We start from the raw sequence: 113,034 nt of genomic DNA, 5'->3' as shown, positions 1-113,034 counted from the left end.
AACTGGATCATCCGACGAGCGGTAAACGGATGAGCTGGGAATCGCCTCTGCCGGACGATCTGGTCTGGTTGTTGTCGCTGCTCAAGCAGGATCGCGAGGCGTTTATCGGATGAGTGACTGGCTGATTCCTGACTGGCCTGCGCCGGCTCAGGTGAAAGCCTGCGTCACCACCCGTGCGGGCGGCGTCAGCCTGGCGCCGTTCGACAGCCTCAATCTGGGCGATCACGTCGAGGACAGCCTGGAGGCTGTCCTTGAGAATCGCCGTCGTTTAAGTGATGCCTTTGATATCCAGCCGGCCTGGCTGCGTCAGGTTCATGGTGTGACCGTGGTCGAAGCTGACCCAGGCCGCACCGCTGAAGCCGATGGCAGTTGGACCAGCACCCCTGGCATCGCTTGCACCTCAATGACTGCCGATTGCCTGCCCGCACTGTTCTGCAACCGTGCTGGCACTCGCGTCGCCGCAGCCCATGCTGGTTGGCGTGGCCTGGCGGCGGGCGTGTTGGAAGCAGCATTCGAAAGCCTGGATGTCGAACCCGGCGAAGTGCTGGTCTGGCTCGGCCCGGCGATTGGCCCGCAAGCCTTTGAAGTCGGCCCGGAAGTGCGTGAAGCCTTCATGCAGCAACAGCCGATCACCGCCGAAGCCTTTGTGCCCAGCCGCAATCCCGGCAAGTACATGGCCGACATCTATCAGCTGGCCCGTTTGCGCCTGGGTGCACGGGGTGTCACTGGTGTTTATGGTGGCGGATTCTGCACCGTGACCGACCCGCGCTTCTTTTCTTACCGCCGTAGCCCACGCACCGGTCGGTTTGCCTCCCTTATCTGGCTGGAACGCTAGACTCCTCTGATCTGCGTCAACTGTCCGAAGCTTGAAACTCCCAGAATCCACCCCATCTATAAGGGTATCTGGCAGGTTTCTTCATTCAGGAATGTTTTATAGCTCCGGCCTGCTCAAAAGGAAGGTGACTAATGCGTATAGATCGTTTAACCAGCAAATTGCAGTTGGCGTTATCTGACTCTCAATCCCTGGCGGTGGGCCTCGACCACCCAGCCATTGAGCCTGCACACTTGATGCAGGCGCTCCTGGAGCAGCAAGGTGGTTCTATCAAGCCCTTGCTGATGCAGGTGGGCTTCGACGTCAACAGCCTCCGCAAGGAGTTGAGCAAAGAGCTCGACCAACTGCCGAAAATCCAAAATCCGACTGGCGACGTGAATATGTCCCAGGACCTGGCGCGCCTGCTTAACCAGGCAGACCGTCTGGCCCAGCAGAAGGGCGACCAGTTCATCTCCAGCGAACTGGTGCTGCTCGCCGCCATGGACGAGAACAGCAAGCTCGGCAAGTTGTTGCTGGGCCAGGGCGTGAGCAAGAAAGCCCTGGAAAACGCCATCAACAACCTGCGCGGCGGCGACGCGGTGAACGACCCCAACCATGAGGAGTCGCGCCAAGCCCTGGATAAATACACCGTCGACCTGACCAAGCGCGCCGAAGAAGGCAAGCTTGACCCGGTGATCGGCCGTGACGATGAAATCCGTCGGACCATCCAGGTCCTGCAACGTCGCACCAAGAACAACCCGGTGCTGATCGGTGAGCCTGGCGTGGGTAAAACCGCGATTGCCGAGGGCCTGGCCCAGCGCATCATCAATGGTGAAGTGCCGGACGGCCTCAAAGGCAAGCGCCTGCTGTCCCTGGACATGGGGTCGCTGATTGCCGGTGCCAAGTTCCGTGGCGAGTTCGAAGAGCGCCTGAAATCCCTGCTCAATGAACTGTCGAAGCAGGAAGGACAGATCATTCTGTTTATCGACGAACTGCACACCATGGTCGGCGCCGGTAAAGGCGAAGGCTCGATGGATGCGGGCAACATGCTCAAGCCAGCCTTGGCGCGGGGCGAGTTGCATTGTGTCGGTGCCACGACGCTCAACGAATATCGCCAGTACATTGAAAAGGACGCGGCCCTTGAGCGTCGCTTCCAGAAAGTACTGGTGGAAGAACCGAGCGAAGAAGACACCATCGCGATCCTGCGTGGCCTGAAAGAGCGTTATGAGGTCCACCATAAGGTGGCGATCACCGACGGCGCGATCATTGCGGCGGCCAAATTGAGCCATCGCTATATCACTGACCGTCAGTTGCCCGACAAGGCCATCGATTTGATCGACGAAGCGGCCAGCCGCATCCGCATGGAGATCGACTCCAAGCCGGAAGTGCTCGACCGCCTGGATCGTCGCCTGATTCAACTGAAGGTTGAGTCCCAGGCCCTGAAGAAAGAAGAAGACGACGCGGCGAAGAAACGCCTGGAAAAACTTCAGGAAGAAATCGTCCGTCTGGAACGCGAGTATTCGGACCTGGAAGAAATCTGGACTTCGGAAAAAGCCGAAGTGCAAGGTTCTGCGCAGATTCAGCAAAAGATCGAGCAGTCCCGCCAGGAGCTGGAAGCCGCGCGCCGTAAAGGTGACCTGAACCGCATGGCCGAGTTGCAGTACGGGGTGATCCCGGACCTGGAGCGCAGCCTGCAGATGGTCGACCAGCACGGCAAGCCTGAGAACCAGTTGCTGCGCAGCAAGGTGACCGAGGAAGAAATCGCCGAAGTCGTCTCGAAGTGGACCGGCATTCCCGTGTCGAAAATGCTCGAAGGCGAGCGTGACAAGCTGCTGAAGATGGAAAGCCTGTTGCACCAGCGCGTGATCGGCCAGGAGGAGGCCGTGGTGGCGGTATCCAACGCGGTACGGCGTTCGCGGGCCGGCTTGTCCGACCCGAACCGTCCGAGCGGCTCGTTCATGTTCCTCGGCCCGACCGGCGTGGGTAAGACCGAGCTGTGCAAGGCCTTGGCCGAGTTCCTCTTCGATACGGAAGAGGCCATGGTGCGGATCGATATGTCCGAATTCATGGAGAAACACTCGGTGGCTCGCTTGATCGGCGCACCACCAGGCTATGTGGGCTACGAAGAGGGCGGTTACCTGACCGAAGCCGTGCGGCGTAAGCCTTACTCGGTGATCCTGCTGGATGAGGTCGAGAAGGCGCATCCGGATGTGTTCAACATTCTGCTGCAAGTGCTGGAAGATGGCCGTCTGACGGACAGCCACGGGCGTACCGTGGACTTCCGCAACACGGTGATCGTGATGACGTCCAACCTGGGCTCGGCACAGATCCAGGAGTTGGTGGGTGATCGTGAAGGCCAGCGCGCTGCCGTGATGGATGCGCTGACCAGCCACTTCCGTCCGGAGTTCATCAACCGGGTCGACGAAGTGGTGATTTTCGAGCCTCTGGCACGGGATCAGATCGCGGGCATCACTGAGATCCAGTTGGGCCGCCTGCGTAGTCGCCTGGCAGAGCGCGAGCTGGACCTGGTATTGAGCAGCGAGGCGTTGGACAAGCTGATCGCAGTCGGTTACGACCCGGTGTATGGCGCACGGCCTCTGAAACGTGCGATCCAGCGCTGGATCGAGAACCCGCTGGCCCAGCTGATCCTGTCCGGCAGCTTCATGCCTGGCACCAGCGTCGAGGCGACTGTGGAAAACGACGAAATCGTCTTCCACTGAGGCCTGCAACTGGCGCAATAAAAGAAGGCCCCGCATCGCGGGGCCTTTTTTTTTCGATAGGGCGTTGAACTGTAAGGAAAAGGCTTGTAAAGTGCGCCCCGCAGCAACGTCAGCCCACGGGTTTCTTCTCCCCAAGAAGAAATCAGAAACAAGCGCAAATCATTGTCTTAAAAGCAATTTAAAGGGTTGACAGGGGTTTTTAAGATTGTAGAATAGCGCGCCTCAGAGACATGAACGTAGCGATGCGGACAAGTCGAAGAGAAGGTAGTAAGCAACAACGTAGTACTTTGAAATATGTAGTTCCGTGATAGCTCAGTCGGTAGAGCAAATGACTGTTAATCATTGGGTCCCAGGTTCGAGTCCTGGTCACGGAGCCAATTTCAATATCGGGGTATAGCGCAGTCCGGTAGCGCGCCTGCTTTGGGAGCAGGATGTCGGGAGTTCGAATCCCCCTACCCCGACCATATTTGGGTCGTTAGCTCAGTTGGTAGAGCAGTTGGCTTTTAACCAATTGGTCGTAGGTTCGAATCCCACACGACCCACCATTTTTGAGACCAGCTAACGCTGGAATCGAATCTTAAGATCAGAGGCCAAAAGCCCTGATCGAAGAAGGCGACTGAAAGGTCGCCTTTTTTTACCGGGGTATAGCGCAGTCCGGTAGCGCGCCTGCTTTGGGAGCAGGATGTCAGGAGTTCGAATCCCCTTACCCCGACCATATTAAAAATCCTCGTATCGCAAGATACGGGGATTTTTTTTGCCTGTTTTTTACATCATTTGTGCGGATTCCAAACAGATATTGTGCTGATTGGTGCGTTGGTGCTGCGGCGGTCGCCTCCTAGACTGGGCTCCGTCAGTTACTTACCCCAACAGGAATTCGCATCATGACCCGTACCGTATCGTTGCTCTGCCCTCAATCGACTCGTTCATTGCCTGCATGGGCCAAATCCACGCTCGTTGGTTTGGGCATGATGTTGGGTTTCGGCCAATTTGCCGCCGCCGCCGATGCTGCGGCGAACCCGCATCCCACTATCCGTGCCATGTCGGGAGCGGAATCCATCGGCCGGCTGGACCCGAAAACCACCGCCTTGCTGGTGATCGACTTCCAGAATGAATACTTCACCGGCCGCATGCCGATCCCGGACGGTATGAAGGCCCTGGAAAATACCCAACGCCTGATCAAGTTTGCCGACAAGGAACACATCCAGGTTATCCATGTGCAACACATCGCCCCAGACGGCGCGGCTGTATTCGCAACCAATGGCAAGACGGTCGATTTCCACCCCTTGATGAAGCCGCGCCCGCAAGACAGATTGGTGCAGAAAACCACCGTCAGCGTCTTTGCCAGTACCGATCTGGATGCCCAGTTGAAGCAAGCAGGCATCAAGACCCTGATCATCACGGGCCTGATGACGCACGCCTGTGTCGCCGGTGCCGCCCGGGACGCTGCGCCGTTGGGGTATGACGTTGTGGTAGCATCCGATGCCACCGCGACCCGGGCGATCACCCGTGTCGATGGCCGTTCGGTGACCAAGGATGAGTTGCATAACGCGGCGCTGGCTGAGATCGAAGACACCTTCGGTTCGGTGCTGACCACCTCGCAAATCATCGCTCTGCCGGTTAACTGATTCCCCCTGATCAGCCTGGGATCACCCGTTCCATGAACCAGTTATCCGCCATGCGCGCCTTTCGGGGCATCGTTGAAGCCAAGGGGTTCTCTGCTGCCGCAGAACGCCTGGACACCACACACTCGACGATTTCCCGGCAGTTGCAGCAACTGGAAACTGAATTGGGCGCCCAACTGATCAATCGCAATACGCGGCGCTTCAGCTTGACCTCGGCAGGGGAGCAATACTACGCAGCGTGCGTTGATATCCTTGATCGCGTCGAGGCAGCCTCCGAGGCTGTCGCCCAGGGGCATCAGCGTGCGGAAGGTCTGCTGAGGGTCAGTGTTCCGCTGGTGGTGGGGACGTTGGACCTGCCGCAATGGTTGCCGGGTTTTCAGCGACGCTACCCGGATATCGAGCTTGAGTTGCATTGCGATGATCAGTTTGTCGATCTGGTCGCTGACGGCTTTGACGTCGCCCTGCGTATCGCCAGCGCCTTGGCGGACACGACGTTGATGGCCCGAGCGTTGACGGTTTCCAAACAGGTGCTGGTGGCTTCACCGGCTTACATCGGCCGCCATGGTTTGCCGCGTTCGGCCCAGGAGCTCGATAGGCACCGCCTGCTGACATTCATTGGCGCCTCGTCGGACTGGGTGTTGAGCCCGGTACGCGGTGAGGCCGTCACGGTGACACCCTCCGGGCGGTTCAGGAGCAACACCATCAGTGCGCTGCATGCGGCGACATTGGCGGGGGCGGGCATTGCGTGTTTTACCCAGGCCACGGTGCGCAGTGATTTGGCGCAGGACCACCTGGTGCCGATCCTGCCTAATTACTCGCTAGGCGAGCGGCACTATTACGCCCTTTATCCACAGTCCCGGCACTTGGCACCGAAGGTGCGGGCGTTCGTCGACCATATGGCTGAGTTTTACAGGGCCCAATAAAAATCCCCCTCTTTTTCGAGAGGGGGATTTTTTTCAGCGGCGTAGTCGATCAGTGCAGCTTGAGCCGTGGCTCGGTGCCACGCCCGATCTTGCTCCCCAGCATCAGCATCGCCGTGCGGAAGAAGCCATACAGCGCCATCTGGTGCATGCGGTACAGCGACACATAGAACATCCGCGCCAACCAGCCTTCCAACATCACACTGCCGGTGAGGTTGCCCATCAAGTTACCCACTGCCGAGAAGCGCGACAGCGAGATCAGCGAGCCGTAGTCGGTGTACTTGTAGCTCGGCAGGTCCTTGCCTTCGATGCGCAGCTTCAGCGACTTGGCCAGCAACGAGGCTTGCTGGTGAGCCGCCTGGGCCCGTGGCGGTACGTTGCGGTCGGTGCCCGGTTGCGGGCAGGCGGCGCAGTCGCCAAAGGCGAAGATGTTTTCGTCGCGGGTGGTTTGCAGTGTCGGCAGTACTTGCAGTTGATTGATGCGGTTGGTTTCCAGGCCATCGATGTCCTTGAGGAAGCCTGGCGCACGAATCCCGGCGGCCCAGACCTTGAGGCTGGCGGGGATTACCTGGCCGCTGCTGGTGATCAACGCATCGGCGGTCACTTCGCTCACCGCCGAATTGGTCAGCACGGTCACTCCAAGTTTCTCCAGGGTTTTATGCACAGGCCCGCCGATACGCTCCGGCAGGGCAGGCAGCACCCGTGGGCCGGCTTCGATCAGGGTGATGTGCATGTTTTCCGGCTTGATGCGGTCCAGGCCGTAGGCGGCCAGTTCATGGGCGGCATTATGCAGTTCGGCGGCCAGCTCGACCCCGGTTGCACCCGCGCCGACGATGGCGACGCTGATCTTTTCCACCACGTCCGTCTGCCCGGCATGGGCGCGCAGGTAGTGGTTGAGCAATTGCTGGTGGAAGCGCTCGGCTTGCTTGCGGGTGTCGAGGAACAGGCAGTGTTGTGCCGCGCCTTCGGTGCCGAAGTCATTGGTGGTGCTGCCCACGGCAATCACCAGGCTGTCATAGCCCAGCACGCGTGCGGGCACCAGCTCACGGCCTTCTTCGTCGAGGGTGGCGGCCAGCTGGATTTTCTTCTGCTCACGGTCAAGCCCGCTCATGCGCCCCAGCTGGAACTCGAAGTGGTTCCATTTGGCTTGTGCAACATAGTTGAGTTCGTCTTCCGAAGAATTCAGCGAACCGGCCGCCACTTCGTGCAGCAAGGGTTTCCAGATGTGGGTCAGGTTGGCGTCTACCAGCGTGATGCTGGCGGTGCCGCGCTTGCCCAGAGTCTTACCCAGGCGGGTAGCCAACTCCAGGCCGCCGGCGCCGCCGCCGACGATAATAATACGATGGGTCATGGGGATATCTCGCAAGGCTAAAAGAAATCGGAGCAGTTACCCCCGCGAGCGCCAGGCAGCTCATAGCGTCAGGTAACTCAAAAGTCGGCTCAGCAGGCCCAGGCCGATCACCACAACAAGCACCACACCCAGGAGCAGCCACGGCCGGAAAGGCTTGCGCTCGACTCGGTTTTGGGAGAGTTGCAGGTACTCTTCGACATGCTGTTGGTCATCGGGGTTCAGGCGGCTGGTCATAAAGGCCTCGTCAGGTAGACGTTGCAAAAGGGCGCCACGTTACAGTCCGGGGGATCAGAGGCTGATGCCCACGTCGAATACTATGCTGCGGCCCAGGTTGTTGCGCAAGAAATCCGGTGCGTCCGGGTGCGCGAACAACACCCGTGCAAACGTCGGTCCCACCAATGACAGTGAGCGCCAGCCCTGGCGCAGGTATTCCGTTGGTGGCGGAAAATGGCTGTTCAGGTCGAGCACTTCGCGCTTGAGGCTGGTGAAGGCGACAATATCCAGCTCGCCCAGGTCCATCCCGCGCTCTTTATAGTTATGGGCTTTCTTGCGCAGTGTAGGCGCCAAGCGCAATAGAAACTCATGGGCCGGGATGCGTCGCGGCTTGGTCTCGCGTCGTACCAGTTGGCTCAGGGAGAAGGCGCTGCGCCGGCGCAGTAGCTCGTCGCGCCATTCGTCGTTCAGGCGGCGGCCCTCATCCAGTACGAAAAACACCTCGAAGCTGGCGTCACGAAAAAGCACGTCCGGGGGCTCTTGCCCTGCGGCGTGAAACTCTTCGGCTCGATAAGGCACGTTCAAGCCTTGCAGCAGGCGCTGGCAGACCCAACGCTCACGCTCCCACTTGCGGGCATTGGACAGGAACGCGTTGGCTTGTTCGGCCGCTACGGTGAGCAGGCGCAGGTAATCTGAGTCATCCATAGCTAGCAGCTTAGCGCTCAAATGATGACCACAGGAAGTACCCCTCTGAAACGTCGGTGTAAACTGATCATCCGACGGATATTCGACCAGGGGGAGTATCGCCGTGATCAGTGCCGCAATGCTGGCGCCAACCACGATGGGCGTGGGCTGGCTGTTATATGCGCCCGTGTTGCTGTGGGCGGTCCTGCGTTCGCCCTGGGTGGAGCTGTTCGCCGACCGGCGCCGCCAGCACCTGCTCTTCGGCACCGTGTTCGCGTTGTTCATGCTGTGGCTGGTACGGCGGGATTTCGACACCGGCGTGTCCTATCACTTCATTGGCATGACCGCCGTGACGCTGCTGCTGGATTGGCCCTTGGCACTTGTCGGTGGCTTTGCCGCACAGTTGGGCTTGATGATGTTGGGGCGCCAGGACCTGGCCGCTCTTGGTATCAACGGCCTGTTGCTGATCGTGCTGCCGGTGCTGGTCACCGAGGCCTGCGCGTTGCTGGTGGAGCGAGCGCAACCGCGTAATCCCTTCGTATACATCTTTTGTTCCGGATTTTTTGCCGCCGCATTATCGGCCTTGCTCTGCTTGCTGTTCGGGCTGTGGCTGCTGTGGTTCGACGGCCGTTTCGCGATGCCGGAATGGCTGGAGGATTTCATCGGCTACCTGTGGCTGATCATCTTCCCCGAGGCCTTTATCAACGGAATGGTCGTCAGCGCCCTGGTGGCGTTTTGCCCGGAATGGCTGGAGACTTTCAACCGCACGCGTTACCTCTCGGCGCCCTGGAAGGATGACGATTCGCAGCGTTGATCCAGATCAAATCTCACGCGCCCTGGCAGGCCCATGCTCTGCAAAATTTTTCCAGGAGCACGGATCATGAGTGTGTACGAGTGGGCACGGCAGGAATTGCGCAGAAGCCAGGATGCGGCACAGGAAATCGGCTTTGACCCTGGCCTGACCCTGCGCGCCATGCTCAGTGCGGTGGTGCAGCAGAGTAAAGGTGTGCGCAGTTTCGAAGACCTGGCCGACGAGCTGCAATACCTTGCAGAAAACCTCGACGACCAGCAGGAATACGCCTTTATGCGCCCTTAGTGGCGCGGTGGCAGGTCTTCGGAAAACAGTTCGTCTTCGGCATCCGGGGCCACGGGGATCTTGTGTTCTTCAGCGGCCCAGGCGCCCAGGTCGATGAGTTTGCAGCGGTCCGAGCAGAACGGCCGGTTGAGGTTGGTCGCTTTCCATTCCACGGGTGCGCCGCAGGTTGGGCAGTCGACGGTCAAGGGTTGGCTCATGATCGGCCTCCACGCAAAGTAAGGTAAAAGTGGTGCAGTCGCTCGACCTCGCTGTGCAGCCAGGCGAGGTCCTGATCATTGACCAGGACGTCATCGGCATGTTTCAGGCGGTCTTCGCGGCTGGATTGTGCCTTGAGGATCGCCTGTACCTGTTGCTCGTTGATGCCGTCGCGCTGCAGGGTACGCTGAATCTGCAGCGATTGCGGCACGTCGATCACCAGGATGCGCTGGGTCATGCTGTACTGGCCGGATTCGATCAGCAGTGGCGACACCAGGATCGCGTAAGGTGACGTTGCCCGCGCCAGGTGGCTGCGAATTTCTTCACCAATCAACGGGTGCAGCAGGGCTTCGAGCCAGCGGCGCTCTTCGGGGACTTCAAAGATCAGCTTGCGCAATGCGCCGCGGTCCAATTGGCCGTCAGGCTGCAACACGCCGGCACCAAAGTGCTCAGCGATACGCGCCAGTGCCGGACGGCCAGGCTCCACCACCCAGCGGGCGGCGTGGTCGGCGTCTACCAGGTCGATACCCAGGTCGATAAAGTGCTGGGCCGCCGCGCTTTTGCCGCTGCCGATGCCGCCGGTAAGGCCGAGAATCCAGGGTGTTGCAACAGAAGTGGTCATCTGAAACCGACAGACTGCAAATAGAAGTCGGTTATTTGACCACCCCAGAGCAATGCAATCCAGCCGGCAATTGCCAGATACGGACCAAATGGCATCGGCGCCGACGCTTGGACCTTACGCAGCCGCATCAGGATCAAGCCGACGAACACACCGACCAACGACGACATCAACAGCGTCATCGGCAGAATCTGCCAACCGCCCCAGGCACCGAGCAGCGCGAGCAACTTGAAGTCGCCGTGGCCCATGCCGTCCTTGCCAGTGACCAGCTTGAACAGCCAGAACACGCTCCACAGGCTCATATACCCGATCACTGCGCCCCACAGTGCGTCGGGCAATGTCGTCAGCAGGCCGAACCCGTTGACGATCAGCCCCAGCCACAGCAACGGCATCACCAGCACATCCGGCAACAATTGATGATCGGCATCAATCAGGCTCATCGCCAGCAAGCCCCAGCTCAGTACAAGCACTGCGCCCGCCTGCCAGCCAAAGCCGAAATGCCAGGCCACCCAGGCCGAGATCAGTCCACACGCCAGTTCAGTAAGTGGATAGCGTGGGCTGATTGCTCCTTTGCAATGGGCGCAACGACCTCGCAGAAACAAGTAGCTGAGCAGTGGGATATTTTCCCACGGGCGTATCGGATGGTTGCAATGCGGGCAGCAGGAATTGGGGTGCATCAGGTTGTAGGTCGGCCCGGCTGGGTCGGCGGGTAGACCGAGCACTTCATGGGCTTGGGCGCGCCATTCCCGTTCGAGCATTTTTGGCAGGCGCCACACCAGCACGTTGAGAAAACTGCCGACGATCAGCCCCAGTATCCCTGCCATCACCACAAAGGCCCACGGGTGTTCAACCAGTAACAGGCTCAAAACGCGCTCCCCAGCTGGAAGACCGGCAAGTACATGGCGATTACCAGCGCGCCGACGATGCCGCCCAGGACCACCATGATCAGCGGCTCCATCAGGCTGGTGAGGTTATCGACCAGGTTGTCCACATCGGCCTCGTAATGATTGGCGACCTTTTCCAGCATACGGTCCAGTGTGCCCGACTCTTCGCCGATGGCAGTCATCTGGATCGCCATGGGAGGGAACAGGCCGCTGGCGAGCATGGATTGATTCAATGGCAGGCCGGTGGATACATCGTGTCGCATATGTTCGATTGCCTGTTTGAACGGCCCTGAACCGACCGCGCCGGCTACTGAATCCAATGCCTGAACCAAGGGGACGCCCGCCGCAAAGGTCGTGGACAGTGTGCGGGCGTAGCGGGCCACGGCCGATTTTGTCAGCAGTTTGCCTGCCAGCGGCGCTTTCAACAAACCGGCATCCAGCCAGAGTCGAAAAGCAGGGGCGGCGTTATAGGCGTGGCGCAACCCCATGCATCCCGCGAGAATGCCCAGCGCTACGATCCACCAGGCTTTCTGCACAAACTCGGACAAGGCGATCACCTGCAAGGTAAAACCGGGCAGCGTGCCGTCGACGCCGGCAAACAGGTTCTGGAACTGCGGCACGACGTGGATCAGCAGAACGCCGGTGACCAGGCTGGCCACCACCAGCACCGCGATCGGATAGGTCATGGCTTTTTTGATCCTGGTCCTTAACTGCTCGCTCTTTTCCCGATGGATCGCCACACGCTCCAGCAGGGTTTCCAGCGCTCCGGCCTGCTCGCCGGCCGCCACCAGATTGCAATACAGCTCATCGAAGCGGCGCGGTTGTTTGCGCAAGGCTTCGGCCAGGCTGGAACCTGCGGCGATCGCTTGTTTCAGCCCCTGCACCAACTCGCGCATAGCGCGGTTGTCGAAGCCATCGCCGATGACGTCGAAAGCTTGCAGCAGGGGAATCCCGGCCTTCAGCAGCGTCGCCAGTTGGCGAGTGAACAGGGTGATATCCGTCGATTTGATCGACGGTGTGAGTCCTCGCAGAACGGGGGATTTCTTGCGCACATGCCCCGGGCTGATGCCCTGTTGGCGCAACTGGGCCCTGACCCAGGCAAGATTGTGGCCCGTGGTTTGCCCGCACACCCTGCGTCCTTTGCGATTGATGCCTTCCCAGGCGTACAGCGTTAAAGCGTCGTCCATGTCACCGTTCCGCACAGAGGTCGTCGAAGATTTATAGCTTAGTCAGGTGACGGATTCGGGCAGGCGGGCGAAGCAGGATAAAATGTCAGAATGTGCGACTTGCGCGCGATTGAGCGTCTGCGGATGAGTACACTGGCGCCGCTGCACAACAACGGGGCGCAGGACGCGCCTTGTCATGAGTTTTATCCTGGAGAGTGAATGTGAGACGTCAAAAAGGTTTTACCCTGATCGAGCTGTTGATCGTCGTGGCAATCATCGGCATTTTGGCCACCATCGGCCTGCCCATGTACACCACCCACCAGGCCAAGGCCAAGTTCACCGCCGGCCTGGCTGAAATCAGCGCGTTGAAGCCTGGGTATGAAGACACCCTCAACCAGGGCACGGTCCCGACGCTGGCATTGATCGGCGGCACCAGCCCGACAGCCAACTGCAAGATTGATGTAGCAGGCGATGTCGCCACGGGCGCCGGCTCCATCCGTTGCGAAATACTCGACGCGCCCGCACCGGTGCTGGGCAAGACCATCAGCCTGACGCGCAATGCCACCACCGGTTGGAAATGCACCACCACGGCTGACGCAAAATATGTCGCCAAAGGTTGCGGCGCCGACGGTGCATAACTGCTAAACCCTGCGCAGGGAAGTTGAGGTGGCCGATGGCGTTATCCGTAGAGCAGCGTGGCAGTATTTTTCTGGTGGCAGTGGTGTGCCTGCTGGTGGTTGGGGTTTGTGCTCCCTTCAGTGGGCATGATCTGCAACGGGTGATGCAGATCGCCATCGGGGCTTGCGCGGTGCTGTACGGGCTGTCGGTCGCCCACGTTGAACGGCTGGTTGACCGGACCACGGCCTTGGGCCTGACGCTGATCATCGTGCTGGGCCTGGTGTCGTCAATGCGGGCTCACCAGCCGCTCTGGGCGCTTGTCGAAATGGCATCGTTCGTCAGCTGCGGCGCGATTGCGGTGGCATTCGCCCTGCTGCGACGCCAGGGCGGTGAATCGTTGGACCGCGTCTTGATTCTGTTCGTGGTGCTGCTGTGCCTGATCAAATCGATTCAATACACCTACGCCGGTGCTCTGGCGTTCATCAGCGCTGAGCGCACGCTAGACCCTGACGTATTGCTGGCCGGCTTTTCCAACAAACGTTTCTACGGCCAGTTCCAGACGTTTACTTTGCCGCTGCTGGCGCTCCCCTTATTGATCCCCACGCTGTCTCGCTCGCTCAAGGCCGCAGTGTTTGCGCTGCTGTGCGTGTGGTGGCTGATTGCAGTGGGTGGCGGCACGCGTGGCACCTGGCTTGGCATGGGCGCGGCGGGCGTGGTGTTGGCGGTGCTGGGGCCATGGGGCCGGCGCTGGTTGGGTTGGCAGTTGGCCGCAATGCTGGGCGGACTGTTGTTGTATTGGCTGGTGTTCAAGGTGTTGGCGGATTACCTGGGGATCGAGATCGCCAATGCCGCCAGCGATCGCCTCACGACGTCGTTGTCGGGGCGAGGGCCGATCTGGTGGCAGGCCTGGCATATGCTCGTCGAGCGGCCTTGGTTGGGCTTCGGGCCAATGCATTTCGCCGATATCACCAACAGCATTGCCGCTCACCCCCATCAGACCATCCTGCAATGGACGAGCGAGTGGGGCGTGCCATCCGCGTTGTGCGTCGCGGTGTTGGCATGGCGAGGCGGCTGGGCCACGGTCGGTGTCGTGCGTGAGCGTGCGCTGAGCGCCGAGTGTGCAGATTTGCTGCGGCTGTGCCTGTTTGCGGCGTTGGTCGGTGCGCTGGTGCAGTCCATGGTCGACGGCGTGATCGTGATGCCCAACTCCCAGGTCTGGCTGGCGCTGGTGGTGGGCTGGCTGATGGCCTTGCATGTGTGGCGAACCCCGCAAACCGCCCAATTGCCATTGGCCTGGGGCGCCTGGAAAGTACTGGGCCTGCTGGCCGTTGGTCTGTTGAGTGTTATCGCCGTGCGTGATGTCCCCCATATCGAACAAGCCCAGCAGCAGTACCTGGACAGCCATGCCAACATGCTGCAACCACGCTTCTGGGCCCAAGGCGTAATAGCCCGCTGACGGCGGCAAGTTGCCGGACTCCCGATGCGGTGCTAGCTTTAGCCCACCGCCCGTGTAGCTCAGCCGGTAGAGCAGCGCACTCGTAACGCGAAGGTCGCAGGTTCGATTCCTGTCTCGGGCAAAAAGGCACCATCGGCAGCACTGTTTTCAGATGATCCCAGAATGGTTCTGAAGGCCAGACGAGCTGGCATTTGCGCCCGCTCTTTTGTATCTGCGCAACCTTGATGACCCAGATGCATCCCCATTCCTCGATCTAAGAGAACGACATGACCACGACTGAAATGACCCAGGAAGTTCGGCATCAAGCAGCCCTCGAAAAATACCTCGAGGAGTCGCCGCAACTTAAAGAAGAGATCAAGGACCTGAGCGCCGATGATCAGCGCGACCAGATTCAGTGGGCATTCGAGGACGAGGCCGAGAGCCAGGGCTATCAGCCCTGGGAGCTGACCCTCAAGTACACCTCGACACCGGAAGAGTTCGAAGCGGCACGGCTGGCCTTGCATAAAGAGGCGGCTGAAGTGTTGGGTGTTGAGTGGGAAGAGTATTGCGAGATGAACGACTTGGTGGTCTAGAAGCAGCTGTGGTGAGCGGGGCAAGCCCGCTCACCACAGAAGTATTTTTGAACGCCTTAGATACTGAGGCGCATCGACAAATCCACCGCCTTCACATCCTTGGTCATCGCGCCAATCGAGATGTAATCCACCCCGGTCTCCGCAATGGGCAGCAGGGTGCTTTCATTGATCCCGCCGCTGGCCTCCAGCTTCGCCTTGCCGCCGTTCAGGCGCACGGCTTCACGCATATCGTCCAGGCTCAGCTCATCGAGCATGATGATATCCGCGCCCGCCGCCAGCGCTTCGCGCAGTTCATCCAGGCTTTCCACTTCGATTTCCACCGGCTTGCCGGGGGCGATCTTGTGGGCGGCCGTGATCGCCTGGGCAATGCCGCCGCAGGCCGCGATATGGTTTTCCTTGATCAGGAACGCGTCATACAAACCGATACGGTGGTTGTGGCAGCCGCCGCAGGTCACCGCGTACTTCTGCGCCAGGCGCAGCCCCGGCAAGGTTTTGCGGGTGTCCAGCAGCTTGACCTGGGTACTGGCGACAAAATCCGCCAGGAATTGCGCACGGGTGGCGACACCGGAGAGCAACTGCAGGAAGTTCAGCGCGCAGCGTTCGCCACTCAGGAGTGAACGTGCCGGGCCTTCAAGGTGGAACAGCACCTGGTTGGGGCTGACGCGCTCACCATCGGCCACCTGCCAATGCACCGCGACCCGTGGGTCCAGCTGGCGGAACACCGCATCCACCCAGGCCGTACCGGCGATAACAGCCGTGTCACGGGTAATGATGGTGGCCGTGGCCAGCCGTTCGGCCGGGATCAACTGCGCAGTGATGTCGCCGCTGCCGATATCTTCCAGCAGTGCGCGGCGCACGTTGGCTTCGATTTCGGCGGTGAGGTCGGCAAGACGGAGATTCGGCATAACAGGCTCCACAGACAAAGTGCCCCGATTATAGGGGCAGTGCGCGTTCGAACCCAGGCTCGCCACTCATTTACCGAGCAAAGGCAGAGTTTGCTGGCGCAACCCCCCTCATTTGCAAGATAATCTCGCGCCTTGCAATTGGCGTCATAGCTTTGACGTTCAGACCCATACCGCCGTTTCAGGAGGCCAGGATGCACAATGACGGAAAGGTGGTGCCCTTCAACAAGGCGCCCGCCACGCCATCGCCGCTCGCCCGACTGCCGGTGGTGTTGCTGCAGGTCCGCGACAAGGCGGCGCAACAGTTGCAGCAAGGGCTGCAGGATCTGTTTGATAACGCTGACGACACCTTGTTCGAAATGGCCGACAAGGCGCGTAACAACCTTGATCACCATATTTTCTTCGAAGCCATGCGCGACCTGCGCCTCAAGCGCAAGAATTTCGAGCGTGTGTTCATGGAGCGCCTGTTTGAAGCCTTCGCCAGTCTGGGTCAGGCAGGACGCGGAGAATTGCAGTTGGTGCCGGTGGTGTCCTACGACGCGGCACCGGGCTCATCCAGGGATGATCGCGAAAAAGCCGTGGCGCTTGAGGCTATGCTGGGTCGGGTGCGGCACCGTGATGGCCTGGCCCTGGGCCAACTCACCGCGCGCTTGAGCGCGTTGCTCGGCAACCGCCTGGATGATCGCGAAAACCCCCTGGGGCCTGCACTGTTGTGTGAATTTTTCCTGCGGGCGGGGCGCAGCCTGGGCGTAGAGATCCGCGTCAAGCTGATCATGCTCAAGCTGTTTGAAAAATACGTACTCAGTGACGCCGACCAGCTTTACGGCGAAGCCAATCAATTGCTGGTCGCGACCGGTGTGTTGCCTGAACTCAAAAGCGTACCGTCGCGGCGGCTTGAAGCGCGTGAGTCCCGTGAACTTGCGCGCGAGGAAGCCCTGCCGCCCGTTGACGAAAATGGCCAGCAAGCCTTTGCCGCGCTCCAGCAGTTGCTCACGGCGGTACGCGGTAGCGTGGCGCCGACGCTTGAAGCCAGCGCCGAACCCTTGCCCATTGCCACCCGTGACCTGCTGCGCCTGCTCTCCCATTTGCAGCAATACGTGCCGGAGCCTGAGGTCGAGGATGATTTCGACCTGCGCAACCAGCTTGAGCAGTTGCTCACGCGCGTCAGCGTCAAGAGTGGCAAGTCGCGGGTGGTGGAGGAGGCGGACGAAGATGTGATCAACCTGATCGCGCTGCTGTTCGAATTCATCCTCAACGACCGCGCCGTGCCTGATGCCTTCAAGGCCCTGATCGGTCGCCTGCAGATCCCGATGCTGAAAGTGGCGGTGCTGGACAAGAGCCTCTTCAGTCGCGCCAGCCACCCGGCGCGGCGTCTGCTCAATGAAGTCGCAACCGCCGCAATGGGCGGCAGCCAGCGCGACCATCTGTACCTGCGCATCGAGCAGGTGGTGCAGCGCTTGCTCAACGAATTTGTCGAAGACCCGGCGATTTTTTCCCAACTGCTCGCCGAGTTCAGTGCGTTCACCGCGGATGAGCGGCGGCGCAGCGATTTGCTTGAACAACACACCCGTGATGCCGAAGCCGGGCGCGTGCGCACCGAAGCGGCCCGCCAGCGCGTGGCCGATGTGCTGAACAAACGGCTGTTGGGCAAGACCCTGCCGCGTCCGGTCGTGCAGTTCCTGCAGCAGGCTTGGAGCCAGGTGCTGTTGCTGGCCAGTCTCAAGCATGGCGAGCAGTCGGTGCAGTGGCAGGCGGGGCTGCGCACCATGGACGAACTGATCTGGAGTGTTGGCCTGCAACAAGACACCGAAGCCGGGCGCCATCTGCTGGAGCAACTGCCGGGCTTGCTCAAGGCCCTGCGCGACGGCTTGACCAGCGCCGCGTTCGACCCCTTCAGCACCCGCGAATTTTTTGTGCGCTTGCAAGCCCTGCATGTCCAGGCACCTGAAGGCGTCGACGAGTTGATCGAAGTACGTGAGGCGTTTGTGCTGACATCGGCGTCACCCGACCCGGTCAGCGACTTGCCGGACAACGACCCCGACTTGCTTAAAGCCCGAGAACTCAAGGTGGGGGGATGGGTGGCGTTCGAGGAAAACGAAGCCACTACGCTGCGCTGCCGACTGACGGCGATCATGGCGCCGGCCGAGACCTATGTCTTCACCCGTCGCACGGGGCTCAAGGTGATGGAGAAAAGTGCCGGCCAACTGGCATTGGCGTTCAAGCGTGGCGTCCTGCATGCCCTGGACGATGGCCCCCTGTTCGAGCGCGCACTGGCCGCTGTGGTGAGCAAGCTGCGTCAACTCAATCACGGCAAGTGATCGCAACCTGAGGGTCGAACGCGGCATACTGGTCACACGTTGTCTCGTTAAAGGAACCTGTATGCAGTTGGACCCCACCAGCGGTTGGTGCCAGGGCATCCGTCATTGCCCTTCACCCAACTTCAACGAGCGCCCCGCCGGCGAAATCTCACTGTTGGTGGTGCATAACATCAGCCTGCCACCGGCGCAGTTCGCCACCGGTAAAGTGCAGGAGTTTTTCCAGAACCGCCTGGATGTCACGGAACATCCCTACTTTGAAGGGATTGCTGACCTACGGGTGTCTGCGCATTTTCTGATTGAGCGTGACGGGGCGGTGACGCAGTTTGTGTCCTGTCTCGACCGGGCCTGGCATGCCGGGATCTCCCAATTCGAGGGGCGGGAAACCTGCAATGATTTTTCCCTGGGGGTGGAGCTCGAAGGCACGGATGACCAGCCGTTCACTGACGCTCAATATGCGTCATTGATCGACCTGACCCGCCAGTTGCTGACGGCTTACCCCGGCATCACGCCCCAGCGCATTTGTGGTCACAGCGATATCGCTCCGGGTCGCAAGACCGATCCCGGCCCGGCTTTTGATTGGACGCGCTTTCGCAGCGCCCTGCAGGATGGAGGACACGCACGATGAGTTTCCTGGTGTTGGTGCTGGCGGTCTGGATCGAGAAATTCTCGGCCCTGCGCCAGCGATTGCAGCGTGATGGCGGTTGGCTGCGGGAACTGGCTAAGCTGGAATCGAGCCCGCGCATGGGCAGGCAGCCCTGGCTGATTCTGACGTTGCTGGTGTTGTTGCCGGTGGCTTTGCTGGCGTTGTTGCTGTTGGTGTTGGAGCCGGTGGCTTACGGGCTCTTGGCACTGCCAGTGCACCTGTTGGTGGTGATCTACAGCCTGGGCCGTGGTGATCTGCTCGCCGGGCTGGGTCCCTTTCGCGATGCCTGGCGACGGGGCGACCTGCAAGCCGCCGAGCATGTGGCCGAGCGTGACCTGAACTTGAGCGCCGACAGTGGCGAACAATTGCTTGAACGCGTCCAGGGCCATCTGTTGTGGCAGGCCTACCAGAGCTTTTTTGCCGTGATTTTCTGGTACTTCCTGTTGGGCCCGGTGGCTGCGTTGGCTTATCGCCTGCTCGCACTGGCCAGTGAACACAGCAAGAACCCTCTGGTGGCTGAGCGGGCCGGGCAACTGCGCCACGCATTTGACTGGCTGCCGGTGCGCCTGCTGGCGGCCAGTTTTGCCCTGGTGGGTAACTTCGTCGCGGTCGGCCGTGTGATGCTCCACGAACTGCTGAGCTGGGACATCAGCGCAGCCCAACTGGTGGAAAAAGTTGGCCTGGTCGCGGCAGAAATTCCGCCTCCAGCGGTCGGCCCCGATGGCATCAACAGCCTGGACCGACTGTGGGAGCTGCTGCTGCGCGCGGCGGTGCTGTGGTATGCCGGGTTTGCCATCTGGACGGTACTGCCCTGACGGCTGATCTCATTAACCTTAAGTTACAAAACTCCCTTTCAAATTGAGCTATACAGATGCTGGCTAACTGCCGCCCTGCGCCTCAATAAAAATAAAAGAAAGGGAGTTCACCTGTGAAGAGCTTGCTCTATCCCGCCGTCGCCCTGATGAATCGCCTGAGCTTCGGCATGAAGTTCAGCTTGATCAGCGTGTTGTTCCTGCTGCCGATGCTGGCGACCAACTATTACCTGGTGCGTGATTCGTGGCGTGAATTCCAGGGCACACGCGTCGAGCTGCAAAGCCTCGACTTGCTCGGCAGCAGCCTGGCCCTGCGCCGCGACCTGGAAACCCTCAACAACCAAGTGCAGATCAACGCCACGTTGGGCCAGTCCGGTAAGGCGGGCGACCTTGAGGGCAAGATCAGCGCTTTGGAACACAGCGTGCTGAACCGCCTGCAAAGCCTTAGCGCCATGACGACCGAACCCGAGCAAATCACCGCGTTTGACGCTAAACGCGACGAGTTGATCGCCGCCTTCAAGGCCCAACAACAGGAAACCTCGTTGCTGAGCAAAAGTGCCCTGATCGGCAAGTTGCTCAACAAGGCGCAGATGCTCAGCCAGATCATCGCCAGCCAGTCCGGCTTGAGTCGAGACTCCCAAAGCGACCTGCGCCAACTCAGTGAACTGATCACCAGCGTGACCCCGCAAGTCACCCAGACCCTGGGCGAAGGCCGGGCAATGGGCGCGTATTCCCTGGGCCAAGGTTTTCTCAACTCGTCGTCCAGCACACGCTTTGACGAGCTGTTGCAGCAATTGGAAAAACTCCAGGCCGAGTATGGCTTGAAGTTGCAGGATGCCTTGGGCTCCAGCAAAGCCGCGCACGCGGCCCTCGACAGCCTGGCCAAGGCCAGCAACGCCAGCCTCAAGCAAGGCAGCGAGTTATTCGAGGAGCAGGTGGTGATGGCCGAAACCCTTGATGCGCCCTGGCAGGGCTTTTACGACAGTGTCAGTCAGTTGATGGCCCAGACCTACCAGTTGGATGACGCCACGCTGACCTTTCTCGGACAACAGTTGGAACAACGCCTGGCACAGAACCGCACGCACATGGTGGTGCTGGTCTCGGCCCTGAGCGCGGTGTTCCTGTTGATTTTCTACCTGTACGCAGGCTTCTACGCTTCCACGCGCACCACGCTGCGGCGTCTGGGCGCGATGATGGATAAAGTGGCGGCCGGTGACATGACCGTCACCTTTGTGGCGCATAGCCGCGATGAGCTGGGTGACCTGGGCCAGGTGTTCAACGGTACCGTGGCGAAGATCCACGACTTGATCGAGCGCGTCGGACACACCGTCAGCCAGGTCGAGTTACAGGCCGGGCAGGTGGAGACGGTCTCGGCCCAGAGCAATCAGGCGGTTTCCGGGCAACGCACGCAGATCGAGCAGGTGGCGACGGCCATGAACCAGATGTCGTCCACTGCCCAGGAAGTCGCGCGCAGTGCGGCGGCGGCGGTGAGCAGTGCCCATAGCGTCAACGACGAAACCGTCAGCGGCCGTGGCCTGGTGCAGTCGCAGCAGGGCAGCATTGCGCGGCTCGCCACGGAAATCGATCAGTCGGTGCGGGTGATCAACCAACTGGCCACCGACAGCCAGTCCATCAGCAGCGTGTTGGAAGTGATCAAGAGCATCGCCGAACAAACCAACCTGCTGGCACTCAATGCGGCCATCGAGGCCGCGCGGGCCGGCGAGCAAGGGCGTGGGTTTGCGGTAGTGGCGGACGAGGTGCGTACCCTGGCACGACGCACCCAGCACTCCACCGAGGAAATCGAGCAGATGATCAGCCGCTTGCACAGCGGCGTGGCGGCGGCCGTGAAGGCCATGGGCAGCAGCCATGAAATGGCCAGTGGCACCGTGGGCCAGTCGGAAAAGGTCCAGCAAGCCCTGGAAAACATCCTCGGTACCGTAGGGATGATCGTCGATCAGAACCAGCAGATCGCCGCCGCCGTGGAGCAGCAAACCGCCGTCGCCCACGATATCGACCAGAACATCGTTGAGATCAATCGGGCTGGCGAACATGCCGCCCAAGGCGCACACCAGACCGAAGCGGCGAGCCGACAGCTGTCGATACAGGTGATCGAGTTGAAGCAATTGATCGGCGCGTTCCGCGTGTGAGATCAGAATGTAGGATTTGTCGTTTGCTGGCGTGGTGCTCGTCCTGATTTCTCAGCGTCTCTTTTCCGGGGTCTTGAATGAGTGAAAATTGTTTCACTCGATTTCAAGTCCTGGGGAGGCACAGCGATGAGCGCTGTAATCGGCATCAAGGGGCACTGCGCCCATTGCGACATCACCTTTAATCTCAAGCCTTGGCAACTGAACGCCATTGCCATCGAAGAGCCGTTCGATTGCCCGTATTGCCAGTGGATCTTGCAGTTGAACTGTCCTCGGCAATTGCGCCAATTCAGGTCGCTAGACCATTGGGCACTGGTGCGCCCGAGCATGGTGGTATTGACCTGCACGGCACTCATCGTGGCACTCGTGACGGAGTGGGTGGGGCTGATCAGTGTGATCGGCCAATTCAACATTTCGCTGATCGTGTTGCTGGTGCATTTCCTGGTGCTGCGATATGCCCGCTACCGTCAGCGGATAACGCTGGACCTGCAAGTGGTCTCGCCTTCTCTACCAATTGAACAGCTCGCACGCATTGCGTGTGCTCGCCTCGGCCAGCAATAGAGGGCTGGTATTCATGCGCTCGGCGAGCGCGGTGCAGATGTCCGGCAGGTGCTCGGGGCTGTTGCGTTGGCCGGGGTACATGGCGGGCGCCATATCCGGTGAGTCGGTTTCCAGTACCACCGCGTCCAGCGGCAGGTGGGCCAGCACCTTGTGCATGCGCAGGGCTTGAGGCCACGTGGCGGCGCCGCCCAAGCCCAGTTTGAAGCCGAGCTTGATGTATTCGCGGGCTTCTTCACGGCTGCCGGCAAAGGCGTGGATGATGCCGCCACGGGGCAGGCGAATGCGCTTGAGGGTTGCAATCACGGCGGCGTGGCTGCGACGCACGTGCAGCAGCGCTGGCAGTTGGAAGTCCGCCGCCAGTTTCAGTTGGGCTTCGAACAGGCTTTGCTGGCGTTCGCGGTCCAGCTGTTCGAGAAAGTAATCCAAGCCGATTTCGCCCACGGCGCACAGTTGCCGGTGGCCGTGCAGGCGGGTCAGCCAGTCGCCCAGTTCCGTCAGGTCGGCGGGGCGATGGTCGTCGAGGTACACCGGATGCAGGCCAAAGGCAGCGAACAAGCCTTCGTCCGCTTGCGCCAGGTCCCACAACCGCTGCCAATTCTGCTGATACACCCCCAATACCACCATGCGCCGCACGCCCAGGGCTCGGCTGTGGGCGAGGACGTCCCGGCGATCGCTGTCAAAGTCCGGAAAGTCCAGGTGGGTGTGGGTGTCGATCAGCTCCACGCTCAGGCCTCGTGAATACGCTGCTTGAACGTCCGGCCGATGGCATGCACGCCGGGCTGGTACTGTTCTTCTTCAATCGCGGCCAGGGCCAGGCGCAGTGCCGTCTCGGCGATCAGTTGATGTTGCTGGGCCATGGCGTTGACCGGCAGCGGCAGGAAGTCCAGCAACTGGGTATCACCAAAGGTGCCCAGGCGCAGCGGTCGTGATTTGAGCGGGAAGTCATGCAAGGCGTCGAACACGCCTTGCAGCAGTACGTAGGACGTGGTCACCAGCGCGTCAGGCAAATGCCCCAGTTGCTGCAGAAGTTGCTCCATCAACTGTCGGCCACAATCGCGACTGAAGGCTTCACCGTGTTCGACGATCACTTCACCGGTGAACCCTTCGAGGGCCTTACGGAAACCGGCGGCACGTTCCTGGCTGATACTCAGCTCGGGCCGTGCGCCGATCAATACGATCTGCTTGGGCAATGGCTGCAACAGGCTGCTGGTCAATTGCTGGCACGCCTGGCGGTCGTCGCTGACCACCGAGCAGAATTGATCCGCGCCCATCACCCGGTCAATGGCAATCACTGGCAGCCCCTTGGCCTGCAGCTCGCGATAACTGTCATCGCTGGCCGGCAGGCAGCTGGCGACAAATAGCGCGTCACAGCGCCGGGCGCGGAACAGTTGCAGCAGTTGGCGCTCGCTGTCGGCATCATCATCCGAGCTGGCGATCAGCAGTTGATAGCCGCGCGCCCGCGCACCTTGCTCCAGGAGCTTGGCGATGCGTGCATAACTGGGGTTTTCCAGGTCGGGCAGGATAAAGCCCAAGGTGCGCGTATGCCGACTGCGCAGCCCGGCGGCCTGGGGGTTGGGGGTAAAGCCATGGGCTTCGACCACGGCGCGCACTCGCTCGACGGTGGCGCTGCTGATGCGTTGCTGTTCAGCCTTGCCATTGATGACGTAGCTGGCGGTGGTCACGGACACACCGGCAAGACGGGCGATATCACTGAGTTTCAAACCGGGATTTCCTTGTTTTCTGGAGCTTGCCCCGACATTTTCTCCAATCGTAACCGATTCCTGTACACGACCAATGTCCTGGCTCAAGCGCCGAGTGGTTCTTCAAGGATGCGCAATTAACGCGTAGTCTTCCATAAACTATAGATTAAACGTTTCAGCCAGCGTATTTTTACGACGTTCGCGACTGAGTGGCTACTGCCAATTGACTGCTCAGTCAGTAAAACCTGAACACCCTTTACACTGTTTGTTTAAAACAATACCTAGTGCGCCACTGCACTAACTAGGAGAACGGCATGCTTGAGCTCACTGTAGAGCAGATTTCCATGGGCCAGGTGGCCGTGGACAAATCTGCTGCCTTGCACCTGCTCGCTGAAAAACTGGTGGCCGACGGCCTGGTCGCCGAGGGTTACCTCAGCGGTTTGCAAGCTCGTGAAGCCCAAGGCTCGACCTTTCTCGGCCAAGGTATCGCCATCCCCCACGGCACCCCCGAAACCCGTGACCAGGTATTCTCCACCGGTGTGCGCCTGCTGCAGTTCCCCGAAGGGGTGGACTGGGGCGACGGCCAGATCGTGTACCTGGCCATCGGCATTGCCGCCAAATCCGACGAACACTTGCGCCTGTTGCAGCTGCTCACCCGCGCCCTCGGCGAAACCGACCTGGGTCAGGCCCTGCGCCGTGCTGGCAGCGCCGAAGCGCTGTTGAAACTGCTGCAAGGTGCGCCGCAGGAACTGGCACTGGATGCGCAGATGATCAGCCTGGGCGTGTCCGCCGACGACTTCGAAGAACTGGTTTGGCGCGGTGCGCGGCTGTTGCGTCAGGCCGATTGTGTGAGCAATGGTTTCGCCGCCGTGTTGCAGCAGGTGGATGCGCTGCCCCTGGGCGATGGCCTGTGGTGGTTGCACAGTGAGCAGACCGTCAAGCGCCCAGGGCTGGCGTTTGTCACCCCGGACAAACCCATGCGCTACCTCGGCCAGCCGCTCAACGGCCTGTTCTGCCTGGCCAGCCTGGGCGAAGCTCACCAGACGCTGCTCGAACGCTTGTGCGCCTTGCTCATCGAAGGGCGCGGCCAGGAACTCGGCCGCGCCACCAGCAGCCGCGCCGTGCTTGAAGTGCTGGGCGGTGAATTGCCGCCAGACTGGCCCACCGCGCGCATCACCCTGGCCAACGCCCACGGCCTGCATGCGCGCCCGGCGAAGATCCTGGCGCAGTTGGCGAAAAGTTTTGAAGGCGACCTGCGTGTGCGCATCGTCGATGGCCCGGTCGGCGCCGTGTCGGTGAAAAGCCTGAGCAAACTGCTGAGCCTCGGCGCGCGGCGCGGCCAAGTGCTGGAGTTTGTCGCCGAGCCGACCATTGCCGGCGACGCGCTGCCCGCGCTGTTGGCGGCGGTGGAAGAGGGCCTGGGTGAAGAGGTCGAGCCACTGCCAACCCAAAGTGCCCCGCCTGAAGTCGTCGAGATCGAGCCGGTGCTCAGCGCACCCTTGGCCGGCAGCCAGATCCAGGCCATCGCCGCCGCGCCGGGCATTGCCATCGGCCCTGCGCATATCCAGGTGCAGCAGGTCTTCGATTACCCCTTGCGCGGCGAGTCTTCCGCCATCGAGCGCCATCGCCTGCACGGCGCCTTGGCCGATGTGCGCCGGGATATCCAGGGCCTGATCGAACGCAGCCAATCCAAGGCGATCCGCGAGATTTTCATCACCCACCAGGAAATGCTCGACGACCCGGAACTCACCGACGAAGTCGACACCCGCCTCAAGCAAGGCGAAAGCGCTGAAGCGGCGTGGATGAGTGTGATCGAAGCGGCGGCCAAGCAGCAGGAGTCGTTGCAGGACGCGCTGCTCGCCGAGCGCGCCGCCGACCTGCGTGACGTCGGCCGTCGTGTGCTGGCGCAGCTTTGTGGCGTCGAAAGCGCCCAGGAGCCGAGCGAACCTTACATTCTGGTGATGGACGAAGTCGGTCCGTCCGATGTGGCGCGTCTGGACCCGGCGCGCGTCGCTGGCATCCTCACCGCCCGTGGCGGCGCGACGGCCCACAGCGCCATTGTCGCCCGTGCGCTGGGTATTCCGGCGTTGGTCGGTGCCGGCGCGGCTGTGTTGCTGCTGGCCGCCGGTACGCCATTGTTGCTCGATGGCCAGCGCGGTCGCCTGCATGTGGACGCCGACGCCACCACCCTGCAGCGCGCCACGGTCGAGCGCGACACCCGCGAACAACGCCTGCAAGCCGCCTCGGCGCAGCGCCATGAACCCGCGCTGACCCGCGATGGGCATGCCGTGGAAGTATTTGCCAATATCGGCGAAAGCGCCGGCGTTGCCAGCGCGGTGGAGCAGGGCGCTGAAGGCATTGGCTTGCTGCGCACCGAACTGATTTTCATGGCCCACCCGCAAGCACCGGACGAAGCCACCCAGGAAGCCGAATACCGCCGCGTCTTCGATGGCCTCGCCGGTCGCCCGCTAGTGGTGCGCACCCTCGATGTGGGCGGCGATAAACCGCTGCCTTACTGGCCGATCGCCCAAGAAGAAAACCCCTTCCTCGGCGTGCGCGGCATTCGTCTGACCTTGCAGCGCCCGCAGATCATGGAAGCGCAACTGCGGGCGCTGCTGCGCTCGGCGGACAATCGCCCGCTGCGCATCATGTTTCCCATGGTCGGCAGTGTTGACGAATGGCGCGCGGCGCGCGACATGACCGAGCGCCTGCGCCTGGAAATCCCGGTGGCAGACCTGCAACTGGGCATCATGATCGAAGTGCCGTCGGCCGCGTTGCTCGCGCCGGTCTTGGCCAAGGAAGTGGACTTCTTCAGCGTCGGCACCAATGACCTGACCCAGTACACCCTGGCCATCGACCGTGGCCACCCGACCCTGTCCGCCCAGGCCGATGGCCTGCACCCGGCGGTGTTGCAACTGATCGACATCACCGTGCGCGCCGCCCATGCCCATGGCAAATGGGTCGGCGTGTGCGGCGAGCTGGCGGCGGACCCGTTGGCCGTGCCGGTGTTGATCGGCCTGGGTGTCGATGAGTTGAGCGTGTCGGCCCGCAGCATCCCCGAAGTGAAGGCGCGCGTGCGCGAATTCAGTCTCAGCGAGGCCCAGGGCCTGGCGCAACAAGCACTGGCGGTGGGTTCGCCCGCCGAAGTGCGAGCCCTAGTGGAGGCCGTGTAAATGGCAAGGATTTTGACCCTGACGCTGAACCCGGCGTTGGACCTGACGGTACGCCTGGCGCGCCTGGAGCCGGGTGAAGTCAACCGCAGCGAAACCCTGCTGACCCATGCTGCCGGCAAGGGCGTGAATGTGGCGCAGGTGCTGGCCGACCTGGGCCATCAGGTGAGCGTGGGTGGGTTTCTCGGTGAAGAAAACCCCCAGGCTTTCGACGCGCTGATCGCCCGCCGTCGATTTGGTAATGCGTTTATTCGTGTGCCGGGCGAGACACGCAGCAACATCAAGATTGCCGAGCAGGATGGCCGGGTCACGGATATCAATGCGCCTGGGCCGTTGGTGAGTGAAGAGGCGCAGAACGAACTGCTCAAACTCATCGCCATCGTCGGCCCGGAATTCGATGCGGTGGTCGTGGCTGGCAGCTTGCCGCGCGGCGTCAGCCCGCAGTGGTTTCAAAAAATGCTCGAACAATTGAAAAAGCTTGGCTTGAAAGTCGCCCTGGACACCAGCGGCGAAGCGTTGCGCGCCGGTTTGCAGGCTGGCCCGTGGCTGGTCAAACCCAATACCGAAGAACTGGCCGACGCCCTGGGTAATGCCCCGGATGCCATCAGCCAATTGCATCAACAGGGTGTGGAACACGTGGTGGTCTCCGACGGCGCTGCGGGCGTGAGCTGGTACAGCCCAGGCACATCGCTGCACGCCACGCCGCCCAAGGTCACGGTCGCCAGCACCGTCGGCGCGGGCGACTCGCTGTTGGCTGGGATGCTCCACGGTCTGCTCAATGGCTATACGCCGGAGCAAACCCTGCGCCGCGCCACGGCAATTGCCGCGATGGCAGTGACGCAGATCGGCTTCGGTATCAGCGATCACGCGCAGTTGGCGCGCCTCGAAAGCGGCGTCCATGTGCGTGCGCTGACAGAACAATAAGAGGGTTTGTGATGAAGTTAGCCATTGTTACCGCCTGCCCGAACGGCATGGTCACCAGTGTGCTGTGCGCCCGCTTGTTGGACGCTGCCGCGCAACGCCAGGGCTGGAGCACCAGCGTTGAAGTGGTGGATGTACAGCGCCCGGAACGCCAATTGTCCCAGGCCACGATCGACGATGCCGAATGGGTGTTGTTGGTCACCAGTACGCCGGTGGATATGCAACGGTTTGTCGGCAAGCGCGTGTTCCAGAGCACGCCGGCCCAGGCGCTGGCGGATGTCGACGCCGTGTTGCGTCGCGGCGCAGAAGAGGCGCAGGTATTTGTCGCCACGGCACCCGTGGCTAAAAATGCACCGCGCATCGTCGCCATTACGGCCTGCCCAACGGGGGTTGCCCATACCTTCATGGCTGCAGAGGCCTTGCAACAGACGGCCAAGCGCCTGGGCTACGACTTGCAGGTCGAGACCCAGGGCTCGGTCGGCGCGCGCACGCCCTTGAGCCCGCAGGCCATCGCCGACGCCGATGTGGTGTTGTTGGCGGCGGATATCGAAGTCGCCACCGAGCGCTTCGCCGGCAAGAAGATCTATCGTTGCGGCACCGGCATTGCCCTCAAGCAGTCCGAAGCCACCCTCAACAAGGCCCTGGCCGAAGGTGCTGTGGAGAGCGCGGCCAGCGGTGCGGTGGCCAAGCAAGAAAAGACCGGCGTGTACAAACACCTGTTGACCGGTGTGTCGTTTATGTTGCCGATGGTGGTGGCGGGTGGGTTGTTGATCGCCTTGTCCTATATGTTCGGCATCACGGCGTTTGAAGAGCAAGGCACCCTTGCCGCCGCGTTGAAGTCGGTGGGAAGCCAGGCCTTCATGTTGATGGTGCCACTGCTGGCAGGCTATATCGCCTACTCCATTGCCGATCGTCCCGCCCTGGCCCCCGGCATGATCGGCGGGTTGCTGGCGACGACATTGGGCGCAGGCTTCATCGGCGGGATATTCGCCGGTTTCCTGGCCGGTTACTGCGTCAAGCTGATCACCCGCGCGGTCAAGCTGCCGCAAAGCCTGGATGCGCTGAAACCGATCCTGATCATTCCGTTGCTGGCGAGCCTGTTCACCGGCCTGGCGATGATCTACCTGGTCGGGCCGCCGGTGGCGCGCATGCTGGTGAGCCTGACGGGCTTCCTCAACAATATGGGCACTACCAACGCCGTGCTGCTGGGTGTGCTGTTGGGCGGCATGATGTGCGTCGACCTCGGTGGGCCGATCAACAAGGCAGCTTATGCGTTTTCCGTCGGCATGCTTGCCGAGCACAGTGGCGCGCCGATAGCCGCAGTGATGGCGGCGGGCATGGTGCCGCCCATCGGCATGGGCATCGCCACCTTCCTGGCACGCCGCAAGTTTGCCCAGACGGAGCGTGAGGCCGGCAAGGCGGCGATCATTCTCGGCATGGTGTTTATCTCCGAAGGCGCGATTCCCTTTGCAGCCAAAGACCCGCTGCGCGTAATCCCGGCCAGTATCGCCGGTGGCGCGTTGGCGGGTGCGCTGTCGATGTACTTTGGTTGCAAGCTCGCGGCGCCCCACGGCGGCCTGGCGGTGCTGGTCATCCCGAATGCGATGAACCACGCGCTGCTGTACCTGCTGGCGATTGTCGCCGGTAGCGTGCTGACCGGCCTGGTGTATGCGCTGATCAAACGTCCGGAAGCGGTCGAGCTGACTGTCGCACCGGTGTCATAACCCCATGCTTTAGTGGCCCTTTTGATAATCAAGAGGGCACCTGCATGAGCCACTTCGATCTCGGCCGCCGCCGCGTGATGCAAGCTGTCGGCGCCGGCCTGTTGCTGCCGGGCCTGGCCCCGGCGGTGATCGCCTCGGTCAAGGACCGGCCGCAACTCACCGACGGCGTGCAGTCCGGCGACCTGCTCGGTGATCGCGCCATGATCTGGAGCCGCAGCGACCGCCCGGCGCGCATGGTGGTGGAGTGGGACACCCGCAGCGTCTTCAGCAACCCGCGTCGATTTGTTTCGCCCCTGGCCGACAACCGCACCGACTTTACCGCCCGCGTCGAACTCACCGGGCTGCCCGCCGACCAGGCGATTTTCTACCGCGTGCACTTCGAAGACGCCCAGACCGGCGTTGCCAGCGAACCCTGGTTTGGCCACCTGCGCAGCGTGCCGCAGCAGCGGCGTGACATCCGTTTTGTATGGAGTGGCGACACCGTCGGCCAAGGCTTCGGCATCAACCCGGACATCGGTGGCATGCGCATCTATGAAGCGATGCGCCTGCGCTTGCCGGACTTTTTTATCCACAGCGGCGACACCATCTACGCCGACGGCCCGGTGCCGGCCCAGCTCACGGTCGAAGACGGGCGCATCTGGCGCAACCTCACCACCGACGCCAAGAGCAAGGTGGCTGAAACCCTGGAGGAATATCGCGGCAATTACCGCTACAACCTGATGGACGAAAACGTCCGTCGCTTCAACGCCGAAGTGCCGCAGATCTGGCAGTGGGACGACCATGAGGTGGTGAACAACTGGTCGCCAAGCAAGCAGCTGGATGAGCGTTACCAGGTCAAGGACATCAACACCTTGGTCGGCCGTGCGCGCCAGGCCTGGCTGGAATATTCACCGATGCGCCGGCAGAGCGCCGATGGCGGCGGGCGCATTTATCGCAAGCTCAGCTACGGGCCGTTGCTGGATGTGTTCGTGCTGGACATGCGCAGCTATCGCGGACCGAACGATGACAACCTGGGCGGTGAAAAACCCTTCCTCGGCCGCGAGCAGTTGGATTGGCTCAAGCGCGAACTCAAGGGCTCGCAGGCGCAGTGGAAAGTCGTCGCCGCTGACATGCCAATTGGCCTGGGTGTGCCTGATGGCGAAGTGAGCCCCGGCGTGCCGCGCTGGGAAGCGATTGCCAACAACGACCCCGGCGCACCGCAAGGGCGTGAGCTGGAAATTGCCGAGCTGTTGGGCTTTTTAAGGGCGCAGAAGGTGCGTAACCATGTGTGGCTGACGGCGGATGTGCATTACTGCGCGGCACACCACTATCACCCGGATCGCGCGGCGTTCCAGGATTTCGAGCCGTTCTGGGAGTTTGTCGCCGGGCCGTTGAATGCGGGGAGTTTCGGGCCTAATCCGTTGGATAAGACCTTTGGGCCAGAGGTGGTGTTCGAGAAGGCGCCGCCGGCGCAGAACACCTCGCCATTCGCCGGTTTTCAGTTTTTTGGCGAGGTGAACATAGATGGGCAGACGGCGGAGTTGACCGTGATTTTGCGCGACCTGGATGGCGTTTCGGTCTTTGAGCAAAAACTCCAACCCAGCTGACTTGGAACACAATCAAACTGTGGGCGCTGGCTCCCACAGTTGCCAATCAGTAGACGTCGCGACGATAGCGACCTTGTTCGATCAACCGCTCCACGGCTTCACTGCCAAGGATGTCCACCAACGCCTGGTCCACCCCAGTCGCCATCCCCTGCAGGCTCCCGCACACATAAATCGCCGCGCCGTCGCTCAGCCACTTACGCAGTACTTCGGCTGACTCCCGCAGGCGATCCTGTACGTAGATTTTTTCCTCCTGGTCGCGGGAAAACGCCAGGTCCAGCAGCGCCAGATCGCCACTGGCCAGCCAGCCTTGCAGCTCGTCCTGGCAGAGGAAGTCATGCTTGATATTGCGTTCACCGAACAGCAACCAGTTGCGCTGTTGGCCGTCGGCAATGCGCGCCTTGAGCAAACTGCGCAGGCCGGCCAGGCCGGTGCCGTTGCCCAGCAGGATCAGCGGCACGGGGGCTTGCGGCAGGTGGAAGCCACTGTTGCGGCGCAGGCGCAGGCTGATGCTGGAGCCGAGGGCGGCATGTTCGGTGAGCCAGCCTGATCCCAGGCCCAGGCTGCCGTCGGGGTGGCGCTCCTGGCGCACGATCAATTCGAGTACGCCCTCGCTGGCAATCGAGGCGATGGAGTATTCGCGCATGCCCAGCGGCACCAGCGCGTCCACCAGCGCCTGGGCGTGCAGGCCGACCAGGTGAGCGCGATGCGTCGGCAGTTGGCGAGTGGCCAGGGCCTGGTCGAGGGTATGCGCCATGCCGTCGATCAACACACCGTCGCTGTTGGCCAGGCCCAGGCCCCCCAGGAAGTGCTCGATGGCCCAAGGGCAGTTGCGCGGCAGCACTTCCACCAGGTCGCCGGCCTGCCAGCTGTGTGGCGAAGGCGAGGTGAGGCCCAGCAAGTAGACATCGGCGCCTGCGCTGTCGCGGTTGAGCAGGGTGCGTTGGCTCAGTGTCCAGTTTTCGTATTGGGCGGTCGGCCAAGCGGCCGCCGGGGCGTGGCCGGTGAGCTGGCCCAGTTGTTGTTGCCAGTGCAGCAGGGCGGCGGTGTCACCGCTGTCGACTTCCACCGGGGCAAACAGCGCGTTGCCGCCCTGATGGGTCAGCCAGAAATGCAGGCGCCGCGCGAAGCCGCAGAAGTGTTCGTATTGGCGGTCGCCCAGGGCCAGGACCGAGTAGTTCAAGCCCTTTAGGGACAGGTCTTGGCCGAGCACGCTGCGCTCGAAACCGCGAGCACTGTCGGGCGCTTCGCCGTCGCCGAAGGTGCTGACCACGAACAGCGCATTTTCCGACTGGCGCAGGTCATCCTGGCTGACGCTGCCCAGGGATTGCACCTTCACCGGCAAGCCGGCCGCCTGTAATTGGCCAGCCGTTTGCCAGGCCAGTTGCTCGGCAAAACCGCTCTGGCTGGCAAAGCCGATCAGCCAGGCCGGGGCATCGCTGGCGTTGGCCGTGAGGCCTTTACGCGCGTCACGCACCTGACGCTTCTTGCGACGACGGTCCAGGTACAACAGCCAGCCGGTGATGAAGAACAGCGGCATCAGCACCGAGCTGAGCGTGAGGATGATCCGTCCTGCCAGGCCGAAGTAGCTGCCGGTGTGCAGCGCGTAGACGCTGGTCAGCAGTTGCGAGCCGAGGGTCTTGCTGGCGTAGCGGTCGTGGGATTTCACCTCGCCGGTCGCCGGGTCCAGGTTGATCTGGTTCAGCGCGCGGTCATGGGGCGAATTGTCCAGCAGGTAGTACACGGTGGCCGGTTGCCCGGCGACAGCTGGCATGCGGATGTTGTAGGCACTCAAGCCGGGGCCGGCGTTGCTGTAGATGCTGCTCCAGATCGCATCGTAATTGGCTACGGGCGCCGGGCCTTCGGGTGCCGGGCCGCGTTTGCGCACCCGTTCATTTTGTGGGGTGTCGGACAACAGTTTAGTCAGGCCCTGGCTGTACCAGTCGTAGGACCAATACAACCCGGTCAGTGCCGACAGCAGATACGCCAACAGGCACCAGGTGCCGAACACCGAGTGCAGGTCCCAGTTAAAGGCACGGCCTTTTTTACGCCAGTCCAAGGTCAGCCAGGCACGCCAGCTTGCCACTTGGCGCGGCCAGCGCAGGTACAACCCGGAGAGGCAGAAGAACACCAGGATCAGCGTGCACGCGCCGGTGATATTGCGCCCGGTATCGCCCATCACCAGGAAACGGTGGAATTGCAGCAGGAAGCCGAAAACCTCTTGGCCGACCACGTCGCCCATGTAGTCGCCGGTGTAGGGATCGAAATAGCGCAACTGGCCACGGCGTTCGCCGGGCGGCGGGGTGAAGAACACGCGGGCGGCGTTGCCGCTTTCGCTCTCCACGAACAGCATGGCCACGGTCTGGCCTTCGGTGGCTTCCAGCTTGCGCACCAGCTCGGCGGGCGGCAATACACCGGCTTCGCGTTTTTCCACGGTCAGTACGCTCGGGTTGAGCGCCCGTAGGATTTCATCCTGAAACGAGACCGCAGCCCCGGTGATCCCCATCAAGGCCAGCACCAGCCCGGCGGTAATGCCGAAGAACCAGTGCAACTGGAACAGGGTTTTCTTCAACACGTCTGACCGCCTCGTCTATCCGGATATGTAGGGCACGGCGCGCATTATGCCGTGGCTTGTCGAGAAACATTCTGTTTTACACGCAAAAGCCCCACGCATCCGATGCGTGGGGCTTTTTGCTGCGTGGTGTGGCTGTTTAGAAGTGGAAGCTGGTGGACAACAGTGCCGTACGACCGGCCGCCTGGTTGGCGAAGTGCGAGGCGTAGGCCTTGTCGTAATAGGTCTTGTCGGTCAGGTTCTGCACGTTCAGTTGCAGGTCGACGTTCTTGGTCAGCTTGTAGCTGGCCATGGCGTCGTAGCGGGTGTAGGACGGCACGTACACGGTGTTGGCCGCATCGCCGTAAACCTGGTCGACGTAGAACGCGCCGCCACCGATGGTCAGCTTCGGGGTCACGTCATAGGTGGTCCACAGGCTGAACGAGTTCTCCGGGGTGTTGGGCATCTGATTGCCTTTGTTGGAGCCGGCAGTGACGACACCCTGGCGGTTGCCGTTCTTGCCTGGGTCAACCAGCTCGGCTTTGAGGTAGCTGTAGCCGGCGAACACTTGCCATTGGTCCGTGATCTTGCCGCTGGCGGACAACTCCAGGCCGTCTACGCGGGATTCGCCTGCGGTTTGGTAGGTGTTGGAATCCACCAGGATGCGCGTGTTTTTCTTCTCGGTACGGAACACCGCAGCCGACAGCGACAAGCGGTTGTGGAACAGGTCCCACTTGGTGCCCAGCTCGTAGTTGACGGTTTCTTCTGGCTTGAGGTCGCTGGTGTTGATACCGGTCGGAATCGCGTTGTTGTCCACGCCTTCACCCACCAGGCCGCCGGCCGGCGAGGCCGAGGTAGCGTAGGAGGTGTAGATGCTGCCGTTGTCCAGTGGCTTCCAGACCAGGCCGGCCTGCCAGTTGAAGAACTGACTGTCGTCCTTGACCTTGCTGCGCGCCTGCACGGTGGACGTCGGCACGGCGTTGGTATTGGCTTCGGTGTCGAAGGTGTCGTAGCGCAGGCCGACGTTCAGCAGCCATTTCGGGTCGAGTTCGATGGTGTCGAACACATACGCGGCGCGGCTGGTGGCCTTGGTGTTGGTGCCCATGTAGTTGCGGGCGATGGAGCCGTTCCAGGCGTCATCCGGGTTCGGGTTGCCCAGCGAGGTGCACTGGCCGCCCTGGCTGCCGGCGGCCACGGTGCAGGTCGGGTTGCTGTTCGGGGTGACGGTGTAGCCGCTGACACGGGTTTCTTCGCCGGTGAATTCCAGGCCGGTGGAGTAGCTGTGCTTGAAGCCCAGGGCCTGGAAGCTGCCGAACAGGTCGGTCTGGTTGGTGGTGGTCGTGGTGGTGGACACGCGGGTGTTGGCCCGACGCCACACCGTGCCGAAGCGATTGACGTTGCGCTGGCTGTCATCCGGCTGGGTCAGCACGTAATCCTGGCCGGTGCTGCCGTGGCGCAGGGTGTTTTTCAGGGTCATGTTGTCGTTCAGGTCGTGCTCGACGGAGATCGTGCTGATGTCGGCGCGCGTCTTGCGGAAGTCACGGCTCTTGAGACCGTAGAAGTTGTTGCTGTCGCCGCCGTCAGTGGGTTTGTCATGCACGTGGGCGGTGGCGGTCGACGAGCTGTAGCCGTAGGGAATGCCCGAGTCCGGCAGGTCGTTGCTTTCCATGTGGTAGTAGCTGAGGTTGACGCGGGTCGGGGTGCCCAGGCCAAACGTCAGCGACGGGGCGACACCCCAGCGGTCGTAATTGATCGCGTCGCGACCGGCGACGTTCTGTTCGTGGCTCATCAGGTTCAGGCGGAACGCGGCGCTGTCGTCGAGGAACTGACGGTTCACGTCGAGCACATAGCGGCGGGTCTGGTCGGAACCGTAGGTGAAGCCGCCGTTGGTGAAGTCCCGCGCTTGTGGGGTCTTGCTCACCAGGTTGAGGCTGCCGCCAGCCGAGCCACGGCCGCCGAACGACGAGTTCGGGCCCTTGCTGACTTCTATCGATTCGATGTCGAAGATCTCGCGGCTCTGGCCGCCCGTGTCGCGCACGCCGTCCAGGTAGGTGTCGCCCTGGGCGTCAAAACCACGGATGAACGGGCGGTCGCCCTGGGGATTGCCGCCTTCACCAGCGCCGAACGTGATGCCCGGTACAGTACGCAAGGCGTCCTGCAGCGAGGTGGCGGCGGTGTCCTTGAGCACTTGTTGCGGCACCACGGTGACGGAACGCGGTGTATCCACCAGCGGCGCGGTGTATTTCTGCGACGAGGCTTTTTCGACCTGGTAGGAGGTGTTGTCCTGTTCTTCGCCGGTAATGCTGGTGGCGCCCAGGGAGATGCTGTTGCGCTGGCCTTTTTGTTCAGTGTCTTCGGCCGCTTGCGCCAGATGGGCGACAGAGCTGGCGCTGAGGGCAACGCCGATGGCCGAAGCCAGCATGCGTGGTGAACTGGCAGGTATTTTTGTAGTGGTGCGCGACATGACGTGTCCTTTCCCCAAGGATGTGAGGCCGCGGAATATAGTGTTAACAAGTATTTCTATCAATTGCGATACATTGCTAATTGCACTGAATTTACATTCTTTACACTTTTTGCTTACGGTTTTTACGAACTCATCCGTCCCGACGTTTTACAGGGCGGATAAGAATCAATACCATTGGCGCCTCTCTGAATTCAGGTATTGCCCATGCTGCTGCACATCCCCGGCCTGTTCTCTCGTGAGGAAGTGCAGCGCATTCGCCAGGCCCTGGAAACCGCCGATTGGGCCGACGGTAAAATCACTGCCGGACACCAGTCCGCCAAGGCCAAGCACAACCTGCAATTGCCTGAAGGCCACCCATTGGCCAAGGAAATCGGCGCGGCGATGCTGGAACGTTTGTGGCAGAACCCGCTGTTTATGTCGGCGGCGTTACCGCACAAGGTCTTCCCGCCGTTGCTCAATTGCTACACCGCCGGCGGCAGTTTCGACTTTCACATCGACAACGCCGTGCGCCAGCCCAAAGGCAGCCACGAGCGCGTGCGCACCGATTTGTCATCCACCTTGTTTTTCAGCGATCCCGAGGAGTACGACGGCGGTGAACTGGAGATCCAGGACACCTTTGGCCTGCAGCGTGTGAAGTTGCCTGCCGGCGACATGGTGCTGTACCCCGGTTCCAGCCTGCACAAAGTCAACGCCGTGACCCGCGGCGCGCGCTACGCCTCGTTCTTCTGGACCCAAAGCCTGGTGCGCGAAGACAGCCAGCGTACCCTGCTGTTCGAAATGGACGGTGCGATCCAGCAACTGAGCGCCGATGTGCCAGACCACCCGGCACTGATCCAGCTCACCGGCACCTACCACAACCTGTTGCGCCGCTGGGTCGAGGTCTGACATGGGCTTCTTGTTGCGCCGTGAAGAAGTGCTCAACGTCGAGCAACTGCAAAGCATGCTCGATGATTCCCCCGTGCGCGCCGCCCAGGCGATCCTGGTGGCCGCAAAGGAGGGTGTGGTCGATGCCCAGGCGCTGCTCGGGCAGATCCTCTTGGATGGCCGTGGCATTACGCGGGATGAAGCGCTGGCGTTGCGCTGGTTCCAGATCGCGGCCCAGGGTGGGCACTTGATGGCGCGCAATATGGCCGGGCGTTGTTTGGAGCATGGCTGGGGTGGTGCGGCGGATGAAACGGCAGCGGCGCGAGAGTACCGTTTGGCCGCCGAGGCCGGTTTGGATTGGGCGCAATACAACTACGCCAACCTGTTGGCGACCGGGCGCGGTGTGGCCGAAGACCAGCAACAAGCGCTGAGCCTATACCGCCAGGCAGCGGAACAAGGCCATGCCAAGTCGATGAACCTGCTGGGGCGTTATCTGGAAGACGGTCGCTTCTGTGGGCAGGATCTGGAGGCGGCGGTGGACTGGTATCGGCGCTCGGCCGAAGGCGGTGATTTTCGCGGGCAGTTCAGCTATGCGGCGGTGTTGGCCGACAGGGGTCAAATCGACGCGGCGCTGGAGTGGTTGCGCAAAGCGTTGGCGGGGGGGAATCTGAAGTTTTTGCGCACGGCGCACCAGGCGCTCTCAGCGGCGAGCGACCCGCAAATCAGAGCAATGGCAGAGGCCTACCGTGAGCGCGCAGGCAGCCTTTCTTAAGGCGTAAAAAAACCCATGAATTGTCATGGGTTTTTTAGCTGCAGCCGTCTTACACGTAGAACGACTTCAGTGGCGGAAAGCCATTGAACTCAACCGCGCTGTAGCTGGTGGTGTAGGCACCGGTCGACAACCAGTACAGACGATCACCAATTGCCAGGTTCAGCGGCAGGCCGTACTTGTAGTTCTCGTACATGATGTCGGCGCTGTCGCAGGTTGGGCCGGCAATGACCACTTCTTCCATCTCGCCTTTCTTCTCGGTCCAGATCGGGAACTTGATGGCTTCGTCCATGGTTTCGATCAGGCCGGAGAACTTGCCCACATCCGTATACACCCAACGCTCGACGGCGGTACGGGATTTACGCGCCACCAGCACCACTTCGCTGACCAGGATACCGGCGTTGGCAATCAACGAACGGCCCGGCTCCAGGATGATTTCCGGCAGGTCGTCGCCGAAGTCTTCCTTGAGGAAACGGATGATTTCTTCAGCGTAGGTTTCCAGGCTGTTGGTGCGGGTGATGTAGTTGGCCGGGAAGCCGCCGCCCATGTTGATCAGCTTGAGGTGGATGCCGTCTTCTTCCTTCAGGCGCTCGAAGATCACTTTGACCTTGGCGATGGCCGCGTCCCACACGCTGATGTCGCGCTGTTGCGAACCCACGTGGAACGAGATGCCGTAAGGCACCAGGCCCAGGTCACGGGCCAGGATCAGCAGGTCCATGGCCATGTCGGTCTGGCAGCCGAATTTACGCGACAAAGGCCAGTCAGCCGTGGTCGAGCCTTCGGTGAGAATACGTACATACACTTTCGAACCCGGCGCGGCCTTGGCGATGTTGCGCAGGTCGGCTTCGGAATCGGTGGAGAACAGGCGCACGCCCTTCTCGTAGAAGTAGCGGATGTCCTTGGATTTCTTGATGGTGTTGCCGTAGCTGATACGGTCGGCGCTGACGCCACGGTCCATCACTTTGTCCAGCTCGTAGATCGAGGCGATGTCGAAGCTCGAACCCTTTTCTTTGAGCAGGTCGATGATCTCGACAGCCGGGTTGGCCTTGACCGCGTAATACACCTTGGCGAATTCGAAACCGGCGCGCAGGTCATCGTAGGCCTGGCTGATCATCGCGGTGTCGATCACCACGAACGGGGTTTCTTGCTTGTCGGCGAACGCCTTCATTTTGTCAAAAGTGGCGCGCGCGAAATAATCTTCGACGTTGATCGACATGCTGGGAACTCCTAAGGGCAAACTAAATTGATCAATGGGTGCAAATGAACGTCCTCCGTATCCCCACTTTGGTTCGCCTACTTCCCAAGGCATGTCGCCGAAAGCAAAAAGGCCATGGGAATAACCGCTTCCCTTGGCCTTGCTGTCTCGTCGTCAGTACTTGAGCCGGATGGATCGTTTCCAGCATGGACGTTCGGCGCGAACTTTAGGGCGTGAGGGGCTTGAGATCAACTAAAAATGTCGCGTTTTTGCACGCGTTCGTCGCGCGAACCCGTGCAGCTACTTATGTAACCGACAGGTGTGACGGAATGATGTTCCCCGGATGGGGCAAATCAGGGGGATTTGTGGTGCCTTCATCGCGGGCAAGCCCGGCTCCCACAGGGGATTGCATTCCTACAGATGAATGCAGTCCATTGTGGGAGCCGGGCTTGCCCGCGATAGCGGTCTATCAGGCCAACGCAGTTTCGGCAGGCGAAACAATACTGGTCTTGCCCCCACGCGACTTGCCCGAGCTCAAGTACTCGGCAATCGACTCCTGCGTCACCTCACCCAGGAACACCCGCTCCGCATCCATCACCGGCAACCACGAACGGTTGAACTCGTACATGCGCGACAGCAGGATGCGCAGATGCTCGTCATACGCCGCCGTGGCGTTGAACTCGCGCAGGTACTGGCCGCAGGTGCCGGTCTGACGGTGCAGGTCGCGACGTCGTACATAACCCAGCGCCTTATTCTCGGCGCAGGTGACCACCACGTAGCGACGGTCGGTCTCGTCCATCAACTCCAGGGCATCGGCCACCGGGGTTTCCGGGCTTACCGAAGGGGCATTGTCCGCCGCGTCTTCGGCCTTCACCAGCAACAGGCGCTTGAGGGTGCTGTCCTGGCCCACGAAGTTGCTCACAAACTCGTCGGCCGGGTGCGCCAGCAGGGTGTCCGGATGATCGATCTGCAGCAGCTTGCCGGCGCGGAAAATCGCGATCTTGTCGCCCAGCTTGATCGCTTCGTCGATGTCGTGGCTGACCATGATCACGGTCTTGTTCAGCGCACGTTGCATCTCGAAGAACTCGTTCTGGATCATTTCGCGGTTGATCGGGTCGACCGCGCCGAACGGTTCATCCATCAACAGCAACGGCGCGTCGGCCGCCAGGGCACGGATCACACCGATGCGCTGTTGCTGGCCGCCCGACAATTCACGCGGGTAGCGATGCAGGTATTGCTTGGGTTCCAGCTTGATCATGCTCATCAACTCGCGGGCGCGGTCATGGCATTTTTGCTTGTCCCAGCCGAGCAATTTCGGCACGACCACGATGTTTTCCTCGATGGTCATGTTCGGGAACAGGCCGATCTGCTGGATCACATAACCGATGTTGCGACGCAGGGTCACTTCGTCGAGGTCGGTGGTGTCTTCGCCGTTGATCAGGATCTTGCCCGAGGTCGGCTTGATCAGGCGGTTGATCATCTTCAGCGTGGTGCTTTTGCCGCAGCCCGACGGGCCGAGGAACACGCAAATCTCGCCTTCATTGACGGTCAGGCTTACATCGTTCACGGCGGTGACAGTCTTGCCGTTGCTTTGGAAGGTCTTGGACAGGTTTTGAAGTTCGATCATTTGAGCAATCCTTTTGGAGTCAGCGAGCGTTGCAGCCATTGCAAGAGCAGGTCGGCAAAAATGGCCAGGAGACTGACCAGCACGGCGCCGACGATCAGCATCGACATGTCGCTGCGGCTGATGGAAGCCAGAATCAGTACACCCAGGCCACCGGCACCGATGGTGGCGGCGATGGTCATCACACCAATGTTCATCACCACGGCGGTGCGCACACCGGCGAGGATCACCGGCACGGCGATGGGTAGCTCGACCATGCGCAGGCGCTGGCCGAAGGTCATGCCGATGCCGCGTGCGGCTTCGCGAATACCCGGTTCCACGCCGGTGAGGGCGAGGTAGGTGTTACGCATGATCGGCAGCAGGGAGTAGAGGAACACGGCGGTGATCGCCGGCATTGGCCCAAGGCCCTGGCCGAACTTGGAGTAGAACGGCAGCAGCAGGCCGAACAGGGCGATGGACGGCACGGTCAGCAGCACCGTGGCGCTGGCTTGCAGCGGGCCGGCGAGCGTCGGGAAGCGCGTCATCAGGATGCCCAGGGGCACGCCGATCAGGATCGCGAGGATCACGGCGATACCCACCAGGGTGATGTGTTGTCCGGTCAGTTGTAGGACTTGGGCCCAATCAAGATGGGAAAAGGCGTTCAGGAATTCCATGTCTTCTCCTCTTATTAGTTGATCGGATGTTGGCGCAGGAAGTCGGCGGCAACCGCGGAGGGGCTTTCATGGTCGACGTCGACCCGCGCGTTCAGCTGGCGCATGGTTTCGTCGTCGAACAGCTCGGCCAATGGCTTGAGGTCAGCGGCCAGTTCCGGGTGCGCGTCGAGATACACCTGACGCACCACGGGCGCGGCGGTGTAGTCCGGGAAGTAGTGCATGTCGTCTGCCAGCAGCTTCAGTTTGAAGGCGTTCAGGCGACCGTCGGTGGTGTAGACCAGACCGGCAAACACCTGGCCATTACGCAGCGCGGTGTAGACCAGGCCCGCGTCCATCTGCCGGGTGTTTTTGCGCGTGAGGTTCATGTCGTACAGCTTGACCATGCCGGCCAGGCCGTCGGAGCGGTTGGCGAACTCGGTGTCCAGGGCCACCAGGCGGTTGCTCTTGGCGTCTTGCGCCACGGCCTGGGTCAGGTCGCTGATGCTGTTGATCTCGGGATGCTCAGCGGCAACTTTCTCTGGCAGCGCCAGGGCGTAGGTGTTGCTGAAGCGCGACGGGGAGAGCCAGACCAGGCCTTTTTTCGCGTCGAGTTCTTTCACCCGAGCGTAGGACTGTTCGCTGTCGAGCTTCTCGTCGACGTGGTTGTAGGCCACCAGCGACACGCCGGTGTATTCCCAGATCAGGTCCAGTTGCCCGCTTTCCTGGGCACTGCGCGCCAGGTTGCTGCCCAGGCCGCCGGTCACGCGGGTGTCATAGCCCTTGGTGCGCAGGTACTGGGAGGTGATTTCGGCCAGCAGGGTCTGTTCGGTGAACACCCGGGCGCCGATGCGGATGACGGGTTTTTCAGCGGCTTGCGCAAAACCTGCACACAGCAGGACGCAGCTCAGTATCAGTGTCAGCTTTTTCATGTCGGCTCCTTAAGACGCACGCAACCCGCGTTCCAGCCAGAGGCGGCTGGCCAGTGTCACCAAGCCGTCGAGCAGCAAGGCCAGCAACGCGGTACACGCGGCGCCGAGCAGCAATTGCGGCTGATTGTTCAGGGCGATACCAGGGAAGATCAGGCTGCCCAGGCTGTTGGCGCCGATCAGGAAGGCCAGCGGCGCGGTACCGACGTTGATCGCCAGGGCCACGCGCACGCCACCGATGATGATCGGCACGGCGTTGGGCAATTCCACGCGAAACAGCACCTGGCGTGGCGTCATGCCAATGCCGGTGGCCGCTTCTTTCAGCGAGCCTTGAACGTTTTTCAGGCCTTCGTAGGTGTTGCGCACGATAGGCAGGAGGGAGGCGAGGAACAGCGCGAAGATCGCCGGGCCGCTGCCGATGCCGAGGACGCCTAGGGCGATGGCCAGTACGGCCAGGGGAGGGACGGTGTTGCCGATGTTGAAGATCTGCATGAAGCGTTCTGCGCGCCCGATCATGTGCGGTCGGCTGAGCAGGATACCGGCGGGGATGCCCACAACAAGGGCGGCCAGCATGGAGACTAGAACGAGGATCAGGTGTGCTTGCAGGTAAAACAACAAATCGTCGCGGTACAGTTCGATCGTGTTGATGCCGATCCAGTGGACCAGCAGGGCCAGGAGGGCGACGACAACCGCTCCTCCTATCAGCCCTTTGCCATAGCGAATAGCCACAGGCGGACTCCTTTTTTCTTTTGTCGGCGAACACATTTCCGAGCGGCAATGCCATTCCTGGCTGTCGGCGAATGAGTTCGCGAAAAGCAGCTTGGTCATGTCGGTAAGACGACATGAGGTCAAGCCATGAGCGCAGCCTCGTCAGGCTAACTTGCTGATTTATCAGCCCCTGTTCCGAGTGCGGTAGCAGGGGAGTGGACGTCTCGACCTTTTAAAAGGTTCCATACTTGGCAGCATTTAGCCACCCCTAATCGGGTGAACGGTGGTCCGGCCCCTGGGGTTTGCGCTATACTCGCCGCCCTTTTTTGACTCACCTGCCAGGCGATTTCCCATGACCCACCAGGCCGCCGAAGTCGCGAAACGCCGCACTTTCGCCATTATTTCCCACCCCGATGCCGGTAAAACCACCATCACCGAGAAACTCTTGCTGATGGGCAAGGCAATCGCGGTGGCCGGCACGGTGAAATCCCGCAAATCCGACCGCCATGCCACCTCCGACTGGATGGAAATGGAAAAACAACGGGGTATTTCCATTACCACGTCGGTCATGCAGTTCCCGTATCGCGACCACATGGTCAACCTGCTCGATACCCCGGGCCACGAAGACTTCTCCGAAGACACCTACCGCACCCTGACCGCGGTGGACTCGGCGCTGATGGTCCTCGACGGCGGTAAAGGCGTCGAGCCACGTACCATCGCCTTGATGGACGTGTGCCGTCTGCGTGACACGCCTATCGTCAGCTTTATCAACAAACTCGACCGCGATATTCGCGACCCGATCGAGCTGTTGGACGAAATCGAAGCCGTGCTGAAGATCAAAGCCGCGCCGATCACCTGGCCGATCGGTTGCTACCGCGACTTCAAGGGCGTGTACCACCTGGCGGAGGACTACATCATTGTCTACACCGCCGGCCACGGTCACGAACGCACCGAAACCAAGATCATCGAGAAACTCGACTCCGACGAAGCCCGCGCCCACCTGGGTGACGAGTACGACCGTTTCGTCGACCAGCTGGAACTGGTGCAGGGCGCCTGCCATGAGTTCAACCAGCAGGAGTTCCTCGACGGCCAACTGACCCCGGTGTTCTTCGGTACCGCCCTGGGCAACTTTGGTGTCGACCATGTGCTCGACGCCGTGGTGGATTGGGCCCCGCGCCCACTGGCCCGTGTCGCCAACGAACGCACCGTGGAACCGGTCGAAGAGAAATTCACCGGCTTCGTGTTCAAGATCCAGGCGAACATGGACCCCAAACACCGCGACCGCATCGCCTTCATGCGCATCTGCTCCGGCAAATACGAAAAAGGCATGAAGATGCGCCACGTGCGTACCGGCAAGGACGTGCGCATCGGCGACGCCCTGACGTTCTTCTCCTCCGAGCGCGAACAGCTCGAAGAAGCCTACGCCGGCGACATCATCGGCCTACACAACCACGGCACCATCCAGATCGGCGACACCTTCACCGAAGGCGAAGCCCTGGGCTTCACCGGTATCCCGCACTTCGCCCCGGAACTGTTCCGCCGCGTCCGCCTGCGTGACCCGCTCAAATCCAAGCAACTGCGCCAAGGCTTGCAGCAACTGGCGGAAGAGGGCGCCACCCAGGTGTTCTTCCCCGAGCGCAGCAACGACATCATCCTCGGCGCCGTCGGTGTGCTGCAGTTCGATGTGGTCGCTAGCCGCTTGAAAGAGGAATACAAGGTCGAATGCTCCTACGAGCCGATCACCGTGTACTCCGCCCGGTGGATCGATTGCAGTGATAAGAAGAAGTTGGAAGAGTTCTCGAATAAGGCTGTGGAAAACCTCGCGGTCGACGGCGGTGGTCACCTGACCTACCTGGCGCCGACACGGGTTAACCTGGCGCTGATGGAAGAGCGCTGGCCGGATGTGAAATTCCGTGCGACCCGCGAGCACCATTAAGGTCTGAGCGGTATAGAAAAGGGCGAAGCTGTTATGGCTTCGCCCTTTTTTGTGGCGCGTCCTGATGAATGCGTGTAGTAGATATATAGAATATTGCTTGTAGTTATTTTCCCAAATAAGCGTAGGCAAAAGCACTCAATATAAGTGGCCAGATTCCTTTTTGACGTTGGCTTTCATTTTTATGGCGACAAGGTCTATTGCTACGTCTAGCTTTCATAGTGTGTTTAAACTTTGTGGAGGCTAAAGATGGGTCAGGCTAATGAGTTAGGTGCGTTAAAAAAAATAGAAGAGCACGGCAATAAGAATAAAAGGGTCGCCATTCTCGATCGCTATTATGATCTCCTTGTGAAAAGTGCTGCTGACTTTGAATTGTCTTGTCTAAATGGCGAATTCGAGCCTTTAATGGAGCTTCCTATATTAGATGAGCGTATGCGTCAGTTTCTTTCAGTGGCAACGGCACAGTTTTTTGAACTTGGAACGTATGGCGGCGTGCCCCTGCGGTTGCTTGACCTGAGGGGTAACCCAAACACTCAAACGACGAAAACACTGGCGTCGACTTTAATTGTGGCCCGTGCGGTCCGGCATATTCAGAAGACAGGAGAAAGTATTTTACTGTTTTCACCGTCATCAGGGAATAAAGCTATTGCATTGCGTGATGCGGTGTTGCGCGCACTACAAGCAAAGCTGGTTCATGAAGAACAGTTGCAAATTGTCACGCTAACTCCGGTCCAGACAGTAGAAAAGCTTCGCCGTAACGAGCTATATGAAAATCCGAGGCTTCGGGAGTTAAATCCAATCTTCGTGCTTCATACGGATTCACCAGAGCGGGTAAAGACTGTTGGTCAGGAATTTAAGGAAGGGTTTTCTGGTGTTGAGCGTACGGGACTAAGATTATGGCATTCGCTACGCCTTGAAAATTACCGGTTCTCCGATCAGTCGCGAGCTTTTTTTGACTTCGAATACGGAGACGCATGGGATGTAGATCGTAAGACAGTCCATGTGCATGCTGTCTCTAGTGCATATGGTCTATTAGGGTATTTGTCAGGAATAAAAGCCTTAAGGAAGAGCAATCATTCCGTGGCATCCCCATTATTTTTGTTAGTTCAACATTTGGCTACAAGTGACATGGTGCTGCACGTGTTGGACGGTGATTTTTCAGGCATGTCCACGCCTAACTATTCGCTCGTCTCGGGCGGACTGTGGGTGCAATCAGAGTCCCCGCATTTCCCTGCGACCACCTGGAGCCCTAATGAGGTTCTTGAGCCGACTTTTTACACGCATCATCCTGCCACTGCTGATGAGATGAGTGCAGCGATAAAACAAAGCGGTGGTTCAGGCATTGTTGTATCTCTTCACGAATGTTTGCAACGCTATAGCGAGTGCGTCCACCTATTAGCCCAGACGCCGGTGAGATTACCCTCTGATCCAAGGGATCTTAAGGAGTGGTCATTAGTTATGGCGATTAGTGGATGCTTGAACGCAATTGATCGGGGGCTGTTAATGGGAGTTGATGGATATACCATACATGCTTCAGGAACCTACTCGAGCCAAGATTACAAGCGCGTGCCTGATGAGGGACTGATTTATGTAAATACGGTCGAGGAAATGCTAGCGTATTTTCGCTAGTGATGGGAAAGTTTGACTATGAGTATATCGATAGATAAATTATGCCATTTTCGAGTCGTGAGAGGTCTTTCCAAAGTAGGGGAAGATGTTGAGATTACCTACGTGGGTGTCAGTGAGGGTTTAGTTTATATCGAGCCTTTTATAGAAGGATGTTACTTTGATCTCTCGTCGATCGTAAGTCAGGGCACCTTCGAGTGGAAAGATCTTGAGCGTTTTTTGAGGAGCACCAAAAGCGAGTTGGTGGTTATGATGGCGCCTGTGCCGACCATAAGCCAGTTTGTGTGTAAAACTGATGTTGTTGGTGTATGTCGTATTCATCAGGAGGTCGATGTCTCGCGAGGGTATGATCATATAAAGAGCCAGATATCCAGAAGAGAGGAAAAACGTAGAACTCAATGTATTGCGCAGGGATTTTATTACAACGTCTCAGTTGAGGATCGTGATTTTTACGAGTTTTATCATTCGATGCATTTGCCAACAATGAGGAATCGTTATGGAGATCTTGCACGAAGTGTGAAAGAAACAGAGGCATATACCGACTTGTTCAAAAAAGGTGTGTTGTTTCGCGTGTACAGAACTCAGGGGTGGGTCGCGGGGAGTGTTTCGCAAATTGATGAATCTAGTCGAATACTTAATGCTCGGCTGATAGGCGTTAAAGAGGGGTGTGATATATATCGCACTGATGGTTCTCAAGGCTTTGTCTATCACTCAATCATAGAGTGGGCGGCCCATAACTCAAGTATTGACTGTGTTGACTTTCAAGGCTGCGAGCCATTTTTGACCAAGGGGACATTTCAATACAAAAAGCGTTTTGGCGCGCGCGCAGTTATTCCTAAAAATAAATTTGGTGATTGGCGTTTGCTTATCCGTGTTGCATCGCTAAGCCTATCGGCTCGACATTTTTTAATAAATAATCCTCTCTTGGTGGAAGATGAACGGGGAGGGTTGAACGCGCAGTACTGCTTTGATGCAACTAACGGTCCGCGTAAAGATATTCCGTATGCCTCAGAGGGAATAAATGGCGCGGTATATCTCAATTTGGATAGTCTATATGACTAGATTAAAATTCATAGTGATGCAGTGGGTAAGGTATTTCAGTCCAGTCGCTTGGGTGCTCGCGTCAATTATTTTCATCAATCGACTGAGTGCCATGGTCAAACTGTTCATGGCGCTGTATCTCCGTCAGGTGCTGGATTTGCCTATTGAGTGGGTCGGTTGGATGTTGTCTGGGTACGGCGCAGGTCTTTTGTTGGGGTCACTAGCGGGTGGGATATTGAGTGACTTTTTTCCAACTGCACGTCTTACTGTTCTGTTGTTATCAGCCTGTAGTATTGCGCTGGCTTCATTAGGGTTCGTGATCGACGTATATCTACTCGCTGGACTGTTGGTGATGGGGGGGATTTTTGACGGTGCTGTTCGAACACTGCACCAACGTTTGATCATGGAGTATTGCGAAGTCTCGGATAGGCAACGGACGCAGGCGTTGAACCGCGTTGCAGCAAATTTGGGTATGGCAGTCGCCGGTTTGATGGGCGGTATGCTGGCGCAGATTGACTTTCGTTGGTTGTTCTTCATTAGCGCCATATTTATGGTTGTAGGACTTGTATGGTTTGCACGTACAATTCTGCATCGCGCCGTACAGGTATATGCAAGCACTCCATCAAGTAACGGCCAGCAGAGCCCTTACAAAAAACGAGAGTTTCGTTGGTTGCTGGTTGCTACTATTTTTCTCGGGCTTGCCTTCGAACCTGTTTATAGCATGCTCGGAAACTACCTTGCAGACTACTATCAGTTTGGTACAAACGTCATTGGATGGCAATTTGCATTGAATGCATTATTGATCGTAGCGCTGCAAGTACCGATTTCTCACTGGACTGAACATTGGGGAGTGCGTCAGCAGATTTTAACAGGCTGCGTGCTTCTGGCATGCGGGTTCGGTATGTTGCCATTTGGATCCGGTCTTTTTTTTGTATCGCTCTCAACAATACTTTGGACACTGGGAGAGATTTTATTTTTACCAGCGCTCAATATTCTTGTTATGCAATTCGCGCAATCAGGTAAAAGCGGACAGTACTTTGGCATTTTTTCGATGTGCTGGAGCGGTAGTGCTCTGGTATCGCCCACGTTGGGAGGGCAGATTTACGGTATGTTCGGTGGGCACAGTATTTGGGTGATCACATCCTTACTGGCTCTGTTTTCAATACCCTTTGTCTATCTGGCCGTCCGTTTCGAACCTCGAGGTGCACAGGGCCTTGTTGTGCCGCATTCCGTGGGCCCAAAAGGATCCACTAAGCGTTGAGCATTACAGGAGAAGGATGCAGTTTTTTTTGTGGCGAGAGTGGCACATCGGGTCTAGCGTTGCGGGTGTAGGAACTGCCCATTGACTGAGAAAGAGGAAGACGCTGTGCCTAGTGTCAAACGCGTCATCTGCTGGATGCTGTTAGCCAGTCTGGGGCTGACCACGGTCCCGGCACTGGCGGGCGCTGGAGCGCCGCAATGGAAAGACACCGGCCCGGTCACCAAGAAAAAACAGCAAGAGGTCAACTCCGGCAGCTGGAAACCGCAAGCCCAGCCCGCCCCGAAGGAAGACCAGGAAAACCCCTACAACGATGGCGAGGACAGTGAAACCTACGACGACGGCGAAACCTGACGCCTGGCGTAAACCCGGCATCGGGGCTAGCGTCAACGCTGGCGGCGGTGAACGGCTACCGCGTGGGATCTACCTACTGACTGGACGGAATCAACCATGAGTATTTTTCAACGTGTTGTGCTGTTGATAAAAGTGATGGTGTTGTTGTCGTTGGGAATGTCGTCGGCCTGGGCGCATAACCCGGTGCAGGGCGGTGTTGTGTCATCGGGGCATAGCCAGGATCTGCAATTGGCGAAGTCCGAGGCGGAACCTGGCGATAAGGACCAGGGTGGCAGCGAGGGTGATGATGACTCCACCACCGACGAGCCGGACAGCGATGATCCGGACGCCGAAGGCGACAGCCAGACGTAGGCTTCGCCCAAAAGAAAGCCCCTCCCGCCAGGCTGATGCGCAACCTGATGGGAAGGGCTGTAGAACACAGGCAATGCCCTGGGCTTGATCACCCAGGGCATTTTTGTTGCGATGTCACGCCACGAACTGCTCCGCGTAGTGGCAGGCCACCTGGCGGTTGTCCAAGGCGCGCAGTTGCGGCTCCTCGGTGCTGCACCGTGCGGTCGCGTACGGGCAGCGCTTGTGGAAGGCGCAGCCAGGCGGCGGGTTCAGCGGGTTGGGCAGTTCGCCGACGATCTTGATCTTCGGCTTGTTCGGGTCCGGGTGGATGGTCGGGGTGGCCGACAGCAGCGCCTGGGTGTAGGGGTGCAGCGGACGGGCGTAGATGTCTTCCTTGGGACCGACTTCCACCGGGCGGCCGAGGTACATCACCATCACGTCATCCGCGACGTGTTGCACCACCGCCAGGTTGTGGGAGATGAACACGTAGGCCGTGTTGAACTCCTGCTGCAGGTCCATGAACAGGTTCAGCACCTGGGCCTGGATCGACACGTCCAGTGCCGAGGTGGGTTCATCCGCCACCAGCACTTTGGGTTGCAGCATCATGGCGCGGGCCAGGGCGATCCGTTGGCGCTGGCCGCCGGAGAACATGTGCGGGTAGCGCTGATAATGCTCGGGGCGCAGGCCCACTTGCTTCATCATTGCCTGCACTTTTTCGCGGCGTTCGGCAGCGGACAGGTTGGTGTTGATCAGCAGCGGCTCGCCGAGTTGATCACCGACTTTCTGGCGTGGGTTCAGCGAGGCGTACGGGCTCTGGAACACCATCTGCACGTCTTTGCGCAGTTGCTTGCGCTGGGCCTTGTCGGCGCCGGCGACTTCCTGGCCGGCGATTTTCAAGGAGCCGGAAGACGGCTCTTCAATCAATGTGAGCGCACGGGCCAAGGTGGATTTGCCGCAACCCGATTCGCCTACAACGGCGAGGGTCTTGCCGGCTTCCAGCTCAAAGGACACGCCATTGAGTGCACGCACCAACGCATGGCCCTTGAACAGGCCACGGGACACTTCGTAGTGACGGGTCAGGTCGCGGGCGGTAAGAACGACGGCCATTACGCCACCTCCTGGTTCAAGGGGTAGAAGCAGCGCGCGAGACTGTTGGTTTTCGGATCAAGCCCCGGACGCTGGGCACGGCAGGAGTCCTGCACATAGGGGCAGCGCGGCGACAGCAGGCAGCCCTGCGGACGGTCATAACGGCCCGGCACGATACCCGGCAGCGTGGCCAGACGCGTGGCGCCCAGGCTGTGCTCGGGGATCGCCTTGAGCAGCGCTTCGCTGTACGGATGCGCCGGAATGTCGAACAACTGCGGCACCTGGCCGACTTCAACCGCTTGGCCGGCGTACATCACGCAGACGCGCTGGGCGGTTTCCGCCACGACTGCAAGGTCGTGAGTGATCAGCACCAGGCCCATGTTCTGCTCTTTTTGCAGGGCCAACAGCAGTTCCATGATCTGCGCTTGGATGGTCACGTCCAGTGCGGTGGTCGGCTCATCCGCGATCAGCAGTTTCGGCTCGCCGGCAATCGCCATGGCGATTGCCACGCGCTGGCTCATACCGCCGGACAGTTGGTGCGGGTAGGCATCCATACGGCTGGCGGCGCCTGGGATTTCAACCTTTTCCAACAGCTCGATGGCCCGCTTGCGCGCTTGCTTGCCGGACATTTTCAGGTGCAGGCGCAGCACTTCTTCAATCTGGAAACCCACGGTGTAGCTGGGGTTCAACGCGGTCATCGGGTCCTGGAACACCATCGCCAGGTCTTTGCCGACGATCTGGCGGCGCTGGCGGTTGCTCAGCTTGAGCATGTCCTTGCCGTCGAAGTTCAGCGCGTCGGCGGTGACGATGCCGGGGTGCTCGATCAGGCCCATCAGCGCCATCATGGTCACGGATTTACCCGAGCCCGACTCGCCAACGATCGCCAGGACTTCGCCTTTGTCGACCGAAATGTCGAGGCCATCGACCACCGGAACGGCGGTCTTGTCGCCGAAGCGCACGTTGAGATTCTTGATTTCTAACAGTGACATGGGAATCTCCTCAGGCGGCGTTCTTGAGTTTCGGGTCCAGCGCATCGCGCAGGCCGTCGCCCATCAAGTTGATTGCCAGCACGCTGAGCAAAATGGTCAAACCCGGCAGGCTCACCACCCACCAGGCGCGTTCGATGTAGTCACGGGCCGAAGCCAGCATGGTGCCCCACTCCGGGGTTGGCGGTTGTACGCCAAGGCCGAGGAAGCCCAGGGCCGCGGCATCGAGGATCGCCGAGGAGAAGCTCAAGGTGGCCTGTACGATCAGCGGCGCCATGCAGTTGGGCAGCACGGTGATGAACATCAGGCGTGGCAGGCCGGCACCGGCGAGGCGGGCGGCGGTCACGTAGTCACGGTTCAGTTCGCCCATCACCGCAGCGCGGGTCAGACGGACATAGGACGGCAGCGACACGATCGCGATGGCGATCACGGTGTTGATCAGGCCAGGGCCGAGGATTGCGACAATGGCCACGGCCAGCAGCAGCGAAGGCAGGGCCAGCATGATGTCCATCAAACGCATGATGGTCGGGCCGAGCAAACGCGGGAAGAACCCGGCGAACAGGCCCAGCAGGATGCCCGGAATCAGCGACATCACCACCGACGACAAGCCGATCAGCAGCGACAGGCGCGAGCCCTGGATCAGGCGTGAGAGCAAGTCACGGCCCAGTTCGTCGGTGCCGAGCAGGAACTGGATCTGCCCGCCTTCCAGCCACGACGGCGGGGTCAGCAGGAAATCGCGGTATTGCTCGCTCGGGTTATGCGGGGCAACCCAGGGGGCGAAGATCGCGCAGAACACGATCAGCACCATGAACAACAGGCCGGCAACCGCGCCTTTGTTCTTGGAGAAGGCTTGCCAGAATTCTTTGTACGGTGACGGGTACAGCAGGCTTTGATCGACTGCTGACACTGGAGTAGGTGTGGTCATGGTCTTGATCTCAGCGCTGGTGACGGATGCGTGGGTTGGCGAAGCCGTAGAGGATATCCACCACGAAGTTCACCAGGATCACCAGGCAGGCGATCAGCAGAATGCCGTTTTGCACCACCGGGTAGTCCCGCGCGCCAATGGCTTCGATCAGCCATTTGCCGATGCCGGGCCAGGAGAAGATGGTCTCGGTCAAAACCGCACCGGCCAACAGTGTGCCGACTTGCAGGCCAACCACGGTGAGTACCGGGATCAGCGCGTTACGCAGGCCGTGCACGAACACCACGCGCGCCGGCGACAGGCCTTTGGCCTTGGCGGTGCGGATGTAGTCTTCGCGCAAGACTTCGAGCATCGACGAACGGGTCATCCGCGCGATCACGGCCAACGGAATAGTGCCGAGCACGATGGCCGGCAGGATCAGGTGGTGCAGGGCGTCGAAGAACGCTTCCGGCTCGTCAGCCAGCAGGGTGTCGATCAGCATGAAGCCGGTGCGCGGCTCGATGTCGTAGAGCAGGTCGATCCGCCCGGAAACCGGGGTCCAGCCCAGGCTGACCGAGAAGAACATGATCAGGATCAGGCCCCACCAGAAGATCGGCATCGAATACCCCGCCAGGGAGATGCCCATCACCCCATGGTCGAACAGGGATCCTCGCTTGAGTGCCGCGATCACCCCGGCCAACAGGCCCAGGATACCGGCGAACAACAGGGCGGCCATGGACAGTTCCAGGGTCGCCGGGAAGAGGGCGGTGAATTCAGTCCACACACTGGTGCGGGTACGCAGCGATTCGCCCAGGTCACCCTGGGCCAGTTTGCCGACGTAATCCAGGTATTGCGCATACAGCGGCTTGTTAAGGCCAAGGCGTTCCATTGCCTGTGCGTGCATCTCGGGGTCGACGCGCCGCTCGCCCATCATGACTTCGACGGGGTCGCCAGGGATCATGCGAATCAACGCAAACGTGAGCAACGTGATGCCGAAAAACGTGGGGATCAGTAACCCCAGTCGGCGGGCAATAAAACTAAACATCTTGTCGTGTACCTCAATCAGCCGGTTAGGCAGGTTCGGCACCGCCAATGTCGACGGTGCCGAGCGTTTCTCTTATTTACTTCACCTGGGTGGTGGCGAAGTTATTTGTACCCAGAGGGCTTTGAGTGAAGCCTTCTACGTTCTTGCGCATGGCGGTGAACAGTTTCGGATAAGCCATGGGAAGCCAGGGTTGGTCCTTATCGAAAACGTCCTGTGCTTGTTCATAGAGTGCAGCGCGTTGGGCGGGTTCAGCGATGGCGCGCGCCTTGTCGATCAAGTCTTGAAACTCTTTGTTACACCAGCGGGCGTAGTTTTCGCCGTTTTTCGCCGCATCGCAACTCAGGTTTGGCGTCAGGAAGTTGTCCGGATCGCCGTTATCGCCCACCCAGCCAGCGGAAACCATGTCGTGCTCGCCGTTTTTAGCACGCTTGAGCATTTCGCCCCATTCCATGACTTTGATGTTCACTTTCAGGCCGATCTGCGCCAGGTCCGCCTGCATGCGCTGGGCGCCGAGCATCGGGTTAGGGTTGGTCGGGCCGCCACCGTTACGGGTGAACAGGGTGAACTCAGTGCCTTCCGGTACGCCGGCTTCCTTGAGCAGGGCGCGGGCCTTGTCCAGGTCGCGGGGCGGGTTCTTCAGCTTGTCGCTGAAACCCAGCAAGGTCGGCGGATAAGGGCCGGTGCCCACTACCGCATTGCCTTTGCCGAACAGGGCTTCGGTGTAGCCAGCCTTGTCGAACGCGATGTTGATCGCGTGACGCACCCGCGCATCGCTCATGTATTTGTGGGTGGTGTTCAGCGCGGTGTAACTGGTGGTCATCGCCGCCAGTTCATCGACTTTCAGGTTCGGATCTTTCTTGATGCTTGGAATGTCATCCGGCTTGGGGAACAACGCGATCTGACATTCGTTGGCCTTGAGCTTCTGCAGGCGCACGTTGTTATCGGTTGAGATCGCCAGGATCAGCGGGTCGACCTGCGGTTTGCCACGGAAGTAGTCGGGGTTGGCCTTGAACCGCGCCTGGGCGTCTTTCTGATAACGGGTGAAGACGAACGGGCCGGTGCCGATGGGCTTGGCGTTGAGGTCTTCGGTCTTGCCGGACGCGAGCAATTGGTCGGCGTATTCCTTCGAATGGATGGAAGAGAATGCCATGCCCAAGTCGGCCAAAAACGGTGCTTCAGGACGGGTCAGGGTGAAGACGACGGTGTGATCGTCGGTCTTTTCTACGCTCTTGAGCAGTTCCTTGAAGCCCATGCTTTCGAAGTACGGGTAGCCCACGAGGGACTTGTTATGCCACGGGTGATTCGGGTCCAGCTGGCGCTGGAAGCTCCAAAGCACGTCGTCGGCATTCAGGTTGCGCGTGGGTTTGAAGTAGTCGGTGGTGTGGAACTTGATGTCGTCACGCAGGTGAAAAGTGTAGGTCAGGCCATCGGCGCTGATCTCGGGCAGGGCTTTGGCCAGCGCGGGGATCACTTCGGTGGTGCCGGGCTTGAAGTCCACCAGGCGGTTGAACATGGTTTCGGCGGCGGCGTCAGCGGTCACGGCCGTGGTGTACAGGACCGGGTCGAAACCTTCCGGGCTGGCTTCGGTGCAGACCACCAGTGGTTTGGCCGAAACGCCGATCGCCACGCTCAACAGCGCGGCAGCCATGGCGGCTTGTAGTGGGAGCAATTTCATTCGGAGCCCTCTGCAATCGATGGGACCAGACAAGCGTAGACGGCGGGCTCGTCCTGAGCCCGCCGTCTACCTGGCGCTGATTAAAGAATGTTGAACGGGATGGTGGTGACCAGGCGGAACTCTTTGATGTTGCCGTCAGCCTGTTGGGCGCTGGCGCGGTGAGTCACGTAGGTGCCCCGGATAGTGGTGGCCTTGAGCGGGCCGCTCTGAATCGCGTAGGACGTGCCAACACCGTATTCCTGGTGCTTCTCGCCATCCATCAGGCGCAGGTCACTGCGCGATGCGCCGGCTTCGCCGTAAGCGGTGCCATTGTAGTGAGTACCGTCGATGCCCCAGCCGCGAGCCGAGTAGACGTTGAACTTCAGGCCTGGCACGCCGTATTCGGCCATGTTGATGCCGTAGGCGATCTGGAACGACTTCTCGTTCGGGCTGTTGAAGTCCGAGGTCAGGGAGTTGGCCAGGTAGATGCCGTTGGTTTCGTGCAGGTAGTCGAAGTACTCGTCACCGTTCACTTCCTGGTAGGAGAAGGTCAGGGTGTGCGCCTGGTGGGTCAGACCCAAGGACAACGAGTAAGTATCGTTGTCGATGTTGCCCATCTTCTTGCTGCCGGTATCGGTGGTCTTGTAGTAGTTCAGGCCGGTGGTCAGTGCCAGGGTCTGTGCATCACCCAGTTCGTGGGTCGCGCCGAAGTAGTACTGGTTCCAGAAGTCTTCGACGTTGGCGGCGAACACGCTGGTTTTCAGGCTCTTGAACGGCTGGTAGTTGAAGCCCAGGGTCTTGACCTTGTCGGTTTCCTGGCCATTGCCGTATTCAGAGCGGAATTTCGACAGGCTCTGTTCGGTACGCGGCGAAACGCGATCGAAGATACCGCCCTGGAACGACAGGTTGCTGAACTCTTCGCTGTTGAAGCTCACACCTTCGAAGCTCGAAGGCAGGGCACGGTTGCCGATGGTGTCGACGATACCGCTGCTGAAGTTCTGGCGGCCGGCGGTCAAGGTGGTGTTTGAAACACGGAACTTGACGTTGGCCAGGCCCAGTTTGCTCCACTGGCCTACTGCGTCGCCGAAGGAGTGAGCCAGGGTGCGGTTGGAGCCGCCGGCGATGTCTTTCTGGTCGCGGTCAAGTGCGATGTAGTTGTAGGCCGCTACTTCGGTGCTGACGCCAACGGTGCCTTGGGTGAAGCCCGAGGTGTAGTTGAGGATGGTGCCCTGGGCCCAGTTGTAACGGCGTGAAACACGGGTGCTTACGTCGTTGGCTTTATCTTCGGCGGTTTTGTAGTAGCCGAACTTCTGGCCACGAAACTTCATTTCGTTGGAGTACCAGTTACGGGTTGTACCGCCCAGGCTTTGACCGTCGATAAAGCCCTTGGCCTCGCTTTGGGCACTGGAACCGGCCAATGTGGTAGGAACGAAGTCCTGGCTGGCGGATTCAGCGTAGGCGGTGGCCGTGATGCTGCTGATGGCCAAGGCCAGAAGCGCTTTGCTGCTCAGTTTCATTGATGAAGCTCCTTTGGTTCTCTTTTTAATGCCGGTCTTTTTTGGTGATCCGGCTATTGGGTGTGTAACTCGTTCAAGCCTTTGCAAACGTTTGGCGTAGGAAATCTCCCAACAAAAGGCCGCGCGTTTGCAGCAAGGCGGTCTCCGCCTTGCGCAATCCGGTTATTTTCTTATGGGGTGATACTGACGCCCGAGAACACGTTGCGGCCGAAGGGGCTCACTTTGAAACCTTCGACCTTGGCGCTTAACGGCTGGTTGACCGTCGAGTGGGCGACGGGCGTGATCGGCACCTGCTGCTTGAGCAGTTGCTGCGCCTGTTTGTACAGAACAGTCCTTTGTTCGCGGTCGGTCACGACCTTGGCTTGCTTGATCAGCTTGTCGTACGCCGGGTCACACCACATGGAGTAGTTGTTCCCGCCGATGGCGTCGCAGCTGTAGAGGGTGCCCAGCCAGTTGTCCGGGTCACCGTTGTCACCGGTCCAGCCGATCAGGCTCACATCGTGCTCACCGTTCTTGGTGCGCTTGATGTACTCGCCCCACTCGTAGCTGACGATCTTGACCTTGAGGCCGATCTTGGCCCAGTCGCTTTGCAGCATCTCGGCCATCAGCTTGGCGTTGGGGTTGTACGGACGTTGTACTGGCATCGCCCACAGGGTGATTTCGGTGCCTTCTTTAACGCCGGCGGCCTTGAGCAGTTCCTTGGCTTTTTCCGGGTTGTAGGCAGCGTCCTTGATGCTGTCGTCGTAGGACCACTGCGTCGGTGGCATGGCATTGACGGCCAATTGCCCGGCGCCCTGGTACACGGCGTTCAGGATGCTTTGCTTGTTCACCGCCATGTCCAGCGCCTGGCGCACTTCGAGCTGGTCGAAGGGCTTGTGGCGCACGTTGTAGGCGATATAGCCAAGGTTGAAACCCGGCTTGGTCAGCAGTTGCAGGTTCGGGTCGGCCTTGAGGGCATCGACGTCAGCCGGGCGCGGATGCAGGGTCACCTGGCATTCGCCGGCCTTGAGCTTTTGCACCCGCACCGAGGCGTCGGTGTTGATGGCGAAGATCAACTGGTCCAGCTTGACCTTGCTCGGGTCCCAGTACTGTTTGTTGGCCACATAACGGATCTGCGAATCTTTCTGATAACGCTGGAACACGAAAGGGCCAGTGCCGATTGGCTTCTGGTTGATATCGCTCGGCTTGCCATCCTTGAGCAACTGGTCGGCGTACTCGGCCGAGAGGATCGCGGCGAAGCTCATGGCGATGTTCTGGATAAACGCGGCGTCGACCGTGTTCAGGGTTATCACCACGGTGTGCGGGTCGGTTTTGGCGACCTTGGCAATGTTCTTGTTCAGGCTCATCCCGTTGAAGTACGGAAACTCGGTGGGGTAGGCCTTGCGAAATGGATGGTCGGGGTCAAGCATGCGGTTGAAGGTGAACAGCACGTCGTCGGCGTTGAAGTCCCGCGTTGGCTTGAATTCCTTGTTGCTGTGGAATTTCACCCCCTCACGCAAATGGAAGGTGTAGGTCAGGCCATCTGGCGAAATATCCCACTTGGTTGCCAGCGCAGGTACGACACCGGTCTCGCCCTTTTCAAACTCAACCAGGCGGTTATACAGCGGCTCCGCTGCATCGTTATCGGTGGCGGTGGTGTATTGCGCGGTATCAAAACCGGCCGGGCTGCCTTCCGAGCAGAACACCAGGCTCTGCTTGTCGGCGGCGTGGCCCATCGTGGCCACAGCCAGCAGGCTGGTGGCAAACATTGCGGATAGAACGGTGGTATGGCGCATGACGATCCCGATCCTTGATTGTAGTTGTCATCAGCGAGCAATCACCCTGGCGTTTGGCCAGGGTGACATCACTGATCCCACACGCAGCAAGTGCCATTCCGAATTGGTTGCCTCTGCTGTCCTACGACGTTATGGGTCGCGGACCTGGCAGTAAATGCACCAAATCGGATTGACCTTGTAGGCAACGGAGTCACGCATCGCAGTTCATTGCTGTAGGACGCAACGGTTGCGAGTGTGGTCTGTTTCCTACGGTCTAGGCGGATGCAATAACGGCGACGTTATGAAACGTCGCCGCCAATGATCCTTACTTGCCGCTGACGCTCACGCCGTAGAAGGAGTTCAAGCCAAACGGGCTGATCTTGAAGTCCTGCACGGTGGAACGCATGGGTTGATACACCGTCGAGTGCGCGATAGGTGTCATCGGGACAGCATCTTTGAGGATATGTTGCGCCTGCTTATACAGCTCGGTGCGTTTGGCGACGTCCGACGTAGCCTTGGCTTCTTTTACGATGCCGTCGAATTTCTTGTCGCACCATTTGGAGAAGTTGTTGCCTTGCAGCGAGTCGCAGCCGAACAGCACGTTCAGCCAGTTGTCCGGGTCACCATTGTCACCGCTCCAGCCAATGATCATGGCCTGGTTCTCGCCACCTTTGGAGCGCTTGATGTACTCGCCCCACTCGTAGCTGGTGATCTTCACGTTGAGACCGATCTTCTTCCAGTCGTTCTGCAGCATTTCTGCCATCAGCTTGGCGTTCGGGTTGTACGGACGCTGAACCGGCATGGCCCACAGAACGATTTCAGTCCCTTCCTTGACGCCCGCTTCCTTGAGCAGCGACTTGGCTTTCTCAGGGTCGTACTTGGCGTCCTTGATGGTGGTGTCATACGACCATTGGGTTGGTGGCATGGCGTTGACGGCCAGTTGGCCGGCGCCCTGGTACACGGAGTCGATGATCTGCTGCTTGTTCACCGACATGTCCAGCGCCTGGCGTACGCGCAGGTCGGCCAGCGGGTTGGGCTGGTCGCTGCCCTTGACCTTGTCCATGACGTTGTAGGCGATGTAGCCCAGGTTGAAACCGGCTTGGTGCGGCAGTTTCAGGTCCTTGTCATCGCCCAGCGCCTTGAGGTCGGCCGGACGAGGGAACAGGGTGATCTGGCATTCGTTTTTCTTGAGCTTCTGGATACGCACCGACGGGTCGGTAGTGATGGCGAAGATCAGGTTGTCGATCTTCACGTCTTCAGGTTTCCAGTAGTCCTTGTTGCCGGTGTAACGGATGTTGGAGTCTTTCTGATAGCTCTTGAACACGAACGGGCCAGTGCCGACCGGCTTCTGGTTGATGTCCGCGGCCTTGCCTTCTTTCAACAGTTGGGCGGCGTATTCAGCCGACTGGATCGAAGCGAAGCTCATTGCCAGGTTCTGGATGAAAGCGGCGTCCACGGTGCCAAGGGTGAACTTGACGGTGTGCTCGTCGACTTTCTCGATGTTCTTGATATTGGTGTCCATCCCCATGTCCGTGAAGTACGGGAACTCGGTGGCGTAGGCCTTACGGAACGGATCGTCCTTGTTGATCATGCGGTTGAACGTGAACAGCACGTCATCGGCATTGAAGGGACGGGTCGGTTTGAAGTACGAGGTGGTGTGGAACTTGACGCCATCACGCAGGTGGAAGGTGTAGGTCAAGCCATCCGGGGACACGTCCCAGCTGGTGGCCAGCCCAGGAATCACAGCGGTGCCGCCGCGCTCGAACTGGGTCAGGCGGTTGAACATGGTTTCGGCCGAGGCATCGAAGTCTGTTCCGGTGGTGTACTGGCCTGGATCAAAACCGGCCGGGCTCCCTTCGGAGCAGAACACCAGGTTAGTCGCCGCTTGGGCGAAAGGAGCTGCGGCCATAAGGCCAGCGCTAACAATTAACGGAATGACTGCGTGTTTAAGCATGTTGGCCTCATGATTTGTTGTCATTTTTGGTGGTGAGGGCGACCTCGTGAGTCGGCCTGCGGATACTTATGCAGGCGCCATACCCATTGCAAGATGCTGAACCGTTACGAAGGTAAAACAGTGGTACGAACGTACAGGAATGTCGCAATTATGAAAGTTTGTACATATTTGCGTCTATTTCGAGGGTTTTTTCGGTGCAGGCGGCGCACCAAAAATGACCAACCGAGGCGTCTAGCGCACTCGGTTGGGGCGTCGCTGTTACTTCTCTAGACTCACGCCGTAGAACGGCGTCAAGCCGAAGGGGCTTATCTTGAAGTCCTTGACTTCCTTACGCAGCGGTTGGAAAACCGTCGAGTTCGCAATAGGCGTTATAGGTACTTGTTCCTTAAGGATTTTTTGTGCCTGTTGATACCACTTGATGCGTTGCTCGCGGTCGTTGCTGACCTTGGCTTGCTGCACCAGTTTGTCGTAGGCCGGGTTACACCATTTGGCGTAGTTGCTGCCCTTGACCGCAGCACAACTGTAGAGCACGCCCAGCCAGTTATCCGGGTCGCCATTGTCACCGGTCCAGCCATAAATCATGGCGTCATGCTCGCCATTCTTGGCGCGTTTGATGTATTCGCCCCATTCATAACTGACGATATTGGCCTTGATGCCGATTTTTTCCCAATCTTGCTGAATCATCTGTGCGGACATGCGCGCGTTGGGGTTGGAGGCGCGTTGTACGGTCATGGCCCACAGGTTGATGGTGGTACCGGGTGCAACCCCTGCTTCTTTTAGTAGCGCCTTGGCCTTGGCAGGATCGTGAGGCGCGTCCTTGATGCCGGGGTCATAAGACCACTGCGCAGGCGGCAGTGCGTTCTGCGCCAATTGTCCGGCGCTCTGGTACACGGCCTTGATGATTGCCGGCTTGTCGATTGCCATGTCCAGCGCCTGGCGCACCTTGAGCTGGTCCAGCGGCGGGTGGGTTACGTTGTAGGCCAGGAAACCCAGGTTGAAACCGGCTTGTTGTAGCACGCGCAAATTCGGGTCCTGTTTCATCACCTCGATATCCGCTGGGCGCGGGTATCCGCTGACCTGGCATTCACCGGCCTTGAGCTTTTGCAGGCGCGACGCCGCGTCTGGCGTGATGGCGAACACCAGGTTGTCGAGCTTCACATCCTCGGGTTTCCAATACTGTTGGTTGGCCACGTAGCGGATCTGCGAATCCTTCTGGTAGCGCTTGAATACAAACGGCCCGGTGCCTACCGGTTTCTGGTTGATCTCTTCGGCCTTGCCTTGCTTGAGCAGTTGCGCGGCGTATTCGGCGGATTGCACCGAGGCGAAGCTCATGGCCAGGTTCTGTACGAACGACGCATCGATGTTATTGAGGTTGAAGCGCACGGTGTGCTCGTCGAGTTTGTCGACGTTCTTGATCGTGGTGTTCAAGCCCATGTCGGTGAAGTAGGGCGATTCGGAAGGGTAAGCCTGGCGAAACGGGCTTTGCGCATCCAGCAGGCGGTTGAAGGTAAACAGCACATCATCCGCGTTGAAGTCGCGGGTAGGGGTGAAGAAATCGGTGGTGTGGAACTTGACGCCATCGCGCAGGTGGAAGGTATACGTCAGGCCGTCCTTGGACACGTCCCAGCTCGTCGCCAGGCCAGGCTCGACTTCGGTGCCGCCGCGCTTGAACTGGGTCAGGCGGTTGAACACGGTTTCGGCAGAGGCATCAAAATCGGTGCCGCTGGTGTACTGGCTGGGGTCGAAACCGGCGGGGCTGGCTTCGGAGCAGTAGACCAGGGTACTGGCCGCCTGGGCCAGTGGCATAAACGCCAGCAGGCCGGCAGCGAGGAGGAGCGGTTTTAAGGCAATTCTTTCCATGGAGACCCCTGAAGTGGCAGGCATATATAAGCTGCCCAAACGAAAACGGCGCTACCGAGGGTAACGCCGTTCAGGTTTATCAGGTAGGGGTCACGGCATCTGCACTTCAATCACGCCATCGGCGCTCATGTTGACCTGGCTGGTGCCGGCTTCCACTTCAGGCGTGGGTGCCGAATCGGCCATGGCCGCTTTCATCATCATGCCGCCACGGGCATACGGCATCGGGTAGCCGTTGGTGTTGAAGTTCAGGTTGACGATCTTGTAGCCCTTGCCACCCAGCGCATCGGTGGCCAGTTGCGCGCGTGCCTTAAATGCGGCGACTGCATCTTTGAGCAAGGCATCTTCGCTGGACTTGCGCGTGGCGTCGGCGATGGAGAACTCCATGTTGTCCATTTTCAGGGTGCTCTGCAGTTCGCCGGTGAGCTTGGACAATGCGGGGAAGTCCGCGCTTTCCAGGCGCAGTTCGGCGCGCTCACGCCAGCCGGTGATCTTCTGGTTCTTGCTGTCGTAGATCGGGTAGCTGTTGCGGCTGCCTTGGCGCAGGGTCACTGCTTTGACTTCGCGCGCCTGGCCCAAGGCCTTGTTCATGGTGGTGGTGATTTCGGCGGCGAGCTTGGCGGGGTCGCTGTTCTGGGATTCGGTGTACAGCGTCACGATCATCTTGTCGCGGGCCACCTCCTGGCTGACCTCGGCGCGCAGGGAAATCTGGTTGTAGTTCAGTGCGTCAGCGGCCAGTGCTGGCAGGCTGACCAGGGTGCCGACGCTGAGGGTGAGGGCGGCTGCACTGCGAGTGAAACGAGACATGGAAGCTCCTTGAGATAGTCGTGTTGGGTATGACTGTAGACGGTGGCATCGGGTTCTTCGGGTTTACACATTAGCTACAAGTTGTGGTGATGCCGACGAACGGTCATTGGCCTGACCTGCGGCAAAGAGCCACACGCGCCGTGCCAGCCCGCCTGCTTCGTTTATACTCCTGCCGATCCGCCTGCAGCGCTCACCGGGAGAGCACATGCTCGCCGCCGTAAAACTGACTTCCGCCACCCGCCAGAACCTCTGGCGCCTGACGTTCATCCGTACCCTGGTACTGGCCGCACAGGCCGGCTCCGTCGGGCTCGCCTATTGGTTCGACCTGCTGCCGCTGCCGTGGCTGCAACTGGGCGTGACCCTCGGTTTCTCCACCGTGCTCTGTGTGTTTACCGCGATCCGGTTGCGTACCACGTGGCCGGTAACCGAGCTGGAATACGCCCTGCAATTGGCCTGCGACCTGTTTATCCACAGTGTGTTGCTGTATTTCTCCGGCGGTTCCACCAACCCGTTCGTTTCGTATTACCTGGTGCCACTGACTATCGCTGCCGTGACTCTGCCGTGGCGCTATTCGGTGGTGCTGTCGGGTATTGCCCTGACGCTTTACACCTTGCTGCTGGCGCGGTTCTACCCGTTGCAAACCTTCCCGATCGCCCGGGAAAACCTGCAGATCTACGGGATGTGGCTGAGTTTCGCGCTGTCCGCTGCGGTCATCACCTTCTTCGCCGCACGGATGGCCGAAGAACTGCGTCGCCAGGAAGAACTGCGCGCCATTCGCCGTGAAGAGGGCCTGCGCGACCAGCAACTGTTGGCCGTCGCCACCCAGGCTGCCGGCGCCGCCCATGAGCTGGGCACACCCTTGGCGACCATGAGCGTGCTGCTCAACGAAATGACCCAGGACCATCACGACCCGGCGCTGCAAGAAGACCTCGGCGTACTGCGCGAACAGGTCAAGCAGTGCAAGCAGACCCTGCAGCAACTGGTGCGCGCCGCCGAAGCCAATCGCCGCCTGGCGGTGGAAATGCAGGACGTGACCCAGTGGCTCGACGAAGCCCTGAACCGCTGGCACCTGATGCGCCCCGAAGCCAGTTACCGTTTCCACCTGCTGGGCCAGGGCAGCGTGCCGCGCATGGCGCCGCCACCGGACCTGACCCAGGCGCTGCTCAACCTGCTGAACAACGCCGCCGACGCTTGTCCCGAGGGGTTGGGCGTACAGTTGGATTGGGACGCCGAAGACGTGACCATCAGCATTCGTGACCACGGCGCGGGTGTGCCGCTGGCCATTGCCGAGCAGATCGGCAAACCCTTCTTTACCACCAAGGGCAAAGGCTTCGGCCTCGGCCTGTTTTTGAGCAAGGCCAGCGTGACCCGCGCGGGCGGCTCAGTGAAGCTCTATAGTCATGAGGAAGGTGGCACGCTCACCGAGCTGCGCCTGCCCCGTGTCGCACGAGGAGATATCGATGAGTGACGAGATCCAAGTCGAAGGCGAAGAACTGCCGCATCTGTTGCTGGTAGATGACGACGCCACCTTTACCCGCGTGATGGCACGCGCCATGAGCCGTCGCGGTTTCCGCGTCAGCACCGCAGGCTCGGCCGAGGAAGGCCTGACCATCGCCCAGGCCGACCTGCCGGACTACGCCGCGCTGGACCTGAAAATGGACGGCGACTCCGGCCTGGTGCTGCTGCCCAAGCTGCTGGAACTCGACCCGGAAATGCGCGTGGTGATCCTCACCGGATACTCCAGCATTGCCACGGCCGTCGAGGCGATCAAACGCGGTGCCTGCAACTACCTGTGCAAACCGGCGGACGCCGACGACGTGCTGGCCGCCTTGCTCTCCGAGCACGCCGACCTGGATACCCTGGTACCGGAAAACCCGATGTCGGTGGACCGCCTGCAGTGGGAACACATCCAGCGCGTGCTGACCGAGCACGAAGGCAATATCTCCGCCACTGCCCGCGCCCTGGGCATGCACCGCCGTACCTTGCAGCGCAAGCTGCAGAAGCGCCCGGTACGCCGCTGAGCCTGATCTGAACAACAGCTGAACAATCTGCTTCAGGCCGCACGGAGCTGCGAACCGATCAACTATGATCGGTTCGAACGCCTGTCATCTTTTCCCTACCGAGCCTGAACGATGAATCAGAACGCTGAGTACTCCGCGGTCAACGACGCGGTGCGTGGGCAATTTTTACGGCGGGTGTGGGGGTTGATCACGCCTTACTGGCGCAGCGAAGAAAAGGCCAAGGCCTGGCTGCTGCTGTTGGTGGTGCTGGGGTTGTCGCTGTTCAGCGTCGCCGTGTCGGTGTGGTTCAACAGCTGGAACCGCGATTTCTACAACGCGCTGGAAAACAAGGACTACGACGCCTTTACCCATCTGCTGATGTACTTCAGCGTGATTGCGGTGGTGTCGATCGTGACCGGCGTGTTCACGTCCTACCTGCAACAGATGCTCACCATCCGCTGGCGCCGCTGGCTGACGGAAACCTATTTCGCCCAGTGGCTGGGCCACAAGAATTACTACCATCTGGAATACGGCGGCTACACCGACAACCCCGACCAGCGTATCTCCGAAGACCTCAACGCGTTCACCAGCAGCACCCTCACGCTGGGGCTGGGCTTTATCGCCAATTTGGTGAGCCTGGTGTCGTTCTCGGTGATCCTGTGGGGCGTGTCCGGCAGCATCGAAATCTGGGGCATTACCATTCCCGGCTACATGTTCTGGGCGGCATTGATCTACGCGGTGATCGGCAGTTGGTTGACCCACTTGATCGGTCGCAAGCTGATCGGCTTGAGCAACCGCCAACAGCGCTTTGAAGCTGACTTGCGTTTCAGCCTGGTGCGGGTGCGGGAGAACGCGGAAAGCATCGCGCTGTTCAATGGCGAGCCCAACGAACATCAGCAATTGAGCGCACGCTTCGGACGGGTGTGGAGCAACTTCTGGAACATCATGCAGCTCAAGAAGCGCCTGAACTTCTTTACCAGCGGTTACTCCCAGATCGCGATCATCTTTCCCTTTGTGGTCGCGGCGCCGCGTTACTTTTCCGGCAAGATCGAACTGGGCGTGCTGATGCAGGTGGCCCAGGCGTTCGGCAGTGTGCAGGGCAGCCTGAGTTGGTTTGTCGACGCCTACACGCTGTTGGCCAGTTGGCGCGCGACCTGTGATCGTCTGTTGAGTTTCGGCCAGGCCATGCAGGAAAACGAAAGCCGCACGATGGGCATTGGCTTGCAACACCAGGGTGGCGACTTGCAGGTCACGGACCTGAGTCTGGACCTGGCGGACGGCCGGCATTTGCTGCAAGGCGCCGACCTGACGGTGGTTGAAGGCGAGCGGCTGATGCTCAGTGGGCGTTCCGGCAGCGGCAAGTCGACCTTGCTACGCGCCATGGGCAACCTGTGGCCCAACGGCCACGGCACTATCCGCCTGCCAGCCGAGCGCTACTTGTTCCTGCCGCAAAAACCTTACCTGCCGATTGGCACGCTGAAGGCGGTATTGAGTTATCCACAGGACGACAGTGTCTACCCGGCCGAACGTTATGCACAGGTCCTGGAAACCTGCCGCCTGCCGCATCTGATTGGCCGGCTGGAGGAGGCCAATCACTGGCAACGCATGCTCTCGCCGGGCGAGCAGCAACGCCTCGCCTTTGCCCGTGCGTTACTGTTCGCGCCGCAATGGCTGTACATGGACGAAGCCACGTCGGCCATGGATGAAGAGGACGAGGCCACGCTGTATCAGGCGCTGATCGATGAGCTGCCGGGGCTGAGCATCGTCAGCGTCGGCCATCGCAGCAGCCTCAAGCGTTTCCATGGTCGGCATGTGCGGATCGAGGGTGGGATGCTGCAAGAACAGCCGGTGTAAACGCCAGCCAACAAAAAGCCCGGCTGATCATCGATCAACCGGGCTTTTTAGTGCTTGAAGATTAAGTTACTTCTTCAAACCGTAATGCTCATCCAGCATGCCTGGGGCGTTCGGCGTTTTTGGCGCGTAGTCCCGTGGTGGCTCCTGGTTTTCCCGTGGCGGTGTCAGGCGCTCCCGTGGGGTTTGCGGTGCATCGGAATGCAACGCGGCCAGCAGGCGCTGGCGGGTGATGTCGTCGAGGGCCAGGCGGTTTGCGCCATCGGCGAGATGATCCTGTACTTCCTGGTAGCTCTGGGTGAGCTTCTTGACCAGGGTCGCGGTGCTGTTGAAGTGGGTAACAACCTCGTTCTGATAACTGTCAAAACGTTCCTGAATGTCATCCAACTGACGCTGCGTGCGGTTAGGCGCGGCATTCGGCAGCAAGCGAGCAACCAGGAAACCAATGGCGACACCGGCAACCAGGGCAAGAGTCGGCAACAACCAAACTAAGAGCGAGTGTTCCACGAGTCCTTCCTCTATAAACGGCTTTGCTTTACGTTAACGGCTCAAACCTGCGCTGTATACCGCGATTAAGCTCGCAATGATGCCAAGCACAGACTTTTAGCTAGACGAGTCGACCCTTTGTGAGGTCACGGAGTTCATCTCTTGCTCATGCGTGAAACCCCCGTTTTGATCGATGGCCCGGTAGGCCAATTGGAAGCCCTGTACCTGGATCACCCCGAGCCACGTGGCCTGGCGCTGATCTGCCACCCCAACCCGGTGCAGGGTGGGACCATGCTCAATAAAGTGGTATCGACCCTGCAACGCACCGCCCGCGATGCCGGTTTGATTACCTTGCGTTTCAATTACCGTGGCGTTGGCGCGAGTGCCGGCACCCACGACATGAGCACCGGTGAAGTGGATGACGCCGAAGCGGCCGCCACCTGGCTGCGGGAAAAACACCCGGACCTGCCGATCACCTTGCTTGGCTTTTCCTTCGGTGGCTACGTGGCCGCCAGCCTCGGCGGTCGCCTGGAAGCCAAGGGTGAAAAGCTGTCACATTTGTTCATGGTTGCCGCAGCGGTGATGCGCCTGCGCGATGCCGATGCGCTGCCACAGGGTTGCCCATTGACCCTGATCCAGCCGGAAACCGACGAAGTGGTCGACCCACAGACCGTCTACGACTGGTCCGCCGCCTTGAATCGCCCCCATGAGCTGCTGAAAGTGGCAGAATGCGGACACTTTTTTCACGGCAAGCTCACCGATCTGAAGGATCTGGTGCTGCCGCGACTCTCGAATTGATAGCAGTCTGATAAGCGATTACCCATGACGACTCGTACCCGTATCCTCACCGGCATCACCACCACCGGCACGCCGCACCTGGGCAACTACGCCGGTGCGATCCGCCCGGCGATCCTCGCAAGCCAGGACGCCAATGCCGACTCCTTCTACTTCCTGGCCGACTACCACGCCCTGATCAAGTGCGATGACCCGCAGCGCATCCAGCGCTCGCGCATGGAAATCGCCGCGACCTGGCTGGCCGGTGGCCTGGATGTGAACCGGGTGACCTTCTACCGCCAGTCCGACATCCCGGAAATCCCCGAGCTGACCTGGCTGCTGACCTGTGTGGCCGCCAAGGGCCTGCTCAACCGTGCCCATGCGTACAAGGCCTCGGTGGACAAGAACGTGGAAGCCGGCGAAGACCCGGATGCGGGCATCAGCATGGGCCTGTACAGCTACCCGGTGCTGATGGCGGCGGACATCCTGATGTTCAACGCACACAAGGTGCCGGTCGGTCGCGACCAGATCCAGCATGTGGAAATGGCCCGTGATATCGGCCAGCGTTTCAACCACCTGTTTGGCAACGGTAAAGAATTCTTCACCATGCCCGAGGCGCTGATCGAAGAAAGCGTCGCCACCTTGCCGGGCCTGGATGGCCGCAAAATGTCGAAAAGCTACGACAACACCATCCCGTTGTTCACCAGCGCCAAGGACATGAAGGACGCGATCTCGCGGATCGTCACCGACTCCCGCGCGCCGGGCGAAGCCAAGGATCCGGACAATTCGCACCTGTTTACCCTGTACCAGGCATTTGCCAGCAAGGCCCAGGAAGAAGAGTTCCGCGCCGACCTGTTGCAAGGGCTGGGCTGGGGCGAGGCGAAGAACCGTCTGTTCCAACTGCTGGATGGCCAACTGGGCGAAGCCCGCGAACGCTATCACCAGTTGATGTCGCGCCCTTCGGACATGGAAGACTTGCTGCTGATCGGCGCCAAGAAAGCGCGCGCCGTGGCTGCACCGTTCCTGGCTGAGCTGCGTGAGGCAGTTGGTCTGCGTTCGTTCGTCGAGCAGGCCGCAGCCCCGGTCGCGACCAAGAAGAAAGCCGCAAAAGCCGCGCGCGTTGTGAGCTTCCGTGATGACGATGGCAATTTCCGTTTTCGGTTCTTCACCGCTGATGGTGAGCAACTACTGTTGTCGCGAAAGTTTGCCGACGGTAGAACGGCGGGAGGTTTCGCCAAGTTGTTGCAGGCGGACGAGCAGGTGGAAGTGCGTCCCGAGGCTTTGAGCTTCAGCGTATGGATAGGCGGCGCGGCAATCGCCGACAGCGCAGTGTTCTCTGACGAAGCGTCGCGCGATGCGGCCATCGAAGCGTTACGTGCTGCGCAAACCCCCCTCGAGGATTAACCCGACCAAGGGTTGATTGCCATTATCCGGGGCCGTCGTTACAGTGACGGCCCGTTTTTGTTGCCTTGCTAACGAAATTATGACGCCCCTAGAACGATATCAAGCTGATCTGAAACGCCCTGAATTCTTCCATGACGCGGCCCAGGAAAATGCGGTGCGTCATTTGCAGCGCCTGTACGACGACCTGCTCGCGGCCTCGCAAAGCAAGCCGGGGATGTTCAGCAAGCTGTTTGGCAAGAAAGACCACACGCCGGTCAAAGGCCTGTACTTCTGGGGCGGCGTGGGGCGGGGCAAGACTTACCTGGTCGACACCTTCTTCGAAGCGCTGCCGTTCAAGGAAAAGGTGCGCACGCACTTCCACCGCTTCATGAAGCGCGTGCACGAAGAGATGAAGACCCTGCCGGGCGAGAAAAACCCGCTGACCATCATCGCCAAGCGTTTCTCCGAAGAAGCGCGGGTGATCTGCTTCGATGAGTTCTTTGTCTCCGACATCACCGACGCCATGATCCTCGGCACCCTGATGGAAGAACTGTTCAAGAACGGCGTGACCCTGGTGGCCACCTCGAACATCGTGCCCGACGGCTTGTACAAGGACGGCCTGCAACGTGCGCGCTTCCTGCCGGCCATTGCGCTGATCAAGCAGAACACCGAAATCGTCAACGTCGACAGCGGCGTCGACTACCGCCTGCGTCACCTGGAGCAAGCGGAGCTGTTCCACTTCCCGCTGAACGAAGCGGCCCACGAAAGCCTGAAAAAGAGCTTCCGCGCCCTCACGCCGGAATGCACCCAGGCGGTGGAAAACGACAAGCTGATGATCGAGAACCGCGAAATCATCGCGCTGCGTACCTGCGATGACGTGGCCTGGTTCGAGTTTCGCCAGCTGTGCGACGGCCCGCGTAGCCAGAACGACTACATCGAACTGGGCAAGATCTTCCACGCGGTAATCTTGAGCGGTGTGGAACAGATGAGCGTCACCACCGACGACATCGCGCGACGTTTCATCAACATGGTCGACGAGTTCTACGACCGTAATGTGAAGCTGATCATTTCGGCGGAAGTCGAGTTGAAGGACCTGTACACCGGCGGGCGCCTGAACTTCGAGTTCCAGCGCACGTTGAGCCGCTTGCTGGAAATGCAGTCCCACGAATTCCTGTCGCGTGGGCACAAGCCGTAAGAACGCTGTAGATCAAATGTGGGAGCGGGCTTGCTCGCGAATGCGGAGTGTCAGTCACTTGAAGTGTTGACTGATCCACCGCATTCGCGAGCAAGCCCGCTCCCACATTTTTTACCGCGTTCAACCTTATCTATGCGGCCTGCTGAAACTGCTGGCGATACTGGTTCGGCGACAGTTCCGTGTGCTGCCTGAACAGCCTGGCAAAGAAACTCGCATCGTCATACCCCACCTCATAACTGATGGTCTTGATGCTCTTGCGGCTGCCCGAGAGCAGTCCCTTGGCCGTCTCGATACGCAGCCGTTGCAAGTAATGCAGCGGTTTGTCACCGGTAGCGGTCTGGAAGCGGCGCATGAAGTTGCGGATGCTCATGCCGTGTTCCCGGGCCACGTCTTCGAAGCGGAATTTGTCGGCGAAGTGTTCCTCCAGCCAATGCTGGATCTGCAGGATGATTACGTCCTGGTGCAGCTTCTGTCCGCCAAACCCGATGCGACCCGGTGAATAGCTGCGCTGCACCTCGTAGAGGATATCGCGGGCCACGGCCTGGGCGATGTTGGCGCCGCAGAAGCGTTCGATCAGGTAGATATAGAGGTCGCACGCCGAAGTGGTGCCGCCGGCGCAATACAGGTTGTCAGCGTCGGTAAGGTGTTTGTCCTGGTTGAGCTGAACCTTGGGGAAGCGTTCGCTGAAGGCATTGAAGAAACGCCAGTAGGTGGTCGCTTCCTTGCCATCGAGCAAGCCGGCTTCGGCCAGCCAGAACACCCCGGTGGCTTCGCCGCACAACACGGCGCCGCGTGCATGTTGCTCACGCAACCATGGCAGCACTTGCGGGTAGCGGGTGCACAGGGCGTCGAAGTCATCCCAGAAGGCCGGTAGCACGATGATGTCGGCGTCTTCCAGGCCGCCGTCCACCGGCATGATCACATCACTGAAGCTGCGCACTGATTGCCCGTCGGGGCTGACCAGGCGCGATTCGAAGGCGGGCGTGAGGCCCAGGCCTTGCTGTTTGCCGTAACGCAGGCTGGCGAGGTGGAAGAAATCCTTGGCTTGCATGAGGGTTGAAGCGAATACCCGATCAATGGCCAAAATGCTGACGCGCCGCAACGGCGTGGAGATTTGGTTAGACATAATTTCATTTATTCTTATAGGGGAAAGTGGTCACCAGACGGCTGGATCGTCTTATTTTTTGTCGCATGTGTCCAGTGTCCCGTGCTGCCTTCGCGGCATAGTCTCTGTGGGCTCGTCCTTGTCCGACAATCCACGCAGGTGACCCATGATTCCCAGAACCTTGTTCAGCCCGGAACACGAACTCTTCCGCGAGAGCGTGCGCACCTTCCTCGAAAAAGACGCCGCGCCGTTTCATGGGCAATGGGAAAAACAGGGCTATATCGACCGTGGCTTGTGGAGCAAGGCGGGGGAGGCGGGGATGCTGTGTTCCCATCTGCCGGAAGAATATGGCGGGCTGGGCGCGGACTTTTTGTACAGCGCGGTGGTGATCGAAGAGATCAGCCGGCTGGGGCTGACCGGCATCGTTTTTTCCCTGCATTCGGATATTGTTGCGCCATATATCCTGCATTACGGCAGTGAGGCGTTGAAACACAAATACCTGCCCAAGCTGATCTCTGGGGAGATGGTCACGGCCATTGCCATGACCGAGCCGGGCGCCGGTTCCGACCTGCAAGGGGTCAAGACCACCGCCGTGCTGGACGGTGATGATTACGTGATCAACGGCTCCAAGACTTTTATCACCAACGGTTATCTGGCCGAGTTGGTGATTGTCGTCGCCAAGACCGATCCCAAGGCCGGCGCCAAGGGCACCAGCCTGTTTCTGGTGGAGGCCGACACGCCTGGCTTTGACAAGGGCAAGCGCCTGGAGAAGGTCGGTATGAAGGCCCAGGACACGTCGGAGCTGTTCTTCCAGGATGTGCGGGTGCCCAAGGAAAACCTGCTGGGCCAGGCGGGCATGGGCTTCGCCTATCTGATGCAGGAGTTGCCTCAGGAGCGACTGACGGTAGCCATTGGCGCGCTGTCATCCGCCGAGGCGGCGCTGGAATGGACCCTGGAATACACCCGCGAACGCAAGGCGTTCGGCAAGGCGATTGCGGACTTCCAAAACACCCGGTTCAAGCTGGCGGAGATGGCCACCGAGATTCAGATCGGTCGGGTATTTGTCGACAAGTGCATGGCGCTGCATCTGGATGGCAAGCTGGATGTGCCCACGGCGGCGATGGCCAAGTACTGGGCCACGGACCTGCAATGCAAGGTACTCGATGAGTGCGTGCAGTTGCACGGCGGTTACGGCTTCATGTGGGAGTACCCGATTGCACGGGCGTGGGCGGATGCGCGGGTGCAGCGGATTTATGCGGGGACCAATGAGATCATGAAGGAGATTATTGCGCGGGCGCTTTGATGATTTAGTTGTGCTGTTGAGGGCCTCTTCGCGAGCAAGCCCGCTCCCACATTTGACCGCATTCTCATGTCTGAGCTCGGTCAAGTGTGGGAGCGGGCTTGCTCGCGAAAGCGGTTTACCGGTCAATCAAGGCGCAGGGTTCGGGTGATCCTTCTGAATCGCCTCAATCCCCTCCAGCACCTCTTTCGACAACTTAAGGTCGGCACTGGCAATGTTGCTATCCAGTTGCTCCAGCGACGTGGCACCAATGATATTGCTGGTCACAAACGGCTGCTGCGTCACAAACGCCAACGCCATCTGCGCCGGGTCCAGGCCGTGCTCCCGTGCCAACGCCACATAACGGCTGCACGCCGCTTCCGACTGCGGGTTGAAGTAGCGGCTGAAGCGGCTGTACTCGGTCAGGCGCGCCTTGGCTGGGCGTGCGCCGTTTTCGTACTTGCCGCTGAGCATGCCAAACGCCAGTGGCGAATACGCCAGCAAGCCGCACTGTTCACGGATCGCAATTTCCGCCAGGCCCACTTCAAAGCTGCGGTTAAGCAGGTTGTAAGGGTTCTGGATCGACACCGCGCGGGTCCAGCCGCGGGCTTCGGCCAGGGCCAGGAATTTCATGGTGCCCCAAGGGGTTTCGTTGGACAGGCCGATGTGGCGGATCTTGCCGGCTTTCACTTGCTCGTCCAGCGCTTCGAGGGTTTCTTCCAGTGGGGTGAGGTCGTCTTCGTCCTTGTGCTTGTAGCTCAGTTGGCCGAAGAAGTTGGTGCTGCGTTCCGGCCAGTGCAGCTGGTAGAGGTCGATCCAGTCGGTCTGCAGGCGTTTGAGGCTGGCATCCAGGGCGTCGACGATGTGCTTGCGGTTGTGGCGCAGGTGGCCATCGCGGATGTAGTCGATGGTGTTGCCGGGGCCGGCGATCTTGCTGGCCAGGATCCAGTCGGCACGGTCGCCACGGCTTTTGAAGTAATTGCCGATGTAGCGCTCGGTGGTGGCATAGGTGTCGGCCTTGGGCGGCACCGGGTACATTTCGGCCGTGTCGAGGAAGTTGATCCCCGCGCCCTTGGCCCGCTCGATCTGCGCGAAGGCCTCTGCCTCGCTGTTCTGCTCGCCCCAGGTCATGGTCCCCAAGGCTATCGCGCTCACGTTCAGATCCGTACGGCCCAGCTGTCGATAATCCATCGGGTACTCCTTCAGGGAAAACAATCATAAAAGCAGGTTGAATTTTTTTTCGCAATCTGCATAATTGCCCACCTCTTTCTGCAGTGGAAGTGATGCGCCGCCTGCCGAAGAATCTTGCCGTTGAACGGACGCGCCGACCCGAGCCCCCGATAGCGTCTGTATCCGGCTGCCTTTGACTTGTCAAAGTACGCACTATTCAGTAAGATCCGCCGTCTAATTTACAGGGCGGCCCCTGAGGCTATTAAAGAATGACAACTTTTACTGCAAAACCGGAAACAGTTCAGCGCGACTGGTTTGTCGTCGACGCCGCTGGTCAGACCCTGGGTCGTCTGGCCACTGAAGTCGCCAGCCGTCTGCGTGGCAAGCACAAGCCTGAGTACACCCCTCACGTTGACACTGGTGACTACATTGTCATCATCAACGCTGAGCAGGTTCGTGTAACCGGCAACAAAGCAAGCGACAAAATGTACTACCGTCACTCCGGTTTCCCAGGCGGTATCAAGTCTTCCAACTTCGAAGGCCTGATTGCCAAGAAGCCTGAAGCCCCGATCGAAATCGCGGTCAAAGGCATGCTGCCTAAGGGCCCACTGGGTCGCGATATGTTTCGCAAGCTGAAAGTCTATGCGGGCGCTGTACACCCTCATGCTGCTCAGCAGCCCCAAGAACTGAAGTTTTAACGGAATAGTTCATTATGTCGGCGACTCAAAATTACGGCACTGGCCGTCGCAAAACCGCAACCGCTCGCGTTTTCCTGCGTCCGGGTACTGGTAACATCTCGATCAACAACCGCTCCCTGGACAACTTCTTCGGCCGCGAAACTGCCCGCATGGTAGTTCGTCAGCCGCTGGAACTGACCGAGACCGTTGAAAAGTTCGACATCTACGTCACCGTTATCGGTGGCGGTGTAAGTGGTCAAGCTGGCGCAATCCGCCACGGTATCACTCGCGCTCTGATGCAGTACGACGAAACCCTGCGTGGCGCTCTGCGCAAAGCTGGCTTCGTGACTCGCGATGCTCGTGAAGTTGAACGTAAGAAAGTCGGTCTGCGTAAAGCGCGTAAGCGTCCGCAGTACTCGAAGCGTTAATTCGCTTTACGTTCCACAAAAACGCCCAGCCTCCTCACGGAGCTGGGCGTTTTTTATTGCCTGCGATTTATGCATAAAAATCGCCGTGACAACTTGCCACATCCGTAGACCCCCTATACTACAAGGCCTGGAGGCTGAGCTCCCGGCAATTCCCTTGTCAGACGTGGGGCTTTTCATTACCATTCGGCAAAATTTTTATAAGTAAAGATTCAACACTTAGTAGACGCCTGATTTAACAGGCCAAAAAGCTGATGGGAGAGGACTGAATGAGCAATGACGGCGTGAATGCAGGCCGGCGTCGCTTCTTGGTAGCAGCCACATCCGTGGTGGGTGCTGCAGGAGCGGTGGGGGCTGCGGTCCCGTTCGTGGGGTCATGGTTTCCCAGTGCCAAGGCGAAAGCCGCAGGTGCACCGGTGAAGGTGAATATCAGCAAGATCGAGCCAGGGCAGCAGATGATTGCTGAATGGCGCGGCCAGCCGGTCTTCATTGTTCGTCGTACCGAGGAAATCCTGGGGAATCTCAAAAAGATCGAAGGCCAGCTGTCTGACCCTAAATCCGAGAAGTCCGACCAACCCGCCTACGCCAAGAACGAAGTGCGTTCGATCAAGCCAGAGATCCTGCTGCTGGTCGGTCTGTGTACCCACTTGGGTTGCTCGCCTACCTTCCGCCCGGAGGTGGCTCCAGTCGATCTGGGCAAGGATTGGGTCGGCGGCTATTTCTGCCCATGCCACGGCTCCCACTACGACCTTGCTGGCCGCGTCTACAAGTCCCAGCCTGCTCCTTTGAACCTGCCGGTTCCTCCGCACACCTACGAAACTGACGACCTCATTGTCATTGGCCTCGATAAGGAGAACGCGTGATGAGCAAGTTCATGGATTGGGTGGATGCGCGTTTCCCCGCCACTAAAATGTGGGAAGACCATCTCAGCAAATATTACGCGCCAAAAAACTTCAACTTCTTCTACTTCTTTGGCTCCCTGGCATTGCTGGTGCTGGTCAACCAGATCGTCACCGGCGTTTGGCTGACGATGAGCTACACCCCGTCGGCGGAAGAGGCATTCGCCTCCGTCGAGTACATCATGCGTGACGTCGAGTACGGCTCGATCCTGCGCTTGCTGCACTCCACCGGCGCGTCAGCGTTCTTTATCGTCGTCTACCTGCACATGTTCCGTGGCCTGCTCTACGGCTCGTACCAGAAGCCCCGCGAGCTGGTGTGGGTGTTCGGCATGCTGATCTACCTGGCGCTGATGGCCGAAGCCTTCATGGGTTACCTGCTGCCGTGGGGCCAGATGTCGTACTGGGGCGCCCAGGTGATCATCTCGCTGTTCGGTGCGATTCCGGTGATCGGCAACGACCTGACCCAGTGGATCCGGGGTGACTACCTGATCTCGGGCATCACCCTGAACCGCTTCTTCGCCCTGCACGTGGTGGCCTTGCCGATCGTGATCCTGGGCCTGGTGGTACTGCACATCCTGGCGCTGCACGAAGTGGGTTCCAACAACCCGGATGGCGTGGACATCAAGAAGCACAAGGACGAAAACGGCATCCCGCTGGATGGCATTCCGTTCCACCCTTACTACACCGTGAAAGACATTGTCGGCGTGGTGGTGTTCTTGTTCGTGTTCTGCTCGATCGTGTTCTTTTTCCCGGAGATGGGCGGTTATTTCCTGGAGAAACCCAACTTCGAACAGGCCAACGCCTTCAAGACCCCTGAGCACATTGCCCCGGTCTGGTACTTCACGCCGTTCTACGCGATCTTGCGGGCGATCCCCGACAAGCTCATGGGCGTGATCGCCATGGGCGCGGCCATTGCAGTGCTGTTCGTGTTGCCTTGGCTCGACCGAAGCCCGGTCAAGTCCATGCGCTACAAGGGCTGGCTGAGCAAGATCTGGCTGTGGGTGTTCTGCATCTCCTTCGTGATCCTGGGCGTACTCGGTGTATTGGCGCCGACCCCAGAGCGTACGTTGCTGTCGCAGGTCTGCACCTTCCTGTACTTCGCCTACTTCATTCTGATGCCGTTCTACACCCGGCTCGAGAAGACCAAACCGGTTCCGGAAAGGGTGACTGGCTGATGAAAAAGTTATTCGTTGCATTGATGCTTGCGGCCCTGCCGCTACTGTCCTTCGCTGCCGAGCACGGCGGACCGGAACTGGAAAAAGTCGATATCGACGTGTCGGACAAGGCTGCCATGCAGGACGGCGCACGCACCTTCGCCAACTACTGCATGGGCTGTCACAGCGCCAAGTTCCAGCGTTACGAGCGGGTGGCCGATGACCTCGGTATCCCCCATGAAATGATGCTGGAAAAACTGGTGTTCACTGGCGCCAAGATCGGCGACCACATGACCATCGGCATGAAGCCGGCGGACGCCAAGACCTGGTTCGGCGCAGCGCCGCCAGACTTGACCCTGGTCGCCCGTGTACGCGGCACCGACTGGCTCTACGGCTACCTGAAATCCTTCTACGAAGACCCGGCGCGTCCGTATGGCGTGAACAACCGTGTGTTCCCGAACGTCGGCATGCCTAACGTTCTGGTCGGCCTGCAAGGCAAGCAAGTGGTAGGATGCAAGCAGATCCAGGTCGTTGAAGACGGCAAGAAGCAATACGATCCGTTGACCGGCACGCCGTTGACTCATGAAGCGTGCGATCAACTGAAGATAGAAACCCCAGGTTCGTTGACAGACGAGCAGTTCGACGAGAAGGTCAAGAACCTCGTGACCTTCCTGGCCTACTCGGCCAACCCGGTCAAACTGGAGCATCAGCGCATTGGTACCTATGTGCTGCTGTACCTGGCCTTCTTCTTCGTATTTGCCTACCTGCTCAAACGCGAATACTGGAAGGATGTGCATTGATCCAACCGTAAGCAATTGCTGTTAATCTTGCGCGCCCAGCGGCATCTCTGAATACGTAGCGACCTGGTTTAACCGGTTGTTACAGGGATGCTCTCTGGGCGCGCTCGTTTTTGAGCTTTCGATAATTTCAACAAGCGAGGAGGACCGCCATGGGCGTGACCAATCGGTTGGCCTGTTACTCCGACCCCGCCGACCACTATTCCCACCGAGTGCGCATCGTGCTCGCAGAGAAGGGTGTCAGCGCCGAGATCATCAGTGTGGAGGCGGGTCGTCACCCACCGAAACTGATCGAAGTGAACCCTTACGGCAGCTTGCCCACCCTGGTCGATCGTGACCTGGCGTTGTGGGAGTCGACCGTGGTGATGGAATACCTGGATGAGCGTTACCCGCATCCGCCTTTGCTGCCGGTGTACCCGGTGGCGCGTGCCAACAGCCGCCTGCTGATCCATCGGATCCAGCGTGACTGGTGCGGGCTGGTGGATGTGATTCTGGATTCGCGTACAAAAGAAGCCGTTCGGGTACAGGCGCGTAAGGAATTGCGCGAGAGCCTGACCGGCGTTTCGCCGTTGTTCGCCGATAAGCCTTTTTTCCTCAGTGAGGAACAAAGCTTGGTGGATTGCTGCCTATTACCGATACTCTGGCGTTTGCCGATTCTCGGTATTGAACTGCCGCGGCCTGCCAAGCCGCTGCTTGATTACATGGAGCGCCAGTTTGCGCGTGAGGCTTTCCAGGCGAGTCTGTCTGGTGTCGAACGCGATATGCGCTAAGGCTTAAGGAGCCGCTGATGAACTCCAGTCGACCCTACTTGGTCCGCGCGCTCTATGAGTGGATTGTGGACAACGATTGCACCCCGCACATGCTGGTCAATTCCGAATTTCCTGCGGTTCAGGTGCCGGATGGTTTTGCCAGTGATGGGCAGATTGTGTTGAACGTATCGCCGAGTGCCGTGCGCCACCTGCACATGGACAACGAAGCCGTAAGCTTCGAAGGGCGTTTCGGCGGCGTGCCGCATACGCTGTTCGTGCCGATTGGCGCCATCCTCGGCATCTATGCCCGGGAGAACGGCCAAGGCATGGTGTTCGATCTGGAGTCGCCTTTCGAGGATGACGAAACGATCGAAAACGAAGAGGGCGATGACCTGCCGCCACCGGATTCCGAGCCACCGCGCCCCAGCGGCCGGCCGAGCCTGAAAGTGGTGAAATAACGCGCGCCCCTCTCGGGATGCGCTGAGAAAATGCCTCGACCTGTGTCGGGGTATTTTTTTGCGCGAAGGATAAGGATGAAAGTCGCGCCTGGACGGTGATCGTACAACCACCATGGGCTATGATGCGTGCTCAAGCTCACCGAGAAAGATGATCCATCATGGAAAACGCCAACACCGCCCCTCGTCTTCCCCGCAAGCGCCGCAGCCTTGCCCAGGAATTGGTCACGGTGTTGTCCGAGCAGATCCGCGATGGCCAGCTCAAGCGGGGCGACAAGTTGCCCACCGAGTCGGCGATCATGGAGGCCCATGGGGTCAGTCGCACGGTGGTGCGTGAAGCCATTTCACGCTTGCAGGCGGCGGGGCAGGTCGAAACCCGGCATGGCATCGGCACCTTTGTGCTGGATACGCCGAGCCCGAGCGGTTTCCGCATCGATCCGGCCACCGTGGTGACCCTGCGTGATGTGCTGGCGATCCTGGAGTTGCGGATCAGCCTGGAAGTGGAGTCCGCAGGTCTGGCCGCATTGCGCCGCAGCGACGAGCAACTGGCCGCCATGCGCGCGGCGCTCGATGCCCTGAATGAAAGCGCGGCACACGCCGGCGATGCGGTGGCCTCCGACTTTGCATTCCACCTGGAAATTGCCCTGTCCACCGGCAACCGCTACTTCACCGACATCATGACGCACCTGGGCACCAGCATCATTCCGCGCACCCGCCTGAATTCGGCGCGCCTGGCCCATGATGACCAGCAGCACTACATGGGGCGCTTGAGTCGTGAGCATGAAGAGATTTACGAAGCGATTGCACGTCAGGATTCGGACGCGGCGCGGGCAGCGATGCGGTTGCATCTGACCAATAGCCGGGAGCGGCTGCGCCATGCCCATGAAGAGGCGCAGGCGCAGCGAATTTAGAGAGTCCTGTCAGGCTTCAGCCAGCTCGAATTCAACGCCAGTGAAGACATCGTTCTCCGAGTAGAACGTTTTCTTCACAACGACAAAAAGATGCCCATCTTGGTTGATATAGTCACCTTTGATGGGCAGTTCGCTAATGTCGACGTTTGAGGTGCTGTTTTTCTTGGGGCTTTTAAATTTAGCTTGGATTTTAGTCGCCATGATTAGGCCTCATTGAGCAAGAAGACGATTGGGTGAGTGCCCGCACGTCCAGTGCGGGCACATCCACGTTAAGAGGGCTATTGAAGTGTCGATACTGTCAGAATTCACAGTTCTGACGAGCGGTATCGAATTCGCCTGTGGCAAACTCAACTCAAGACTTCGGCGTATTCGGCTTGTAGTCCTTCAACAACAAATACGTACTCCACCCCCACCAATCATTCGTCCAGTGCTTGTCGTTCAGGTCATTCACATCCTTGCGACGCAGCACCTTGTCTCCCTCCGTCTTGAACAGCGGCGAAAAATTATTCGCCGGGTTCTGCGCCGCATTCAGGTCCGGCACATACAACGGCGCCTTGAAATTGGCCGGGGACGGCGCGACTCCGCTGATGAAGGTTTCGAAAATTTCATCCGCCGAAGCCTGCACGGCACGTTTGACCTGCACCCGATTGTCCGCATCAATCGCGTCGAAGTAGCGCTTATCCCCATAGGCGTGCCATTGATCGCCCATGGCATTGCGCACCTTGAGCCCGAACTTACTGTCTTCGTCGTGCATGAAGCGGCTGATCAGCGAGCCAAGCTCACCGGGTGTCACCACGGCGGCGAGTTGTTTGCGCGGTACACGCAAATGGCCGGCCGAGAACAGATCTGTCAAAAAGTGATCAGCAAAACTGTTCATGGCATACGCCAGTTCCAGCGCCTGGTCGGTGCCGGTCTGGTGCGCCACGACGGCTTGTTGCAGTGCTGCCGTGTGCCCCGCCAGGTAGGCTGACAGCGCCCATTCACCGAAATGGTCGGCATTGTCCGCCGCCAGTTTCAGATAACGTCCTAATGGAATCAGCGCCGAAACTGCGCTGCCGCCGCCAGTGATGCGGTTCCATTCCTCGGACAACGTATCACCCAAGGCGTCGTAGGCTTCATGGGCTTGTTTGCCGTCCTTGATCGCCTGCTTGACCGCAGTGATCTCCTTTTGCATCACCGCGAGGATCTTGTGCGCTTCCTCCCGGGAGGCAGGCAGTACTGCCAGGCTGTTGAAGGCGGCAGTGAAGCGTTGAATGCGGTCGGCAGGGGAGGCGCCATCGCTGATCGGTTGGCCGGGAATGCCATAGAAGTCGCCGCCCAGGGCGATTACCTGACCATAGGTCAGCGCCAGCCCGTTGGGCAGGTGCAGCTCGACTTGATGTGCGGGAATTGCCGGGGCGTCCTTGGCGAAGCGCAACAGGGTTTCATCGCCGATGGCAGTGTGTTCACCGCCTTCGAAGCGCAGAGTCGGAGGGTTTTTTTCGGGTGCCGCGAGTTCAAGACCTGACATGTTAGCTCCTTGCTATGCCGTAGGAATCTTCCGTAATAACTGTATGTATATACAGTTAAGTCGAGCATAGAGGAAAAAATTCCTACGTCAAGCAGGCGTACATCCACAGCGCCCACAATGAAGTCTGATGAATTGCAGTTGACGAATCTTTTTATAGTTGTACGATGACGTACGACATCACCAAAACCAACAACAACCTTTCGACAGAAAGTCTTCGCCCAGGGTGTTCGAATAATGAATCCACAAGAACTGAAGTCCATCCTTTCCCACGGTCTGCTGTCTTTCCCGGTGACCGATTTCAACGCCCAGGGTGACTTCCACCAGGCGGGCTACATCAAGCGCCTGGAATGGCTGGCCCCATACGGCGCCACCGCCTTGTTCGCGGCCGGCGGCACCGGTGAGTTTTTCTCCCTCGCCGCCAGCGAATATTCCCAAGTGGTGAAAACCGCCGTTGATACCTGCGCCACCAGCGTGCCGATCCTGGCCGGTGTCGGCGGTTCGACCCGCCAGGCCATCGAATACGCCCAGGAAGCCGAGCGCCTCGGCGCCAAAGGCCTGCTGCTGCTGCCGCACTACCTCACCGAAGCCAGCCAGGACGGCGTTGCCGCCCACGTTGAAGCCGTGTGCAAATCGGTCAAGATCGGTGTGGTGGTCTACAACCGTAACGTCTGCCGCCTGACCGCGCCGCTGCTGGAACGCCTGGCCGAGCGCTGCCCGAACCTGATCGGCTACAAGGATGGCCTGGGCGATATCGAGTTGATGGTGTCGATCCGTCGCCGCCTCGGTGATCGTTTCAGCTACCTCGGCGGCCTGCCGACTGCAGAGGTTTATGCCGCTGCCTACAAGGCCCTGGGGGTTCCGGTGTACTCCTCGGCGGTGTTCAACTTCATCCCGAAAACCGCGATGGACTTCTACCACGCGATTGCCAAGGACGATCACGCCACCGTTTCCAAGATCATCGACGACTTCTTCCTGCCTTACCTGGACATCCGCAACCGCAAGGCCGGGTATGCCGTGAGCATCGTCAAGGCCGGTGCAAAAATCGCCGGCTACGACGCAGGCCCGGTGCGCACGCCGCTGACCGACCTGTTGCCGGAAGAATATGAAGCCCTGGCCGCGCTGATCGACAAGCAAGGCGCGCAATAACTTATCAACAAGGCCGCTGAGAGATCAGCGGCCTTTTGCGTCAGGAGAAGATTAGTGTCCCAAGCCCAACGTTTTGACAACTACATCAATGGCCAGTGGGTGGCCGGTGCCGACTACTGCGTCAACCTCAACCCGTCGGAGTTGTCCGATGTCATTGGCGAATACGCCAAGGCGGATGTTGCCCAGGTCAACGCCGCCATCGATGCAGCCCGCGCGGCATTCCCGGCCTGGTCCACTTCCGGGATCCAGGCTCGCCATGATTCTTTGGATAAAGTCGGCAGCGAAATCCTCGCCCGCCGCGAAGAACTCGGCACTCTACTGGCCCGTGAAGAGGGCAAGACCCTGCCTGAAGCCATCGGTGAAGTGACCCGCGCCGGTAACATCTTCAAGTTCTTTGCGGGTGAATGCCTGCGCCTGTCTGGCGACTACGTGCCGTCGGTTCGACCGGGCGTGAACGTCGAAGTCACCCGTGAAGCTTTGGGTGTGGTCGGCCTGATCACGCCGTGGAACTTCCCGATCGCCATCCCCGCCTGGAAAATCGCCCCGGCCCTGGCCTACGGCAACTGCGTGGTGATCAAGCCCGCCGAGCTGGTGCCGGGCTGTGCCTGGGCCCTGGCCGAAATCATCTCCCGTGCCGGTTTCCCGGCGGGTGTGTTCAACCTGGTGATGGGCAGCGGCCGCGTGGTCGGCGACGTGCTGGTCAATAGCCCGAAAGTCGATGGCATCAGCTTCACCGGTTCTGTGGGTGTCGGTCGTCAGATCGCTGTCAGCTGCGTGTCGCGCCAGGCCAAAGTGCAGTTGGAAATGGGCGGCAAGAATCCACAGATCATCCTCGACGACGCCGACCTCAAGCAGGCCGTCGAGCTGTCGGTCCAGAGCGCGTTCTACTCCACCGGCCAGCGTTGCACCGCTTCCAGCCGCTTGATTGTCACCGCCGGTATCCATGACCAATTCGTCGCGGCCATGGCCGAACGCATGAAGTCGATCAAAGTCGGCCACGCCTTGAAAAGCGGCACCGACATCGGCCCGGTGGTTTCCCAGGCGCAATTGGACCAGGACCTCAAGTACATCGACATCGGCCAAAGCGAAGGTGCGCGGTTGGTCAGCGGTGGCGGCCTGGTCACCTGTGACACCGAAGGTTACTACCTGGCGCCAACGCTGTTTGCCGACAGCGAAGCGGCCATGCGCATCAGCCGTGAAGAGATCTTCGGGCCGGTGGCCAACGTGGTGCGCGTGGCGGATTACGAAGCGGCGCTGGCCATGGCCAACGACACCGAGTTCGGTTTGTCGGCGGGCATTGCCACCACCTCGCTCAAGTACGCCAACCACTTCAAGCGCCACTCCCAGGCGGGGATGGTGATGGTCAACCTGCCGACCGCCGGTGTGGACTATCACGTTCCATTCGGTGGCCGTAAGGGCTCATCCTATGGTTCGCGTGAGCAAGGTCGCTATGCGCAAGAGTTCTACACCGTGGTGAAGACCAGCTACATCGGTTCGTAACGCGCAAGACCTTGTGGGCGCCGGTTCCTGTGGGAGCTGGCTTGCCTGCGATGGCATCGCCGCGGTGTACCTGACACTGCGCGGTGCCTGTATCGCAGGCAAGCCAGCTCCCACATAAAGCGGTTCCCACAGCACAACTTGATTACCCGCAAAAAAAATAATTAGTGGGAGTACTTCTACATGCAAGCGACCAAGCCGACCCACGTCCGCTATTTGATCCTGCTCATGCTATTCCTGGTGACCACGATCAACTACGCCGACCGGGCCACCATCGCCATCGCGGGCTCCAGCCTGCAAAAAGACCTCGGCATCGACGCGGTCACCCTCGGTTATATCTTCTCTGCATTCGGTTGGGCCTACGTGGCCGGGCAAATCCCCGGCGGCTGGCTGCTGGACCGGTTTGGCTCGAAAAAAGTCTATGCCCTGAGCATCTTCACCTGGTCACTGTTCACTGTGCTGCAAGGCTATGTCGGTGAGTTTGGTGTCTCCACCGCCGTGGTTGCGCTGTTTATGCTGCGCTTTATGGTCGGCTTGGCCGAAGCGCCATCGTTTCCCGGAAATGCCCGTATTGTCGCGGCGTGGTTTCCTACGGCTGAGCGCGGTACGGCTTCAGCGATCTTCAACTCGGCCCAATACTTCGCCACGGTGTTGTTTGCACCGCTGATGGGCTGGATCGTCTACCGCTTCGGCTGGCAGCACGTGTTTATCGTGATGGGTGTGATCGGCATCGTGTTCTCGCTGATCTGGCTGAAAGTTATCCACAGCCCGCGCCAGCACCCGCTGATCAACGAAGCTGAGTTCAATCACATCGCCGCCAATGGCGCGATGGTCGATATGGATCAGGACAAAGGCAAGGGTAAAAAAACCGACGGGCCAAAGTGGGATTACATCCGCCAGTTGCTGACCAACCGCATGATGCTCGGCGTGTACCTGGGCCAGTATTGCATCAACGGTATCACCTACTTTTTCCTCACCTGGTTCCCGGTGTACCTGGTGCAGGACCGTGGCATGACCATCCTCAAGGCCGGTTTCATCGCCTCGTTGCCAGCGATCTGCGGGTTTATCGGCGGCGTGCTCGGCGGGGTGATTTCCGATTACCTGCTGCGCAAGGGCCATTCCCTGACCTTCGCCCGTAAAGCGCCGATCATTGGTGGCCTGCTGATCTCCAGCAGCATCGTGGCCTGTAACTACGTGGATATCGAATGGATGGTGGTGGGCTTCATGGCCTTGGCCTTCTTCGGTAAAGGCGTTGGCGCACTGGGTTGGGCGGTGGTGTCTGACACCTCGCCGAAACAAATCGCAGGCCTCAGTGGTGGCCTGTTCAACACCTTCGGTAACCTGGCTTCGATCACTACCCCTATTGTGATTGGCTACATCATCAGCACCACCGGTTCGTTCAAATGGGCCCTGGTGTTCGTCGGCGCCAATGCGCTGGTGGCGGTGTTCAGCTACCTGGTCATCGTCGGCCCGATCAAACGTGTAGTACTCAAAGAGCCGCCTACCAAAGGGCCTGAGTTGACCAACCTAACCGAAGCGCATTCCTGAGGGGCCGTGTGATGCAGTTGATTGAACATGCCGACTCGCCGCGCTCGATTCGTTTGCACGAACGCGACAACGTAGTGATCGTGGTCAATGACCAGGGCGTTCCGGCCGGGACCGAATTCCCGGACGGCCTGGTGACCGTGGATTTCATCCCCCAGAGCCACAAGGTGACCCTGGAAGACATCCCCGAAGGCGGCCAGATTATTCGCTACGGCCAGACCATCGGTTACGCCCTGGCACCGATCCCGCGCGGCAGTTGGGTGCAGGAAGATCAACTGCGCATGCCCACTGCGCCGCCGTTGGACAGCTTGCCGCTGTCCACCGAGGTGCCTGAGGCCCAGGCACCGTTGGAAGGGTTTACCTTTGAGGGTTACCGCAACGCGGATGGCACGGTGGGCACGCGCAATATCCTGGGCATCACTACCACAGTGCAATGCGTGACTGGGGTGCTGGACCATGCGGTCAAGCGCATCAAGGACGAATTGCTGCCCAAGTACCCGCACGTCGACGACGTGGTGGCGCTGACCCACAGCTACGGCTGCGGCGTGGCGATCACCGCCACCGATGCCTACATTCCGATCCGCACCGTGCGCAACCTGGCGCGCAACCCGAACCTGGGCGGCGAAGCCCTGGTGATCAGTCTGGGGTGCGAGAAATTGCAGGCCGGGCAGGTGATGCACGACAACGACAGCTCGGTCGACCTGAGTGAGCCCTGGCTGTATCGGTTGCAGGATTCCAGCCACGGCTTTACCGAGATGATCGAGCAGATCATGGAACTGGCCGAGACGCGCCTGAAGAAACTCGACCAACGCCGCCGGGAAACCGTGCCGGCCTCGGAGTTGATCCTGGGCATGCAGTGTGGCGGCAGTGATGCGTTTTCCGGCATCACCGCCAACCCGGCGCTGGGCTATGCCTCGGATTTGCTGTTGCGGGCCGGCGCGACGGTGATGTTTTCCGAAGTGACCGAAGTCCGCGATGCCATCTACCTGCTGACGTCTCGCGCGCAAAGCAAGGAAGTTGCCCAGGAACTGGTCCGGGAAATGGACTGGTACGACCGTTACCTGGCCAAGGGCGAAGCGGATCGCAGCGCCAACACCACGCCCGGCAACAAGAAGGGCGGGTTATCGAACATTGTCGAGAAGTCCCTGGGCTCCATCGTCAAATCTGGCAGCAGCGCGATCAATGGCGTGCTGGGCCCTGGCGAGCGTTTCAAGGGCAAGGGCCTGATTTTTTGCGCCACGCCCGCCAGTGACTTTGTATGCGGCACTTTGCAACTGGCGGCGGGGATGAACCTGCATGTGTTCACCACCGGGCGTGGCACGCCGTATGGGCTGGCGATGGCGCCGGTGGTGAAGGTCTCGACGCGTACGGAGCTGGCGCAGCGCTGGCCGGACTTGATCGATATCGATGCTGGGCGCATTGCGACTGGGCGGGCGAGCATCGAGGAGCTGGGTTGGGAGTTGTTTCACTTCTACCTGGATGTAGCCAGTGGCAGGAAGCAGACGTGGGCGGAGCATCACAAGCTGCATAACGACATCACGTTGTTTAACCCAGCGCCGATTACCTGAAGTGGACACGGACTCTGTGGGAGCTGGCTTGCCTGCGATAACGGTGTATCAGTAACAGATAGATCGACTGACACACCGCTATCGCAGGCAAGCCAGCTCCCACATTAGATTGGTGTTGTCCATGCGAGCTTGCTCTTACTGGCTTATCATTAGCCACCTAACGACGCTCACCAAGGTTCTCCCCGGCATGCTGGCAATTTTCCTCACGACCCTGACCATCACCGCGCCGGTGTTTGCCATGCTGTTCCTGGGGGTGTTGCTCAAGCGCATCAACTGGATCAACGACAATTTCATCCACACGGCCTCGTCCCTGGTGTTCAACGTCACCATGCCGGCGCTGCTGTTCCTCGGCATCTTGCATGCCGACCTGCACTCGGCGCTCAAGCCGGGGCTGCTGATCTACTTTGCGGTTGCGACCTTGCTCAGCTTCGCCCTGGCCTGGGGCTGGGCGATCTTTCGTTGCCCGCGTGAAGACCGGGGCATCTACACCCAAGGCGCGTTTCGCGGCAACAACGGCGTGATTGGCTTGGCGCTGGCGGCCAGCATGTACGGTGACTATGGGATTTCCCTTGGTGCGATTCTCGCGGCGCTGGTGATCCTGTTCTACAACACGCTGTCGACCATCGTGCTGGCGGTGTACAGCCCGGTGATCAAGTCCGATCCGTGGAGCATCTGCAAAAGTGTGGTGGCCAACCCGTTGATCATCAGCGTGATCGTGGCGGCGCCGTTCGCTTATTTTCAGATTGGCCTGCCGGGCTGGTTGGAAAAATCCATGCAGTATCTGGCCGATACCACCTTGCCGTTGGCCTTGATCTGCATTGGCGGCACCTTGTCCCTGGCAGCGTTGCGCAAGAGCGGCAATAGGGCGCTGAGCGCGAGTTTGATGAAGATGGTCTGGCTGCCGGTGGCGGCGACCTTGGGCGCGTGGTTGCTGGGCTTTCGCGGGCCAGAGTTGGGGATTCTGTTCCTGTACTTTGGTGCGCCGACCGCAGCCGCCAGTTTTGTGATGGCCAGGGCGGCCGAGGGTAATCATGAGCTGGCGGCGGCGATTATCGTGATCACCACCTTGATGGCGGCGGTGACCACGAATATCGGAATCTTCGTGTTGCAGGCCGGCGGCTGGATCTAGCCTTCTTTCTGGTAGGTGTCGATCACGTCCTGCGCCGCACGGAACGCATCAATCGCCGCCGGCACACCGGCATACACCGCACAATGCAGCAGCGCCTCGCGAATCTCCTCCACGGTACAGCCATTGTTCAGTGCGCCGCGCACATGGCCTTTGAGCTCCTGCGGGCACTTGAGTGCGGTCAGGGTGGCGAGGGTGATCAGGCTGCGGGTTTTCAGCGGTAACCCTTCCCGGTTCCATACACTGCCCCAGGCGTGCTCGTTGACGAAATCCTGCAGCGGCTGGGTGAACTCGGTGGCATTGCCCAGGGCGCGGTCGACGAATACATCGCCCATGACCTGGCGACGCATCTCAACCCCGGGCTTTTTCTGATCGGTCATTGCGATTCCCTCTTGTGTTGGCGGCGCCAGGCTCGCAGCGTGCTGAACAACAGAAAAGCCACCAGCACTGGCAGGACGTAGTACAGCATCAGTTGTTCAAGCTTGGTGGCCAGGGGCATGCCCGTGGTGAACGCCATTACATGCAGCCCGTACGCCAGGTACAGGCCCAGCAACACCAGGCCTTCGGCGCGGGTCACCCGGTAGCCGGTGTAGAACACCGGCAGGCACAGCACCACCACGCCGAGCATCACCGGCAGGTCGAAGTCCAGGGCATTGGGCGATACCGACAGCGGCGAGGGCGCGAGCAGGGCAGTCAGGCCCAATACGCCCAGCAGGTTGAACAGGTTGCTGCCGATCACGTTGCCCACGGCGATGTCCCGCTCGCCGCGCAGGGCGGCAATCAGCGAGGTCGCCAGGCATGGCAGCGATGTGCCGACGCCGATCAAAGTCAGGCCGATCACACGTTCCGACAGGCCCAGGTCACTCGCCACATCCACCGCGGCGCCCAACAGCAAATGGCCGGCCAGCACCAGGATCAGCAGCCCGCCGAGCATCAGCAACACGCTGCTCAGCCAGGGCGCGCGGGCCACGGTGTCCAGCGTGCGTGGGCGGCGGGAATGGCGCGTCTGGTAATGCAGTACGCCGAGGTAGGCGACCAGGGCAATCAGCAACAGCAAGCCATCGAGCGGGGTGAGTTCTTCGTTGGCGGCGAGGGTGAACACCAGCAGCCCGGCCAGGATCATCACCGGAATATCAAGGCGCACCAGTTGGCGCGAGACCCGCAGCGGAATGATCAGCGCCGACAGCCCGAGGGTCACCAGAATGTTGAAGATGCTGCTGCCGATCACACTGCCCACGGCGATATCGGTGTTGCCGGCCAGGGTGGCTTGCAGGCTGACGGTCATCTGCGGCGCGCTGCTGCCGAAGGCGACGATCGTCAGGCCGATGATCAGCGGTCGCACCTTGAGGCTCGCGGCCAGGCGCACGGCGGCGCGCACCAGGATTTCGGCGCCGATGATCAGCAGCACCAGGCCGCTGACCAATTCCAGCAGGCTCCAGGGCGAGAGGGCGGTTAATCCGAAAATGGCCTGGGCTCCGTTTAGTTGCTTAGCGCTTGTACGCGCACTCGCGCCGTACCGCTGCTGATCATACCCAGCTGTTCGGCCGCCTTGCGTGAAAGATCGATCAGGCGTCCACGGGTATGCGGGCCGCGATCATTGATGCGGACAACCACGGATTTGTCGTTGTCGAGATTGGTGACCTTGACCTGGGTGCCGAACGGCAATTGCCGGTGGGCGGCGGTCAGGGCGTTCTGGTTGAAGGGTTCACCGCTGGCGGTCTTTTTGCCATGGTGTCGGGCGCCGTAATAGGAGGCGGTGCCGGTTTCGTCGTAGCCGTTGGGGTTGATGACGCCGCTGGCGCAGCCGGCCAACAGGGAGAACAAGGCCAGGAGGCCGAGTAGACGCTTCATGCAAGGTGTCCCCGAAAAAGTGCGCCCCCGAAGGGGCGCGTGTCGCTGGTCAGCCTTCGAGCTTGCTTTTCAGCAATTCGTTCACCTGTTGCGGGTTGGCCTTGCCCTTGGAGGCTTTCATCGCTTGACCCACAAAGAAGCCGAACATCTTGCCGCGCTTGGCTTCGTCTGCCGCACGGTATTGCTCGACCTGCTCGGCGTTGGCCGCGAGCATTTCATCCAATACGGCCGAGATCGCGCCGCTGTCGGTGACTTGCTTGAGGCCACGCTGCTCGATGATCTCGTCCGCGCTGCCTTCGCCTGCGGCCATGGCTTCGAACACGGTCTTGGCGATCTTGCCGGAGATGGTGTTGTCCTTGATGCGCAGCAGCATGCCGCCCAACTGCTCGGCAGTGACCGGGGCTTCGTCGATCTCCAGGCCTTGCTTGTTCAACAGGCTGCCCAGCTCAACCATCACCCAGTTGGCCGCCAGCTTGGCGTCGCCGGCAATGCTCACGACTTTTTCGAAGTAGTTGGCTTGTTCACGGCTGGAGGCCAAGACGCTGGCATCGTAGACCGACAGGCCGAACTGCGCCTGGAAGCGCTCGCGTTTCTGCTGCGGCAGTTCCGGCAGGGTGGCGCGCACGTCATTGAGGAACGAGTCCTCGATGACCACCGGCAACAGGTCCGGGTCGGGGAAGTAACGGTAGTCGTTGGCTTCCTCTTTGCTGCGCATGGCGCGGGTTTCGTCTTTGTTCGGGTCGTACAGGCGGGTCTGCTGGATGACCTTGCCGCCGTCTTCGATCAGCTCGATCTGGCGACGCACTTCGCTGTTGATCGCTTTCTCGATGAAGCGGAACGAGTTGACGTTCTTGATCTCGCAGCGAGTGCCGTACTCGGCTTGGCCCTTTGGACGGATCGACACGTTGCAGTCGCAACGCAGCGAGCCTTCGGCCATGTTGCCGTCGCAAATGCCCAAGTAACGCACCAGCGCGTGGATGGTCTTGACGTAGGCCACGGCTTCCTTGGCGCTGCGCATGTCCGGCTCGGAGACGATTTCCAGCAGTGGCGTACCGGCACGGTTCAGGTCGATACCGGTGGCACCTGGGAATTCTTCGTGCAGGCTCTTGCCGGCGTCTTCTTCCAGGTGCGCACGGGTTACGCCGACGCGCTTGATGGTGCCGTCTTCCAGGGGGATGTCCAGGTGGCCCTTGCCGACGATCGGCAGTTCCATCTGGCTGATCTGGTAGCCCTTGGGCAGGTCCGGGTAGAAGTAGTTCTTGCGCGCGAACACGTTGTGCTGGCCGATCTCGGCGTCAATCGCCAGGCCGAACATCACCGCCATGCGCACCGCTTCCTGGTTCAGCACTGGCAAAACGCCGGGCATGCCCAGGTCGACCAGGCTGGCCTGGGTGTTCGGCTCAGAGCCGAACGTGGTGGCGCTACCGGAGAAAATCTTCGATTGGGTGGCGAGCTGGGTATGAATCTCCAGCCCGATCACAACTTCCCATTGCATAGTGTTCTCCTCAGAAGCCGGTAGGGGTGCGAGTGTGCCAGTCGGTGTTCAACTGGTACTGGTGCGCCACATTGAGCAGGCGGCCTTCCTGGAAATACGGGGCGAGCAATTGCACGCCGACCGGCAGGCCATCGACGAAACCGGCTGGCATGGACAAGCCCGGCAGGCCCGCGAGGTTGGCGGTGATGGTGTACAGGTCTTCGAGGTACGCAGCCACCGGGTCGCCGTTCTTGGCGCCGAGCTTCCAGGCCGGGTTCGGCGTGGTTGGGCCGAGGATCACGTCGACCTGTTCAAAGGCGGCCATGAAGTCGTTCTTCACCAGGCGACGGATTTTCTGCGCCTTGAGGTAGTACGCGTCGTAGTAGCCGGCCGACAGGGCGTAGGCACCGACCATGATGCGGCGTTGGACTTCGGCACCGAAACCTTCACCACGGGAGCGCTTATAAAGGTCGGTGAGGTCTTTCGGGTTCTCGCAGCGGTAGCCGAAACGCACGCCGTCGAAACGCGACAGGTTGGAAGAGGCTTCTGCCGGCGCGATCACGTAGTACGCAGGAATCGCGTGTTGGTTGTTCGGCAGGCTGATTTCCTTGATCACGGCACCCAGGCTTTCCAGCGTCTTGACGCTGTTGTGCACCAGCTCAGCAATGCGCGGGTCGAGACCGGCACTGAAGTATTCCTTCGGCACGCCGATGCGCAAGCCCTTGAGCGAGGTGTTCAGGCTGGCACTGTAATCCGGCACTGGCTCATCGATGCTGGTGGAGTCCTGTTTATCGAAGCCTGCCATGCCTTGTAACAAAATTGCGCAGTCTTCGGCGGTGCGCGCCAAAGGGCCACCCTGATCGAGGCTGGAGGCGTAGGCGATCATGCCCCAACGGGAAACGCGACCGTAGGTCGGCTTCAGGCCGGTGAGGTTGGTGAAGGCTGCTGGCTGGCGGATCGAACCACCCGTGTCGGTGGCCGTAGCCGCCGGCAGGAAGCGCGCGGCAACCGCGGCTGCCGAACCGCCGGACGAACCGCCGGGCACGTGCTCCAGGTTCCACGGGTTTTTCACCGCGCCGTAGTAGCTCGACTCGTTGGCCGAACCCATGGCGAATTCGTCCATGTTGGTCTTGCCCAGGGTCACGGCCCCGGCGGCAGCCAGTTTGGACACCACGGTGGCGTCGTAGGGTGCTTTAAAGTTGTCGAGCATCTTCGAGCCGCAGCTGGTGCGAATGCCCTGGGTGCAGAACAGGTCTTTGTGGGCGATTGGAGCGCCCAGCAGCGCGCCATTTTCACCGTTGGCGCGACGTGCGTCGGCAGCCTTGGCCTGGCTCAGGGCCAGTTCTTCGGTGAGGCTGATGAAGCTGTTGACCGCAGGATCCAGCTCGGCGATGCGCGCCAGCAGGGTCTTGGTCAGCTCTTCGGAAGAAAACTTTTTGTCGGCGAGACCGCGGGCGATCTCGGCCAGAGTCATGTGATGCATTGCAGGCTCTTTCCCTTTAGTCGATGACTTTCGGAACCAGGTACAGGCCGTTTTCGACCGCTGGCGCGATGGACTGGTAGGCCTCGCGATTATTACTCTCGGTCACGACGTCTGCGCGCAGGCGCTGGCTGGCTTCCAGCGGGTGAGCCAGGGGCTCGATACCGTCGGTATTCACGGCCTGCATTTGGTCGACCAGCCCGAGAATGCTGTTCAGGGCTGCGGTGGTCTGTGGAAGATCGGCATCATTGAGGCCAAGCGAGGCCAGGTGCGCGATTTTTTCCACGTCGGAGCGTTCAAGCGTCATGGGAATCTCCAGTGGAAAACAGAACGGAGGCTGTCCGTGTGTTAGATTGTCGGAACACTACCGCATTTCTACGGTCTTACGGCCGCGATTGTGGGGTTAGGTGCACAGAAAGTCGGCCAATTTAGCACATTGGCGCCTTGCCCAAAATCCCTGTCGTTGTTAGAGTTTGCCGCACTTTTTTACCCACGCGTTGCCTAGGGTCCCTTTCCCATGTTCAAGAAACTGCGTGGCATGTTTTCCAGCGATCTTTCCATTGACCTGGGCACTGCCAACACCCTTATTTACGTGCGCGAGCGCGGTATCGTCCTGAATGAGCCATCGGTTGTGGCTATTCGGACGCACGGTAACCAGAAAAGTGTCGTTGCCGTCGGCACCGAGGCCAAGCGCATGCTCGGCCGTACACCGGGCAATATTGCCGCCATCCGTCCGATGAAAGACGGCGTGATCGCCGACTTCAGCGTCTGCGAGAAGATGCTGCAGTACTTCATCAACAAGGTTCACGAAAACAGTTTCCTGCAGCCCAGCCCTCGTGTGCTGATCTGCGTTCCGTGCAAGTCCACCCAGGTTGAGCGTCGTGCCATCCGTGAATCGGCCCTCGGTGCCGGTGCCCGTGAAGTGTTCCTGATCGAAGAGCCGATGGCTGCTGCGATCGGTGCCGGCCTGCCGGTTGAAGAAGCACGCGGTTCGATGGTGGTGGATATCGGTGGTGGTACCACTGAAATCGCCCTGATCTCCCTGAACGGTGTGGTGTATGCCGAATCCGTCCGCGTCGGCGGCGACCGTTTCGACGAAGCGATCATCACCTATGTGCGTCGTAACTACGGCAGCCTGATCGGTGAATCCACCGCTGAGCGCATCAAGCAGGAAATCGGCACCGCCTACCCAGGCGGCGAAGTGCGCGAAGTTGACGTGCGCGGTCGCAACCTGGCCGAAGGCGTTCCACGTGCCTTTACCCTGAACTCCAATGAAGTGCTGGAAGCTCTGCAAGAGTCCCTGGCCACCATCGTTCAGGCGGTGAAAAGCGCCCTGGAGCAATCGCCGCCGGAACTGGCTTCCGACATCGCCGAGCGTGGCCTGGTGCTGACCGGTGGTGGCGCCTTGCTGCGCGACCTCGACAAGCTGCTGGCCCAAGAGACTGGCCTGCCGGTGATCGTCGCCGAAGACCCGCTGACCTGCGTTGCCCGTGGCGGTGGTCGTGCACTGGAAATGATGGATAAACACACCATGGACCTGCTCTCCAGCGAATAAGTCATTGCTGGTTAGCCCATGTTTCGCCCGCAGGCAGCACTTTGCAGTGCTGCCTGTTGGCGTTTATCTTCTTCAATCTGCATCCAGGCCGGTTAGATGCCGTATGAATAAAGAGAACATTTGCCTGGGAGGAGCGGCTTATTAAACCGCTTTTCGCCAAAGGCCCCTCATTGGGCGTGCGCCTGTTGGTGCTGGTCGTGCTTTCGGTCGCGCTGATGGTGGTCGATGCCCGTTTTGCACTGCTCAAGCCCGTGCGCAGCCAGATGTCGCTGGTGTTGATGCAGACTTACTGGATCACCGACCTGCCGCAACGTCTGTACCAGGGCGTGGCCAGCCAATTTGGCAGCCGCACCGAACTGGTCGCCGAAAACGAAAAACTCAAGACCGAAAACCTGCTGTTGCAGGGGCGCATGCAAAAGCTCGCGGCCCTCACCGAGCAGAACGTTCGGCTGCGCGAGTTGCTCAATTCTTCCGCGCTGGTCAATGAAAAGGTCGAAGTGGCCGAGTTGATCGGCATGGACCCCAACCCCTTCACCCATCGCATCATCATCAACAAGGGTGAGCGCGACGGTGTGGTCCTGGGCCAGCCGGTGCTCGACGCCCGTGGCCTGATGGGCCAAGTGGTTGAGCTGATGCCCTACACCTCGCGGGTATTGTTGCTGACGGACACCACCCACAGCATTCCGGTGCAGGTGAACCGCAACGGCCTGCGCGCGATTGCCAGCGGCACCGGTAACCCGGAGCGCCTGGAATTGCGCCATGTGGCGGACACCGCTGACATCAAGGAAGGCGACCTGCTGGTCAGCTCCGGCCTGGGGCAGCGTTTCCCTGCGGGCTACCCGGTGGCGACGGTGAAGGAAGTGATCCACGATTCCGGTCAGCCGTTCGCCATTGTGCGTGCCGTGCCGACGGCTGCGTTGAACCGCAGCCGCTACCTGCTGCTGGTGTTCAGCGACAACCGTACGCCGGAAGAGCGCGCCAATGACGCCGCGCAGGCCCAGGAAGCGGAAGACAAGCAAAACGGTACAGCGCCGATTGTTCCGGCAACCGTGCCCAAGCCGGCATTCGTCGGGCCGCCTGCACCGACGGCGGCTCCGGCAGCACCCGTAGCCACCCCGGTCAAGCCGGCCGCTCACACCACGCGCCCCGCCAAGCCAACCGTGACTAAACCACCGGCCGCGACCCCGGCTGCCAAGCCTCCGGCAACTGCCCCGGCAACCACGCGGCAGAGGGAGGAATAATGGCCAGTACTCATTCGCGCAACGGCTGGATCGTCTGGCTCACCTTTGCTATCGGTATGCTGCTGAGCGTTTCGCCCCTGCCGCAGTTCATGGAAATCCTGCGTCCGCTCTGGCTGGCACTGTTGCTGGCGTTCTGGTCGTTGAACCTGCCGCATAAGGTCGGCATGGTCACGGCGATGTTCCTGGGCTTGGCGGAAGATGTGCTCTATGGCACCTTGCTGGGCCAGAACGCGTTGATCCTGACGCTGATCACCTTCCTGGTGCTGTCGTTGCAACAACGCCTGCGCATGTTCCCGATGTGGCAGCAATGCCTGGTGATCCTGGTGATCTTCGGCCTGGCGCAGTTGGTTCAGCTATGGCTGAGTGCGTTGACCGGTAACCGCCAGCCAACCTTGGCGCTGGTATTGCCGGCGCTGGTCAGTGCCTTGCTGTGGCCATGGATCAGCTTCGGTCTGCGTGGGTTGCGTCGCCGCTATAAAATCAATTGAATGGATTGCGAGGCTCTGCCTGGTTATCGAACCCTACAGGGAGAGTCTGCAATGAATTCGCTTTACCTGGCCTCGGGCTCCCCGAGGCGGCGTGAACTGCTGACCCAGATCGGTGTGCCTTTCACCGTGGTCAGTGCCGCTATCGATGAAACTCCTCTTACAAACGAATCCGCCGTTTCCTACGTCGAGCGCCTTGCGCGTGGCAAGGCGACGGCGGGTTTGGCTGTGCTCGAAAACACCTCCGACGCCTGTGTGTTGGGTGCCGATACCGCCGTAATCGTCGATGGAAAAATCCTCGGTAAGCCCGTCGATCAGGCCGATGCCCTGGCCATGTTGATGGCGCTGGCGGGGCGTGAGCATGAAGTGCTCACCGCCATTGCCCTCACCGATGGCCAGCGCTGCGAGACTGTTTGTGTAAGCAGTCGTGTACGGTTTCGCGAGATTTCCGTCGAGGAAGCAACCACCTACTGGCACAGTGGCGAGCCCCAGGACAAAGCGGGCGGCTATGCTATCCAAGGATTAGGCTCGGTGTTCGTCGCAGGGCTCAATGGCAGTTATTCCGCCGTGGTAGGCCTGCCGGTGTGCGAAACCGCGCAACTGCTCGGCCAATTCGGCATACCCTGTTGGCAAAACCTTACCGCGCGCTGAACGCCGTACTCCAGCGCCCAGCCTTAAGCGATCGGTCACTATTGTGAAAACGCCTGAACGAGACCCAGCCATGAGTGAAGAGATTCTGATCAATATCACGCCGATGGAATCGCGCGTGGCGGTGGTAGAGAACGGTGTTCTGCAAGAAGTGCACGTGGAGCGCACCCAGAAGCGCGGGATCGTCGGCAATATCTACAAAGGCAAGGTGGTGCGGGTTCTGCCAGGCATGCAGGCGGCCTTCGTCGACATCGGCCTGGACCGTGCCGCGTTTATCCATGCTTCAGAAATTTCCCTGCGTGAAGGGCCAGCGGTAGAAAGCATCAGCGCCCTGGTACACGAAGGGCAGAGCCTGGTGGTGCAAGTCACCAAGGACCCCATCGGCTCCAAAGGCGCGCGCCTGACCACGCAACTGTCGATTCCGTCGCGTTACCTGGTGTACATGCCACGCACTGCCCATGTCGGCATTTCCCTGAAGATCGAAGACGAAGCCGAGCGCGAGCGCCTGAAAAAGGTGGTCAGCGACTGCGTGGCGGCCGAAGGTATCAAGGAGGCGGGCGGTTTTATCCTGCGCACTGCCGCTGAAGGCGCCGGCGCCGATGAGATTCTCATGGACATCCGCTACCTGCGGCGCCTGTGGGACCAGATCGGTGCCCAGATCAAGACCATCGGCGCGCCCAGCGTGATCTATGAAGACCTCGGCCTGGCCCTGCGCACGCTGCGCGACCTGGTCAGCCCGAAGATTGAGAAAATTCGCATCGACTCGCGGGAAACCTTCCAGCGCACCACGCAGTTTGTTGCCGAGTTGATGCCGGAAATTGCCGACCGCCTGGAACACTATCCCGGCGAGCGACCGATCTTCGACCTGTATGGCGTCGAAGACGAAATCCAGAAAGCCCTGGAACGCAAAGTGCCGCTCAAGTCCGGCGGGTACCTGGTAGTGGACCCGGCGGAAGCCATGACCACCATCGACGTCAACACCGGCGCGTTCGTCGGCCATCGCAACCTCGAAGAAACCATCTTCAAGACCAACCTCGAAGCGGCCACCGCGATCGCGCGCCAACTGCGCCTGCGTAACCTGGGCGGCATCATCATCATCGACTTCATCGACATGGAAGATGAAGAACACCAGCGCCAGGTGCTGCGTACCCTGGAAAAACAGCTGGAGCGCGACCACGCCAAGACCAACATCATTGGTATCACCGAGCTGGGCCTGGTGCAGATGACCCGCAAGCGTACCCGCGAAAGCCTGGAACAGGTGCTGTGCGAGCCGTGCAGCAGTTGCCAGGGCCGCGGTAAATTGAAGACCCCGGAAACCGTTTGCTACGAGATTTTCCGCGAAATCCTGCGAGAGGCGCGAGCCTACCAGGCCGAAGGTTACAGGGTGCTCGCCAACCAGAAAGTGGTCGACCGGCTGCTGGATGAAGAATCCGGTAACGTTGCCGAGCTGGAGGGGTTTATCGGGCGCACGATACGCTTCCAGGTCGAAACCATGTATTCCCAGGAACAATACGACGTGGTGCTGCTCTGATCCCCATTCGCTTACCTTTTATGAGACAGGCAGGCTTTGATCTGCCGTCCGACTACTGCCTTGAGGGTCGCCTGACATGGAGCGTCTGATACGCTTTTTTGCCGCTTTGACCCGTTGGGGCCTGGGCCTCTGTGCCTTGCTGCTGGTATTGGCAGCAGTGTATGTGAGCCTGGGTCGAGAGTTGACGCCACTGGTGGCCGAGTACCGTGCAGAGATCGAGGCCAAGGCCCAGGCCGCGGTGGACATGCCGTTGCACATTGGCAGTCTTGAGGGCCGCTGGAGCGGCTTCGCGCCGGTATTGCGGGCCCATGATGTGATGGTAGGCGAGGGCAGCAGTGCCTTGCGCCTGGACCAGGTCGAAGTGGTGCCGGACATGTGGGCCAGCCTGATGGCCCGCGAAGTGCGTATTGCTCATCTGCAGGTCAGTGGCTTGCAGCTCAGCGTCAAGGAAGACAAGGACGGCAAATGGGCCTTGCAAGGCCTCCCTGTGCAGGACGACCAACCCGTCGACCCTGAGCAACTGCTCAAGAACATGCAAAAGGTCAAGCGCGTGTCGCTGCTCGACAGCCAAGTGACCTTGCAGCCGTTTGACCAAGCGCCTGTGACCCTGACGTATGTAGGCCTGAGCCTGCACACCGGCGTCACCCGCCAACGCCTGGATGCGCGTCTGACCCTGCCCGACGGCCAGCCCTTGGCGGTGAGCCTGCGCACGCGTATCCGCGCCAGCCAGTGGAAGGACGGCGAGGTCCAGGCTTACCTGAGCCTGCCGCAAAGCGACTGGGCCAAGTGGATTCCGGCCAAGCTGACCCAGCAATGGAAGCTCACCCAATTCAAGGCCGGCGGTGAATTTTGGCTGACCTGGGCCAAAGGCGCTGTGCAGAGCGCAGTAGTGCGCCTCAACTCGCCGCAGGTAAAAGGCAGCTACGCCGACCGCAAACCTGTGCATATCGAGAACCTGGCGCTCACCGCCTACCTGCAACGCAGCGAAACCGGTCTCAAGGTGCTGTTTGACTCACTGGCGATGAACCTGGGGGAAACCCGTTGGGAATCGCGCCTGCAACTTCAGCAAACCCTGGCCACCGACAAGGATCAGGAAGTCTGGAAGCTCCAGGCCGACCGCCTGGACCTCACGCCGATCACGCCGCTGCTCAATGCCCTGGCGCCGCTGCCGGAAGGTTTTGCCAAGACCATTCAGCACCTCAAGGCCACGGGCCTGCTGCGTAATGTGCTGGTGGATTTTCGCCCTCAAGACACCACCGATCAAAAAGTCAGCTTCGCCGCCAACCTCGAACGCATCGGTTTTGATGCCTACTTTGGCGCACCGGCCGCGCGCAACGTGTCCGGCAGCATCAGCGGTGACCTGGGCCATGGCGAGTTGCGCATGGACAGCAAGGACTTTTCCCTGCACCTAGACCCCATCTTTGCCAAGCCGTGGCAGTACATCCAGGCCAATGCACGCCTGACGTGGAAGCTCGACAAGGAAGGCTTCACCCTGATCGCGCCCTATATCAAGGTGCTGGGTGAGGAGGGCAAGATCGCTGCTGATTTCCTGATTCGCCTGCATTTCGATCACAATCAGGAAGACTACATGGACCTACGGGTCGGCATGGTCGATGGCGATGGACGATTCACCTCCAAATACCTGCCGGCGGTGTTAAGCCCGGCGTTGGATGAGTGGCTGCGCACGGCGATTCTCAAGGGCGCGGTGGACCAGGGTTTCTTCCAGTACCAGGGCTCGCTGAACCACGACGCACTGCCGGCCTCGCGCAATATCAGCCTGTTCTTCAAGGTGCATGACGCCGAACTGGCGTTCCAGCCGGGCTGGCCGCATGTGAGCAAGGTCAATGGCGAAGTGTTTGTCGAGGAGAGCGGCGTGCGCATCCTGGCCAGCAAGGGCCAGCTGCTCGACACCAAGGTCAAGGACATCTACGTCAATATCCCCCACGCGCCGGAGGGCAAGGACAGTCATCTGTTGCTGACCGGCGGGTTTGCCGGTGGTTTGGGCGATGGTTTGAAAATCCTCCAGGAAGCGCCGATCGGCACCGCATCGACCTTTGCCGGCTGGAAGGGCGAGGGCGACCTGCAGGGCAGTCTTGACCTGGATGTACCGTTGGCCAAGGGCACTGATCCTAAGATTGTGGTGGACTTCAAGACGGACAAGGCACGCCTGCAACTGGCCGAGCCGACCCTGGACCTCACTCAGCTCAAGGGCGACTTCCGCTTCGACAGCGCCAAAGGCCTCAGTGGCCAGAACATCACGGCCCAGGCGTTTGACCGGCCGATCACGGCGCAGATCGTTGCCGATGGCAAGCCGGGCAATATCAGCACGCGTGTGAATGCCAGAGGCCAAGTGACGGTCAAGCGGCTGACGGACTGGTTGAAAATCAGCCAGCCGTTGCCGGTGTCCGGCGATATTCCCTACCAGTTGCAACTGACCCTCGACGGCGCCGATAGCCAACTGATGGTCAACTCCAACCTGAAAGGCGTTGCCGTGGACCTGCCGGCACCGTTCGGCATGCCCGCCAGCCAGGGGCGTGACAGTGTGTTCCGCATGACCTTGCAGGGGGCGGAGCGGCGTTATTGGTTCGATTACGGAGAGCTGGCCAACTTCACGTTTGCGGCGCCGCCGGACAAATTCAATGAAGGGCGCGGTGAGCTTTTCCTGGGTGATGGCGATGCCGTGTTGCCTGGGGCGAAGGGCTTGCGCATTCGCGGCGTGCTGTCTGAACTCGATATCGATCCGTGGAAGAAGCTGGTAGACCGCTACGCGGGCAACGATCCGGGCGGCAGCGCCAAGCAGTTGCTCAGCGGCGCTGACTTCAAAGTGGGCAAGCTGACCGGTTTTGGCACCCAGTTTGATCAGGTCAATCTACAGCTGGACCGCAAGCCTGCGGCGTGGGGCCTGCAACTCGACAGTCAGCAGGCCAAGGGCACGGTCAACCTGCCGGACGCCAAGGGCGCACCGATTGCGGTCAACCTGCAATATGTGAAGCTGCCGGCGGTGGATCCTACGGTGCAGGCTGACGAAAACGCGCCGGACCCCTTGGCGGGCATCGACCCCAAGGACATTCCGGCGCTGGATATCGGTATTGATCAATTGTTCCAAGGACCGGATCTGATAGGCGCCTGGTCGCTGAAAATCCGCCCGACAGCCAAAGGCCTGGCCTTCAATAACCTGGACCTCGGCCTCAAGGGCATGCAGCTCAAGGGCGCGGGCGGTTGGGAAGGTACGGCAGTCGACAGCAGTAGTTGGTACAAGGGTCGCCTGGATGGCAAGAATATCGGTGATGTACTCAAGGGTTGGGGTTATGCGCCCACTGTCACCAGCCAGGATTTTCACCTGGATGTCGATGGTCGCTGGCCCGGTTCGCCGGCCTATGTCGGGCCCAAGCGTTTTTCCGGCAGCCTGGATGCAGCGTTCCGCAATGGCCAGTTCGTCGAAGTGGAAGGTGGCGCCCAAGCGCTGCGGGTGTTTGGCCTGCTGAACTTCAACTCCATTGGGCGCCGTCTGCGCCTGGACTTTTCGGACTTGCTCGGCAAGGGCTTGAGCTATGACCGGGTCAAAGGGTTGCTGGCGGCGAGCAACGGCGTGTTCGTGACCCGTGAGCCGATCACCATGACCGGGCCTTCGACGAACCTGGAACTCAACGGCACCCTGGACCTGGTCGCAGACCGTGTCGACGCCAAGCTGCTGGTCACCTTGCCGGTGACCAATAACCTGCCGATCGCCGCGCTGATCGTAGGCGCGCCTGCTATCGGCGGTGCGTTGTTCCTGATCGACAAGCTGATTGGTGACCGTGTTGCGCGCTTCGCCAGTGTGCAATACAAGGTGGAAGGCCCGTGGAAGGACCCGAAAATCACCTTCGACAAGCCATTTGAAAAGCCAAACTGAGGGCCTGTGGAGTAGCATGGCCGCATGCCCTTGACGGAGAGACGGCCCATGTCCTTTGCGGTAATTCAAATGGTCAGCCAGAGCGATGTGCTGGCCAACCTGGCCCAGGCCCGGCGTCTGCTGGAACAAGCGGCGGCGGGTGGTGCGAAGCTGGCGGTATTGCCGGAAAACTTCGCCGCCATGGGCCGCCGCGACGTGGCCGACATCGGTCGCGCCGAAGCACTGGGCGAGGGCCCGATCCTACCGTGGTTGAAACAGACCGCCCGCGACCTCACCTTATGGATAGTGGCAGGCACTTTGCCGCTGCCACCAAAGGACCAGCCAAACGCCAAGTCCAATGCCTGCTCGTTGCTGGTCGATGATCAGGGTGAAATCGTTGCCCGTTACGACAAGCTGCACCTGTTCGATGTAGATGTCGCCGATGCCCGCGGTCGTTATCGCGAATCCGACGACTATGCTTTCGGAGGCAATGTAGTGGTGGCGGACACGCCCGTCGGCCGCTTGGGCCTGACGGTGTGTTACGACCTGCGCTTCCCCGAGCTGTACAGCGAGTTGCGTGCGGCTGGGGCTGAATTGATTACCGCGCCGTCGGCGTTTACGGCGGTGACCGGCGCGGCGCATTGGGATGTGCTGATTCGCGCACGTGCCATCGAGACCCAGTGCTACCTGCTGGCGGCCGCTCAAGGCGGTGTGCATCCGGGACCACGGGAAACCTATGGTCATGCGGCGATTGTCGACCCTTGGGGGCGTGTGCTGGCACAACAGGATCAAGGCGAAGCGGTGTTGCTGGCCGCACGCGATAGCACTGAACAAGCGTCGATAAGGGCGCGCATGCCGGTGGTCAACCATCGGCGCTTTTTCTCGCAGGGCGCACAGCGACCTGCTTCGGAACGATGAATTTAAGGCCATTCCTATGAGCGAGTTGTTGTCCTCAGTCAGTGATCACCTCCTGGCACCCGGTGGCGTGACCATCGAAAGCTTGCAAACCGTACTCGGCGACCTGGCCGGGCCGGGCATCGACGCGGCTGACCTGTATTTCCAGGGGCAGATTTCCGAGTCCTGGGCCCTGGAAGACGGCATTGTCAAGGAAGGCAGTTTCAACCTCGATCAGGGGGTGGGCGTGCGCGCGCAATCCGGCGAGAAAACCGGTTTTGCCTACAGCAACGCGATCACCCTGGAAGCCTTGGGCCTCGCCGCGCGTGCCGCGCGCTCGATCTCCCGGGCCGGGCAAAATGGCACGGTGCAGGCGTTCAGTACTCAGGACGTGGCGCAGTTGTACGCGCCGGATAACCCCCTGGAAGTGATCAGCCGTGCGGAAAAGGTCGAGCTGCTCAAGCGTATCGACGCCGCCACCCGCGCCCTCGACCCGCGTATCCAGCAGGTCACCGTGAGCATGGCCGGTGTCTGGGAGCGCATTTTGGTGGCGTCCACCGACGGCGGCCTGGCGGCGGATGTACGCCCGTTGGTGCGTTTCAATGTCAGTGTGATCGTCGAACAGAACGGTCGCCGCGAGCGCGGTGGCCATGGCGGCGGCGGGCGTACCGACTACCGTTACTTCCTCACTGACGACCGTGCCATGGGTTACGCCCGTGAAGCGTTGCGCCAGGCGCTGGTCAATCTGGAAGCCATTCCAGCGCCGGCCGGCACTTTGCCGGTGGTGTTGGGTTCGGGCTGGTCCGGCGTGCTGCTGCACGAAGCGGTCGGCCATGGCCTCGAAGGTGACTTCAACCGCAAGGGCAGTTCGGCCTACAGCGGGCGCATGGGTGAAATGGTTGCGTCCAAGCTTTGCACCATCGTCGATGACGGCACCCTGGCCGGTCGCCGGGGCTCGCTGAGCGTCGATGACGAAGGCACCCCGACCGAGTGCACCACCCTGATCGAAAACGGTGTGCTCAAGGGCTACATGCAGGACAAGCTCAACGCCCGCCTGATGGGCGTGGCGCGCACTGGTAACGGACGCCGTGAATCCTATGCGCACCTGCCGATGCCGCGCATGACCAACACCTACATGCTCGGTGGCGAAAGCGACCCGGCCGAGATCATCGCTTCGGTGAAACGCGGTATCTACTGCGCCAACCTCGGTGGTGGCCAGGTAGATATCACCAGCGGCAAGTTCGTGTTCTCCACCAGCGAGGCGTACCTGATCGAGGACGGCAAGATCACCGCGCCGGTCAAAGGTGCAACGTTGATCGGTAACGGTCCGGAAGCCATGAGCAAGGTGTCGATGGTCGGTAACGACCTGTCGCTGGACAGTGGCGTAGGCACCTGCGGGAAGGACGGGCAGTCGGTGCCGGTGGGTGTCGGCCAGCCAACGCTGAAGATTGATGCGATCACCGTGGGTGGCACGGGGTCGTAAGAAAGGTGGAGCTTCGGGTGGCGAAAACCGCCACCCGAGGAAGAGGATCAGCGCAGGCCGCGTTGAGTCTCGTCCAGCTCACGGATGTACTTGAAGATTTTACGGCTGGTGGCCGGCGCCTTGTTATGCGCCAGTTCGTGCTGGGCCTGACGGATCAGGGAGCGCAGTTGCTGGCGGTCCGCGTCCGGGTAGTCCACCACGAATTTCTCCAGCACCGCGTCATCGCCCGAGATCAGGCGGTCACGCCAACGTTCCAGGTTATGGAAGCGTTCGTTGTACTGGCGAGTCGAGGCATCGGTTTGATCGAGCAAGGTCAGAATGGCGTCGATGTCCTGATCGCGCATGAGTTTGCCGATAAACGAGATGTGCCGTTTACGCGCGATATTCGCGGTGTGCTTGGGTGCATCGGCCAGGGCACGACGCATTTCGTCGGTCAGTGGCAGTTTTGCAATCAAGTCTTTTTTGAGCGTTGTAAGGCGCTCGCCGAGGTCAACCAGAGCATGCAGCTCACGTTTGACCTGGGTTTTGCTTTTCTCCCCATCGAGGGAGTCGTCGTAAGAATCAACCATGGTGGCAGTCCGCAAAGAAACGCCGCCATGATAACCAGTCGGGGGCCGCTTGTCCGGCCCGGTCGCTCGATGGCCTTAACCGAAAGCAGAATTTGAGTGGAGAAAACCATGAGTGCAGCCCAAAGCGTCGGTCCGCAAGCGTTACCGGCACTGCAGGAACAAGTCGAGCAGATCCTTGCCGAGGCCAAGCGCCAGGGGGCCAGTGCCTGTGAAGTGGCGGTGTCGCTGGAGCAAGGGCTGTCGACGTCGGTGCGCCAGCGGGAAGTGGAAACCGTTGAGTTCAACCGCGACCAGGGTTTTGGTATCACCTTGTATGTCGGGCAGCGCAAAGGTTCGGCCAGTACCTCGGCCAGCGGTCCGGAAGCGATTCGCGAGACAGTGGCGGCTGCGTTGGCAATCGCCAAGCACACCTCCGAGGACGAAAGCTCGGGCCTGGCCGACAAGGCGCTGATGGCCAAAGACCTGAAGGACTTCGATCTGTTTCACGCCTGGGGCATCACCCCCGAACAGGCCATTGAAAAGGCGCTGATCTGCGAAGCCGCCGCGTTCGACGCCGATGCCCGCATCAAGAATGCGGATGGCACCACGTTGAGTACACATCAGGGTTGCCGTGTGTATGGCAACAGCCATGGCTTTATCGGTGGCTATGCGTCCACCCGCCATAGCTTGAGCTGCGTGATGATCGCCGAGGCTGATGGCCAGATGCAGCGCGATTACTGGTATGACGTGAACCGCCAGGGCGAGTTGCTGGCGGACCCGATCAGTATTGGCCAGCGCGCCGCGCAGCGTGCGGCGAGCCGTCTGGGTGCACGCCCTGTACCGACCTGTGAAGTGCCGGTGCTGTTTTCGGCAGAACTGGCCGGTGGGCTGTTTGGCAGTTTCCTGGGGGCGATTTCCGGTGGCAACTTGTACCGCAAGTCTTCGTTCCTGGAGGGGGCGATTGGCCAAAAGCTGTTCCCGGAATGGCTGACCATCGATGAGCGCCCGCACTTGATGCGCGCCATGGGCAGTACGTCGTTCGACGGTGATGGTTTGGCGACCTATGCCAAGCCGTTCGTCGAGAAGGGCGAGTTGGTGTCTTACGTGTTGGGCACCTACGCCGGTCGCAAGCTGGGCCTGCCAAGCACCGCAAACTCCGGTGGTGTACACAACTTGTTCGTCACCCACGGCGATGAAGACCAGGCAGCGCTGCTGCGGCGCATGGGGCGCGGCTTGCTGGTGACTGAGCTGATGGGCCATGGCCTGAACATGGTCACCGGTGATTACTCCCGCGGCGCGGCGGGTTTCTGGGTGGAAAATGGTGAGATCCAGTTTGCCGTCCAGGAAGTGACCATCGCCGGCAATATGCGCGACATGTTCAAGCAGATCGTCGCCGTGGGTAATGATCTGGAACTGCGCAGCAACATTCGCACAGGTTCGGTGTTGATCGAGCGGATGACTGTCGCCGGCAGCTGATCCCTCTAACGCGTAAGCCAAAAAGGCGCGCCATCCATCAGGTGGCGCGCCTTTTTTTGTGGGCGTTTTGCAAGCGGATCAATCTGCCGCTATTGTTTTGATTCTCAATATCATTTAATAATAAATATCATTACCGAATGAGTGTGGATCATGAGTTCTGTCCTGCATGAGGATCCTTATCTGGAAAGCTGGCGCTGGATGAGTCGCCAGATTCGCTGCGGCCTCGACCCCAACGAGCCGCGCCTGATCGAACATTACCTCAATGAGGGTCGATACCTGGCGTGCTGCACCGCGACCCATCCGTGGACGATCGCAGAAACCTCATTCCGCTTGCTGCTCGACACCGCCAGCGACATCGCGCTGCCCTGGCATTGGCGCTCCCTGTGCCTGGACCAGGCCTGGCGCCCGCTGCGCGACCTGGAAAAACTCTCCCACTGCGCCTGCCGCCTCAAGCGCTGGCAGTCCTTTGCGTGGCGATTGGCGACCTGCGAATTGCTGCCCTCCCTTTCTGTTTCTGACCTGGTGCAAGGATCTAACGATGAGTAACACCCGTATCGAACGCGACAGCATGGGCGAACTGCAAGTACCTGCCGAGGCCTTGTACGGTGCGCAAACCCAGCGCGCGGTGAACAATTTCCCGATCAGTCATCAACGCATGCCGGCGCAATTCATTCGCGCTCTGATCCTGGCCAAGGCGGCTGCCGCCAAGGTCAACGTCGACCTCAAGCAAATCAGCGAAGGGCAGGGCAAGGCCATCATCGACGCCGCCCAAGGTTTGCTGGAAGGCGACTTCATGCCGCATTTTCCGGTGGATATCTTCCAGACCGGCTCCGGCACCAGCTCCAACATGAACGCCAACGAAGTGATTGCCACCCTGGCCACGCGCTTGCTCGGCGAGTCGGTCAACCCCAACGACCACGTGAACTGCGGCCAGAGCAGCAACGACATCATCCCGACCACGATCCACGTCAGTGCCGCGCTGGTCCTGCATGAGCAAACTCTCCCGGCCCTGCTGCACCTGGTACAGGTCATCGAGCGGAAAGCCGAAGAGGTTCACCCGTTCATCAAGACCGGCCGCACGCACCTGATGGACGCCATGCCCGTGCGCATGAGCCAGGTGCTTAACGGTTGGGCTCAGCAGCTCAAGGCCAATATCGGTCATCTGCAGGACCTTCTGCCGAGCCTGCAAGCACTGGCCCAAGGCGGTACGGCGGTCGGCACCGGAATCAACGCACACCCTGAATTCGCTGCACGGTTCAGCCAGCAGTTGAGCAGCCTGACCGGCGTGAAATTCACTCCCGGCAAGAACCTGTTTGCCCTGATCGGCTCCCAGGACACAGCCGTCGCAGTCTCTGGCCAGTTGAAAGCCACCGCCGTGTCGCTGATGAAAATCGCCAACGACCTGCGCTGGATGAACTCCGGCCCACTCGCCGGCCTGGGTGAAATCGAGTTGGAAGGCCTGCAGCCGGGCTCTTCGATCATGCCTGGCAAGGTCAATCCGGTGATTCCGGAAGCCACGGCAATGGTTGCCGCTCAGGTCATCGGCAATGACACAGTGATCACCGTCGCCGGTCAGTCGGGCAACTTCGAGCTGAACGTGATGCTGCCGATCATCGCGCAGAACCTGCTCAGCAGCCTGGAATTACTGGCCAATTCCAGTCGTTTGCTCGCCGACAAGGCCATCGCCAGCTTCAAGGTCAACGAAGCCAAGCTCAAGGAAGCGCTGTCGCGCAACCCGATCCTGGTGACCGCACTCAACCCGATCATCGGTTACCAAAAGGCCGCTGAAATCGCCAAGAAGGCCTATCAGCAAGGCCGTCCGGTGATTGATGTTGCCCTTGAACACACCGACTTGCCACGCAGCCAACTGGAGATCCTGCTGGACCCGGAAAAGCTCACGGCTGGCGGCGTGTAATCACCGACCCTGCTTTGGAGGCTCACCATGGAGCACTGGAAACGCACGATCGAACGGGCCAATCGCTGCTTTATGGCGGGCGAGTTGGTTGATGCTCGCGAGGCCTATTTGCAAGCCCTGGCCCTGGCCCAAGTGTTGTTCGAACGCTGGGCGGATGCCGACGAAGCAGTGGCGGCTTGCGTCATTTCCCATCACAACCTGGCGGACCTGCACCTGCGCCTGAACCAGCCGGAGGAAAGCGCGGAATACCTGTGCGCTATCCATCAGCGCCTGCTGCAGACCATGCAGGACCCGCGTCTGAACCCGCAATTGCGCGAAGCGGCGCTGCGCCAGAGCAGCAAGACCTACGTCGAGCTATTGAATTTCATCAGCGATCACGGCGAGTACCCGCGTACCCATCGCCTGTTGGGTGGCGCTGCGGCGCAACCCGCCACTCCTCATTACGGAGCACATTGATATGACTTATACCTTGCCTGCATTGCCTTACGCCTATGACGCCCTGGAACCGCATATCGATGCGCAAACCATGGAAATCCACTACACCAAGCACCACCAAACCTACATCAACAACCTCAACGCTGCCGTCGAGGGCACCGAGTTCGCCGGTTGGCCGGTCGAGAAGCTGGTCTCCAGCGTGCAGCAACTGCCAGAAAAACTGCGCGCAGCGGTGATCAATCAGGGCGGTGGCCATGCCAACCACTCGCTGTTCTGGGCGGTGATGTCGCCTAAAGGCGGCGGCAAGCCCGAAGGCGCACTGGGCAAAGCCATCGACGAACAACTGGGCGGCTTCGACAGCTTCAAGGAGGCTTTCACCAAGGCTGCGTTGACCCGTTTCGGCAGCGGCTGGGCCTGGCTGAGCGTCACCCCGCAAAAGACCCTGGTGGTGGAAAGCAGCGGTAACCAGGACAGCCCGTTGATGAACGGCAACACGCCGATACTCGGTCTGGACGTGTGGGAGCACGCCTACTACCTGCTGTACCAGAACCGCCGCCCGGAATACATCAATGCCTTCTACAGTGTCATCAACTGGCCAGAAGTCGCCGCACGCTATCAGGCCGCCGTGGCCTGATATTCACTTTCATAACAAGATCTAAGGCCGACTATGGGCACTGAAACACTGGCGATCAGCAGCGGGCGAATGTTTCGTTATGCGTTTGGCTCGCTGTTGCTGTTGGCAGGTACTGCATTGCTGGTGGCCCATGGGCTGGCCTGGCTGAACCTGGAACCGCGCATTCTGCGTGCCCTGCAGGGCGGATCCATCTGCGCACTCGGCACGGCGCTCGGTGCGGTGCCGGTGCTGGTCATTCGACGGATGCCGGTGGCGTTGAGCGATACGCTGCTGGGCTTCGGGGCTGGGGTCATGCTGGCAGCGACCGCATTTTCGCTGATCGTGCCGGGCATTGCCGCGGCTGAAGGCCTGGGGCTTTCGCCCTGGGGCGCCAGTGGTTTGATCAGCTTCGGCATCATGCTGGGGGCATTCGGGCTGTATCTGGTGGACCGCAAGGTCTCCGGTGCCAGCCCGGAAATGCTGGTGGGCACGCCAGAAAAGCCGGTGATTCCGCCGCGTATCTGGCTGTTCGTGTTTGCCATCATCGCCCACAACATTCCGGAAGGTATGGCGGTCGGCGTCTCGGCGGGCGGTGGCATGCCGGATGCCGACAGCCTGGCCATGGGCATTGCCTTGCAGGACGTGCCCGAAGGGTTGGTGATTGCGTTGGTGTTGGCCGGGGCAGGGATGTCGCGGGTCAAGGCGTTCCTGATCGGCGCGGCATCAGGTCTGGTGGAGCCGGTATTTGCTGTGCTCTGCGCCTGGTTGGTGAGCTTGGCCGAGGTGCTCTTGCCGCTGGGATTGGCCCTGGCAGCTGGCGCGATGCTGTTGGTGGTGACTCACGAAGTGATCCCCGAGTCGCGACGCAATGGCCACGAAAAACTCGCCAGCCTGGGGCTGTGCATCGGGTTCTGCTTGATGATGGTGATGGATACCGCGATGGGGTGAAGCCGTTGCGGCTTCACGCCTGTCTCAAAGGGTGAGCTTACTCACCCTCATCAAAGAAGTTATTGATCAGCGCGACCAGTGCGGCCATCGCTTCGTCTTCCTGCTCGCCTTCTGTCTTCAAATGAATCTTGGTGCCTTTGCCGGCTGCCAACATCATCATGGCCATGATGCTTTTGCCATCGACCATGGACTCCGGCGTGCGACCGGCGCGGATCTGGCAGGGAAACTGCCCGGCCACGCCCACGAATTTGGCCGAGGCGCGGGCGTGCAGGCCCAGTTTGTTGATGATTTCAATTTCCAGAGCGGGCATCGCGAAGGTGTTCCTTTCAGCTAAGGTCGCGGTGGCGGACCTGGACGTTCTTGAGGGTTTGTTGCAACACCTGGCCCAGGCGTTCGGTCAGGTAGACGGAACGGTGGTGCCCGCCGGTGCAGCCGATGGCAATGGTGACATAGGCGCGATTGCTTGCGGCAAAACGCGGTAGCCATTTGAGCAGGTAGCTGGAGATGTCCTGGAACATCTCCTCCACATCCGGTTGCGCGGCCAGGTAATCGGCCACGGGCTGATCCAGCCCGGACTGTTCACGCAGTTCCGGCTTCCAGTAAGGGTTGGGCAGGCAACGTACGTCGAACACAAGGTCGGCGTCCACAGGCATACCGCGCTTGAACCCAAACGACTCCACCAGAAACGCGGTACCCGGCTCCGGCTGGTTCAGCAGGCGCAGCTTGATGGCATCCCGCAACTGGTACAGGTTGAGGCTGGTGGTGTTGATCTTGAGGTCGGCGAGGTCAATGATCGGGCCCAGCAGCTTGGTTTCGTCTTCGATGGCTTCGGCCAGGGAACGATGAGGGCTGCTGAGGGGGTGGCGCCGGCGGGTTTCGGAGAACCGCTTGAGCAGAGTCTCTTCATCGGCGTCCAGGTACAGCACGTCGCAATGAATGTGCTTGGCCCGCACTTCCTCGAGCAATTGCGGGAACCGCTCAAGGTGGCTGGGCAGGTTGCGGGCATCAATCGAAACGGCGACCAGGGGTTGCGCCAGTTCGGTGTGAATCAACGCGCGTTCCGCCAGTTCCGGCAGCAGGCCGGCGGGCAGGTTGTCGATGCAATAGAAACCGTTGTCCTCAAGCACATTGAGGGCGGTACTTTTACCCGAGCCGGAGCGGCCGCTGACGATGATCAAACGCATGATTACTGCCCGTTCTGTTCATCCAGGACAACCTGATACAGCGCCTCGTTGCTGCTGGCGCTGCGCAGTTTGTCACGTACTTCCTTGCGGTCGAGCATGCTGGCGATCTGCCGGAGCAGTTCCAGGTGCGCATCGGTGGCAGCTTGCGGGACCAGCAGAACGAACAGCAGGTCAACCGGGGCGCCGTCGATCGCATCGAAATCGATGGGGGCTTCCAGGTGCAGCAGGGCGCTGACGGGGGTTTCGCAGCCCTTGAGACGGCAGTGAGGAATGGCGATGCCGTTGCCAAAACCGGTGGAACCGAGTTTTTCACGGGCAATCAGCGCGTCGAAGACATCTTGCATCTCCAGATCCGGCACTTCGCGCGCGATCAGGTTGGCAATTTGTTCGAGGGCTTTCTTCTTGCTGCCGCCCGGCACGTTCACGAGGGAACGGCCGGGGGTCAGGATGGTTTCAAGT

Annotated in this window: 103 protein-coding genes, 5 tRNA genes and 1 pseudogene (2 of these 109 only partly in view); 67 read left to right on the top strand and 42 right to left on the bottom strand. The window is 60.1% G+C overall.

The window, feature by feature from the left end:
* The 9 genes from rluD to ACP7BX_RS05705 all read left to right on the top strand — a co-directional run.
* A protein-coding gene (gene rluD / locus ACP7BX_RS05745) for a 23S rRNA pseudouridine(1911/1915/1917) synthase RluD (protein ID WP_016976299.1) crosses the window boundary here: on the top strand, positions 1–113 show its final stretch. Its footprint begins 850 nt before the window's first position; only the last 113 of its 963 coding nucleotides appear in the window; its start codon lies off the left edge, out of view; it ends in the stop codon at positions 111–113.
* The gene (gene pgeF, locus ACP7BX_RS05740) at positions 110–835 is read left to right on the top strand and encodes a peptidoglycan editing factor PgeF (protein ID WP_426128089.1); all 726 of its coding nucleotides are present in this window, start codon (positions 110–112) and stop codon (positions 833–835) included. The genes rluD and pgeF overlap by 4 nt, the downstream gene beginning before the upstream one ends.
* Before the next feature lie 131 nt (positions 836–966).
* A complete protein-coding gene (gene clpB, locus ACP7BX_RS05735; RefSeq protein WP_033897004.1) occupies positions 967–3,531 on the top strand; it encodes an ATP-dependent chaperone ClpB in 2,565 nt (854 codons plus the stop codon).
* A 301-nt stretch (positions 3,532–3,832) separates the two neighbouring features.
* Positions 3,833–3,908: transfer RNA gene (locus ACP7BX_RS05730), tRNA-Asn, on the top strand.
* 10 nt (positions 3,909–3,918) lie between these two features.
* Positions 3,919–3,995 (top strand) — tRNA-Pro (locus tag ACP7BX_RS05725).
* 5 nt (positions 3,996–4,000) lie between these two features.
* Positions 4,001–4,076 (top strand) — tRNA-Lys (locus ACP7BX_RS05720).
* A gap of 93 nt (positions 4,077–4,169) precedes the next feature.
* A tRNA-Pro gene (locus ACP7BX_RS05715) sits at positions 4,170–4,246 on the top strand.
* A gap of 166 nt (positions 4,247–4,412) precedes the next feature.
* Complete coding sequence (locus tag ACP7BX_RS05710; RefSeq protein WP_426128091.1) at positions 4,413–5,156, top strand: cysteine hydrolase family protein; 744 nt, start codon at positions 4,413–4,415, stop codon at positions 5,154–5,156.
* Between the two features lie 32 nt (positions 5,157–5,188).
* Positions 5,189–6,076 carry a LysR family transcriptional regulator gene (locus ACP7BX_RS05705; protein ID WP_426128093.1) on the top strand — a complete coding sequence of 296 codons (888 nt, stop codon included), beginning with the start codon at positions 5,189–5,191 and terminating at the stop codon, positions 6,074–6,076.
* A 49-nt stretch (positions 6,077–6,125) separates the two neighbouring features.
* Here the strand turns inward: ACP7BX_RS05705 and ACP7BX_RS05700 are convergent, their stop codons facing one another.
* The 3 genes from ACP7BX_RS05700 to ACP7BX_RS05690 are packed head-to-tail and all read right to left on the bottom strand — an operon-like array spanning position 6,126 to position 8,342.
* Positions 6,126–7,424 carry an NAD(P)/FAD-dependent oxidoreductase gene (locus ACP7BX_RS05700; RefSeq protein ID WP_016976296.1) on the bottom strand — a complete coding sequence of 433 codons (1,299 nt, stop codon included), beginning with the start codon at positions 7,422–7,424 and terminating at the stop codon, positions 6,126–6,128.
* Positions 7,425–7,484: 60 nt separating this feature from the next.
* Positions 7,485–7,658, bottom strand: a complete 174-nt coding sequence (locus tag ACP7BX_RS05695; RefSeq protein WP_016976295.1) for a DUF3094 family protein — start codon at positions 7,656–7,658, stop codon at positions 7,485–7,487.
* Positions 7,659–7,712: 54 nt separating this feature from the next.
* Complete coding sequence (locus ACP7BX_RS05690; RefSeq protein ID WP_033903339.1) at positions 7,713–8,342, bottom strand: DUF1780 domain-containing protein; 630 nt, start codon at positions 8,340–8,342, stop codon at positions 7,713–7,715.
* A gap of 103 nt (positions 8,343–8,445) precedes the next feature.
* On the opposite strand from ACP7BX_RS05690, the gene ACP7BX_RS05685 reads away from it, so the two are divergent.
* Positions 8,446–9,135 (top strand): energy-coupling factor ABC transporter permease, encoded by a 690-nt coding sequence (locus tag ACP7BX_RS05685; protein ID WP_426128096.1) that lies wholly within the window; start codon positions 8,446–8,448, stop codon positions 9,133–9,135.
* Positions 9,136–9,201: 66 nt separating this feature from the next.
* On the top strand, positions 9,202–9,417 hold the full coding sequence (locus ACP7BX_RS05680; RefSeq protein WP_003171680.1) for a hypothetical protein: 216 nt from the start codon (positions 9,202–9,204) through the stop codon (positions 9,415–9,417).
* Here ACP7BX_RS05680 and yacG read toward each other — a convergent pair.
* The 4 genes from yacG to ACP7BX_RS05660 are packed head-to-tail and all read right to left on the bottom strand — an operon-like array spanning position 9,414 to position 12,302.
* Entirely contained in the window at positions 9,414–9,614 is a 201-nt protein-coding gene (gene yacG / locus ACP7BX_RS05675) for a DNA gyrase inhibitor YacG (RefSeq protein ID WP_003188437.1), read from the bottom strand. The genes ACP7BX_RS05680 and yacG overlap by 4 nt on opposite strands.
* Positions 9,611–10,234 (bottom strand): dephospho-CoA kinase, encoded by a 624-nt coding sequence (gene coaE, locus ACP7BX_RS05670; RefSeq protein WP_033903342.1) that lies wholly within the window; start codon positions 10,232–10,234, stop codon positions 9,611–9,613. Before coaE ends, yacG begins: the two co-directional genes overlap by 4 nt.
* Positions 10,231–11,097, bottom strand: coding sequence for a prepilin peptidase (locus ACP7BX_RS05665; protein WP_426128099.1), 867 nt, complete (start codon positions 11,095–11,097; stop codon positions 10,231–10,233). Before ACP7BX_RS05665 ends, coaE begins: the two co-directional genes overlap by 4 nt.
* Positions 11,094–12,302 (bottom strand): type II secretion system F family protein, encoded by a 1,209-nt coding sequence (locus ACP7BX_RS05660; protein WP_426128101.1) that lies wholly within the window; start codon positions 12,300–12,302, stop codon positions 11,094–11,096. Before ACP7BX_RS05660 ends, ACP7BX_RS05665 begins: the two co-directional genes overlap by 4 nt.
* A gap of 194 nt (positions 12,303–12,496) precedes the next feature.
* On the opposite strand from ACP7BX_RS05660, the gene ACP7BX_RS05655 reads away from it, so the two are divergent.
* The 4 genes from ACP7BX_RS05655 to ACP7BX_RS05640 all read left to right on the top strand — a co-directional run bounded on the left by ACP7BX_RS05655 (position 12,497) and on the right by ACP7BX_RS05640 (position 14,927).
* Positions 12,497–12,919: a pilin gene (locus tag ACP7BX_RS05655; RefSeq protein WP_133074695.1), complete on the top strand. Its 423-nt coding sequence runs from the start codon at positions 12,497–12,499 to the stop codon at positions 12,917–12,919.
* A gap of 35 nt (positions 12,920–12,954) precedes the next feature.
* Entirely contained in the window at positions 12,955–14,355 is a 1,401-nt protein-coding gene (locus ACP7BX_RS05650; RefSeq protein WP_314534592.1) for an O-antigen ligase family protein, read from the top strand.
* 48 nt (positions 14,356–14,403) lie between these two features.
* A tRNA-Thr gene (locus tag ACP7BX_RS05645) sits at positions 14,404–14,476 on the top strand.
* A gap of 145 nt (positions 14,477–14,621) precedes the next feature.
* Positions 14,622–14,927 (top strand): DUF6388 family protein, encoded by a 306-nt coding sequence (locus tag ACP7BX_RS05640; protein ID WP_033903347.1) that lies wholly within the window; start codon positions 14,622–14,624, stop codon positions 14,925–14,927.
* A gap of 56 nt (positions 14,928–14,983) precedes the next feature.
* Here the strand turns inward: ACP7BX_RS05640 and nadC are convergent, their stop codons facing one another.
* A complete protein-coding gene (gene nadC / locus ACP7BX_RS05635; protein WP_028618799.1) occupies positions 14,984–15,832 on the bottom strand; it encodes a carboxylating nicotinate-nucleotide diphosphorylase in 849 nt (282 codons plus the stop codon).
* A gap of 191 nt (positions 15,833–16,023) precedes the next feature.
* Here nadC and ACP7BX_RS05630 point away from each other — a divergent pair, with 191 nt between their 5' ends.
* The 6 genes and pseudogenes from ACP7BX_RS05630 (at position 16,024) to ACP7BX_RS05605 (ending at position 22,307) form a co-directional block, all read left to right on the top strand.
* The gene (locus tag ACP7BX_RS05630) at positions 16,024–18,147 is read left to right on the top strand and encodes a DUF1631 domain-containing protein (RefSeq protein ID WP_426128104.1); all 2,124 of its coding nucleotides are present in this window, start codon (positions 16,024–16,026) and stop codon (positions 18,145–18,147) included.
* A gap of 61 nt (positions 18,148–18,208) precedes the next feature.
* The gene (ampD, locus tag ACP7BX_RS05625) at positions 18,209–18,772 is read left to right on the top strand and encodes a 1,6-anhydro-N-acetylmuramyl-L-alanine amidase AmpD (protein WP_426128106.1); all 564 of its coding nucleotides are present in this window, start codon (positions 18,209–18,211) and stop codon (positions 18,770–18,772) included.
* Positions 18,769–19,605, top strand: a complete 837-nt coding sequence (ampE, locus tag ACP7BX_RS05620) for a regulatory signaling modulator protein AmpE (protein ID WP_426128108.1) — start codon at positions 18,769–18,771, stop codon at positions 19,603–19,605. The genes ampD and ampE overlap by 4 nt, the downstream gene beginning before the upstream one ends.
* 146 nt (positions 19,606–19,751) lie before the next feature.
* Positions 19,752–20,843 (top strand): annotated as a pseudogene (locus ACP7BX_RS05615) (methyl-accepting chemotaxis protein); the annotation flags it as partial.
* Positions 20,820–21,749: a methyl-accepting chemotaxis protein gene (locus tag ACP7BX_RS05610; RefSeq protein WP_426161308.1), complete on the top strand. Its 930-nt coding sequence runs from the start codon at positions 20,820–20,822 to the stop codon at positions 21,747–21,749. The pseudogene ACP7BX_RS05615 and the gene ACP7BX_RS05610, both read left to right, overlap by 24 nt.
* Positions 21,750–21,875: 126 nt before the next feature.
* Entirely contained in the window at positions 21,876–22,307 is a 432-nt protein-coding gene (locus ACP7BX_RS05605; RefSeq protein WP_426128110.1) for a hypothetical protein, read from the top strand.
* Here the strand turns inward: ACP7BX_RS05605 and ACP7BX_RS05600 are convergent.
* Positions 22,254–23,030 (bottom strand): TatD family hydrolase, encoded by a 777-nt coding sequence (locus ACP7BX_RS05600; RefSeq protein WP_426128112.1) that lies wholly within the window; start codon positions 23,028–23,030, stop codon positions 22,254–22,256. The two genes, ACP7BX_RS05605 and ACP7BX_RS05600, sit on opposite strands and share 54 nt — an antisense overlap.
* 2 nt (positions 23,031–23,032) lie before the next feature.
* Positions 23,033–24,028 (bottom strand): catabolite repressor/activator, encoded by a 996-nt coding sequence (cra, locus tag ACP7BX_RS05595; RefSeq protein WP_314534576.1) that lies wholly within the window; start codon positions 24,026–24,028, stop codon positions 23,033–23,035.
* A 293-nt stretch (positions 24,029–24,321) separates the two neighbouring features.
* Between cra and ptsP the strand changes: the two genes are divergently transcribed.
* Genes ptsP through ACP7BX_RS05575 form a run of 4 tightly spaced genes read left to right on the top strand, consistent with a single transcriptional unit; the run spans position 24,322 to position 31,408 of the window.
* Positions 24,322–27,180, top strand: coding sequence for a phosphoenolpyruvate--protein phosphotransferase (gene ptsP / locus ACP7BX_RS05590; protein ID WP_426128114.1), 2,859 nt, complete (start codon positions 24,322–24,324; stop codon positions 27,178–27,180).
* Positions 27,181–28,101 (top strand): 1-phosphofructokinase, encoded by a 921-nt coding sequence (gene pfkB / locus ACP7BX_RS05585; RefSeq protein WP_426128116.1) that lies wholly within the window; start codon positions 27,181–27,183, stop codon positions 28,099–28,101.
* An 11-nt stretch (positions 28,102–28,112) separates the two neighbouring features.
* Positions 28,113–29,822 carry a PTS fructose-like transporter subunit IIB gene (locus ACP7BX_RS05580; RefSeq protein ID WP_426128117.1) on the top strand — a complete coding sequence of 570 codons (1,710 nt, stop codon included), beginning with the start codon at positions 28,113–28,115 and terminating at the stop codon, positions 29,820–29,822.
* 44 nt (positions 29,823–29,866) lie between these two features.
* Entirely contained in the window at positions 29,867–31,408 is a 1,542-nt protein-coding gene (locus tag ACP7BX_RS05575) for an alkaline phosphatase D family protein (RefSeq protein WP_426128119.1), read from the top strand.
* A 46-nt stretch (positions 31,409–31,454) separates the two neighbouring features.
* Here the strand turns inward: ACP7BX_RS05575 and ACP7BX_RS05570 are convergent, their stop codons facing one another.
* Complete coding sequence (locus ACP7BX_RS05570; RefSeq protein ID WP_426128121.1) at positions 31,455–33,980, bottom strand: PepSY domain-containing protein; 2,526 nt, start codon at positions 33,978–33,980, stop codon at positions 31,455–31,457.
* Positions 33,981–34,116: 136 nt separating this feature from the next.
* Positions 34,117–36,420, bottom strand: a complete 2,304-nt coding sequence (locus ACP7BX_RS05565; RefSeq protein ID WP_314534564.1) for a TonB-dependent siderophore receptor — start codon at positions 36,418–36,420, stop codon at positions 34,117–34,119.
* 204 nt (positions 36,421–36,624) lie between these two features.
* Here ACP7BX_RS05565 and ACP7BX_RS05560 point away from each other — a divergent pair, with 204 nt between their 5' ends.
* Positions 36,625–37,305 (top strand): Fe2+-dependent dioxygenase, encoded by a 681-nt coding sequence (locus tag ACP7BX_RS05560; protein ID WP_033903362.1) that lies wholly within the window; start codon positions 36,625–36,627, stop codon positions 37,303–37,305.
* A 1-nt stretch (position 37,306) separates the two neighbouring features.
* Positions 37,307–38,056, top strand: a complete 750-nt coding sequence (locus ACP7BX_RS05555) for a tetratricopeptide repeat protein (RefSeq protein WP_426128124.1) — start codon at positions 37,307–37,309, stop codon at positions 38,054–38,056.
* A 49-nt stretch (positions 38,057–38,105) separates the two neighbouring features.
* Here the strand turns inward: ACP7BX_RS05555 and ACP7BX_RS05550 are convergent, their stop codons facing one another.
* The 5 genes from ACP7BX_RS05550 to ACP7BX_RS05530 all read right to left on the bottom strand — a co-directional run bounded on the left by ACP7BX_RS05550 (position 38,106) and on the right by ACP7BX_RS05530 (position 43,195).
* Entirely contained in the window at positions 38,106–39,269 is a 1,164-nt protein-coding gene (locus ACP7BX_RS05550; RefSeq protein WP_010213203.1) for a type III PLP-dependent enzyme, read from the bottom strand.
* Between the two features lie 448 nt (positions 39,270–39,717).
* The gene (locus ACP7BX_RS05545; protein ID WP_071491102.1) at positions 39,718–40,875 is read right to left on the bottom strand and encodes a betaine/proline/choline family ABC transporter ATP-binding protein; all 1,158 of its coding nucleotides are present in this window, start codon (positions 40,873–40,875) and stop codon (positions 39,718–39,720) included.
* A complete protein-coding gene (locus ACP7BX_RS05540) occupies positions 40,872–41,525 on the bottom strand; it encodes an ABC transporter permease (protein WP_010213201.1) in 654 nt (217 codons plus the stop codon). The genes ACP7BX_RS05545 and ACP7BX_RS05540 overlap by 4 nt, the downstream gene beginning before the upstream one ends.
* Positions 41,526–41,539: 14 nt before the next feature.
* Complete coding sequence (locus tag ACP7BX_RS05535; protein ID WP_426128126.1) at positions 41,540–42,433, bottom strand: glycine betaine ABC transporter substrate-binding protein; 894 nt, start codon at positions 42,431–42,433, stop codon at positions 41,540–41,542.
* 9 nt (positions 42,434–42,442) lie between these two features.
* A complete protein-coding gene (locus tag ACP7BX_RS05530; protein ID WP_426160809.1) occupies positions 42,443–43,195 on the bottom strand; it encodes an ABC transporter permease in 753 nt (250 codons plus the stop codon).
* Between the two features lie 295 nt (positions 43,196–43,490).
* Here ACP7BX_RS05530 and ACP7BX_RS05525 point away from each other — a divergent pair, with 295 nt between their 5' ends.
* From ACP7BX_RS05525 to ACP7BX_RS05500, 6 genes are all read left to right on the top strand, one after another.
* Complete coding sequence (locus ACP7BX_RS05525) at positions 43,491–45,074, top strand: peptide chain release factor 3 (RefSeq protein ID WP_033903366.1); 1,584 nt, start codon at positions 43,491–43,493, stop codon at positions 45,072–45,074.
* Between the two features lie 246 nt (positions 45,075–45,320).
* Complete coding sequence (locus ACP7BX_RS05520; RefSeq protein WP_426128130.1) at positions 45,321–46,700, top strand: DUF6002 family protein; 1,380 nt, start codon at positions 45,321–45,323, stop codon at positions 46,698–46,700.
* Positions 46,701–46,718: 18 nt separating this feature from the next.
* Positions 46,719–47,759 carry a hypothetical protein gene (locus ACP7BX_RS05515; protein WP_269132850.1) on the top strand — a complete coding sequence of 347 codons (1,041 nt, stop codon included), beginning with the start codon at positions 46,719–46,721 and terminating at the stop codon, positions 47,757–47,759.
* The gene (locus ACP7BX_RS05510; protein ID WP_426128132.1) at positions 47,752–48,999 is read left to right on the top strand and encodes an MFS transporter; all 1,248 of its coding nucleotides are present in this window, start codon (positions 47,752–47,754) and stop codon (positions 48,997–48,999) included. Before ACP7BX_RS05515 ends, ACP7BX_RS05510 begins: the two co-directional genes overlap by 8 nt.
* Before the next feature lie 105 nt (positions 49,000–49,104).
* Positions 49,105–49,350 carry a hypothetical protein gene (locus ACP7BX_RS05505; protein ID WP_033903367.1) on the top strand — a complete coding sequence of 82 codons (246 nt, stop codon included), beginning with the start codon at positions 49,105–49,107 and terminating at the stop codon, positions 49,348–49,350.
* Positions 49,351–49,446: 96 nt separating this feature from the next.
* Complete coding sequence (locus ACP7BX_RS05500) at positions 49,447–49,701, top strand: hypothetical protein (protein ID WP_269132853.1); 255 nt, start codon at positions 49,447–49,449, stop codon at positions 49,699–49,701.
* Between the two features lie 114 nt (positions 49,702–49,815).
* On the opposite strand, the gene ACP7BX_RS05495 is transcribed toward ACP7BX_RS05500, so the two are convergent.
* The 10 genes from ACP7BX_RS05495 to ACP7BX_RS05450 form a co-directional block, all read right to left on the bottom strand.
* Positions 49,816–50,787: a peptide ABC transporter ATP-binding protein gene (locus ACP7BX_RS05495; protein ID WP_016976250.1), complete on the bottom strand. Its 972-nt coding sequence runs from the start codon at positions 50,785–50,787 to the stop codon at positions 49,816–49,818.
* Positions 50,787–51,755, bottom strand: coding sequence for an ABC transporter ATP-binding protein (locus ACP7BX_RS05490; protein ID WP_028618822.1), 969 nt, complete (start codon positions 51,753–51,755; stop codon positions 50,787–50,789). The genes ACP7BX_RS05495 and ACP7BX_RS05490 overlap by 1 nt, the downstream gene beginning before the upstream one ends.
* Before the next feature lie 10 nt (positions 51,756–51,765).
* Positions 51,766–52,677, bottom strand: a complete 912-nt coding sequence (locus tag ACP7BX_RS05485) for an ABC transporter permease subunit (protein ID WP_033903370.1) — start codon at positions 52,675–52,677, stop codon at positions 51,766–51,768.
* Between the two features lie 10 nt (positions 52,678–52,687).
* Positions 52,688–53,698, bottom strand: coding sequence for an ABC transporter permease subunit (locus tag ACP7BX_RS05480; protein WP_016976247.1), 1,011 nt, complete (start codon positions 53,696–53,698; stop codon positions 52,688–52,690).
* Between the two features lie 76 nt (positions 53,699–53,774).
* Entirely contained in the window at positions 53,775–55,373 is a 1,599-nt protein-coding gene (locus ACP7BX_RS05475; protein ID WP_426128135.1) for an ABC transporter substrate-binding protein, read from the bottom strand.
* Between the two features lie 80 nt (positions 55,374–55,453).
* Positions 55,454–56,869 carry an OprD family outer membrane porin gene (locus tag ACP7BX_RS05470; protein WP_426128137.1) on the bottom strand — a complete coding sequence of 472 codons (1,416 nt, stop codon included), beginning with the start codon at positions 56,867–56,869 and terminating at the stop codon, positions 55,454–55,456.
* Between the two features lie 170 nt (positions 56,870–57,039).
* On the bottom strand, positions 57,040–58,617 hold the full coding sequence (locus tag ACP7BX_RS05465; RefSeq protein ID WP_420492063.1) for an ABC transporter substrate-binding protein: 1,578 nt from the start codon (positions 58,615–58,617) through the stop codon (positions 57,040–57,042).
* 331 nt (positions 58,618–58,948) lie between these two features.
* Positions 58,949–60,577 carry an ABC transporter substrate-binding protein gene (locus ACP7BX_RS05460; protein WP_426128139.1) on the bottom strand — a complete coding sequence of 543 codons (1,629 nt, stop codon included), beginning with the start codon at positions 60,575–60,577 and terminating at the stop codon, positions 58,949–58,951.
* 258 nt (positions 60,578–60,835) lie between these two features.
* On the bottom strand, positions 60,836–62,437 hold the full coding sequence (locus ACP7BX_RS05455) for an ABC transporter substrate-binding protein (RefSeq protein ID WP_426128141.1): 1,602 nt from the start codon (positions 62,435–62,437) through the stop codon (positions 60,836–60,838).
* 90 nt (positions 62,438–62,527) lie between these two features.
* The gene (locus ACP7BX_RS05450; protein ID WP_033903376.1) at positions 62,528–63,241 is read right to left on the bottom strand and encodes an SIMPL domain-containing protein; all 714 of its coding nucleotides are present in this window, start codon (positions 63,239–63,241) and stop codon (positions 62,528–62,530) included.
* Positions 63,242–63,446: 205 nt separating this feature from the next.
* On the opposite strand from ACP7BX_RS05450, the gene ACP7BX_RS05445 reads away from it, so the two are divergent.
* The 3 genes from ACP7BX_RS05445 to ACP7BX_RS05435 all read left to right on the top strand — a co-directional run bounded on the left by ACP7BX_RS05445 (position 63,447) and on the right by ACP7BX_RS05435 (position 67,095).
* Positions 63,447–64,709 (top strand): ATP-binding protein, encoded by a 1,263-nt coding sequence (locus ACP7BX_RS05445; protein WP_016976240.1) that lies wholly within the window; start codon positions 63,447–63,449, stop codon positions 64,707–64,709.
* A complete protein-coding gene (locus tag ACP7BX_RS05440) occupies positions 64,702–65,262 on the top strand; it encodes a response regulator transcription factor (RefSeq protein WP_003171731.1) in 561 nt (186 codons plus the stop codon). The genes ACP7BX_RS05445 and ACP7BX_RS05440 overlap by 8 nt, the downstream gene beginning before the upstream one ends.
* A gap of 111 nt (positions 65,263–65,373) precedes the next feature.
* The gene (locus tag ACP7BX_RS05435; protein ID WP_426128143.1) at positions 65,374–67,095 is read left to right on the top strand and encodes an ABC transporter ATP-binding protein/permease; all 1,722 of its coding nucleotides are present in this window, start codon (positions 65,374–65,376) and stop codon (positions 67,093–67,095) included.
* Between the two features lie 66 nt (positions 67,096–67,161).
* Here ACP7BX_RS05435 and ACP7BX_RS05430 read toward each other — a convergent pair whose 3' ends face one another.
* Positions 67,162–67,599, bottom strand: a complete 438-nt coding sequence (locus tag ACP7BX_RS05430) for a YhcB family protein (protein ID WP_003171734.1) — start codon at positions 67,597–67,599, stop codon at positions 67,162–67,164.
* Between the two features lie 147 nt (positions 67,600–67,746).
* On the opposite strand from ACP7BX_RS05430, the gene ACP7BX_RS05425 reads away from it, so the two are divergent.
* The 3 genes from ACP7BX_RS05425 (at position 67,747) to zapE (ending at position 70,930) form a co-directional block, all read left to right on the top strand.
* Positions 67,747–68,376: an alpha/beta hydrolase gene (locus ACP7BX_RS05425; protein WP_426128145.1), complete on the top strand. Its 630-nt coding sequence runs from the start codon at positions 67,747–67,749 to the stop codon at positions 68,374–68,376.
* Between the two features lie 24 nt (positions 68,377–68,400).
* A complete protein-coding gene (locus ACP7BX_RS05420) occupies positions 68,401–69,756 on the top strand; it encodes a tryptophan--tRNA ligase (protein WP_426128147.1) in 1,356 nt (451 codons plus the stop codon).
* 79 nt (positions 69,757–69,835) lie between these two features.
* A complete protein-coding gene (gene zapE, locus ACP7BX_RS05415; RefSeq protein ID WP_016976236.1) occupies positions 69,836–70,930 on the top strand; it encodes a cell division protein ZapE in 1,095 nt (364 codons plus the stop codon).
* A gap of 130 nt (positions 70,931–71,060) precedes the next feature.
* Here zapE and ACP7BX_RS05410 read toward each other — a convergent pair whose 3' ends face one another.
* On the bottom strand, positions 71,061–71,981 hold the full coding sequence (locus ACP7BX_RS05410; RefSeq protein ID WP_174890977.1) for a GlxA family transcriptional regulator: 921 nt from the start codon (positions 71,979–71,981) through the stop codon (positions 71,061–71,063).
* Between the two features lie 220 nt (positions 71,982–72,201).
* On the opposite strand from ACP7BX_RS05410, the gene ACP7BX_RS05405 reads away from it, so the two are divergent.
* The gene (locus ACP7BX_RS05405; protein WP_426128149.1) at positions 72,202–73,338 is read left to right on the top strand and encodes an acyl-CoA dehydrogenase family protein; all 1,137 of its coding nucleotides are present in this window, start codon (positions 72,202–72,204) and stop codon (positions 73,336–73,338) included.
* A 126-nt stretch (positions 73,339–73,464) separates the two neighbouring features.
* Here the strand turns inward: ACP7BX_RS05405 and ACP7BX_RS05400 are convergent, their stop codons facing one another.
* On the bottom strand, positions 73,465–74,505 hold the full coding sequence (locus ACP7BX_RS05400) for an NADP(H)-dependent aldo-keto reductase (RefSeq protein ID WP_314528917.1): 1,041 nt from the start codon (positions 74,503–74,505) through the stop codon (positions 73,465–73,467).
* Between the two features lie 248 nt (positions 74,506–74,753).
* Between ACP7BX_RS05400 and rplM the strand changes: the two genes are divergently transcribed.
* The 8 genes from rplM to ACP7BX_RS05360 all read left to right on the top strand — a co-directional run bounded on the left by rplM (position 74,754) and on the right by ACP7BX_RS05360 (position 80,551).
* Positions 74,754–75,182, top strand: a complete 429-nt coding sequence (gene rplM, locus ACP7BX_RS05395; RefSeq protein WP_003188508.1) for a 50S ribosomal protein L13 — start codon at positions 74,754–74,756, stop codon at positions 75,180–75,182.
* 14 nt (positions 75,183–75,196) lie between these two features.
* Positions 75,197–75,589, top strand: coding sequence for a 30S ribosomal protein S9 (gene rpsI, locus ACP7BX_RS05390; protein WP_002555064.1), 393 nt, complete (start codon positions 75,197–75,199; stop codon positions 75,587–75,589).
* A gap of 266 nt (positions 75,590–75,855) precedes the next feature.
* Complete coding sequence (gene petA, locus ACP7BX_RS05385; protein WP_016976232.1) at positions 75,856–76,449, top strand: ubiquinol-cytochrome c reductase iron-sulfur subunit; 594 nt, start codon at positions 75,856–75,858, stop codon at positions 76,447–76,449.
* Entirely contained in the window at positions 76,449–77,660 is a 1,212-nt protein-coding gene (locus ACP7BX_RS05380; RefSeq protein ID WP_003188526.1) for a cytochrome b, read from the top strand. Before petA ends, ACP7BX_RS05380 begins: the two co-directional genes overlap by 1 nt.
* Positions 77,660–78,439 (top strand): cytochrome c1, encoded by a 780-nt coding sequence (locus ACP7BX_RS05375; protein WP_010213166.1) that lies wholly within the window; start codon positions 77,660–77,662, stop codon positions 78,437–78,439. Before ACP7BX_RS05380 ends, ACP7BX_RS05375 begins: the two co-directional genes overlap by 1 nt.
* A gap of 149 nt (positions 78,440–78,588) precedes the next feature.
* Positions 78,589–79,206: a glutathione S-transferase N-terminal domain-containing protein gene (locus ACP7BX_RS05370; protein WP_033899297.1), complete on the top strand. Its 618-nt coding sequence runs from the start codon at positions 78,589–78,591 to the stop codon at positions 79,204–79,206.
* 17 nt (positions 79,207–79,223) lie between these two features.
* Positions 79,224–79,643, top strand: coding sequence for a ClpXP protease specificity-enhancing factor (locus tag ACP7BX_RS05365; protein ID WP_426128152.1), 420 nt, complete (start codon positions 79,224–79,226; stop codon positions 79,641–79,643).
* Between the two features lie 158 nt (positions 79,644–79,801).
* Positions 79,802–80,551, top strand: coding sequence for a FadR/GntR family transcriptional regulator (locus ACP7BX_RS05360; protein ID WP_178952016.1), 750 nt, complete (start codon positions 79,802–79,804; stop codon positions 80,549–80,551).
* 9 nt (positions 80,552–80,560) lie between these two features.
* Here the strand turns inward: ACP7BX_RS05360 and ACP7BX_RS05355 are convergent, their stop codons facing one another.
* A complete protein-coding gene (locus tag ACP7BX_RS05355; RefSeq protein ID WP_178952014.1) occupies positions 80,561–80,752 on the bottom strand; it encodes a hypothetical protein in 192 nt (63 codons plus the stop codon).
* A 151-nt stretch (positions 80,753–80,903) separates the two neighbouring features.
* Positions 80,904–82,061 (bottom strand): phospholipase, encoded by a 1,158-nt coding sequence (locus ACP7BX_RS05350; protein WP_426128154.1) that lies wholly within the window; start codon positions 82,059–82,061, stop codon positions 80,904–80,906.
* Between the two features lie 234 nt (positions 82,062–82,295).
* Here ACP7BX_RS05350 and kdgD point away from each other — a divergent pair, with 234 nt between their 5' ends.
* The 5 genes from kdgD (at position 82,296) to ACP7BX_RS05325 (ending at position 88,946) form a co-directional block, all read left to right on the top strand.
* On the top strand, positions 82,296–83,207 hold the full coding sequence (gene kdgD, locus ACP7BX_RS05345; protein WP_016976228.1) for a 5-dehydro-4-deoxyglucarate dehydratase: 912 nt from the start codon (positions 82,296–82,298) through the stop codon (positions 83,205–83,207).
* A gap of 54 nt (positions 83,208–83,261) precedes the next feature.
* A complete protein-coding gene (locus ACP7BX_RS05340) occupies positions 83,262–84,707 on the top strand; it encodes an aldehyde dehydrogenase family protein (RefSeq protein WP_426128156.1) in 1,446 nt (481 codons plus the stop codon).
* Positions 84,708–84,887: 180 nt separating this feature from the next.
* Entirely contained in the window at positions 84,888–86,252 is a 1,365-nt protein-coding gene (locus ACP7BX_RS05335) for an MFS transporter (protein ID WP_033899310.1), read from the top strand.
* An 11-nt stretch (positions 86,253–86,263) separates the two neighbouring features.
* Positions 86,264–87,817, top strand: coding sequence for a galactarate dehydratase (garD, locus tag ACP7BX_RS05330; RefSeq protein ID WP_133074657.1), 1,554 nt, complete (start codon positions 86,264–86,266; stop codon positions 87,815–87,817).
* 187 nt (positions 87,818–88,004) lie between these two features.
* Positions 88,005–88,946 (top strand): AEC family transporter, encoded by a 942-nt coding sequence (locus ACP7BX_RS05325; RefSeq protein ID WP_033899317.1) that lies wholly within the window; start codon positions 88,005–88,007, stop codon positions 88,944–88,946.
* Here the strand turns inward: ACP7BX_RS05325 and ACP7BX_RS05320 are convergent.
* From ACP7BX_RS05320 to gatC, 6 genes are read right to left on the bottom strand one after another with little or no spacing between them, the layout of a single operon-like run.
* Positions 88,943–89,323, bottom strand: coding sequence for a carboxymuconolactone decarboxylase family protein (locus ACP7BX_RS05320; RefSeq protein WP_426128159.1), 381 nt, complete (start codon positions 89,321–89,323; stop codon positions 88,943–88,945). The two genes, ACP7BX_RS05325 and ACP7BX_RS05320, sit on opposite strands and share 4 nt — an antisense overlap.
* Complete coding sequence (locus tag ACP7BX_RS05315) at positions 89,320–90,375, bottom strand: calcium/sodium antiporter (RefSeq protein ID WP_314528969.1); 1,056 nt, start codon at positions 90,373–90,375, stop codon at positions 89,320–89,322. The genes ACP7BX_RS05320 and ACP7BX_RS05315 overlap by 4 nt, the downstream gene beginning before the upstream one ends.
* A 47-nt stretch (positions 90,376–90,422) precedes the next feature.
* Positions 90,423–90,794 carry a septal ring lytic transglycosylase RlpA family protein gene (locus ACP7BX_RS05310; RefSeq protein ID WP_016976221.1) on the bottom strand — a complete coding sequence of 124 codons (372 nt, stop codon included), beginning with the start codon at positions 90,792–90,794 and terminating at the stop codon, positions 90,423–90,425.
* Positions 90,795–90,843: 49 nt separating this feature from the next.
* Positions 90,844–92,289, bottom strand: coding sequence for an Asp-tRNA(Asn)/Glu-tRNA(Gln) amidotransferase subunit GatB (gatB, locus tag ACP7BX_RS05305; protein WP_033899327.1), 1,446 nt, complete (start codon positions 92,287–92,289; stop codon positions 90,844–90,846).
* Positions 92,290–92,299: 10 nt separating this feature from the next.
* Entirely contained in the window at positions 92,300–93,751 is a 1,452-nt protein-coding gene (gene gatA, locus ACP7BX_RS05300) for an Asp-tRNA(Asn)/Glu-tRNA(Gln) amidotransferase subunit GatA (protein WP_061435326.1), read from the bottom strand.
* Positions 93,752–93,767: 16 nt separating this feature from the next.
* Positions 93,768–94,055 (bottom strand): Asp-tRNA(Asn)/Glu-tRNA(Gln) amidotransferase subunit GatC, encoded by a 288-nt coding sequence (gene gatC, locus ACP7BX_RS05295; protein WP_010213142.1) that lies wholly within the window; start codon positions 94,053–94,055, stop codon positions 93,768–93,770.
* Positions 94,056–94,265: 210 nt separating this feature from the next.
* Here gatC and mreB point away from each other — a divergent pair, with 210 nt between their 5' ends.
* The 8 genes from mreB (at position 94,266) to tldD (ending at position 105,456) form a co-directional block, all read left to right on the top strand.
* Positions 94,266–95,303, top strand: coding sequence for a rod shape-determining protein MreB (gene mreB / locus ACP7BX_RS05290; protein WP_002555108.1), 1,038 nt, complete (start codon positions 94,266–94,268; stop codon positions 95,301–95,303).
* 140 nt (positions 95,304–95,443) lie between these two features.
* Entirely contained in the window at positions 95,444–96,544 is a 1,101-nt protein-coding gene (gene mreC / locus ACP7BX_RS05285) for a rod shape-determining protein MreC (RefSeq protein ID WP_314528966.1), read from the top strand.
* Positions 96,544–97,032: a rod shape-determining protein MreD gene (gene mreD / locus ACP7BX_RS05280; RefSeq protein ID WP_016976217.1), complete on the top strand. Its 489-nt coding sequence runs from the start codon at positions 96,544–96,546 to the stop codon at positions 97,030–97,032. Before mreC ends, mreD begins: the two co-directional genes overlap by 1 nt.
* Before the next feature lie 51 nt (positions 97,033–97,083).
* Positions 97,084–97,680: a Maf family protein gene (locus ACP7BX_RS05275; RefSeq protein WP_426128162.1), complete on the top strand. Its 597-nt coding sequence runs from the start codon at positions 97,084–97,086 to the stop codon at positions 97,678–97,680.
* Positions 97,681–97,750: 70 nt separating this feature from the next.
* Positions 97,751–99,208: a ribonuclease G gene (rng, locus tag ACP7BX_RS05270; protein ID WP_010213134.1), complete on the top strand. Its 1,458-nt coding sequence runs from the start codon at positions 97,751–97,753 to the stop codon at positions 99,206–99,208.
* 76 nt (positions 99,209–99,284) lie between these two features.
* Positions 99,285–103,100, top strand: coding sequence for a YhdP family protein (locus ACP7BX_RS05265; protein WP_426128164.1), 3,816 nt, complete (start codon positions 99,285–99,287; stop codon positions 103,098–103,100).
* A 48-nt stretch (positions 103,101–103,148) separates the two neighbouring features.
* Positions 103,149–103,997, top strand: a complete 849-nt coding sequence (locus ACP7BX_RS05260) for a carbon-nitrogen hydrolase family protein (RefSeq protein WP_426128166.1) — start codon at positions 103,149–103,151, stop codon at positions 103,995–103,997.
* Positions 103,998–104,013: 16 nt separating this feature from the next.
* Positions 104,014–105,456 (top strand): metalloprotease TldD, encoded by a 1,443-nt coding sequence (tldD, locus tag ACP7BX_RS05255; protein WP_010213129.1) that lies wholly within the window; start codon positions 104,014–104,016, stop codon positions 105,454–105,456.
* 47 nt (positions 105,457–105,503) lie between these two features.
* Here the strand turns inward: tldD and yjgA are convergent, their stop codons facing one another.
* On the bottom strand, positions 105,504–106,025 hold the full coding sequence (gene yjgA, locus ACP7BX_RS05250) for a ribosome biogenesis factor YjgA (RefSeq protein WP_033899348.1): 522 nt from the start codon (positions 106,023–106,025) through the stop codon (positions 105,504–105,506).
* Positions 106,026–106,133: 108 nt separating this feature from the next.
* On the opposite strand from yjgA, the gene pmbA reads away from it, so the two are divergent.
* The 6 genes from pmbA (at position 106,134) to ACP7BX_RS05220 (ending at position 111,391) form a co-directional block, all read left to right on the top strand.
* On the top strand, positions 106,134–107,480 hold the full coding sequence (gene pmbA / locus ACP7BX_RS05245) for a metalloprotease PmbA (RefSeq protein WP_426128168.1): 1,347 nt from the start codon (positions 106,134–106,136) through the stop codon (positions 107,478–107,480).
* Between the two features lie 150 nt (positions 107,481–107,630).
* Positions 107,631–108,026, top strand: a complete 396-nt coding sequence (locus ACP7BX_RS05240) for a hypothetical protein (RefSeq protein WP_033899355.1) — start codon at positions 107,631–107,633, stop codon at positions 108,024–108,026.
* The gene (locus ACP7BX_RS05235; RefSeq protein WP_269132867.1) at positions 108,019–109,395 is read left to right on the top strand and encodes a class II fumarate hydratase; all 1,377 of its coding nucleotides are present in this window, start codon (positions 108,019–108,021) and stop codon (positions 109,393–109,395) included. The genes ACP7BX_RS05240 and ACP7BX_RS05235 overlap by 8 nt, the downstream gene beginning before the upstream one ends.
* 27 nt (positions 109,396–109,422) lie before the next feature.
* A complete protein-coding gene (locus ACP7BX_RS05230; RefSeq protein WP_426128171.1) occupies positions 109,423–109,851 on the top strand; it encodes a hypothetical protein in 429 nt (142 codons plus the stop codon).
* Between the two features lies 1 nt (position 109,852).
* Complete coding sequence (locus ACP7BX_RS05225) at positions 109,853–110,464, top strand: superoxide dismutase (protein WP_078046889.1); 612 nt, start codon at positions 109,853–109,855, stop codon at positions 110,462–110,464.
* 33 nt (positions 110,465–110,497) lie between these two features.
* A complete protein-coding gene (locus tag ACP7BX_RS05220) occupies positions 110,498–111,391 on the top strand; it encodes a ZIP family metal transporter (protein WP_426128173.1) in 894 nt (297 codons plus the stop codon).
* 37 nt (positions 111,392–111,428) lie between these two features.
* On the opposite strand, the gene ACP7BX_RS05215 is transcribed toward ACP7BX_RS05220, so the two are convergent.
* The 3 genes in view from ACP7BX_RS05215 to ptsN are tightly spaced (at most 16 nt apart) and all read right to left on the bottom strand, a layout consistent with a single transcriptional unit that may run on beyond the window.
* Entirely contained in the window at positions 111,429–111,701 is a 273-nt protein-coding gene (locus tag ACP7BX_RS05215) for an HPr family phosphocarrier protein (protein ID WP_016974292.1), read from the bottom strand.
* A 16-nt stretch (positions 111,702–111,717) separates the two neighbouring features.
* Positions 111,718–112,575 (bottom strand): RNase adapter RapZ, encoded by an 858-nt coding sequence (gene rapZ, locus ACP7BX_RS05210; RefSeq protein ID WP_028618857.1) that lies wholly within the window; start codon positions 112,573–112,575, stop codon positions 111,718–111,720.
* A gap of 2 nt (positions 112,576–112,577) precedes the next feature.
* Positions 112,578–113,034, bottom strand: partial view of a PTS IIA-like nitrogen regulatory protein PtsN gene (ptsN, locus tag ACP7BX_RS05205; protein ID WP_061435337.1) — the 3' portion only. The gene runs 8 nt beyond the window's last position; only the last 457 of its 465 coding nucleotides appear in the window; its start codon lies beyond the right edge, outside the window — the gene reads right to left on this strand; the stop codon is at positions 112,578–112,580.

Source organism: Pseudomonas sp. DWP3-1-3b3 (assembly GCF_049896305.1).
GTDB lineage: Bacteria > Pseudomonadota > Gammaproteobacteria > Pseudomonadales > Pseudomonadaceae > Aquipseudomonas > Aquipseudomonas azotoformans_A.
This window is presented reverse-complemented; position numbering and strand designations above follow the sequence as displayed.

Excerpts from the sequence above, each read along its gene's own strand:
- ACP7BX_RS05535 (WP_426128126.1), bottom strand. The coding sequence starts at position 42,433 with ATGAAAAAGCTGACACTGATACTGAGCTGCGTCCTGCTGTGTGCAGGT.
- ACP7BX_RS05450 (WP_033903376.1), bottom strand. The coding sequence starts at position 63,241 with ATGTCTCGTTTCACTCGCAGTGCAGCCGCCCTCACCCTCAGCGTCGGC.
- ACP7BX_RS05705 (WP_426128093.1), top strand. The coding sequence starts at position 5,189 with ATGAACCAGTTATCCGCCATGCGCGCCTTTCGGGGCATCGTTGAAGCC.
- ACP7BX_RS05420 (WP_426128147.1), top strand. The coding sequence starts at position 68,401 with ATGACGACTCGTACCCGTATCCTCACCGGCATCACCACCACCGGCACG.
- ACP7BX_RS05325 (WP_033899317.1), top strand. The coding sequence starts at position 88,005 with ATGCTGGCAATTTTCCTCACGACCCTGACCATCACCGCGCCGGTGTTT.
- yacG (WP_003188437.1), bottom strand. The coding sequence starts at position 9,614 with ATGAGCCAACCCTTGACCGTCGACTGCCCAACCTGCGGCGCACCCGTG.
- ACP7BX_RS05365 (WP_426128152.1), top strand. The coding sequence starts at position 79,224 with ATGAACTCCAGTCGACCCTACTTGGTCCGCGCGCTCTATGAGTGGATT.
- nadC (WP_028618799.1), bottom strand. The coding sequence starts at position 15,832 with ATGCCGAATCTCCGTCTTGCCGACCTCACCGCCGAAATCGAAGCCAAC.
- coaE (WP_033903342.1), bottom strand. The coding sequence starts at position 10,234 with ATGACCACTTCTGTTGCAACACCCTGGATTCTCGGCCTTACCGGCGGC.
- ACP7BX_RS05260 (WP_426128166.1), top strand. The coding sequence starts at position 103,149 with ATGTCCTTTGCGGTAATTCAAATGGTCAGCCAGAGCGATGTGCTGGCC.
- ACP7BX_RS05525 (WP_033903366.1), top strand. The coding sequence starts at position 43,491 with ATGACCCACCAGGCCGCCGAAGTCGCGAAACGCCGCACTTTCGCCATT.
- garD (WP_133074657.1), top strand. The coding sequence starts at position 86,264 with ATGCAGTTGATTGAACATGCCGACTCGCCGCGCTCGATTCGTTTGCAC.
- ACP7BX_RS05310 (WP_016976221.1), bottom strand. The coding sequence starts at position 90,794 with ATGAAGCGTCTACTCGGCCTCCTGGCCTTGTTCTCCCTGTTGGCCGGC.
- ACP7BX_RS05490 (WP_028618822.1), bottom strand. The coding sequence starts at position 51,755 with ATGTCACTGTTAGAAATCAAGAATCTCAACGTGCGCTTCGGCGACAAG.
- ACP7BX_RS05690 (WP_033903339.1), bottom strand. The coding sequence starts at position 8,342 with ATGGATGACTCAGATTACCTGCGCCTGCTCACCGTAGCGGCCGAACAA.
- tldD (WP_010213129.1), top strand. The coding sequence starts at position 104,014 with ATGAGCGAGTTGTTGTCCTCAGTCAGTGATCACCTCCTGGCACCCGGT.
- ACP7BX_RS05465 (WP_420492063.1), bottom strand. The coding sequence starts at position 58,617 with ATGTTTGCCACCAGCCTGCTGGCTGTGGCCACGATGGGCCACGCCGCC.
- pmbA (WP_426128168.1), top strand. The coding sequence starts at position 106,134 with ATGAGTGCAGCCCAAAGCGTCGGTCCGCAAGCGTTACCGGCACTGCAG.
- ACP7BX_RS05680 (WP_003171680.1), top strand. The coding sequence starts at position 9,202 with ATGAGTGTGTACGAGTGGGCACGGCAGGAATTGCGCAGAAGCCAGGAT.
- rng (WP_010213134.1), top strand. The coding sequence starts at position 97,751 with ATGAGTGAAGAGATTCTGATCAATATCACGCCGATGGAATCGCGCGTG.
- ACP7BX_RS05540 (WP_010213201.1), bottom strand. The coding sequence starts at position 41,525 with ATGGAATTCCTGAACGCCTTTTCCCATCTTGATTGGGCCCAAGTCCTA.
- ACP7BX_RS05230 (WP_426128171.1), top strand. The coding sequence starts at position 109,423 with ATGGAGCACTGGAAACGCACGATCGAACGGGCCAATCGCTGCTTTATG.
- ACP7BX_RS05400 (WP_314528917.1), bottom strand. The coding sequence starts at position 74,505 with ATGGATTATCGACAGCTGGGCCGTACGGATCTGAACGTGAGCGCGATA.
- ACP7BX_RS05565 (WP_314534564.1), bottom strand. The coding sequence starts at position 36,420 with ATGTCGCGCACCACTACAAAAATACCTGCCAGTTCACCACGCATGCTG.
- ACP7BX_RS05470 (WP_426128137.1), bottom strand. The coding sequence starts at position 56,869 with ATGAAACTGAGCAGCAAAGCGCTTCTGGCCTTGGCCATCAGCAGCATC.
- ACP7BX_RS05350 (WP_426128154.1), bottom strand. The coding sequence starts at position 82,061 with ATGTCAGGTCTTGAACTCGCGGCACCCGAAAAAAACCCTCCGACTCTG.
- ACP7BX_RS05360 (WP_178952016.1), top strand. The coding sequence starts at position 79,802 with ATGGAAAACGCCAACACCGCCCCTCGTCTTCCCCGCAAGCGCCGCAGC.
- ACP7BX_RS05215 (WP_016974292.1), bottom strand. The coding sequence starts at position 111,701 with ATGCCCGCTCTGGAAATTGAAATCATCAACAAACTGGGCCTGCACGCC.
- ACP7BX_RS05710 (WP_426128091.1), top strand. The coding sequence starts at position 4,413 with ATGACCCGTACCGTATCGTTGCTCTGCCCTCAATCGACTCGTTCATTG.
- ACP7BX_RS05455 (WP_426128141.1), bottom strand. The coding sequence starts at position 62,437 with ATGGAAAGAATTGCCTTAAAACCGCTCCTCCTCGCTGCCGGCCTGCTG.
- ampE (WP_426128108.1), top strand. The coding sequence starts at position 18,769 with ATGAGTTTCCTGGTGTTGGTGCTGGCGGTCTGGATCGAGAAATTCTCG.
- kdgD (WP_016976228.1), top strand. The coding sequence starts at position 82,296 with ATGAATCCACAAGAACTGAAGTCCATCCTTTCCCACGGTCTGCTGTCT.
- rplM (WP_003188508.1), top strand. The coding sequence starts at position 74,754 with ATGACAACTTTTACTGCAAAACCGGAAACAGTTCAGCGCGACTGGTTT.
- pfkB (WP_426128116.1), top strand. The coding sequence starts at position 27,181 with ATGGCAAGGATTTTGACCCTGACGCTGAACCCGGCGTTGGACCTGACG.
- ACP7BX_RS05660 (WP_426128101.1), bottom strand. The coding sequence starts at position 12,302 with ATGGACGACGCTTTAACGCTGTACGCCTGGGAAGGCATCAATCGCAAA.
- mreB (WP_002555108.1), top strand. The coding sequence starts at position 94,266 with ATGTTCAAGAAACTGCGTGGCATGTTTTCCAGCGATCTTTCCATTGAC.
- rpsI (WP_002555064.1), top strand. The coding sequence starts at position 75,197 with ATGTCGGCGACTCAAAATTACGGCACTGGCCGTCGCAAAACCGCAACC.
- ACP7BX_RS05380 (WP_003188526.1), top strand. The coding sequence starts at position 76,449 with ATGAGCAAGTTCATGGATTGGGTGGATGCGCGTTTCCCCGCCACTAAA.
- ACP7BX_RS05610 (WP_426161308.1), top strand. The coding sequence starts at position 20,820 with ATGACCGTCACCTTTGTGGCGCATAGCCGCGATGAGCTGGGTGACCTG.
- ACP7BX_RS05580 (WP_426128117.1), top strand. The coding sequence starts at position 28,113 with ATGAAGTTAGCCATTGTTACCGCCTGCCCGAACGGCATGGTCACCAGT.
- ACP7BX_RS05235 (WP_269132867.1), top strand. The coding sequence starts at position 108,019 with ATGAGTAACACCCGTATCGAACGCGACAGCATGGGCGAACTGCAAGTA.
- petA (WP_016976232.1), top strand. The coding sequence starts at position 75,856 with ATGAGCAATGACGGCGTGAATGCAGGCCGGCGTCGCTTCTTGGTAGCA.
- ACP7BX_RS05495 (WP_016976250.1), bottom strand. The coding sequence starts at position 50,787 with ATGGCCGTCGTTCTTACCGCCCGCGACCTGACCCGTCACTACGAAGTG.
- ACP7BX_RS05275 (WP_426128162.1), top strand. The coding sequence starts at position 97,084 with ATGAATTCGCTTTACCTGGCCTCGGGCTCCCCGAGGCGGCGTGAACTG.
- yjgA (WP_033899348.1), bottom strand. The coding sequence starts at position 106,025 with ATGGTTGATTCTTACGACGACTCCCTCGATGGGGAGAAAAGCAAAACC.
- ACP7BX_RS05355 (WP_178952014.1), bottom strand. The coding sequence starts at position 80,752 with ATGGCGACTAAAATCCAAGCTAAATTTAAAAGCCCCAAGAAAAACAGC.
- ACP7BX_RS05510 (WP_426128132.1), top strand. The coding sequence starts at position 47,752 with ATGACTAGATTAAAATTCATAGTGATGCAGTGGGTAAGGTATTTCAGT.
- clpB (WP_033897004.1), top strand. The coding sequence starts at position 967 with ATGCGTATAGATCGTTTAACCAGCAAATTGCAGTTGGCGTTATCTGAC.
- ACP7BX_RS05605 (WP_426128110.1), top strand. The coding sequence starts at position 21,876 with ATGAGCGCTGTAATCGGCATCAAGGGGCACTGCGCCCATTGCGACATC.
- ACP7BX_RS05375 (WP_010213166.1), top strand. The coding sequence starts at position 77,660 with ATGAAAAAGTTATTCGTTGCATTGATGCTTGCGGCCCTGCCGCTACTG.
- ACP7BX_RS05560 (WP_033903362.1), top strand. The coding sequence starts at position 36,625 with ATGCTGCTGCACATCCCCGGCCTGTTCTCTCGTGAGGAAGTGCAGCGC.
- zapE (WP_016976236.1), top strand. The coding sequence starts at position 69,836 with ATGACGCCCCTAGAACGATATCAAGCTGATCTGAAACGCCCTGAATTC.
- ACP7BX_RS05370 (WP_033899297.1), top strand. The coding sequence starts at position 78,589 with ATGGGCGTGACCAATCGGTTGGCCTGTTACTCCGACCCCGCCGACCAC.
- ACP7BX_RS05240 (WP_033899355.1), top strand. The coding sequence starts at position 107,631 with ATGAGTTCTGTCCTGCATGAGGATCCTTATCTGGAAAGCTGGCGCTGG.
- ACP7BX_RS05435 (WP_426128143.1), top strand. The coding sequence starts at position 65,374 with ATGAATCAGAACGCTGAGTACTCCGCGGTCAACGACGCGGTGCGTGGG.
- ACP7BX_RS05700 (WP_016976296.1), bottom strand. The coding sequence starts at position 7,424 with ATGACCCATCGTATTATTATCGTCGGCGGCGGCGCCGGCGGCCTGGAG.
- ACP7BX_RS05425 (WP_426128145.1), top strand. The coding sequence starts at position 67,747 with ATGCGTGAAACCCCCGTTTTGATCGATGGCCCGGTAGGCCAATTGGAA.
- ACP7BX_RS05485 (WP_033903370.1), bottom strand. The coding sequence starts at position 52,677 with ATGACCACACCTACTCCAGTGTCAGCAGTCGATCAAAGCCTGCTGTAC.
- ACP7BX_RS05220 (WP_426128173.1), top strand. The coding sequence starts at position 110,498 with ATGGGCACTGAAACACTGGCGATCAGCAGCGGGCGAATGTTTCGTTAT.
- pgeF (WP_426128089.1), top strand. The coding sequence starts at position 110 with ATGAGTGACTGGCTGATTCCTGACTGGCCTGCGCCGGCTCAGGTGAAA.
- ACP7BX_RS05445 (WP_016976240.1), top strand. The coding sequence starts at position 63,447 with ATGCTCGCCGCCGTAAAACTGACTTCCGCCACCCGCCAGAACCTCTGG.
- ACP7BX_RS05575 (WP_426128119.1), top strand. The coding sequence starts at position 29,867 with ATGAGCCACTTCGATCTCGGCCGCCGCCGCGTGATGCAAGCTGTCGGC.
- ACP7BX_RS05550 (WP_010213203.1), bottom strand. The coding sequence starts at position 39,269 with ATGTCGATCAACGTCGAAGATTATTTCGCGCGCGCCACTTTTGACAAA.
- ACP7BX_RS05500 (WP_269132853.1), top strand. The coding sequence starts at position 49,447 with ATGAGTATTTTTCAACGTGTTGTGCTGTTGATAAAAGTGATGGTGTTG.
- ACP7BX_RS05530 (WP_426160809.1), bottom strand. The coding sequence starts at position 43,195 with ATGTGTTCGCCGACAAAAGAAAAAAGGAGTCCGCCTGTGGCTATTCGC.
- ACP7BX_RS05545 (WP_071491102.1), bottom strand. The coding sequence starts at position 40,875 with ATGATCGAACTTCAAAACCTGTCCAAGACCTTCCAAAGCAACGGCAAG.
- ACP7BX_RS05320 (WP_426128159.1), bottom strand. The coding sequence starts at position 89,323 with ATGACCGATCAGAAAAAGCCCGGGGTTGAGATGCGTCGCCAGGTCATG.
- ACP7BX_RS05520 (WP_426128130.1), top strand. The coding sequence starts at position 45,321 with ATGGGTCAGGCTAATGAGTTAGGTGCGTTAAAAAAAATAGAAGAGCAC.
- ACP7BX_RS05640 (WP_033903347.1), top strand. The coding sequence starts at position 14,622 with ATGACCACGACTGAAATGACCCAGGAAGTTCGGCATCAAGCAGCCCTC.
- ptsP (WP_426128114.1), top strand. The coding sequence starts at position 24,322 with ATGCTTGAGCTCACTGTAGAGCAGATTTCCATGGGCCAGGTGGCCGTG.
- gatB (WP_033899327.1), bottom strand. The coding sequence starts at position 92,289 with ATGCAATGGGAAGTTGTGATCGGGCTGGAGATTCATACCCAGCTCGCC.
- ACP7BX_RS05555 (WP_426128124.1), top strand. The coding sequence starts at position 37,307 with ATGGGCTTCTTGTTGCGCCGTGAAGAAGTGCTCAACGTCGAGCAACTG.
- ACP7BX_RS05225 (WP_078046889.1), top strand. The coding sequence starts at position 109,853 with ATGACTTATACCTTGCCTGCATTGCCTTACGCCTATGACGCCCTGGAA.
- mreD (WP_016976217.1), top strand. The coding sequence starts at position 96,544 with ATGGCCAGTACTCATTCGCGCAACGGCTGGATCGTCTGGCTCACCTTT.
- gatC (WP_010213142.1), bottom strand. The coding sequence starts at position 94,055 with ATGACGCTTGAACGCTCCGACGTGGAAAAAATCGCGCACCTGGCCTCG.
- ACP7BX_RS05410 (WP_174890977.1), bottom strand. The coding sequence starts at position 71,981 with ATGCAAGCCAAGGATTTCTTCCACCTCGCCAGCCTGCGTTACGGCAAA.
- gatA (WP_061435326.1), bottom strand. The coding sequence starts at position 93,751 with ATGCATCACATGACTCTGGCCGAGATCGCCCGCGGTCTCGCCGACAAA.
- ACP7BX_RS05265 (WP_426128164.1), top strand. The coding sequence starts at position 99,285 with ATGGAGCGTCTGATACGCTTTTTTGCCGCTTTGACCCGTTGGGGCCTG.
- ACP7BX_RS05440 (WP_003171731.1), top strand. The coding sequence starts at position 64,702 with ATGAGTGACGAGATCCAAGTCGAAGGCGAAGAACTGCCGCATCTGTTG.
- ACP7BX_RS05460 (WP_426128139.1), bottom strand. The coding sequence starts at position 60,577 with ATGCTTAAACACGCAGTCATTCCGTTAATTGTTAGCGCTGGCCTTATG.
- ACP7BX_RS05630 (WP_426128104.1), top strand. The coding sequence starts at position 16,024 with ATGCACAATGACGGAAAGGTGGTGCCCTTCAACAAGGCGCCCGCCACG.
- ACP7BX_RS05335 (WP_033899310.1), top strand. The coding sequence starts at position 84,888 with ATGCAAGCGACCAAGCCGACCCACGTCCGCTATTTGATCCTGCTCATG.
- ACP7BX_RS05650 (WP_314534592.1), top strand. The coding sequence starts at position 12,955 with ATGGCGTTATCCGTAGAGCAGCGTGGCAGTATTTTTCTGGTGGCAGTG.
- ACP7BX_RS05695 (WP_016976295.1), bottom strand. The coding sequence starts at position 7,658 with ATGACCAGCCGCCTGAACCCCGATGACCAACAGCATGTCGAAGAGTAC.
- ACP7BX_RS05515 (WP_269132850.1), top strand. The coding sequence starts at position 46,719 with ATGAGTATATCGATAGATAAATTATGCCATTTTCGAGTCGTGAGAGGT.
- ACP7BX_RS05475 (WP_426128135.1), bottom strand. The coding sequence starts at position 55,373 with ATGAAATTGCTCCCACTACAAGCCGCCATGGCTGCCGCGCTGTTGAGC.
- ACP7BX_RS05480 (WP_016976247.1), bottom strand. The coding sequence starts at position 53,698 with ATGTTTAGTTTTATTGCCCGCCGACTGGGGTTACTGATCCCCACGTTT.
- ACP7BX_RS05405 (WP_426128149.1), top strand. The coding sequence starts at position 72,202 with ATGATTCCCAGAACCTTGTTCAGCCCGGAACACGAACTCTTCCGCGAG.
- rapZ (WP_028618857.1), bottom strand. The coding sequence starts at position 112,575 with ATGCGTTTGATCATCGTCAGCGGCCGCTCCGGCTCGGGTAAAAGTACC.
- ampD (WP_426128106.1), top strand. The coding sequence starts at position 18,209 with ATGCAGTTGGACCCCACCAGCGGTTGGTGCCAGGGCATCCGTCATTGC.